General features: G+C 32.1%; 70 protein-coding genes, 3 tRNA genes and 1 pseudogene (1 of these 74 only partly in view). 27 read left to right on the forward strand and 47 right to left on the reverse strand.

Going from position 1 to position 101,863, the window contains the following annotated elements:
- From FP421_RS14510 to FP421_RS14600, 19 genes are all read right to left on the reverse strand, one after another.
- Positions 1-494, reverse strand: the beginning of a protein-coding gene (locus FP421_RS14510; protein WP_159951846.1) for a glycoside hydrolase family 3 N-terminal domain-containing protein. 1,774 nt of this gene lie to the left of the window's left edge; 494 of the gene's 2,268 nt are visible here — the first part of the coding sequence; it begins with the start codon at positions 492-494; its stop codon lies beyond the left edge, outside the window.
- Between the two features lie 9 nt (positions 495-503).
- Positions 504-1,862, reverse strand: a complete 1,359-nt coding sequence (locus FP421_RS14515) for a family 43 glycosylhydrolase (protein WP_236548134.1) — start codon at positions 1,860-1,862, stop codon at positions 504-506.
- Between the two features lie 147 nt (positions 1,863-2,009).
- The gene (locus FP421_RS14520; protein WP_159951848.1) at positions 2,010-4,961 is read right to left on the reverse strand and encodes a glycoside hydrolase family 2 protein; all 2,952 of its coding nucleotides are present in this window, start codon (positions 4,959-4,961) and stop codon (positions 2,010-2,012) included.
- A gap of 5 nt (positions 4,962-4,966) precedes the next feature.
- Positions 4,967-5,626 carry a hypothetical protein gene (locus FP421_RS14525; RefSeq protein ID WP_159951850.1) on the reverse strand — a complete coding sequence of 220 codons (660 nt, stop codon included), beginning with the start codon at positions 5,624-5,626 and terminating at the stop codon, positions 4,967-4,969.
- Between the two features lie 166 nt (positions 5,627-5,792).
- Positions 5,793-8,804: a T9SS type A sorting domain-containing protein gene (locus FP421_RS14530; RefSeq protein ID WP_159951852.1), complete on the reverse strand. Its 3,012-nt coding sequence runs from the start codon at positions 8,802-8,804 to the stop codon at positions 5,793-5,795.
- An 85-nt stretch (positions 8,805-8,889) separates the two neighbouring features.
- Entirely contained in the window at positions 8,890-9,069 is a 180-nt protein-coding gene (locus FP421_RS14535; RefSeq protein WP_159951854.1) for a hypothetical protein, read from the reverse strand.
- A 33-nt stretch (positions 9,070-9,102) separates the two neighbouring features.
- Complete coding sequence (locus FP421_RS14540) at positions 9,103-11,301, reverse strand: T9SS type A sorting domain-containing protein (protein WP_159951856.1); 2,199 nt, start codon at positions 11,299-11,301, stop codon at positions 9,103-9,105.
- A gap of 177 nt (positions 11,302-11,478) precedes the next feature.
- On the reverse strand, positions 11,479-13,335 hold the full coding sequence (locus FP421_RS14545; RefSeq protein ID WP_159951858.1) for a DUF5060 domain-containing protein: 1,857 nt from the start codon (positions 13,333-13,335) through the stop codon (positions 11,479-11,481).
- A 25-nt stretch (positions 13,336-13,360) separates the two neighbouring features.
- The gene (locus tag FP421_RS14550; protein WP_159951860.1) at positions 13,361-15,466 is read right to left on the reverse strand and encodes a BNR-4 repeat-containing protein; all 2,106 of its coding nucleotides are present in this window, start codon (positions 15,464-15,466) and stop codon (positions 13,361-13,363) included.
- Positions 15,467-15,578: 112 nt separating this feature from the next.
- Positions 15,579-19,097 (reverse strand): family 78 glycoside hydrolase catalytic domain, encoded by a 3,519-nt coding sequence (locus tag FP421_RS14555; RefSeq protein ID WP_159951862.1) that lies wholly within the window; start codon positions 19,095-19,097, stop codon positions 15,579-15,581.
- A gap of 115 nt (positions 19,098-19,212) precedes the next feature.
- On the reverse strand, positions 19,213-20,628 hold the full coding sequence (locus tag FP421_RS14560) for a sialate O-acetylesterase (protein ID WP_159951864.1): 1,416 nt from the start codon (positions 20,626-20,628) through the stop codon (positions 19,213-19,215).
- A gap of 8 nt (positions 20,629-20,636) precedes the next feature.
- Entirely contained in the window at positions 20,637-21,830 is a 1,194-nt protein-coding gene (locus FP421_RS14565; protein WP_159951866.1) for a Gfo/Idh/MocA family protein, read from the reverse strand.
- Positions 21,831-21,833: 3 nt separating this feature from the next.
- Complete coding sequence (locus tag FP421_RS14570) at positions 21,834-23,177, reverse strand: Gfo/Idh/MocA family protein (RefSeq protein ID WP_159951868.1); 1,344 nt, start codon at positions 23,175-23,177, stop codon at positions 21,834-21,836.
- Entirely contained in the window at positions 23,177-24,562 is a 1,386-nt protein-coding gene (locus FP421_RS14575; protein ID WP_159951870.1) for a 3-keto-disaccharide hydrolase, read from the reverse strand. The genes FP421_RS14570 and FP421_RS14575 overlap by 1 nt, the downstream gene beginning before the upstream one ends.
- 138 nt (positions 24,563-24,700) lie before the next feature.
- Positions 24,701-25,840 carry a DUF5627 domain-containing protein gene (locus tag FP421_RS14580; RefSeq protein ID WP_159951872.1) on the reverse strand — a complete coding sequence of 380 codons (1,140 nt, stop codon included), beginning with the start codon at positions 25,838-25,840 and terminating at the stop codon, positions 24,701-24,703.
- 39 nt (positions 25,841-25,879) lie between these two features.
- Positions 25,880-27,619, reverse strand: a complete 1,740-nt coding sequence (locus FP421_RS14585) for a RagB/SusD family nutrient uptake outer membrane protein (RefSeq protein WP_159951874.1) — start codon at positions 27,617-27,619, stop codon at positions 25,880-25,882.
- 26 nt (positions 27,620-27,645) lie between these two features.
- Entirely contained in the window at positions 27,646-30,702 is a 3,057-nt protein-coding gene (locus FP421_RS14590) for a SusC/RagA family TonB-linked outer membrane protein (RefSeq protein ID WP_159951876.1), read from the reverse strand.
- A gap of 47 nt (positions 30,703-30,749) precedes the next feature.
- Positions 30,750-32,639, reverse strand: a complete 1,890-nt coding sequence (locus FP421_RS14595; protein ID WP_159951878.1) for a RagB/SusD family nutrient uptake outer membrane protein — start codon at positions 32,637-32,639, stop codon at positions 30,750-30,752.
- An 11-nt stretch (positions 32,640-32,650) separates the two neighbouring features.
- Complete coding sequence (locus FP421_RS14600) at positions 32,651-35,800, reverse strand: SusC/RagA family TonB-linked outer membrane protein (protein WP_159951880.1); 3,150 nt, start codon at positions 35,798-35,800, stop codon at positions 32,651-32,653.
- Between the two features lie 249 nt (positions 35,801-36,049).
- Between FP421_RS14600 and uxaC the strand changes: the two genes are divergently transcribed.
- A complete protein-coding gene (gene uxaC, locus FP421_RS14605) occupies positions 36,050-37,453 on the forward strand; it encodes a glucuronate isomerase (RefSeq protein WP_159951882.1) in 1,404 nt (467 codons plus the stop codon).
- 5 nt (positions 37,454-37,458) lie between these two features.
- Entirely contained in the window at positions 37,459-38,424 is a 966-nt protein-coding gene (locus FP421_RS14610) for a Gfo/Idh/MocA family protein (protein WP_159951884.1), read from the forward strand.
- 18 nt (positions 38,425-38,442) lie between these two features.
- Here FP421_RS14610 and FP421_RS14615 read toward each other — a convergent pair whose 3' ends face one another.
- From FP421_RS14615 to FP421_RS14650, 8 genes are all read right to left on the reverse strand, one after another.
- Positions 38,443-39,741: a TRAP transporter large permease gene (locus tag FP421_RS14615; RefSeq protein WP_159951886.1), complete on the reverse strand. Its 1,299-nt coding sequence runs from the start codon at positions 39,739-39,741 to the stop codon at positions 38,443-38,445.
- A 2-nt stretch (positions 39,742-39,743) separates the two neighbouring features.
- Positions 39,744-40,214, reverse strand: coding sequence for a TRAP transporter small permease (locus FP421_RS14620; protein ID WP_236548135.1), 471 nt, complete (start codon positions 40,212-40,214; stop codon positions 39,744-39,746).
- A complete protein-coding gene (locus FP421_RS14625; protein WP_159951888.1) occupies positions 40,214-41,200 on the reverse strand; it encodes a TRAP transporter substrate-binding protein in 987 nt (328 codons plus the stop codon). The genes FP421_RS14620 and FP421_RS14625 overlap by 1 nt, the downstream gene beginning before the upstream one ends.
- 13 nt (positions 41,201-41,213) lie before the next feature.
- On the reverse strand, positions 41,214-42,377 hold the full coding sequence (locus tag FP421_RS14630; RefSeq protein ID WP_159951890.1) for a DUF4861 family protein: 1,164 nt from the start codon (positions 42,375-42,377) through the stop codon (positions 41,214-41,216).
- A 56-nt stretch (positions 42,378-42,433) separates the two neighbouring features.
- Entirely contained in the window at positions 42,434-43,228 is a 795-nt protein-coding gene (locus FP421_RS14635; protein WP_159951892.1) for a gluconate 5-dehydrogenase, read from the reverse strand.
- Positions 43,229-43,232: 4 nt separating this feature from the next.
- Positions 43,233-44,075, reverse strand: a complete 843-nt coding sequence (kduI, locus tag FP421_RS14640; protein WP_159951894.1) for a 5-dehydro-4-deoxy-D-glucuronate isomerase — start codon at positions 44,073-44,075, stop codon at positions 43,233-43,235.
- A gap of 66 nt (positions 44,076-44,141) precedes the next feature.
- The gene (uxuA, locus tag FP421_RS14645; protein WP_159951896.1) at positions 44,142-45,329 is read right to left on the reverse strand and encodes a mannonate dehydratase; all 1,188 of its coding nucleotides are present in this window, start codon (positions 45,327-45,329) and stop codon (positions 44,142-44,144) included.
- Between the two features lie 29 nt (positions 45,330-45,358).
- Complete coding sequence (locus tag FP421_RS14650) at positions 45,359-46,186, reverse strand: SDR family oxidoreductase (protein WP_159951898.1); 828 nt, start codon at positions 46,184-46,186, stop codon at positions 45,359-45,361.
- 177 nt (positions 46,187-46,363) lie between these two features.
- Here FP421_RS14650 and FP421_RS14655 point away from each other — a divergent pair, with 177 nt between their 5' ends.
- Positions 46,364-47,482 (forward strand): substrate-binding domain-containing protein, encoded by a 1,119-nt coding sequence (locus tag FP421_RS14655; RefSeq protein ID WP_159951900.1) that lies wholly within the window; start codon positions 46,364-46,366, stop codon positions 47,480-47,482.
- A 315-nt stretch (positions 47,483-47,797) separates the two neighbouring features.
- Here the strand turns inward: FP421_RS14655 and galE are convergent, their stop codons facing one another.
- Positions 47,798-48,832 (reverse strand): UDP-glucose 4-epimerase GalE, encoded by a 1,035-nt coding sequence (gene galE / locus FP421_RS14660; RefSeq protein WP_159951902.1) that lies wholly within the window; start codon positions 48,830-48,832, stop codon positions 47,798-47,800.
- A 101-nt stretch (positions 48,833-48,933) separates the two neighbouring features.
- Between galE and FP421_RS14665 the strand changes: the two genes are divergently transcribed.
- From FP421_RS14665 to FP421_RS14680, 4 genes are read left to right on the forward strand one after another with little or no spacing between them, the layout of a single operon-like run.
- Positions 48,934-49,929 carry a GntR family transcriptional regulator gene (locus tag FP421_RS14665; RefSeq protein WP_159951904.1) on the forward strand — a complete coding sequence of 332 codons (996 nt, stop codon included), beginning with the start codon at positions 48,934-48,936 and terminating at the stop codon, positions 49,927-49,929.
- Positions 49,929-50,822: an aldose 1-epimerase gene (locus FP421_RS14670; protein ID WP_159951906.1), complete on the forward strand. Its 894-nt coding sequence runs from the start codon at positions 49,929-49,931 to the stop codon at positions 50,820-50,822. The genes FP421_RS14665 and FP421_RS14670 overlap by 1 nt, the downstream gene beginning before the upstream one ends.
- Positions 50,823-50,834: 12 nt before the next feature.
- The gene (galK, locus tag FP421_RS14675; RefSeq protein ID WP_159951908.1) at positions 50,835-51,983 is read left to right on the forward strand and encodes a galactokinase; all 1,149 of its coding nucleotides are present in this window, start codon (positions 50,835-50,837) and stop codon (positions 51,981-51,983) included.
- A 19-nt stretch (positions 51,984-52,002) separates the two neighbouring features.
- Positions 52,003-53,025: a UDP-glucose--hexose-1-phosphate uridylyltransferase gene (locus FP421_RS14680; protein ID WP_159951910.1), complete on the forward strand. Its 1,023-nt coding sequence runs from the start codon at positions 52,003-52,005 to the stop codon at positions 53,023-53,025.
- A gap of 105 nt (positions 53,026-53,130) precedes the next feature.
- On the opposite strand, the gene FP421_RS14685 is transcribed toward FP421_RS14680, so the two are convergent.
- Positions 53,131-53,212 (reverse strand) — tRNA-Leu (locus FP421_RS14685).
- Between the two features lie 92 nt (positions 53,213-53,304).
- On the opposite strand from FP421_RS14685, the gene FP421_RS14690 reads away from it, so the two are divergent.
- On the forward strand, positions 53,305-54,699 hold the full coding sequence (locus FP421_RS14690; protein WP_159951912.1) for a dipeptidase: 1,395 nt from the start codon (positions 53,305-53,307) through the stop codon (positions 54,697-54,699).
- 1 nt (position 54,700) lies between these two features.
- Positions 54,701-56,347 carry a M1 family metallopeptidase gene (locus FP421_RS14695; RefSeq protein WP_159951914.1) on the forward strand — a complete coding sequence of 549 codons (1,647 nt, stop codon included), beginning with the start codon at positions 54,701-54,703 and terminating at the stop codon, positions 56,345-56,347.
- Between the two features lie 10 nt (positions 56,348-56,357).
- Here FP421_RS14695 and FP421_RS14700 read toward each other — a convergent pair whose 3' ends face one another.
- On the reverse strand, positions 56,358-56,705 hold the full coding sequence (locus FP421_RS14700; RefSeq protein ID WP_159951916.1) for a DUF2490 domain-containing protein: 348 nt from the start codon (positions 56,703-56,705) through the stop codon (positions 56,358-56,360).
- Positions 56,706-56,774: 69 nt separating this feature from the next.
- Positions 56,775-57,407, reverse strand: a complete 633-nt coding sequence (locus tag FP421_RS14705) for a peptidylprolyl isomerase (protein WP_159951918.1) — start codon at positions 57,405-57,407, stop codon at positions 56,775-56,777.
- A gap of 195 nt (positions 57,408-57,602) precedes the next feature.
- On the opposite strand from FP421_RS14705, the gene FP421_RS14710 reads away from it, so the two are divergent.
- Positions 57,603-58,703: a DUF4407 domain-containing protein gene (locus FP421_RS14710; protein WP_159951920.1), complete on the forward strand. Its 1,101-nt coding sequence runs from the start codon at positions 57,603-57,605 to the stop codon at positions 58,701-58,703.
- Between the two features lie 179 nt (positions 58,704-58,882).
- On the opposite strand, the gene FP421_RS14715 is transcribed toward FP421_RS14710, so the two are convergent.
- The gene (locus FP421_RS14715; RefSeq protein ID WP_159951922.1) at positions 58,883-59,479 is read right to left on the reverse strand and encodes a PhnA domain-containing protein; all 597 of its coding nucleotides are present in this window, start codon (positions 59,477-59,479) and stop codon (positions 58,883-58,885) included.
- A 160-nt stretch (positions 59,480-59,639) separates the two neighbouring features.
- Here FP421_RS14715 and rpe point away from each other — a divergent pair, with 160 nt between their 5' ends.
- The 6 genes from rpe to FP421_RS14745 all read left to right on the forward strand — a co-directional run bounded on the left by rpe (position 59,640) and on the right by FP421_RS14745 (position 73,232).
- Positions 59,640-60,296 carry a ribulose-phosphate 3-epimerase gene (gene rpe, locus FP421_RS14720; protein ID WP_159951924.1) on the forward strand — a complete coding sequence of 219 codons (657 nt, stop codon included), beginning with the start codon at positions 59,640-59,642 and terminating at the stop codon, positions 60,294-60,296.
- Complete coding sequence (locus FP421_RS14725) at positions 60,297-61,682, forward strand: exonuclease domain-containing protein (RefSeq protein ID WP_159951926.1); 1,386 nt, start codon at positions 60,297-60,299, stop codon at positions 61,680-61,682. It begins immediately after the preceding gene.
- A complete protein-coding gene (locus FP421_RS14730; protein ID WP_159951928.1) occupies positions 61,663-62,940 on the forward strand; it encodes an FAD-dependent oxidoreductase in 1,278 nt (425 codons plus the stop codon). The genes FP421_RS14725 and FP421_RS14730 overlap by 20 nt, the downstream gene beginning before the upstream one ends.
- Before the next feature lie 160 nt (positions 62,941-63,100).
- Positions 63,101-63,928, forward strand: coding sequence for a hypothetical protein (locus FP421_RS14735; RefSeq protein ID WP_159951930.1), 828 nt, complete (start codon positions 63,101-63,103; stop codon positions 63,926-63,928).
- 11 nt (positions 63,929-63,939) lie between these two features.
- A complete protein-coding gene (locus FP421_RS14740) occupies positions 63,940-73,062 on the forward strand; it encodes a T9SS type A sorting domain-containing protein (protein WP_159951932.1) in 9,123 nt (3,040 codons plus the stop codon).
- Positions 73,063-73,067: 5 nt separating this feature from the next.
- A complete protein-coding gene (locus tag FP421_RS14745; RefSeq protein WP_159951934.1) occupies positions 73,068-73,232 on the forward strand; it encodes a hypothetical protein in 165 nt (54 codons plus the stop codon).
- 202 nt (positions 73,233-73,434) lie between these two features.
- On the opposite strand, the gene FP421_RS14750 is transcribed toward FP421_RS14745, so the two are convergent.
- The 5 genes from FP421_RS14750 to FP421_RS14770 form a co-directional block, all read right to left on the reverse strand.
- Positions 73,435-73,851 carry a CBS domain-containing protein gene (locus tag FP421_RS14750; protein WP_159951936.1) on the reverse strand — a complete coding sequence of 139 codons (417 nt, stop codon included), beginning with the start codon at positions 73,849-73,851 and terminating at the stop codon, positions 73,435-73,437.
- Between the two features lie 269 nt (positions 73,852-74,120).
- Positions 74,121-74,194, reverse strand: a tRNA-Arg gene (locus tag FP421_RS14755).
- Between the two features lie 40 nt (positions 74,195-74,234).
- Positions 74,235-74,684, reverse strand: a complete 450-nt coding sequence (locus FP421_RS14760) for a GatB/YqeY domain-containing protein (RefSeq protein WP_159951938.1) — start codon at positions 74,682-74,684, stop codon at positions 74,235-74,237.
- Between the two features lie 20 nt (positions 74,685-74,704).
- On the reverse strand, positions 74,705-75,154 hold the full coding sequence (locus FP421_RS14765; RefSeq protein ID WP_159951940.1) for a retropepsin-like aspartic protease: 450 nt from the start codon (positions 75,152-75,154) through the stop codon (positions 74,705-74,707).
- A 50-nt stretch (positions 75,155-75,204) separates the two neighbouring features.
- Positions 75,205-76,002 carry an alpha/beta hydrolase gene (locus FP421_RS14770; protein ID WP_159951942.1) on the reverse strand — a complete coding sequence of 266 codons (798 nt, stop codon included), beginning with the start codon at positions 76,000-76,002 and terminating at the stop codon, positions 75,205-75,207.
- Positions 76,003-76,127: 125 nt separating this feature from the next.
- Here FP421_RS14770 and FP421_RS14775 point away from each other — a divergent pair, with 125 nt between their 5' ends.
- Positions 76,128-76,589, forward strand: a complete 462-nt coding sequence (locus FP421_RS14775) for a Na(+)-translocating NADH-quinone reductase subunit F (RefSeq protein ID WP_159951944.1) — start codon at positions 76,128-76,130, stop codon at positions 76,587-76,589.
- A gap of 87 nt (positions 76,590-76,676) precedes the next feature.
- Here the strand turns inward: FP421_RS14775 and nqrF are convergent, their stop codons facing one another.
- From nqrF to FP421_RS14805, 6 genes are all read right to left on the reverse strand, one after another.
- Positions 76,677-77,984, reverse strand: coding sequence for an NADH:ubiquinone reductase (Na(+)-transporting) subunit F (gene nqrF, locus FP421_RS14780; RefSeq protein WP_159951946.1), 1,308 nt, complete (start codon positions 77,982-77,984; stop codon positions 76,677-76,679).
- Between the two features lie 6 nt (positions 77,985-77,990).
- Positions 77,991-78,713 carry an NADH:ubiquinone reductase (Na(+)-transporting) subunit E gene (gene nqrE / locus FP421_RS14785; protein WP_159951948.1) on the reverse strand — a complete coding sequence of 241 codons (723 nt, stop codon included), beginning with the start codon at positions 78,711-78,713 and terminating at the stop codon, positions 77,991-77,993.
- 78 nt (positions 78,714-78,791) lie between these two features.
- On the reverse strand, positions 78,792-79,439 hold the full coding sequence (locus tag FP421_RS14790; protein WP_159951950.1) for an NADH:ubiquinone reductase (Na(+)-transporting) subunit D: 648 nt from the start codon (positions 79,437-79,439) through the stop codon (positions 78,792-78,794).
- Between the two features lie 3 nt (positions 79,440-79,442).
- On the reverse strand, positions 79,443-80,189 hold the full coding sequence (locus FP421_RS14795; protein ID WP_159951952.1) for a Na(+)-translocating NADH-quinone reductase subunit C: 747 nt from the start codon (positions 80,187-80,189) through the stop codon (positions 79,443-79,445).
- Positions 80,190-80,191: 2 nt separating this feature from the next.
- The gene (locus FP421_RS14800) at positions 80,192-81,391 is read right to left on the reverse strand and encodes an NADH:ubiquinone reductase (Na(+)-transporting) subunit B (protein ID WP_159951954.1); all 1,200 of its coding nucleotides are present in this window, start codon (positions 81,389-81,391) and stop codon (positions 80,192-80,194) included.
- A gap of 4 nt (positions 81,392-81,395) precedes the next feature.
- A complete protein-coding gene (locus FP421_RS14805) occupies positions 81,396-82,745 on the reverse strand; it encodes a Na(+)-translocating NADH-quinone reductase subunit A (RefSeq protein WP_159951956.1) in 1,350 nt (449 codons plus the stop codon).
- A gap of 206 nt (positions 82,746-82,951) precedes the next feature.
- On the opposite strand from FP421_RS14805, the gene FP421_RS14810 reads away from it, so the two are divergent.
- The 4 genes and pseudogenes from FP421_RS14810 to FP421_RS15245 all read left to right on the forward strand — a co-directional run bounded on the left by FP421_RS14810 (position 82,952) and on the right by FP421_RS15245 (position 85,734).
- The gene (locus FP421_RS14810; protein ID WP_201288863.1) at positions 82,952-84,169 is read left to right on the forward strand and encodes a type IX secretion system plug protein; all 1,218 of its coding nucleotides are present in this window, start codon (positions 82,952-82,954) and stop codon (positions 84,167-84,169) included.
- 48 nt (positions 84,170-84,217) lie between these two features.
- A complete protein-coding gene (apaG, locus tag FP421_RS14815) occupies positions 84,218-84,604 on the forward strand; it encodes a Co2+/Mg2+ efflux protein ApaG (protein ID WP_159951958.1) in 387 nt (128 codons plus the stop codon).
- A gap of 149 nt (positions 84,605-84,753) precedes the next feature.
- Positions 84,754-84,900, forward strand: a pseudogene (locus FP421_RS15360) (DUF3667 domain-containing protein); the annotation flags it as partial.
- A 186-nt stretch (positions 84,901-85,086) separates the two neighbouring features.
- On the forward strand, positions 85,087-85,734 hold the full coding sequence (locus FP421_RS15245; protein ID WP_236548137.1) for a hypothetical protein: 648 nt from the start codon (positions 85,087-85,089) through the stop codon (positions 85,732-85,734).
- Here the strand turns inward: FP421_RS15245 and FP421_RS14825 are convergent.
- On the reverse strand, positions 85,700-86,416 hold the full coding sequence (locus FP421_RS14825) for an NRDE family protein (protein WP_159951960.1): 717 nt from the start codon (positions 86,414-86,416) through the stop codon (positions 85,700-85,702). The two genes, FP421_RS15245 and FP421_RS14825, sit on opposite strands and share 35 nt — an antisense overlap.
- A gap of 156 nt (positions 86,417-86,572) precedes the next feature.
- Between FP421_RS14825 and pruA the strand changes: the two genes are divergently transcribed.
- Both pruA and FP421_RS14835 read left to right on the forward strand, forming a co-directional pair.
- The gene (gene pruA / locus FP421_RS14830; protein ID WP_159951962.1) at positions 86,573-88,198 is read left to right on the forward strand and encodes an L-glutamate gamma-semialdehyde dehydrogenase; all 1,626 of its coding nucleotides are present in this window, start codon (positions 86,573-86,575) and stop codon (positions 88,196-88,198) included.
- A 139-nt stretch (positions 88,199-88,337) separates the two neighbouring features.
- Positions 88,338-91,559 carry a S41 family peptidase gene (locus tag FP421_RS14835; protein ID WP_159951963.1) on the forward strand — a complete coding sequence of 1,074 codons (3,222 nt, stop codon included), beginning with the start codon at positions 88,338-88,340 and terminating at the stop codon, positions 91,557-91,559.
- A gap of 71 nt (positions 91,560-91,630) precedes the next feature.
- Here the strand turns inward: FP421_RS14835 and FP421_RS14840 are convergent.
- A tRNA-Gln gene (locus FP421_RS14840) sits at positions 91,631-91,702 on the reverse strand.
- A gap of 169 nt (positions 91,703-91,871) precedes the next feature.
- On the opposite strand from FP421_RS14840, the gene FP421_RS14845 reads away from it, so the two are divergent.
- Both FP421_RS14845 and FP421_RS14850 read left to right on the forward strand, forming a co-directional pair.
- Positions 91,872-94,955, forward strand: coding sequence for a glycosyltransferase family 117 protein (locus FP421_RS14845; protein WP_159951964.1), 3,084 nt, complete (start codon positions 91,872-91,874; stop codon positions 94,953-94,955).
- Between the two features lie 10 nt (positions 94,956-94,965).
- Positions 94,966-95,631: a polysaccharide deacetylase family protein gene (locus tag FP421_RS14850; RefSeq protein ID WP_201288864.1), complete on the forward strand. Its 666-nt coding sequence runs from the start codon at positions 94,966-94,968 to the stop codon at positions 95,629-95,631.
- A gap of 32 nt (positions 95,632-95,663) precedes the next feature.
- Here FP421_RS14850 and FP421_RS14855 read toward each other — a convergent pair whose 3' ends face one another.
- Together FP421_RS14855 and FP421_RS14860 are read right to left on the reverse strand one after the other, a co-directional pair.
- Positions 95,664-95,957, reverse strand: coding sequence for a thioredoxin family protein (locus FP421_RS14855; protein ID WP_159951965.1), 294 nt, complete (start codon positions 95,955-95,957; stop codon positions 95,664-95,666).
- 88 nt (positions 95,958-96,045) lie between these two features.
- Complete coding sequence (locus FP421_RS14860; protein WP_159951966.1) at positions 96,046-97,269, reverse strand: metallophosphoesterase; 1,224 nt, start codon at positions 97,267-97,269, stop codon at positions 96,046-96,048.
- Positions 97,270-97,426: 157 nt separating this feature from the next.
- Here FP421_RS14860 and polA point away from each other — a divergent pair, with 157 nt between their 5' ends.
- Entirely contained in the window at positions 97,427-100,276 is a 2,850-nt protein-coding gene (polA, locus tag FP421_RS14865) for a DNA polymerase I (RefSeq protein WP_159951967.1), read from the forward strand.
- A 269-nt stretch (positions 100,277-100,545) separates the two neighbouring features.
- Positions 100,546-101,703 carry a tyrosine-type recombinase/integrase gene (locus tag FP421_RS14870; protein ID WP_159951968.1) on the forward strand — a complete coding sequence of 386 codons (1,158 nt, stop codon included), beginning with the start codon at positions 100,546-100,548 and terminating at the stop codon, positions 101,701-101,703.
- Positions 101,704-101,863: the final 160 nt, after the last annotated feature.

Consider the following 101,863-nt stretch of genomic DNA (forward strand, 5'->3'; position numbering starts at 1 on the left):
CGAGCTTCTCTACCTACAACATCCCATTGTCTTTGTACCAATTCAGGATTAAATGATGCTGCAGACGTCATTGGACGACCAAATAAGGTACAACCTTCTGCATCTACACCATTGTAAGATTCAGTTACAAACAAAGCAGGAATGCCCCATCTGTTGTTTTCGATGATGTATTTCTGCAATTCATTATTCATTTTAGCAGCAGCTACAGGATCTATATGTTCTCCTGGGTTCTTAATACCTGCAATACCTAATTTTAATTTTTTAATAACTCTTTTAGACAATACTAAATTTCCATCTTTGTCTGGTTTTGCTCCAATATTAGCGTGAAAAATTCGCATTTGTGCTACTTTTTCTTCTGTAGACATTAGTGGAAGTAGGGCTTCTACTCTTTCATCTATTGATAAAGATTTGTCTTTGTAATCTTTTTTGGAATCTGATTCTCCACAGGAGTAAAAAAGAATAGTAATTAATGATAATACAAGTAATTTCTTCATTGTTAGTGTTTATTTTGAAAATGAAAATGAATCAATTTGTAATTGATTGTTGGATAATTGTTCTATGGATAAATAAATATTTTCTTTTGAATTAAGTTTTTTTAAACTGATTGTTATATCCGAAAAGTCATCAGTTTTTTCTTTTATTGTGATGGTTTTAAAACCTATTAATTCTCCTTTTAATGCATTTCTTAAAACTTTTACTGTAAACTTAGCCCCTTTATTTCCTAAAACTTTTAATGTTAGTTCAGTTTTCTTGGCTAAACCTTTAACATTGGTAAAATTCAGATAACTTTTGTTTGCATTGGTTTGAATTACAAAGCCACTATCTGTTTCTTTTTTCTCTATTCCTTCAGCTTTAAAATAATCTTCTGCTTCAATTTTTTTGTTTGCATTATAATTTGCTACTCCAACACCATCAACTCTTATCATAGCCATTTCTCCATTTTCTTTATAGTGGACATAACTAATAAAGGTATCTCTAAAATAACGATTTCCTGTCTGACTAATATCGCAATAAGTATAATACCATTGGTTGTTCCATTCAAAAAAAGAACCATGTCTACCTTGTAAGAAACCATTTGGCCAAGTTGGTGCATCATAACCTTCTGCAAAACTTTCTTGTTTTATAACCGAATCTTTGTAATTATAAGGTCCATATAAATTATCAGACATTGCGTAAAAACATCCCCAAGATAGATAATATTTACCATTGTATTTGTGCACAAAAGGCTTATCATCTGTTGGTTTTTCTAAATTTTTACCATCTTGATTGTAAGGGCCTCTTGGGTTATTAATGATGATTTTTCTTGGCTTTTCTGCTAAACTAATCATGTCATAATTTAGTTTGGCAATATAATAATCCCAAACTCCGAAAATAATATAGTGTTCACCATTCTCTTCAAAAATAGCCATATCATACTCATCTGTTGGTGTTAATTCTGAAGTTAATAGTGGTTTTCCTAAAGGATCTTTCCATGGACCAACAGGCGTATCTCCAACCACAACACCTGTTTGCTGATTTCCTTCAGAAAAATACCAGTAATATTTACCATTTCTATACGCAACATCTGTTGCCCAACATCTGGTAAAATCTTTACCTATATACGTATCTTTTGGGTTTAATACGCTTCTTTTTGTCCAATTTACTAAATCTGGAGAAGACCAAACCCACCAATCTTCCATAATAAATTTTTTGTTCTTAATAGATTTATCATGAGAAGCATAAACGTAAGCAGTATCGTTAAAAATATGAATATGAGGATCATTTAATCCTTTATTTGGCACAATTGGGTTTTGAGCAAAAGAATTCAAAGAACAGAATAACAACATAAAAATCAACACTTTAAAATGTATTTCATTACTCATAAACAGGCTATCTAAAGATATTTTATATTGTATAAATTGAAATAATAAAATTAAATTTTAAAATGAAAAAAGGTATCCTGTACTATAATGGTATTTATACTACAAGAAACCTTTACTTTTTCTTTTTCAAAAAACTTTACTATATCTCTATTTTTTTATTGTTTTTCCAATAACAAAATACATTCTACTTTCTTCAGGTACATCACCATCACTATTTCCTGCCATAATAATGCTTTCTCCTTTTTTAGCTACTCTTTTAAAGAGCGACATTTTAACGCCACCTAAATTAACATCATCTCCTGTATCTATATAATCTTTAGTTAAAAATACGGGTCTTTCTACTCTATCATCATGCCCAACATAAATAACCATGTCTTTACCAGCAATAAATTGCAACTGGTCTCTTGCCCAATATTTTCCATCAGAATTTGGGACTCTAATATATTCTGAACCCACTAAATATCTAGGAATTACAGTATAGTTATGCTCCATATCTGTATAGGCTTTTTTACCCCAATGCACATTTTTTCTGAGTGCAGCTTTTCCATTTCCTGTATAACTGAACTTGGTAAACAAGTCACTTTTGTTTACTCTAGCAGGATTGTAAGGTGCTGTTTTTGGTGTGTAAATTGGTAAGGGTTCTTCTATATTTGAAGCTATGTTATACACTTGAGGAAGTAATGTAGACATTCCGTTTTCTATAGCTACAGGTTGTGAGGTTATGGTAATTGTATCCGACTTTAAACCATCATCAGTGGTAGCTGTAATAGTTACATCACCAGCTTGTAACATAGAACGAATTGCCACACGATTAATACCTGCTTCTGCATCTAAAAACAAATTGTTTGTGGTATTTGCTTTTCCACTATTGTAACCACCTCTCCAAATTCCTGGTCCTGATATTGTAAAATCAACTTTATTTCTTCCTAAAGGATGTCTGTTTCCATCTTTATCTACAATTTCAAAATCAACTAAAGCAATATCTGAACCATTGGCCAACCAACCTTTTGGGCCAACTATTGACGTTAATTTTATAGCAACTGGTTCTCCAACTGTTTTTTTAGTTTGAGTTACCAACAATTTGTCATTTAAATATCCTTCTACTTTAATTTCTCCCTCTTCAAACTCAATATTAGGAAATTTATATAAATACCCATTATCTGCTTTTTCATCTGTACCAATTAATTTGTTATTAATATATAGTTTTACTTTTGTACAGTTAGAAACTACATACATGGTTTTTTTAGTTCCTTTTTCGTAATTCCAATGACCAATTACGTGAATTTGAGGTTCTGGTCTCCACATTGCTTTTGTAGCGTAAAAAGCTTCTTTTTTTAATCGTACAGCATCAACCTCGCCACTTGCTCTGGTAACTTCTGTTGGATTTCTTCCTCCATGAGGTCCATCAGAAAAAACCCAATTGGCACCACCACTATGATAGGATTTTTTACCCATTTTGTCCCACCAATCTTCTACTTGACGCACTGCAAACACTTCTGAACCAATTTTATAAACGTTTCTAGAAATATTTGGGTGAGTCCAAAAATTATCATCTGGTGTAAATTTATCCCAAACACGTCTTGAACCTTCGTCTCTTAAATATTCACTTTCTATTAACGGCAAATGAGCATATTCTCTTTGCCATCCTTCAGTACCAATTTCGATAGAAATATAAGGTTCTGAGTCTTCTTTTACATCTGCTCTTCTGTTCCCCATCAATCGTTTTCCATGAGGATCATAAGTTTTTATGATGTCTAAAATTTCTTTATAATGTGCCTCAGTTTCTGCCCAGTTACCACCTTCCCAAATAAATATTGATGGATGATTTCTGTAATACACAATCATATCTCTAAAAGCAGCAATTCTAATATCCCAAGTTTCTCCTTCATCTTGAGATTCTCCACTAACCCCTGGCATTAAGGTTACAAAACCATATTTGTCTCCCATTGCAATTTCTGCTGGAGAACCTGCACAATGTCCCCAACGTATAAAATTACCACCTGCTTCGTCCATTAAACGATAGGTAAATTCTTTTAACCAATCTGGTTGTGCTGCTCCTAAACCAGCCCATCCTGCAGTTGGTTTTTGTCCCCAACCATGTAGTTTTGCATATTCTCCATTGTTATGAAAACCTGTGTCTTTATCAAACTTAAAAGTTCTTATTCCTAAAGGAGTGGTATAGCTATCTAACTCTTTTTTACCTTCTTTTAAAGTGGTTACCACTTGATATAGGTATGGTTTTCTTGTATACCATAAGTTTGGTTTTTTGATTTTATTTTTTGTTGAAAACGTAAAAGTTTCTCCTGCTTTTAAAGTTTGCGTTTTTTTAGTACAACTTACCTCTTTACCTTCTGCATCAATAATTTTAGCTTCGAAAGTAATTTTTTTCTCTTCTGATGATTCATTTACAGTTTCTGCTGAAATATGAACATCTGCTTTCTTTTTTGATATGTTTTCTGCGTGTACATACGTACCCACAGTTTTTAAATTATCGTACAAAGGCAATGTAATATGAACAGGGTTCATTACGTGTAAAAACACATTCCTGTAAATTCCACCATGGTTTGGATGCCAATGTTCATGATGCCAAACTAGTGGAAAGTTATCTCTAAAATGTTCGCCTCTATCGTTATTTACTTTTACTGCAATAATATTTTCTTGACCATCAAACTTTAAATGTTTAGAAATATCGTATCCAAAAGGAATAAAACCTGTTTTATTGGTTCCTAAATATGTTCCATTGATATACACATCTGCAATTTGACGAACCGATTCAAACTCAATATATATTTTTTTACCTGCTTCTGACTTTGGCAGTTTAAAATGCTTTCTATACCAAACTGTTCCTCTAAATTGATTTTTTTCTCCAATATGTTTTCCAATACTTAAATCGTCAAAAGTATCTACATCATTAAACGTATGAGGCGTACTAATTGTAGACCAACTTGAATCGTCATAATTTACCAATTGAGCGTTAGTTGGGTTTGCTTTGATAAATTTCCAATCTGGGTTAAAATTGTATTTTGTTCTACTTTGTTGCGCATTTAGTTGCAACACAAAACATATAAATGCAAGTACAATTGTTGATTTTTTAATCATTTTTATTATTGAATTTTAAAAAGTTCTTTTGCTTTTTTAGCATTGAATTTATCTACGTTATAAAGAATAATATAATCTATACTAAATCGTTTTGATCTACCTGAGATGGTTAATGTATATTGCTCTCCTTTTTTTAGTCTGTAGACAAACTGGTTATACACATGTCTATCTTTTTCTGCTGTTGATGCCCAATGCCATTCTAATTCTGCAGTTTCATCATTACCATCTTGCAAAATTTTGATGTCTCTTTTTAAATCTTTAGTTTTTAATTGACTTGCAGACTCAAAGTCCCCTGAAAGTCTTACAAAAGCATCATTACACCAATCGCTTTTTACTCCTTCTAATCTTTTGCTAGACATTAGCATTAATTGAAAATTCCCGTTTTCAGATGCTGTCAATGTGTATTCTAATGGTGAGTTGGGTTTGCCTGTAATAGGTTTATTTCCCATAAATTCTAGATAACTGCCATTAGAAGCTCCTTTTACATAATTAGCATCCCCTTTTTTTACAAGTTGCCATTTTTGTAAATTTGACTCGGTTTTTTCTGCTTCTAGAAAAACATAATCATTCTTAGTAATCTTACTTTTTGGAAATTGCTGTGTTTTACATCCTAAAATGGTAAATAGTGCTATTAAAATGAGTACACTTGTTTGGTGAATTTTCATTCGTCTTAATTAAAAATTTAAATAATATGATAATTTAGTTAACCAAAACAAATTTAAAAACGAAAACTCAATTTAATATCCTGTAGTGTTAGGATTTAAAATAAAAAACACAAATTAATTGTAAAACTAATTTGTGTTTTTCTAAGTTTGATAGGCTTTTTATAAATTATTCTATAACTATCTTTTTATTTAATTTACCAGTTTTAGTTTCTAATTGAACAATATAAACACCGGTTGATAAATTTGGTAAAGCAAGTTCTTTAACGCCTGTTATATTGAAGTTTGAAGTCATTACTTGTTTCCCCATTATATTGAATAGTTTAACACTCGTATCTCCTTGAGATAAACCAACAATTCTTAATGTTGAAGGATTCGATTTATAAATACTTATACTGCTTAACAATTCTGTATCTGTTGACAACGCTGATGTTTTTGTATGAAGATAAAAACGTCCTTCTGTAGATTTTTCTAATACTGTTGCTACATATTTAGCATTAGCTTCGTCTAATTTTGTAAACGTATTTTTTAATCTATCTTCTAAATATACATTGTGACTAGCAGGTACATTTAAAGTTTCGGCAGTAAAAGTAATTTGTGAATTTGCCTCAGCAGAAACTCCTATAGGAACAATCATATCTTCAAAATTTGAATCCGGTAATGATTGGATTGCTAATTTCTTACTAACATCTTTTTCTACAAGATTTGTATATACTTGAAAAGACGAGGCATAACCACCGAATATAGAGCTATCGTAACCATTATCAAAAGATATTGTAGCATTATCTGTATAGATTATTGAAGTACTTCTCTTTAATTTACCTGCAGCAACACCTAACTTTATCTCGAATCTTTTTAAAGAAGATGTAGATTTTAAATAAGTATTTCCTGATGTAGATTTCATTGCTTTGGTAAATGAAAAAGTTCCTCCTCCTGGTTTAGCCTTTACAAAAAAGCCTTGAATACCTGGCATTTTATAGGAAGCACTATTTAAATTGTGTGTAACCCAAGATGCGTTAACACTATCCCATATCCAAATTGTATCTTCTGCTAAAATATCAGAACCATTAGTACCATTTACTCTTAAAATATTATTAGTCCCATCTGCTGCATCATTTACATTTAAATAACCTATAAGCGGATTTCCTAACAAGTTGAATCCATTTCCTGCATCAGAAATAGTAATATCTACAGGAAAAGCTGATCTTAACACACCTCTTTGATAGTAATCTGGTTTTGAGTTGTCTCCTGCATTATTTTTCTTTAAAAGATGTCCTTCTCCTTCTTCTATCTGGACAGTATTACCAGGCTCTGAAGCAGATGAATAATACACATACTTAGAACCAGAGGCATTACCATCATTATAAGAAGCTATGGAGAACTTACCTCCTTTTGTTACAATATGTGTAGAGTTCTTGCCTGTTATTTCATTAATTCTTGAATCTTTTACAGGAGATGATATTAAAGCCCAAGCATCATTTTTTGGCAATCTATGTCTCACAAACACTCTCTTACCTGTTGATCCTGCATTTAAACTTCCATAAGTAAATGAACCTAATTCACCAAATTGTGCGTAAAATGCCATACCATCTTGAGATCTATCAATACTTACAGTTCCACTTACTGTTACTACAGAACCATCATCAACTCTTAGTTGTGCTGGATTAGCTCCAATTGATAGAGATTTCATTTCTGCAGTTACTCCGTTTTTAATTCTTACAGCATGATTAACAATTACATCGTCTGCTGACGTTGGTACTGCACCTCCATCCCAAACTGTTGTATCTGTCCAGTCTCCTGCTTTTGTGGATGTATGTGTCACTGAGGGTGTTGGAATTGCATTTAATAATTCTATTTTTTGAATGATGATACTGCTTGTTGTTGCAATACTTGCATCATCTCTGTTTGCACCACCAGTATCTCTCATCTGAATTTCAAAATAATCAATATTTGAAGTATGCCCATTCCATTCAGCTTCATCAATTTCAAAATAATATGTAGAAGAAGTGCTGACATTTGCAGGTATTTCAGACCAACTACCACTACTATAAAACTTATTCCCTGCTTCACTAGATTTAGGGTAAACAAGCCTTATATTTATAGGCTCTGAAGTTGTGTTAGTTAATGAAAGTGCCAAAAATTTATTGGTTTTTGAAATACTTACTGAGGCATTTTTTATTTTTGGCGAGTTATCTGCTGCCCAAGCTAATTCAAGACCTTCTGTAACGATAGTTGTGCTTAATGTATTGTTCCCTTTTACCCAACCAAGTGCGTCTTGATCTGTTTTAAAGTCATAAGTTTGTGTTGATGCTGGGGGATCTGTAACTGCATTTTCATTTTTTTGATAGGTAGTGTTTGCCCATCTAATTTGTGCTCTACCTCCTTTAACTCGGTAAGCCCCATATCTAATACCAGATTCTGTTCCTTTTTCTGGTTCTGGGATATTCCAATTGAACGTATTTCCTCCTATAATTGCATCAGAATAGTGTATTTTTTTTGATACATCATTAGGATCTTGTCTAAAACCGACTTCGAGTGTAATATTAGTTTCCGCATTTTTTAGCACATTTGTAAGAAAGACTAACGTTCTTCCACTTGCACCTGAACCTCCTCTAAAGTTTATTTGTTCTCTATAAATATCGAAAGAAACTTGATTGCCACTGCCGTCTAAAACAGGTTTTGCTAGATACAAACAAATGGCTGGGTCTGGAGAACCTCCACCACCTGTATGCTTTCCTTTAGTTTGCATAATATAAGTACCATCGTTACCTGTTCCAGATGCATCACCTACTTCAAGAATTCTTACAGTTCCTGTAAACTTAGCATAACTCCCTACACCTGTGGCTTGAGATCTTGGTAAGGATCTTTCTATTCTAGGTTGTAGCGTATTTGGTGCATCCCAGTGATTTGAGCCATTTGTAATATTATAAACACCCCAAGTACTACCATTAACATTACTTTCTGAATAATCAGCGTAACAACTTCTGTCATCAACAGTACCAACATTAACAGAGTTTTGAATATCTACATTTCTTGTGTTTGTGTTTTCGAATTGACCTGAAGAAGGACAGGAAAGATCTGAATTTGTGTCTTCATCTGGCGCTACAGTTTGTGCGCTTATAACAATTGAAAAGAAAACAAAAACAAAAAAAACTCCTTTTTTTATCCTATGATTTTCCATATTTTTTTTGATAATATTTCTTAAAAAAACACCAATTTAATATGTATTAAATTGGTGTTTTTAGTTAACGTATGAATTCTTTTATTTAAAACCCAGTACCAGGAGCCTCTGGACTTTGAGCCTGTGCTTTTTGCGGGTTTAAAATCATATACGTTCCTAGTGCAGTTAATGCCGCATATTTACCGTAATTCCCAATCTTTTTAATGGCTTCTTTACGTGTAATCTCTTCTGTATTTTTTTGAGTGTTTTTTATATTTTTATCCATGGTGTTTTGTTTTTTAAGTTAATTAATGGTCGATTATTCTAAGACTATCTTTTTATTCAATTTTCCAGTTTCAGTTTCTAATTGAACAATGTAAACACCCTTAGACAATTTTGGTAAAGAGATTTCTTTTACACCATTAGCGCTAAATGAAGTACTTAATACTTGTTTACCTAATACATTATATAAACTAACATTTGTATTTCCTTGAGATAAACCAACAATTCTTAAAGTAGCAGCATTCGATTTATAAATACTCACACTATTTAACAATTCTGTATCTGTTGACAACGCTGATGTTTTTGTATGAAGATAAAAACGCCCTTCTGTAGATTTTTCTGATACTGTTGCTACATATTTAGCATTAGCTTCGTCTAATTTTGTAAACGTATTTTTTAATCTATCTTCTAAATATACATTGTGACCAGTAGGTACATTTAAAGTTTCGGCAGTAAAAGTAATTTGTGAATTTGCCTCAGCAGAAACTCCAATAGGAACAATCATATCTTCATATTTTTCATTTGGTAATGATTGTATTGCTAGCTTTTTATTAACATCTTTTCCTACAAGATTTGTATATACTTGAAAAGACGAGGCATAACCACCGAATATAGAGCTATCGTAACCATTATCAAAAGATATTGTAGCATTATCTGCATAGATTATTGAAGTACTTCTCTTTAATTTACCTGCAGCAACACCTAACTTTATCTCGAATCTTTTTAAAGAAGATGTAGATTTTAAATAAGTATTTCCTGATGTAGATTTCATTGCTTTGGTAAATGAAAAAGTTCCTCCTCCTGGTTTAGCCTTTACAAAAAAGCCTTGAATACCTGGCATTTTATAGGAAGCACTATTTAAATTGTGTGTAACCCAAGATGCGTTAACACTATCCCATATCCAAATTGTATCTTCTGCTAAAATATCAGAACCATTAGTACCATTTACTCTTAAAATATTATTAGTCCCATCTGCTGCATCATTTACATTTAAATAACCTATAAGCGGATTTCCTAACAAGTTGAATCCATTTCCTGCATCAGAAATAGTAATATCTACAGGAAAAGCTGATCTTAACACACCTCTTTGATAGTAATCTGGTTTTGAGTTGTCTCCTACATTATTTTTCTTTAAAAGATGTCCTTCTCCTTCTTCTATCTGGACAGTATTACCAGGCTCTGAAGCAGATGAATAATACACATACTTAGAACCAGAGGCATTACCATCATTATAAGAAGCTATGGAGAACTTACCTCCTTTTGTTACAATATGTGTAGAGTTCTTGCCTGTTATTTCATTAATTCTTGAATCTTTTACAGGAGATGATATTAAAGCCCAAGCATCATTTTTTGGCAATCTATGTCTCACAAACACTCTCTTACCTGTTGATCCTGCATTTAAACTTCCATAAGTAAATGAACCTAATTCTCCAAATTGCGCATAAAATGCTATACCATCTTGTGACCTTGTGATACTTACTTCTCCAGTTACTTCTACGCTCGATTCATTATCAATTCTAAGTTGACCAGGGTGCCCTCCAATTGAAAGTGATTTCATTTCTGCTGTTACATTTTTTTTTACTCTAACAGCGTGATTAACAATAACATCATTAGAACTTCCTGGCACAGCACCTCCATCCCAAGTTGATGTAGCAGTCCAATCACCTGCCGCTATTGATGTAATTGTACCTGGTGCTGCAGGTATTGCATCTAAAAACTCTAATTTTTGAATAATAATTGAAGTTCCAACACCACTTGCTATATCTCTAGCATTAGTAGCATTAGTTCCATTCCCTCTGAACTGAATATCAAAGTTATTTACTGCTGAAGCATGATTAGTCCATTCAGCTTCGCCACTCATATCAAAATAATACGTTGTAGAAGTTGAAGCGTTGGCTGGTATTTCAGGCCAACTGCCAGAAGCTAAAAATTTATTAGTTCCATCACTCGCTTTAGGAAATACAACTCTCATCTTTATCGGTTCTGCAGAGTTGTTAGTTAATGTTATCGCCATAATATCATTACTAATAGTTAGATTCGCAGTGGTACTTGATATTCTAGGTAACTTATCAGCTGCCCAAGTTACTTCAAGACCCTCTGTAACTATTTCTGCAGCTAGGGTATTACTACCTGCTGCCCAAGCACCTTTTGCTTGATCCGTTTTAAAGTCCCATGGTCCTTGTGCCATTCCATTCAAGGAGAATAAAACACAAATTAGTATTGTAATTTTCTTCATAATTGTGATTTGATTTTGGTTAATAATTCTAGGGGTGAATTCATTATTAACCTAGGTTAGTTTTTTAATTATCACAATTTTAACAGTTTATTTAAGAATGACTATCCTGTACTTTACTGTTTTTTGATAAAATAGCATACAAATAAGGTAAAATAGTTGCTTTTCTTGTTTTGAAGTTTACTTTTTGGTAATCAGTACTAACCAATCTTTTTCAACATCTGATGGTGGATTCCCCAAATATACTTCTCCATTTCCTTTAATAGAAGTTACAGAGCCATTTTGTAGTTTCCCTCCAGTTCTTGGATTAGACCATTGTACTGAAAAGGTTTTACTCGTATTTGCAAGATTCAGTTTTATGTTATTAGCATTGGCTTCAACATAGATTGCATATACGTCGTTTTCTTTAGCCAAACAATACGCAACCTCATTTGTAATTATCAAATCATTTCTAGGTTCCATTTTCCAAAATGGAATTTTCTCAAAAAACTGTAGTGCATATTTGTTTTGCTTCCAGAATAAATCTCGACTTCTAAAATCTTGACAGGTTAAATCGGAATTTGGACTTGCATAGCCAAAATACCATTCCACCCCAAAACCACCTGCAAATAAAGTCCCATACATGGCTCTCCCTCTTGCAAAATTGTGTTCTGGATCTTCATCATCTGGTAATAAGGCTATTTTTGCTTTTCCAGGTTCATCAACAGCAATTGCCCATTTTTTTCCAGTTGCATTTGATTTTTTACGCCATTTTAACACTCTAGGGTTTACATCTATAAATTCAGGGTGACTTAACTGTAAAGATGCTCCTGTTAAAGGTGATTGATTTCCGATTAAATCTGCATATCTATCATCTTTATTCGGAAAAGTGTGAATTACTAGATGAGTCTTATAAGCATCTAAATTAGCAACGTAATTGGCTGCTTTGAGTACTTCTGGAATGGGTTGATTGTTTTCCTCACCTAAATTCCAGTTCATTGATAAATGATGCCCAAATCTCGCAATTAATTCTCTGTAATACAGTTTTCCTTCAACACCAAAAACACCTTTATCCATTAAATGATCGGTTTCTGTTTCATGCGTTTTAAAGTGCAAGAACATTCCTTTGGTTTCTGCGTATTCAAAAATACGTTCCCATTGTGCTAGTTTAGAAATATCGAATCTCGTTTTATGAAACATAGTTTCCCAAGCTTCTTTATTTTTCTTTTTACTTGCATATTTTTCATATTCTGGAATAGATACTTTTAATAAGTGAGGAAACACATTTCTATCATCACCATCCACATTAAAGGTTAAAAAAGAAAACACATTTAAACCTTCTTCAGCCAAATAGTTAATGGCGCCTAATAAATTTTTACCTTTTGTATTTTGCCATAAATAAGGTGCTGCACTTTCTTCAAAATCTATGGCATGTGGATGCCATTTTTTTTGAAATCCTAATGCATTGGTTGATACATCTATGTCTGAATACGCCAATAAATTTTCGGGTGCATCTACTCCTAATTTTATAAAATATTTTTGAGTTTCTGCAAATTTTAAATAGGATTCTCCAACATATTCTAGTTTTCCTTTAGCTCTATTGTCTTTCCCTGTTTTATCAGAATTACTTATTGTAAATGCTCCTGTTTGATTATCCATAAAACCAGCACTTTCAGCATCATTTATGTTATCTGCAACAGCAATATATTTTCCTTTTTTAAAGGATGTAGTATACGCCCATTTACCAGTTTTATTAGGTGTAAAACGTACTTGCCAAATATTTCCTTTTGTACTACTTGTTTCAGCTGCATTACCATCTGCTGCAAAAAAACCAGGAATTACAAACTTTTCTGAACCGTTTGTAAAGGTAACCTCTAAACGATAGTTTAAAAATGGATTATTCTCATCCATTTCACTCGTTTCTGGGCCTTCAAAATTTAAAACGATTCTGTGCCATTTTTTAAGTTCTCCATCAATTTTTACTTCTTTTTGTGGATTACAGGCATAAAGAACCACCATGAATAGTATAAAAAATAAGCGCTTTACATTTTTATTCATAGTGTTTTTTTTTATTTATTTGTTTTTATTTTAAAATGATGCGTTTTATAAAAGTACTATTATTACTTGATTTTAGGCGTAGTAAGTAGATACCTTTTGCGTACCTAGAAAAGTCAAGTTGATTTTTATTAATAATGCCTTGTTGTAAAATTCTACCTTGTACATTTATCAATTGATATTCTATATTTTTAATGGACGTATTTAATGTAAAAACACCATTACTTGGATTTGGATAAATGCGAATATTATTTTTACTAAAACTATTTGTACTTAAAGCTGATTTTGAGAAAATTTCAATTTTATCTGGCTCACTAGAAAGAGATCGTTTTTGAGTTAATTTTATGGTATTTTCTCCTTGATTTAGGTTGATATTTTCGATTCTATTTTCACCATAAATATTCCAATCACCCGTTTTTGCCACTAAGAAGTTGTTAAATAGCTGATCATTTATTTCAACGTCCATCACAGAATCGTCTCTATTTCTAACAGCAACATGTAATACAACATCGTAATTACCTGCATCAGTAATATCAAATTTATATTCTAAAAATTGATTGCTTGTAAATGAATCTATGTATTTTCCTCCTGAAGCTGCACTGTTTGTGCCAACAATAATATCATTGGAAGCTGTGGTAAAATCTTCTGCTTCTATAACTTTTATTAAACTCGCACTTGCATCTTCTATTTCAGATAAACTAAATTCTTGAAAATATAATGGGCGCTTATCACCTACACCAACAGTATTATTTCCTGTATCTTCCATCAAATACACGTACAATTTATCATCATTTACAAAGGCATCAAAATGATTAAATCTTATGTTTTCTTGATCTGTATAGATTACTTGCCAGTTATTCTCGCCTTCTAAAGTAGTTTTAATATTTACTTTTCCATTGATCAATTCTACCATAAACACATGGTTTTTGTAGCTATATATTTCTCCTCTTGTATCTGGATTAGGAATTAAACCACCTGCATTTTTAGAAAAGTTAGTTTCAGTAGCTTTTTTATAATAATGTACATTTCTATTATCTACTCTTTGTACAAAATGAATGGCTCCGTTTTCGGTAACTGTCCAAGCTGGATCTGATGATGATCTTGGGAATGTAGCTGTTCCGAAATCGTCTCCAGGTTGCGCAATTTGTACTGGATCTGAGTTTGGGTTTATATTATTTTTTATGGGTAATGCTATTGGGTTATCGTTTACATTAAACCATTGGGTAGCTTGATTTTTAGGGATACCATTTGTATAAGCGTAATATAATCCACTATTTAACATATACCCATTACTTGTACTTGTATTGTTATTTGTAGAATATCTGATGGAGAATCCAGCATAGAATTTACCGTTTAAAAAACGTTCGCCTCCATACATATTATTTCTATTAGGTAGTGCTAAAGTACCTTCATGATATATCCAATTATTAGACCAAGAAGTACCATCATAATGTGCTAGTAAAATATCACCATTACCAGAACCGCCTTTTCTGTATCTAGCAATTAAACTACCATCATCAGCCCTATGAATCATTGGATATGTTAAACGTTCATAGTTCTGCCCATTTTTAAGATATGTTCTTTTTGCATTAAAAATATCTAAAGTAAACTCGTTATCAGGCACAAAAGCCATGTCTTTCTTAGACACAGAGTAGTTGAAAAACACAGTTGGTAAGGCACTTTTAGAGTATGCATGCATGTCGTAAATGATATGTATGGTGTTGTCTATAGTACTTATTCCTATTGCAGCTGTATTGTGAGAATCTCCTCTAATTCCTGTTCCTTTAAAAAGCTCACCACTTTGCCCTACATGTTGATGGGGAAACTGAATGGTTACCCAAGGTGAATTTTCTACAGTTAAATTTTTTCTAGACAACATTAAGTTTCGTTTGTCCATACCACCCTTATACCAGGTAACAAATGCATATCCGTTGACTACATCTACACAATCTCCATGAGGTGTAATTCTTTTTCCGAACCTATAATTTACATTTCTCTCTCCTGCAAAAAACAATCCTCCTTCACCTTCTTCTGAAACTCTAGTAGCACTTTTTAACGTGGCTGATAATTTCTTTTGGGCTGTAATTGTATTCAAAGAACCAATCATCAGCAGATATAATATTATTTTTTTCATATGGGTGGGATTTTGGTTTGTTGAATTCGCTTTAAGATGTATTTATTGACCAATAAAAGGCAGTTTCTAGCTGCCTTTTATTTTGTCGATTATCTTTTTATCAAATTACAGATTAAAAAGAATTAATTTTTAATTGAATGGTATGTTTACCTGGTGTTAATCTTACAATTTTAAATGCAGATGGAACGCTTTTTCCATTATGGATAAACTCTTTTCCTTCTGAACCATTTAAAGAGAATTCTGCAACCATATTTCCTGGAATTTCAATTTCATACGTTTGTAATCTTCTTCCATTATAGGTATATTTTGCTTTGATAGTTCCTCTAACAGTTGGTACTTCTATCTCACTATTTTTTAAGTTGCTCATTTGAGGTTTAATAGTAGCAATACCAAAACCTGGTGTTTTAGGTTTAATACCCCATAAACCTCTAGGAATTACATTTGCAGGAGCTGCACCCCAAGCGTGATTCCAGTCTAAGTTTATCTTATAGTCGTAATCCCAAGCTTCTAAAGTAATTGTAGAACCTACACGAATCATATTATACCAGCTTCTTTTAGCTTTACTTGCTAACAATTTTAATGCATAATCTGCCTCACCTGCATTGTATAAACCGTCCATTAAAAATTGTGCTCCGTAAACACTACAAGCCATTCCTCTAGATTTTACAAAATCTACTACAGATTGGTAATGCTCCTCAGGAACCAAACCAAATGCTAAAGGCATCATGTTTGCGTGTAAAGATGAATGATCTGTACCAATACCATCTACATAAATACCTTTTTCTTTATTAAACATTTGTTCGTTTACTGCTTTTTTAGCTTTTGCTGCTCTGTATTCAAAATCTAAAGCTTCTTCAGTTTTTCCTAATAATTTAGCAAACTCTGCCATAATTTTCATATTCTCGTAAAAGAAAGAGTTAATTACAGTACTGTAAGGTTTAAATACAAATCCATCACGTTCTCCTTTTGTTTTGCTACCTGCAAAGTTCTTAGAAGGCCAGTCTACAATATCAGTTAATGGTTTTCTATATCCATCAGGAAAACCTAACTTTCTCATAAATTCTGCATCAACTTTAGTTGATGTAATTAAACCATCTTCATTAGATAATTCAAATAAAGATTTGTGCTTTAATGGCTCATAATAACGCTCTATCAACTCTGTATTTCCTGTATACATATAATCTGCATAGATTAATAAAGGAACGTGTTGTTGCCATTCTGTAGGCCACGTTGGGTTTTTCATAAAATACTCAATGGTTCTTCTTGCCATTGCATATTCTCTGTCTGTTGTATAATGACTTAATTGATTTAAGTACGCATCTGCTTCATAAGGAATACGTTCTCTATCTCCATCTACATACAATCCATTAAATGTAGTTGCCTTTATAGAGTATTTTGATAAATCCCAAACTTGATTTAAAATATCATTATTACTTTTAAAGCTACTTGCTTCTTCATCCCAATAGCTATGGAAAGCCAATTGTGTAAAATCTTCTGCTTTTAATTCTCCTTCAAAACCTTCTATTTCTGCATATCTAAAAGGAACTAAAGTAGGAAAACCATCTGGCAAAGGAACTGCTTTGTTGGCTCTTGTATTTCTTTCATCTGATTGTACTTTTATCTGATATTCTGTTTGACCTGGCTTTACATCAACCTTTAATTCTTGGTAACGAATGTTACTTCTTTTTGGCACAACTCTGTTTACATTACCTTTATCATTTAACATTTCACCCACTCTAACAGTTATTGTATGTGGTGTTTTTGCTACATAATTAAAATTCATGGTTGCAAAAGCGGCTTTACCAAAGTCTATAAAATAAAAATCACCCCTTTTTTCAAACTTTTTAGGTTTTACTCTTGTAGTAATGTATTTATTTTCTGTGGATATGATATAACTATCACTTTTACCAGTCGTAAATTTTTGAGGCTCTGCATAATCTACCAATCTATTTGCTTCGTCCCAAATTCTAACTTTCCAAAAATAGGTTTTACCAATTTCCAAATCTTTTCCTCCATATTCTACATCTGTAGATTTTGATGATGCTACCCTTTTACTGTCCCAAACATCACCATTATTAGCATCGATAATTTCTTTGCTTGATGCTACTAAAATTTGATAAGCTCCTTGGTATTTTGCACCTAGTGGAACTGTCCAACCAAATTCTGGTTTTAAATCGAAAATTTCTACCTCAGTTTCTGGTGCTCTAATTAACTCAACTGTTAAATCTGTTGGAGCTGCTCTATAGTGATTTCCATTCTTTTTGATTAATTCGTCTGTTTTAGCTCTTAAATTTGCTAAAACTTTTCTATATCTTCTTTTACCAACCAGGTTTTTAATTTCTTGTGGGTCTTTTTCTAAATTGTAAAGTTCTTCAATTGTTTTATCATTTACATATCTAAAATATTTCCATTTTTTTGTACGCACACCTTCACTTGGAGGAATGTTGTCAAAATCCCAAATATGTTCGATTAAAATAGTATCTCTTTCAATAGATTTTTTCTCTTTTCTAACAATTGGCATTAAACTTTTACCTTGCCAAGATTCTGGTGCTTTTACACCCGCTAAATCTGCAATGGTTTTAGTTACATCAATATTTAATACCATATCATCAATATCTTGATGATTGTTTTCTCTAGGGTCAAAAACAATTAAAGGTACTCTTATAGAGTTATCATACATTAACCATTTTCCTGCAAACTGACGCTCTCCTAAAAAGTAACCATTATCACCCATTAAAATGATTACTGTGTTTTTATCTTGACCTGTTTCTTTTAGTTTGGCGCGTATTTTTTTGATTTCTAAATCGATTCCAGAAATCATTCTATAATAACCTTTTAAACTGTGTTGATATTTTTCTGGTGTGTCATATCTCCAAGTCCAACGTAATCTATTAAAACCGTCTCTTACAATTTTTGGTTGTGCCAAGAAATACTTATCGTCTGCTAATTCTGGATCAGGAATTGTAGTACCTTCTAACATAGCATCTAAAGGTTCTTGCCAGAAATATTGTTTTGGAGCACCATCATGTGCGTGAGGTGCACTAAAACTTAATGATAAACAAAATGGTTTGTTATTATCTGCATTTTTATCAATAAAATCGATAGCTTTTTGACCTGTATATCTTGTTAAATGTACAGTGTCTTTACCTAAAGTTTTATAATAATATCCTCTTCTGTCTTTAAAACGATTATTTCTATCATAAGATTCGTACTCATCAAATTGTTTGTCTAAATGATTGTACCTTGTTCCATATTTACCATAGAAACCAGTATAATATCCGTTATCTTTTAACAATCTTGGATAAGACTCATCCATGTACTCGTCTCTAACATTCCCTGTTTGAAAGTTAAAATTATGTGCTCTTTCATACAAACCAGTTAAAAGACTGGTTCTACTTGCAGCACAAATAGGAGTAGTTACAATTGCAGTTTTAAAATATGTACCATTTTTTGCAAGATTATCCATTTCTGGAGTTTGTACAAATTTATTACCTGCATAACCAATAGCATCAAAACGTTGATCATCTGTTAAAATAAAGATGATATTTGGTTTATCTGGAGTTGCTTTATTCTGAGCATTTACAGCACAGTAAGCACATACTAGTAAAAATAAAAGACTGTTTTTAAACATAAGTGGTTCCTTAATTGTTATCTAAATTTCATTTTGATTTACTCAAAATTTTTATAGTGTTAAAAGTATAATTAGAAGATTATATTAGCATCCTGTCCTATCCTGAAAAAAACTATTACCAATGATCTGTTCTAAATACAGAAATTGGTAAACCTGATTGTGTTTTAAGATTACTTTCGAAACAAGCTTTAAAACCATATCTAATTGCCACAGGATTTTTAACGTTTTCTTGATGTAAAGTAATGCTTTTTAGGTTTTTGTTGATGATTGCTTTTGCAGGATAAAAGATTTTATCTTCTCCTGCTATTTCAAAACCTTTTATATTTTCTGAACTCAAAAAATAATCTTTTTTTGAGAATTTAAAGTTTACAATCGCTTTATCTTCATTAAATTTTAAAGATTTAAACTCAGCACTTTTAAAAATTAAATTCTTATTGTATTGGTTTGCTAGTGCCCAATTTGCAAGTCGTTTTGCAACAATTTCTTTTTTTGAAGGATGAATATCGTTACAATCTCCAGCATCTGTTGTAATTACGACTCCAGTATTTTTAATTTCTTGCGCAGTTTGCAATTGCGCTTCTCTTATTAAATTAGATCTAATTGCTGTTCCTTTTTTGTACTTCGTATAATTAAATGGTGCTATTTGCACAAAATAGAATGGAAGATTATCTTCTTTCCATTGTGTTCTCCAAGAACCAATTAAATCTTTCATATAGCTTTTATATGGTTTTGGCTGAGTTCTATTAGATTCGCCTTGATACCAAAGAAATCCTTTTACTGTAAAATTTTGAAAAGGATGTATCATTCCATTGTATAAAAAAGCAGGCTTTTTCTGCTTATTTTCTTCTTTAGGTAGTTTATTAAAAAACCTAATATTTTTGTATTTTGATAAAACTTCTTTTGGAATCCAACTTTCTATTCTTGTACCTCCCCAAGAAGACTCAATAATACCAATTGGTACATTTAATTTCTGATATAATTCTATCGCAAAAATATACCCAATAGCACTAAATTTTCTTGCAGATTTCTCAGTAGATTCTTGCCATTTAGCGTTTACATCATTATTAGGTAAAACACTTGCGGTTCTTGGCACATTAAATAATCTAATATTTTTATTATTCGCAATATTGATATATTTCTGAGCATTTAAAACTTTAGATTTTCGTAAACCATTTAAAGGCATCTCCATATTAGATTGCCCTGAACAAAACCAAACCTCGCCAATTAAAATATTATTTAATGTAATTGACGAAGTTCCTTTTATTGAAATCGTTTCTGAAGTAAAAGAAGCTTTTTTTGTTTTAATTGTAGTTTTCCAAATACCGTTTTTATCTGTTATAGCTTTAGCTTTACTTCCCCAAGTTGTAGCAATCGTAATAGTTGTATTAGGTGCATCATTACCCCAAATAGCGACTTTATCTTTTTGCTGTAACACCATATTATCTGCAAAGAAAGCAGGTAACTTTGTTTGACCTTGTAGCGAAATTGTTACTAAAAAAAAACTAAAAAGAAATTTATTTATCCAATTCATACATACAATTAAAAATTTATATCATTGTTCCATTGTACAATTTTATTTTCATACATCGCATCTAATGCCATTTGAACACAAACTGCCGTTTTAGCTCCTGATATAATATTAGACAAAGGTTCTTTGTTATTTATAATTGCTTTTTTAAAATCTAATAAAGCTTGATTACTTGGATCTAAATGTTCTATGTTAATATTATAACCTTTTGCTTTATCCCATTGAGCAGTGGCTCCACTAACCCCATCAACTTCGCCCATAACTTTATTTTTCTTTCCTTCAGGATAAAACCAAGCATCTTTAGGGTCAATAATTAAAGTGCCTTTATCACCTAAAACTTTTATTTGATAACCATCTTTTGCATTGCTCGTTAAACAAGAAAATTTTGCTTTTACTCCACTAGCATAAGAATAGGTAAGGTGCACATTATCATACGTTTCTCTTCCATCTTTCCAGTAATCAATACCTCCAACACCCATAACTTGTTCTGGTGTTTCACCTAAAACCCAGTTTGTAAAATCTATTTGATGAGAGCATAATTCTGCAGTTAAACCACCAGAAAACTCTCTATACATTCTCCAGTTAATTGCTTTTTCAAGACTTGGATTTGGCACTTTTCTTCGCCAGTTTCCATGTCTGTTCCATTGGCATTCAAAAGCAATAATATTGCCTACTTTTCCCTGGTGAATTAAATCTACAACGTGTGTGTATAATCTAGAACTATGGTATTGATGACCAGTTTGGAAAATTGTATCAGATACCTTTGTTTTATTTATTAATTGCTGAATACCTTCATATCCTTTAGCCAATGTTTTTTCGCAATATACATGTTTACCTGCATCCAAAGCGTCAATTGCAATTTGAGAATGTGTGTTAAAAGGAGTCGCTACAATTACTGCATCAACATCTTTATTATCTAAAAGGGCTTTGTAGTTATTGTAACCTTTTGGATTTGTGTTGGCTTTTGCAATCCCATTTTGTAATCGAAATGGTATTGTATCAGCTGCAGCAACAACTCTTAAACCTTCTATTTTATTAATAATTGATGTTAATCCAGCTCCTCTTTGTCCAGTTCCAATAACACCAATATTAACGATATCATTTGCACTCAAATTAAGCTTAGATACATTACTAAATACAGAATTGGCACCCAAAACTCCGACTGAAGCTATTCCTGCTTTTTTAATAAAATTACGTCTTTTCAAATTTTAAATTTTAGGTTCCCAACCTGGTTCATAAGTTCTAGACCAAAGTTTCATGGCATCTCTATCAAATATTTTACCAGAATTTTCATCAACATTAAAACCTTTGTTAATTCTGTAAGAAATATTAGCATAATGTGTTAACATTTGAGAAACAGCACCAACTTCTATAGACGAAGTTAATTTTTCTTTTCCTCTTATGGCATTGAAAAAATTGGTAACGTGCCTTGTGGTTAAATTTCCACCACCACCTAGGGCAAGTCCACCTTCTTTACCACCAGATTTTTTTTCTCTAATTAGCTTGCCTTTTAAATCATACAATTCATAACCACTTCTATCTACCATTACCAAACCTTTAGAACCATAAATGATGGTTCCTCTTCCTCGACCGTATTTTTTATAGGCGTTTCTACTATCTCCATCCCACTGAATCACTCTATTATTTGCAAAAGTAAAAGTAGCTTCCATTTGGTCGTACATTTCCCAACCATCATCTTTAAACTGTCTTTTTCCTGCAATTACATCTACATATTCTGGGTATTTTACATCTAATGCCCAACGTGCAATATCTAATTCGTGTGTTGCATTATTACCCATTTCTGCAGTACCAAAATCCCATCCATACCAATGCCAATTGTAGTTCCAAGTGTCATGCGTATACTCTTTTCTAGGTGATGGACCTTGGAATAAATCCCAATTTAAGCCTTTTGGTGGTGCAGCTTTTACAGGAACAGGAACTTGTCCTCTTCTATTGGTATAGAAGGCTACAGCTTTGTAAACATCACCAATAACACCTTTATGGATATCTGCAATAATCTCTTGACTTTCTAAGGATGATCTTTGTTGATTCCCCATTTGTACAATTTTATTGTACTTTTTTTGAGCAGCTACAACCAACTCATTTTCATGTGGATTATGGCTACAGGGTTTTTCTAGATATACATGTTTGCCTGCTTGCATTGCCATGATTGCTCCTGGTGTATGCCAATGATCTGGAGTTGCCATAAAAATGGCATCTATTTTTTTATCATCAATGATTTTTCTAATATCTTCTTCAGATTTAATTTTATAATCTATCTTTTTTCCAACTTTTATTTGAGCTTTATCTAATTGACTTGGCATTACATCGCACAAATATTTTAAACGAACATTATTTTCTTTGGCTGCAATGCCATCTATAAAACCACCATAACGACGCCCTAAACCTTGTATGGCTAAATTTATTCTATCATTAGAGCCGATTATATTATTATAACTTTTTGCTGACATCGCATTTGCAGAGCCTACTAAACCAATTCCTGCAGCTGCTGTTGCTGTTTTTTTTATAAAATTTCTTCTACTTGTATCCATTATTTTTTCTTTTTAGGTTTAGGAACTTTTACTTTAATATTTCTGAATGATACTTTATCTCCATGATCTTGTAATAAAATTTGACCTTTTTCTAATAATCCAAAATTTGGCCATTTTGCATATTTACTTTCAGAAACCAGTTTTAAAAATTCATCACTTCCACGTTCATATTCTAAAACTTTTACGTCATTCACCCAATGTTCTACGTGATTGTTTATGGATTTAATATACGCTGTATTCCATTCTCCAATTGGTTTTAACCGTTTTATTGGGTCAGCTTTTATTAAGTCATATAAAGAACAAACTGTTCTGCTTCCTTCATGAGAACCAAGTTTAGCATCTGGATGAAGTGCATCATCTAAAATTTGATATTCTAAACCTATAGAAGATCCTGGACCTTTATTAAGCTCTGTGTCTACATAATATTTAATTCCGCTGTTAGCACCTGGAGTTAATTTAAAATCTACTTTTAATTCAAAATTACTATATTCTTTTGTGGTTACAATATCTCCACCTGCAGTTGATTCAGCTCCTCCAGTATCTGCAACTATTAATTCTCCATTTTCAATAGACCATCCTTTTTCTGGGAACATATCTAATTTTGCTCCTCTCCAACCATTTGTTGTTTTTCCATCCCAAAGCATTTTCCAACCCGATCTTTTTTCTTGATAAGTTAGCTTATTTTTAGTGATGATTGGTTTTAAGGGAGATTTTTTAGAATATTTCTCAAAATCTGTAGTTAAAATTTTTATATTTTTCCACATCGTTTGTTTTCCTAATCTATCTTTGTGTTTACCAATTCCGTGTACTTGTAATCCAATAAAACCTTCCGAAGTTTTGTCATCTATTAAATGAGCTGCTGGAACTCCATTAATCCAAGTTTTAATAGTATCTCCAATAGCCTCTATTCTATAATGATTCCATTCGTTTTGTTTAAACGCTTTTTGAGCTGCTGTATTCTCTTTTAACGGATTTAACCATAATCTTCTTTTTTCGTCATAGATTCCACCACTCCAAGCACGTTTAGATGGGTCTATTTCTACCTGATAACCATGTACCATTCCGTCTCTATAATAAGGAAGCGAATTACTACGGATTTGAATACCTGAATTCATTACAGGATCTACTTTAAAGTCTAATTCTAAAATAAAATCTGTATAATTCTTATTTGTACACAAAAATGTGTTAGGTGTATTTGCTGCAGTTGTACCTATAATGGTGCCATTTTCATTTTTATATGTTGCAGTTCCACCTTTAATGTTCCAGTTGTCAAGATCTTCTTTCATTATTAAATCTGTCCAAGGGGCTTGTTCTTCTTTTTTATTACAAGAAGAAATTAATAACAATATAAAAAGTGTTTTAAGGATAGGCTGTTTAAGTTTCATATTATATTTTTTAAAAATTATTTTTCAGTACTAAAATAAAAACCCTTCATTATGGATATAATGAAGGGTTTTATTTTTTAATTAAATTAATAGGGTTTTAGTTCTATTCTATTACTCTAAAATTTAAAAATAGGTTTATTAGTTAGATTTCTCTAAATCAATGGTAAACTCTTCAAATTTAACGTTTCTGTTTCTAATTACTAACGTATCATTAACAATGTGATTTAAATTTAAAGATGAACGTTTGGTTAGAGAACCAAAGAAAAACTCCTCAACAACTTGAACATCTGAATACTGATACTCTAAGTAAATAACATCTCTTTTCTCTCCACCCCATTCGTCTCCATTTTCTACAAATTTACCAGTACCTGTAATTTGAAAATCACTCGTTTGTTCACTAGTAACAGTAATATCATTATTACCATCAATTACTAAATTTAACTTAACAGGGTTTTCAGGACTAGGAAATTGTGCTCTTCTAACACGAGTGTCAAGAGAAACATTATTTCTACCACTAGTTGTTACAGGAACAACTTCATCTCTTGTTACATATTCTGCTCTGTAAACAGTTGTGGTATCTATTGGAATTGTTTCTGTAACACCTGTTGAAGCTGTAAATACTTCCGAAGCACCTACAATTCTATCAGCACCACGTCGTAAATAATTTCCATGAAATTTATTAATATACTTTATACCAAAAAGTGTATAGTCTTTTGGTAATGGATTCCAATGTTCATTATTAATCTTAATTGGATTTGTTACTATAGGAGAGCCTGATAGTATTGAATCTAATTTTTCTATTCTAGTAATTTTTAAAGGAATAACATAATGTACTTCTCCAAATTCGGCAAACGATTGTGGATCATCAAAAAATGCATCTTGTAATTGAACAGTAACACGACCGTCGGTTGCACCAGAACGTATAGTTATAGGACTTTGTTGCTCTATTGTGTAGTACGATGATGGTAGTATTTTAACATTAACAGTATCTACTCCAAGAGTTGCAGCATCAATTAATTCTGGAGCTAGTTCAAAATGAACTTTTCTATCTTCTTTATTCTCAATAACACCAGACATTCGAACACCTATTTGAAATTTACCAGCATTATCATTATCATTAAAGCCTAAATCGTATTTACCTTGAATTATTGTTCTTACAGGAGTTTGAAATGGAAAGTAAACATTTTCTGTTCCAAAGTCATCTGCTATAAACTCCTCATTTTCACACGCTAATAAACTAAAAGCTAAAGTGAATATTATTAATAGTTTGAATTTCATATTTAATATTTTTAATTCTTTTAAAGACATGTTATTATTCTACCAGCCGTTATTTTGTTCTAATGCTGGGAATCTTAAAACTTCATTATTAGGAATTGGTAAATAGATCGCAAAAGATGGATAATTTCTGTTTTCTACAGGAATTCCTAATATATAACTTGAACCATCAAAGAAAGCTCCTTCAGCAACTTCATTTAAAGATGAGCCCCATCTTCTTAAATCCCAAAAACGCTGTCCTTCAAAACTTAGCTCTATTCTTCTTTCATTTCTAATTAATACACGCATTGCTTCTTTTGAGGTAATAGAGGCTAAATAAGTATCTGGTTGACTAATACCTGCTCTCTCACGAATTGCTGCAATTACATCTCTAGCTGAAATACCATTTACTTGAAAATCTGGACCACTAATTTCATTAGCAGCTTCTGCATGTATAAGTGCTAATTCTGTATATCTAAGATAAACATTATAATGAACTTGATCTACTGTAGAACCATCATTATTTAACCTAACATCTGGACGTAATAACTTTTTAAGATAATAACCAGAAATAGTTGAAAATTGAGGAATAGAATCTAGACGATCTATTCCACCGCCAACACCTGTATTTATATTGCCACCACCAAAAGATGATCCGTTAACTACAACATATTTTTCTAATCTTGGGTCTCTATTTGCATAAGGATTATCTGGATTGTAATTACTAGCGGCTTCAGTTATAGGAAGTCCATTTGCCATAGGAAATGCGTCAACAAAATTTTGTGTTGGATTGACACGCCCTAGACCGTTAACTGAAGGTGGAAACATTTGTCTCTCAATACTAGCGTTTGGATTTTGTTCACTACCACGCCATATTATTTCGTCACTTGTGTAATTTGAACTTGAAGTATAAAATTCTCCACCAGTAGACACTAATCCAGAAACACCTCCACCACCAATAGTGTTTAATACTTCACTAGCAGTTGTTGCTGCTAAGTTGTAATAATTTTGACTATTTAAAAATGATGGACTAGCTGCAAATAAAGCCAAACGTGCTTTAAAAGACTTTGCTATTTTTCCAGACATACGAAGATTCAATTGCTCCCCGTTAACAACTCGATATTTATTAAAATCGTAGTTTACTCTATTAGTATAAAAATCTCTCACAACACTTTCATCATCTGAATATACTGTTGGCAATAATTCAATTGCATCATCAAAATCTTTAATAATAGCTTCTACTGTTGCTTCAAATGATAAACGAGGTATATTAAAGTCTCCATCTGCTTCAATAAATTCTGTTATGTATGGCACACCTAGTAACTCACCAGAAGCAGATTTACCTGCATGCGCTTCTAAGATATAAAAATGGTGTAAAGCTCTCAAAGCAAGGGCTTCTCCTCTTAAACGAATTTTAAACAATTCATTAATTTCTTCGTCATCATTCCATAAAGTTACATCAGAATCAAGAATCTCTAAGAATTTATTTACCCAAAGAATACTTTCGTAATTGTTCCATCGCTGTGTAGGGTTAAACTGTGCGTTTAACTCACCTAAAGCCATTCGTTTAAAACCATTATTTAACTGGTTACTTACAGCATTATCTGTTGCAGCCTCGATTGTAGGCGATTCGCTAATTAAGCGAGAATAACCGTTAAGTAAAACTCCTTCTGCTGCGCCAGGATTTTCTGTAACAAAATCAATATCTAGCCTATTTTCATCAATGGGCTCTAAGAAATCATTACAAGAAATTATACCTGTAACAAAAACTATGATTAATGTATATTTTATTAAATTTTTCATTTTATATATTTAAACTTTTATTATAATTAAAATGATACTCTTGCTCCAAAAGTATAAGTTCTAGTAAGAGGTGCACTACCAATATTTAGTTGACGAATATCTTTATTCTCACCAATTTCAAAAAGGTTTGTACCTTGTAAGTTAAAGCTAAGATCTTTTACACCGATGGCATCGCATAAATTTTTGGTAAACTCGTAAGTAAACTGAGCTCTATCTATCCTAAAGAAACTGTTATCGTATAACCAAAATGTCGATGTTCTAAAATTATTTTGATTATTTCCTGCAGACAGTCTTGGAAAAGTTGCTGTATTTGCAGTTTGCGGAGTCCAACGCCCTAAAACAACTTCAGAATATTTGTCATTTCCATTAGGACTATAATAGTTATTAAAGCCTGTTAATTTATTACCTAATGCTCCTGTTTGACCTGTTGCTAAAGCAAAAAGACTGAAATTTTTGTATTGTAATTTTAAATTAATACCATAGGTCCAAGGACTAGCTGATTGACCGATAGCAACTCTATCATCATTATCAATAATGTTATCGTTGTTTTGGTCTCTATATTTTATATCTCCTGGTTGTACATCACCAAAACCTGGTACAGGTAAATTGTTATTTAGAATTAAATTTCCTTGTGCATCAGCGGTAAAATCAGCATCTGAATAAAAACCTAAGTCTTCAAGACCAAAAGTAGTAGATAACTCTCTACCTTGTCTATTTTGATAATCAAACTCATTTGTTTCAGATCTCTTAGATGCCTCTGTTTGACTGTATAACACGTTTGCTCCTAAAGCTATTGAAAAATCTTTGAAGTTTTTATTATACGTTGCTCCAACTTCAAAACCAGTATATAAGTTGGCATTAAAATTATCTCTTGGTCTAAATGTTCCGTAATAAGACGGATACTGGTCAGTTAAAAAACCTAATTGTTTGTCTCTTTCGGTTCTAAAATAATTGGCTTCTATCCAAAGAGAATTCATTAAATAAGTTTCAAAACCTAAATTTAAATCAATACGTTCTTCGAAACCAAGGTTAGGATTAGCTCCCTGTGAAATATTTTGTCTTCTATTAGACTGTAAGCCGTCTGCCCAAGCAAAGTTTCCTCCCTCAGAATAATTTTCATCATATAAAAAATAACCAGGAACACCTATATCAGATTGAATAATACCTGCAGAAGCTTTTAACTTTAAATAATTAACAAAACTATTGTCTTTTAAGAAATCTTCTTCACTTAAAATGTAACCCAAACCAACTGTTGGAGAAAAGCCTCCTCTATTACCCTCTGGTAATTTTATAGAATGTACATAAGCTCCTGAAAAGTCTGCATAAAATTTCTTTTTGTAATCATAAGTCATTTGAAATCCAAAATGCGCATCTTTATCTGTTTGAATTCTTGCTGATCTATTATCTGAGTTAAAATAACCTAAAACAGTAGTATTGATTGAATGATTGTTTGCAAACGTTTTTTGGTAATTTACTAGACCATAAAACGCTAAACGAGATACAAAACCATTGGATTGAACGTTTTCTGAAAGATCTCTAAGGTCTTCACCAAAAGCGTCTAGTCCAGTTACTTTTCCATTTACAAAAGAGGTAGGAGTATAAACTCTAAACCTATTTTGGATAGAAGTCGTATAAGATTCAAAAAAGTCAAAACTTAAATATGTTTTTGCAGTTAAGCCTTCGGTTATTGCAGATAAATCAAAATTTATTGCATTATTAAATTGAGTTCCACGAACCACATTATTTCTAAAACCACCTCCTATAGATAATGCAATAGGTGCATCTACACCAAGTTGTTGCGCAGTACCTAATAAATTACCATTAAATACTGAAGCTCCTGCTAATAATTCTTGTAATTCTGGATTATTGCTTGCATCAATACTACTTAAAGGTATTAAAGGTGCATAATCAAAAGGTAAAAAACTAGTAGCTTGGTTAAAAATATTTGCTCTAGGCCCTTTATCGTTTCTTAATAGAAAAACACCATCAATGCTACTGGTAATCCAATCGTTTACTTTAAAATCTATATTACCTCTTATGTTAAAACGATTGTTTCCTGGGTTGATTTCATCATTGATATCTACCCAACCTTGATTGTAGAACCATCCAGCATTCACATAATATTGTGATTTTTCATTACCTCCAGAAAATTCCGCAACAACATTGGTATTAGATACAAAAGGTTGTACAAAATCGTACAAATCTACATCTGGAAATTCAATAGGATTTAAACCATTTCTTGTGTTAGCAATAGGGTTTCTAGCATCATTTCTAAAAAGACTGGTATCATCTGGAGAAACTCCATCATTAATTCTTGCTTCATCACGAAGCACCATAAAAGAAGCCGCATCAAGATAATTAGGCGTTGATATTGGTGTACTTATACCAGAACGCATATTCACATTCACCACTTTCTTATTTATTTTACCACGTTTAGTGTTGATAATAATAACACCATCTCTACCTTGGCTACCATATAATGCAACTGAATTGGCATCTTTAAGAACGGTAATTTGCTCTACTTCTTCCATGTTTAGTACATTTGGGTCACGACCAAAAACACCGTCAATTACAAAAAGTGCATTTCCAATCCCTCTAATGTTTGAAGAGCCTCTAACACCAGGAGTTAATCCTGCTATATAACTTCTAACAAATTGTGTATTGTCGTAAGTTAATCTGTCATTAGGGTTAACCGAAGATACAGCTCCAGTAATTTCTCTACTAAACTTAGAACTAACACCCATCTTTATCATATCGTCTTCAGACGCTAAAAACTGAGATTTTACAAGGGTAATTTTATCAGTTATATTTGCAATACTTATCAGTTGTGATTCATACCCCTTTTTTTGTATTACCAAGCTGGTCCCATCTTTCGGTGATATTTTGAACAAACCTAAAGTGTTGGTGGATGCTTGAGTTCCTTTTGAACCATAAATAGTAACGTCACTTATAGGGTTCCCTTGTTCGTCAACAACAGTTGCTGATATTTCTATGCCAGATGATTGGGCAATAACTCCTCCACTGTATAATAACACAGAGAAGAACACGAGTGCAAACAGCCTATTTTTTATATTTATCTTCATTTTATTTTTAATATTTTAATTAGTTAAACCAATTTTATTTAAACTACCTACCAACCTGGGTTTTGTGGAAATCCTTCATAAAATTGTGTTTGGTTGACTTGAAATGGCAGCCAATAATGTTTAGGATATTCGCAGACTCTTTCTGTAAGTAAAACTTCTTCAAAAAATGTCCAATCTTTATCATATCTTAGTTCTGTTTTCCTTTTATACTTAGGTAAGTGAGCTACTCCCCAACGACGAATATCAAGCCATCTATGCGATTCAAAAGACAATTCTACAGCTCTTTCTCGTCTTAGCTCATCCATAAATTTTTTACTATCTGCAACAATTGCAGGATTAATATTTGGTATACCAGCTCTAGTCCTAATTTTATTAATAACTTGTTCTGCAGTTAAATTGAAAGAATTTGGCGCAGAAGTTGCCCCTCTAGAAACATGAAGCGCTTCAGCATACATTAAGTACACATCGGTTAATCTCATAGACAATAACATTCCTCTATATTGACCTAAAATTCTATTACCTACGTTAGTATGATACTCTCCATTATCATTTTTTGGATAAAATTTCTTATAAAGATAACCCGTTTTAGAATTATTTTGTCTACGATGCTGACCAGGATTTCCTGCATTGTCAGTAAAATACATAGCAAGTGATCTATGCACTGCAGGAATACTTGCTCTTGTTCCAATAACATCTCTGTCTGAAAAAATCCATTCGTAATAACGAGGATCACGATTATCAAATGGTCTAAGCGGGTTATAAGTTGGTGGTCCGTAAACGCCACTTAAATCATCTTCTATTGACAACCCATTTGCCATACCAAAGTTATTGTTTATAAAACTATGTGTTACACTGGCACATTGTGTACCCCCTCCTGCAATATCTCTAGGAATACCATGAGACATAAAACTGTTAGATTGAAATGGGTTTGAAGCTCCATTAGCAGTAAATATAAATTCTCTAGCTTCTGGAACTAATCCTGGCATAGTATTTTGTGGTGTATTCCACAACACTTTAGTGTAATCTTCCATATTTTGTGCAAAACTATACGTAGAACCATCTAATTTTAAAACTTCAGCAAAATCATCAACAGCCATGGCCGCAAGTTCTTTATCGTAGGTGTATGGGTCAATTCCTGGTGCGTTATTAAAAAACATTAAAGGGCTTGCTGCTAATAATAAATTTTTTCCTTTATAAGCATAGGCAATACTTTTTGTTAATCTGTTCGCATTATTTCCAATAGTTAGCTGTCCATAAGGTTCATTATCCCAATTGTCAGGCAATAATTGTATAGCTTTTTTGTAGTCTTCATCTGCTAGAAGTGCTACCTCTTTATAGGTTGCTGGACGAGGTATCTCAATAACACCTTCTAAAACTTCGTTGATATAAGGAAAACGCCCCCAATACTTCATTATTTGGTTATGGAAATAAGCTCTAAAAAAGTAGGCCTGACCAAGAGCAACATTTTTTTCCTCTTGACTAAGACCAACCATTAAGTCTTCATTTTTTATAACTATGTTAGCCTTACGGATGCCAGATAAACTACCGAGCCATACTTTTGGTTGTGCTCTACCGTTATTATTACTGGTATCTCCAAAAGGTCGATTACTACCAAACCTTGTGCCTCTACCTAAAAAACTTAGTGTATTATTTATCCAATTATCAAGTTCTCCTCGATCTACTCTAGCAGAGAATTTAAAGCTTGCATTTTCAAAAATCTCATCTCCCAAAAGATGCTCACTAAAAGTATGATTCTGAGTACCAGGATTAACCATTAAAGCATACATTTCTTCTACAAAGCCCTGTGTTCCATCAAAACTTGAAAAAACTTCTTCTTCAGTTAATACAGCTTGCGGTGCAATGTCTAAATATTCCTCACAGGAAGACAAAAACAACAATCCAAAAACGAAAAATATTTTTATTTTAAAAAATTTCATAATTATTCTGTTTAAAAATTTAAATTGAAACCAAAATTATACGTGACAAGAGTAGGGTAATCTCCTCTAAAACGAGAATCTGCAGTTAAACTACTATTAAACTCTCTATCATCAGGTAAATCTGTCCATAAAAAAAGATTATTACCATTAGCAAATAACTTTAATGAACTAACCCCTAATTTTTTACACGCACTTTTAGGAACCTGATAACTAAGTGCAACACTTCTTAATCTAACTACAGATGCATCAAATAAACTTCTTCTAGGATCTGTGGTTCCTTGGCCTACTCCATATCCAGGTAAAGTTCTTGTTGCAGTAGGATTATCTTTAGTCCAATAATCTAACTCGTGAACGAAGAAAGTATCCGATTGATTAGAAAACGTTCTACTAGTGTAGGTTCTTGATGCATTTTGACTTCCATAAAGCTGAGCAGAAATACTCCAAGCTTTATATCTTGCACCTAAATTAGCAGTCCAAAATCTTTGTGGTTGATTACCATAGCCATATGGTACGTTATCAAAATTACCATTATATACTCCATCTCCATCATAATCATTTACATTATAATAGCCAGCACGTGTAAATTCCTGACCATTTACTCTTGGCGTAGAACTATAAATATCATCCCAATTAGTTAGTATAGCGTCTGGTATACCAGATCTAGGTTGCTGTATTGGAAACCCTGCTGCTTTTAAATAATCAGGTGCTAATGCCGGATCTTCCCTATCAATAACTTTATTTATTGCTTGGTTAAAATTAAACCTAGCATTTAAATTTAAACCATTGTCAAACGTATGGTTAACTCCTATAACAATTTCATAACCTCTTACTTCAGTTTTACCCCTATTAAATGGTGGAGGTGTAGCTCCAATCAAATCTGGAACAGCTCTTTGACTACCAGGAATTAATATATTACTTCGATTTTCTCTGAAATACGAAAACTCTCCAGTAATCTTATTATTCAATACACCCATTTCAACTGCAAAATCATACTTTTCTGAAGTTTCCCATTGTAAATTTGGATTCCCAATACTTAATTGTTGAAAAAACTGATATGGCGACCTTTGTCTTGATTGACCTTGACCGGATTGTATGTATGCTCCTGGAGATGTACCCCATAGTTGCTGGTATGCAAATCTAGCTCCTCCATTATCACTACCTATTTGACCATAAGAACCTCTAAATTTTAGCTTGTTTAACCATTTCACATCACTCATAAAATCCTCATTGGAAACAATCCAACCAGCTCCTACTGCAGGGAAAAGATCGAAACGGAAATCTGGCCCATACTTTTCTGAACCATTATAAGCACCACTTACATCAAGCAAATACCTATCGTCGAAAGAATACTGTACTCTACCAACCCAATCCTCTCTAAGTACAGGGAACTGACTACCAGTAGCTCTTTGCTGACGTCTAAAAAGAGCTAATACACTTACATCATGCTTCTCATCAAAAGTTCTGCTATAATTTAAAGAAAGATCGTAGGTTATGTTTCGACGTATCCTACTGTTAGGAATGTCAGCAGAACCATAAGTCCAAGGGGTAGGAACATACGCAAAATCGTTTGTTCCGTTTGGAGATTCTATAATTTCATTAAAAAATTCATCAAAAATACGATACCTTACATTTTCCTGACCATCTCCTCCTGGATCCCTTAGACTTTGATTACTTACTGACTGATTATCAAACGAAAAGGCACCTTTAAAAGACAAGCCTTTTGTTATAAAGTCTAAATTCTGCCTTAATATAAAATCTGTTGTTATATTAAATGTTCTAGTAGTTGTAAACCCCGTGTTTGTTAATTGTACAATAGGATTCGAATTTGCAAAAATATCTGTTTGATCTCTACCAAAATAACCATCAGGAAAAACTGGTGAGTAAATATTTGGAGCAAGTTCATAAATACTATTTGTAATTAGATTTAAGTTTCCAGGAGATTTTTGTATTCCTAGAAAACCACCAAGATTTACTGAAAATTGTGTTGTTTCTGTAATATTAAAATCGAGATTACTTCTAAAGTTAAATCTATCGTAAGCAAACTCACTTTCATATCCTTTACCATTATCATACCTAGCTCCGTCAAAAATATCAGATACTTTTTGATATGCCAAACTACCAAAATATTTAGAATTATCTCCACCACCTCTTACAGATAAATTTATACGATAATCTACTGCATAATCTTTTGTTATTGCATCTTCCCAATTTACATTAGGATATACTAGTGCGTCTTGCTCATTTCTAGGAAAACGATGCAAGTTTACAATTTCTTGTGGGCGATAATTATTCCACAAAGCCTCATCATAAGCTAACTCTCTTAAAACAGCCCTATTTGATTGCGTAATCGCATCGAAAGCATCTAATTTTCCTGGCAACCTAGAAACTGTTCTCATTGTTGTATTAGCGGTAAGTGATAATTGAGCTTTTCCTGTTTTACCCCTTTTGGTGGTAAGTAATACAACTCCATCTGCACCCTGTACACCATAAACAGCTGTCGCAGAAGCATCTTTTAAAACTGAAATATTTTCGATGTCGTTAAAATCGATATTATCAATATCCCTAGGAACACCATCTACTAGTATTAAGGGCTGTCCATTACCATTCCAAGAAGACTGACCACGAACAAATAACTGCATGTCATTTCTTCCTGGAACACCACTACCTTGTATAGCAACAACACCAGGTAAAGCACCTTGTAATGCTTCTTGAACATTGGTTACACCCAGGTTTGCTTCTTGTAGTTCCGCTCCTTTTATTTGAGAAATTGCACCAACAACACTCGCTTTCTTCTGTGTTCCATAACCTATGACAACAATTTCATCTAAGGTTTCTGATGATTCACTTAAAGACACATTAATTACCTTCCTGCCTTTTACTGGAATCTCTAACGTTTTAAAACCCAGATACGAAAACACTAATGTTTTTTCTCCTGTTTTTAACGTAATTTTGTAATTACCGTCGAAATCTGAACTTGTTCCGTTTCTAGTTCCTTTTTGTAAAATACTAACCCCTGGCAAAAGATTACCATCTTTGTCGGTAACAGTACCAGATAGTTTCTCTTGAGCTAATACATTAAAATTTGTAAAGCCCGAGAGCACAAGAACAATAATAAACGCTAATCTCAATGAAGGATTTCGTTTTTTAATAGTTTTTTTCATTTTTAAATTCGATTTAAAATAAATTAATTGGTCGATTAAGTGCATTTGTTAAAACACTGTTAAAAATCAATATACAATTTTACAAAACTTTAATACTTTGTGTATCCTGTACTATACTGAAATCTATATTATTTTACCTTATTTATATTAAATATTAATTTAACTCTTTCTCTGTATTGTAGTTAAAGAGATCTTATATTTGTATCCTATAATTTAATTTGTTTAATCAACGTGTAAAATAAACACAAAATGAATTCATTTCTCAAAGAAGATTTTTTACTTCAAAGCAATTTTGCAAAATCATTATATCATAATTTTGCAAAGTCATTACCAATTATTGATTATCATAATCACCTATCTCCACAACAGATAGCTGAAGATACTCAATTTGAAAACATCACCCAAGTTTGGTTGTATGGAGACCACTACAAATGGCGTGCAATGCGTGCATTTGGAATTGATGAAAAATACATTACTGGTAATGCTACTGATAAAGAAAAATTCTTAAAATGGGCAGAAGTAGTGCCTTATACCATTAAGAACCCTCTATTTCACTGGACTGCTTTAGAGCTAAAGGCTTATTTTGATATTGATGAAATTTTGACTCCTCAGAATGCTGAGGAAATTTACGAAAAGACGTCAAAAATCTTACAACAAAAATCGCACTCTGCAAACGGATTATTAAAATTGCAAAATGTAGAAAGTTTGTGTACTACAGATGATCCTGCAGATTCTTTAGAATATCATATTGCTATTCAAAAAGATGCTTCAAAAGTTCAGGCATTCCCTACTTTTAGACCTGATAATTCTTTTGCTGTTGAAAACACCAAAACTTATAATGAATATTTAACTAAACTTGAAAAAGTATCGAAGGTTAACATACATAATTATGATGATTTATTAAAGGCTTTAGAAAGTAGGATTAACTTCTTTAATAATAATGGAGGTAGATTATCTGATCATGGTTTTGAGCAGTTGTCGTTTTTTGAAAGTGACATTTATGATATACAAACCCTCTTTAACAAAGTAAAAGACAATCAAGCTTTAACTTTAGAAGAAGTTAATTTCTTTAAATTTAAAACAGTAATTGAACTTTGTAAAATGTACCACAAAATTGGCTGGACACAGCAGTTTCACTTAGGTGCAATTAGAAATAATAACAAAAGATTACTAGATGAACTGGGTCCAGATACTGGTTTTGATTCTATAGGTGATTTTTCTCAAGCTCGTGCATTAAGTGGTGTTTTAAATAAATTAGATAGCACAAATCAATTGGCAAAAACAATCGTATATAATTTAAATCCAGCAGATAGTGAAGTTTTTGCAACTATGGTTGGAAATTTTAATGATGGTACTATTAAAGGGAAAATGCAATATGGTGCTGCTTGGTGGTTTTTAGACCAAAAAGATGGCATGGAAAAACAAATAAATGCCTTATCTAATTTAGGTTTGTTGTCTTGTTTTGTAGGAATGTTAACAGATTCTAGAAGTTTTTTATCTTTTCCAAGACACGAATATTTTAGAAGAATTTTATGTAATGTAATTGGTACTGATGTTGAAAATGGAGAATTACCTGCTGATGAAACTTTTTTAGGTAAAATTGTTAGCAATATTTGTTATCATAATGCAAAAAACTATTTCAACTTTAAATAATACATATGAATACGATTAAATGGGGAATTATAGGTTGTGGTGATGTTGCAGAAGTAAAAAGTGGACCTGCTTTTCAAAAAGTAGCGAATTCTGAATTGGTAGCTGTGATGAGAAGAAATGGCGAAAAAGCTCAAGATTTTGCTAAAAGACACAATGTGCCTTTTTTTTATGATACTGTTGATGCTATTATCAATCATCCAGAAATAAATGCGCTGTATATTGCAACTCCACCCTCTACACATTTAGAAATAGCAAAACAATGTTTAGCAGCTGACAAATTTGTGTATTTAGAAAAACCTATGACAATAGATGCTGATGAAGCATTAGAACTGGAAGCCTTGGTAAATAAAAATGATAAAATTGTTGTTGCGCATTACAGAAGAAACTTACCTGCTTTTCAAAAAGTAAAAGAATTGTTAGATGCTGATACTATTGGTAAAGTACATTTTGCTGATATTACAATTTTACAATCAACCACTAACAATGTAATTGCTAAAACAGATGACAATTGGAGATTACAACCAGAAACATCTGGTGGTGGTTATTTTCATGATATTGCACCTCATCAAATAGATTTGATGTATCATTATTTTGGTAAAATCGAAAAAGCTGAAGGTTATGCAACCTCAACCCAAAACAAGAAAGTTGCAGATATTGTAAATGGAATTATTGAATTCGAAAACGGAGTACAATTTAGAGGAATTTGGAATTTTATTGCCTCAGAAAAAGAGGTAAAAGATGAATGTAAAATCTACGGTGAAAAAGGCACAATTACTTTTTCTTTTTACGGTGAAAAAGTGTTTTTAAATACTACCGATAAAAAAGAAGTGTTTTCTTTTGAAAACCCTGCACATGTACAACAACCTTTAATTGAACAAACTGTAAACTACTTTTTAGAAAAAGCAACAAACCCATGTTCAATTAAAGATGGTGTTGAAGTTATGAAGATATTAGACGTATTTACAACTTAATTATTTGAGCTAAACTTCTTAAATCAAATCAAAAACTCTTGGTAACCAAAGTGTTAAATCTGGAAAATACGTAATTAACAAAAGCACACCTATCATCACTAAAAAGAGTGGTAATAGTGGCCTAATTACTTGCTGTATTTTTAGATTTGCTACACTACAACCTACAAAGAGCACAGAACCAACTGGTGGTGTACATAAGCCAATACATAAGTTCATAATCATGATAATTCCAAAGTGAATTGGATCCATACCCAATTCTGTAACAATTGGTAAAAAGATAGGTGTAAAGATTAAAACTGCAGGAGTCATATCCATAAAAACACCCACAAACAATAGAATTAAGTTGATGATGATTAAAATTACAATGGGATTATCGCTAATAGCTAATAAAGTATTGCTAATTTCTTGTGGAATATTTTCGTAACTCATTACCCAAGACATTGCAATAGATGTTGAAACTAACAACAAAACAATTGCTGAGGTTTTAATGGTTTCTAACAATATTGGAGAAATATCTTTAAAGGTAATTTCTTTATATACAAAACCTAAAACTAACGTGTAAATTACTGCAATTGCTGAAGCTTCTGTGGCTGTAAAAATTCCAGCTACAATCCCTCCAATTACTACAACTAATAACATTAAACTTGGAAAAGCATCAACAAATCTTTTAAAAAACTCTTTAAAACCTACTAACTTGTCTGTTGGATATTTTTTAATGATTGAGTAGATTAAAGCTACAATCATTAAAGCTAAACCAATTAATAAACCTGGAACATAACCTGCAATAAATAAGGCTGCAATAGAAACTCCACCACTTGCTAAAGAATATACAATTAACACGTTACTAGGTGGAATAATTAAACCTGTTGTTGCACTGGTAATATTTACAGCTGCGCTAAACGATTTGTCATACCCATCTTTTTCCATCATCGGATTCATAAACCCACCAATGGCTGATGCTGCTGCTACTGCAGAACCAGAAATAGCTCCAAATAACATACAAGAAATAATGTTTACAAAAGCCAAACCACCAGGAAGTGGTCCAACTATGGCTTTGGCAAAATTGATGAGCCGAACTGCAATTCCTCCTCTGTTCATAATTTGACCTGCTAAGATAAAAAACGGGATTGCAGAGAGTGTAAAACTATCTAAAGAAGTTGCCATTCTTTGCGCCAATGTAGTTACCGATGGTAAAAATGGCATAGCACTTAATAATGTAAATAACGCAGCTAAACCAATTGCAAACGCTATAGGTACTCTTAATGATAAGAAAACCAAAAAGCTAATAACTAAAATAAGGACTTCTACTAAATTCATAATTATGCTTTATTTAATTTTCTTAAATTGATTAATGTATCGATACTATAGTAGCAAATTAAAACTCCAGAAATTGGAACTACCATATAAATAAATCCTAAAGGGATTTCTAAGGTTGCTGATGTTTGGCCAAACTGAAAACTTAATTGCACCAGTCTAAATCCACCAATAATCATTACTGTTAATGCAAAAACGGCTATCGATATAAATACAATTCCGTTAAACAAACCTTGTCTTTTTTTAACAACATCCTCAGGAATTAAATCAATTGCCAAATGCAAATTTTTACCTGCTGCATAGGCTGCTCCTAACAAACCCACCCAAATTAATGAGAAACTAGAAATTTCATCAGTAATGGTACTTGGTGCTCTTAATACAAATCTCGAAAAGACTTGCCAAACGACACTAACTAACATCAGCACTAATATAAAAAGCACTAATTTTTCTAAAACGCTATCTATTTTTGCTCTCATTATTGTTTATTTTTTATAGAAGTAATAAGTGTTTTCATTTCTTCATTTCCATCAAACATTTCTAAAATTCCTTTAGTTTGTTCTTCAAAAGGTTTTTTATCAGGATAAACAACTTGTACACCTGCTTTTTTTACTGCTTCTAAAGATGCTTTTTCTGAATCTGCCCATAATTTTCTTTGTGCAATAGTACTTACTTTAACCGCTTTTCTTACCCAATCTTTCTGTTGATTATTTAAACGGCTCCAAGTATCTGTACCTATTAATAAAACATCTGGTACAGCTGTATGCTCATCTAAAGAATAAAACTTACAAACCTCATAGTGTTTTGAGGTATAAAAGCTTGGTGGATTATTTTCTGCGCCATCCACAACTCCTTGTTGTAAAGCTGTATATAATTCTCCCCAAGAAATGGGTGTTGGAGAACCTCCCAAATCATTCACCATAGCCACAGCCATATTACTTTTTTGTACTCTAATTTTTTTTCCTTTTAAATCTGCTGGCGATTTTATAGGTGCTTCTTTCATATAAAAACTTCTACTTCCTGCATCATAAAATGTCAACCCACGAAGTCTAAATTTTTCTCCCTTTAACAATAAACTTTCACCAATTTCACTATCAAAAACGCTAAATGTATGTGCTTTATCTCTAAACATATAAGGCACACTAAATACTTTATATTCTGGTATAAAGTTTTCTAAAACTGCTGCAGAAACTTTAGTAATATCTAAACTACCAATTTGCAATAATTCTAAACATTCTCTTTCTCCACCTAATTGACCACTTGGATAAATGTTTACTTTGAGTTTTCCTTGTGACTGTTTTTCTAACTCTTCACCAAAAATAACCATTGCCTTATGCACTGGGTGTTGCGTGTCTAAAGAATGTCCTAAGCGTAAAGTTGATACTGAAATGTTTGATTGACAACCAGAAAAGAATAACAAAATAGTTAAAACAAATATGGATTGAAAAAAGTGTTGCTTCTTCATTGTTTAAGGTTGATTAGTTTTTGGTTACTATTAATGGAGAATTTATTTTTTTTGAGAATTCTGACAAATAATTTTCCCATTCTTGTTGAGTTGCAAACTGTTTGCTTTTTTTCCATCCAAAGCCACTATAAAAAATTACTTTTCCATCAACTACATTTAAATGTAAAAAGTGATTGCTTTCGTCTTTTCTAGATGTAACATATTTTTCTGAACCTGAAAAATAGGGTTTTGTAGTTACAATTCCTGTTCCTACTTCAGAATCGTCTAAGGTTTCCCAATGACTTACCCAAAAGTTAGCATCATTTTGATTGGTAACCCCTTTTTTCTTGTGTAATGTAATTCCTGATGAAATGGTTTCTGTTCCTTTAACATCAATTTCAAAACGAGATAAGTTTTGACCATAATCTAAAGAGATGTGTTTGGTTTCATCGATTTGTTTACCATTAGCATCCCAAGTTGCATAAGTTAACACAAAACTGGTTCTTAACGGACCTGTGGTAATGGTTTTGTAAGAAGTGAAATTTTTAGAAAAATAGTACGATGTATCTACTTTAACAGCAGTACCTCCAATACCTCTACTAACACCTACGTGAAAATTATCTAAACCCTCTCCATAATCTTTATGATATGCTCCTTTTTTAACATCGTTTCTTTTGTACCAAGTGTTGATAATTGGATATTCAACACGTTTTAACCAAGCATCTATTCCGCTAGACAAGGTTCCTCCTTTCACACCATCTTCTACCATTTTTTGGGCTACTGGACCAAAAGTTCTAAAAGCAACTCTATTGTTTTCCCAAGTATAATCATCTGTTCTTTCTGGTACAAAACGTGAATAGCAGTAATTAATTACTGAGTCTTGCTTTTTATCAGAAATTGATAATGTATATGTTTTTGTAGCGTTTGCTTTAATTGATGGTTGAAATAAAATCACATCATTTTTACCATCTAAATCTGCATCTACAATTTGAGAAGTAACAACTTTATTATCAGTATCTAAAACTACTACATCAGCTTGTTTTTCTGCTGCTATTTCAGAAATATCTACTTCAACAGTTTCAAACTCTCTATCAATATTTAAAGTATTTTTTACTGTTACTGTTAAAACGATTTCAGCTTTTTTATCACAATTGATTAAAAGAGAAACAGATAGTAAAAAGAAGATTATTTTTTTCATTTTTTAATTATTTAAACAAATCTTTCAGGTTTTTAAAAACCTGAAAGATTTTGTATTTATTCTTCATTAGAAGGTTTCCCAATAGTCGCTAAGATTCCTCCATCAACATATAAAATATGTCCATTTACAAAATCACTTGCTTTAGAGGATAAAAATACTGCTGCTCCTGCTAAATCATTTGGGTCTCCCCATTTTTTTGCAGGTGTTCTGTTCACGATAAAATCATTAAAAGGATGTCCATCAACTCTAATTGGAGCCGTTTGCGAAGTTGCAAAATACCCAGGTCCAATTCCGTTGACTTGTACTCCAAAACGAGCCCATTCTGTAGCCATATTTTTAGTTAGCATTACCAAACCACCTTTAGCGGCTGCGTAAGCTCCAACTGTATTTCTACCTAATTCGCTCATCATAGAACAAATGTTGATGATTTTCCCTGCTTTACGCTCCATCATTCCTTTGATAACGTGTTTAGAGACGATAAAAGGACTTACCAAATCGATATCAATAACTTGTTTAAAATCTTCAACTTCCATTTCTGCCAATGGCGTTCTTTTGATGATTCCTGCGTTGTTGACTAAAATATCGATACTACCTACTTCAGTTTCAATTTTGTTGATGCTTTCCATCACTTGAGCTTCATCAGCAACATTAAATTTATAACCCACAGCATTAATTCCTGCTGCTTTGTACAATTCAACTGCTTTGTCAATTTTTTCTTGTGATGAATTTCCATTCACTACAATAGTAGCACCTGCTTTTCCTAATCCCATAGCCATAGACATTCCTAAACCATGTGTAGAACCAGTTACCAAGGCTACTTTACCTGTAATATCAAATAATGTTTGTGACATAATTTTATCTTAATTCGGTGATTTTTGCAACATCCATATCATTGTAGTCTAGGTTTTCACCAGCCATACCCCAAATAAATGTGTAGTTTGACGTACCAGAACCTGAGTGAATAGACCAAGGTGGAGAAATAACAGCTTCATGATTTTGCATCCAAATATGACGTGTTTCTTGAGGTTCTCCCATAAAATGACAAACTGCTTGCTCATCCATAATATCCATATAATAATAGATCTCCATTCTTCTATCGTGGACGTGAGCTGGCATGGTATTCCAAACAGAACCTGTTTTTAATTCTGTCATTCCCATTTGTAATTGGCAAGTTGTTACAATTCCACCAATAATCATTTGGTTTACAGTTCTATGATTTGCAGTTTCTAAACTACCTAATTCTATTTTGTTTGCTTCTGCTTTAGTAACTTGTTTTGTTGGATAAGCAGTATGTGCAGGTGCAGAATTCATATAGAATTTTGCAGGATTGTTAGCATCCTCACTTTTAAAAACAACCTCTTTTACACCTTTACCAAGATACAATGCATCTTTATGTAACATTTTAAATTCTTCACCATCAGCAATAATAGTTCCTGTTCCTCCTGCATTGATAACACCAACTTCTCTTCTTTCTAAAAAGTATTCAGCTTTTAAAGGATCTATGGTTTCTAAAGTTAATGCTTCTGAAGTTGGTACTACTCCACCAGCCATATATCTATCATAATGCGTATAAACCCATTTGATGCTTCCTGGTTGCATTAAATCTGGAATTAAAAATTCATCTCTTAATTCTTGTGTGTCGTATTTTTTTACTGCTTGCGGACTTGAAGCATATCTTGTTTCGAAAGTTGTTGCCATAGTTTTTGTTTTTTATTTTTGATTTAGACCTCACAGGTTTTAAAAACCTGTGAGGTCTTTATTTTATTATAATGAACGTCTAATTCCTAGTTCTAAGCCTCTTAATTCAGCCAAACCACGTAAACGTCCAATCCCTGAATATCCAGGATTTGTTTTCTTTTTTAAATCGTCTAACATTTTATGACCATGATCGGGTCTAAAAGGCATTCTTACATCTTGTCTTCCTGCTGCAATTCTTTTTTGTTGCTCTAAAATCAACGCTTTCATTACTGCATACATATCTACATCACCTTCTAAATGATCTGCTTCATGAAAATTTCCTTCAGCATCACGTTTTGTAGCACGCAAATGTATAAAGTGAATTCTACCTCCTAAACGTTCTACCATTCCTGCTAAATCATTATCATCTCTTACACCAAAAGAACCTGTACAAAACGTTAATCCGTTATTTTGAGAAGGAACTGCATTGTAAATATCTTCGATATCTTGTTCTGTAGAAACCACTCTTGGTAAACCTAAAATTGGAAATGGTGGATCATCTGGATGAATGCACATTAACACACCAGCTTGTTCTGCAGCTGGAATAATTTCTGATAAGAATGAAAATAAATTTGCTTTCAATTCTTTAGGACCAATATTATTATAAGTTGCTAAAATTTGATTGAACTCTTCTAAAGTATATCCTTCTTCAGCACCAGGTAAACCAGCAATAATATTTCTAATTAGTTTGGTTTGTTCTTCTTCTGATGAATTTTTGATAAACTCAGCCGCTTTTTGTTTTTGCGCCTCAGAGTATTCGTTTTCTGCCCCTGGTCTTTTTAGCAAATACAATTCGAAAGCAGCAAAAGCAGCTGCTTCAAAACGTAATGCTGTAGATTTATCTGATACTTCGTAATCTAAATTGGTACGTGTCCAATCTAATACTGGCATAAAGTTATAACAAACAATATCAATACCACAAACCCCTAAATTTAAAAGTGTTTGTTTGTAATTTTCTATATATTTTTGATAATCACCAGATTTGGTTTTAATATTTTCGTGAATGGGTACAGATTCTACCACAGACCAAGTTAAACCAACATTTTCTATGGTTTCTTTTCTTTTGGTAATTTCTTCAACTGTCCAAACTTCTCCATTTGGAATATGATGTAAAGCAGAAACAATACCTGTTGCTCCTGATTGTTTTATATCTGACAAAGAAACTGGATCGTTAGGTCCATACCAACGCCAAGTTTGTTCTAAATTTTGAGTCATTTTTATTTTTCTTTAAAAATTAGCAATTCTTAAACTCCACTATATGCTGCAAATCCACCATCTATAGGAATTACAATTCCTGTTACAAATGCTGATGCATCATCACATAAAAATAAAGTAGAACTAATTAAATCATCAGGCGTTCCATAACGACCCATTGGAGTTTGATCTATAATTTGCTGACCTCTTTGGGTTAAGCTACCATCTTCATTTGTTAATAAAGCACGGTTTTGATCTGTTAAGAAAAAACCTGGAGCTAACGCATTTACACGAATACCTACTTTAGAAAAATGCACTGCCAACCATTGTGTAAAATTAGAAATAGCTGCTTTTGCGCCACTATATGCTGGTATTTTTGTTAACGGAGTAAATGCATTCATAGAAGAGATGTTTAAGATTGAGCATCCTTCTCTACCTACCATATCAGTTGCAAAAACTTGCGTAGGAATTAATGATCCTAAGAAGTTTAAATTAAAGGTAAACTCAATTCCTTTTGGATCTAAATCAAAGAAAGTTTTAAAACCTTCTGTTGCATTTTGCAAATCTTCCATTGCAAAAAACGGATTAGAAGTGGTTCCTAAAGGATGGTTACCTCCAGCTCCATTTACTAAAATATCCACTTTACCAAAAGCATCATTTATTATTTGTTTTGCTTTTTCTAGAGAGTCTTTTTCTAAGACATTGGCTGCAACACCAATTGCTTCTCCACCAGCAACTTTAATTTCTTCAGCAACTGTATTTGCTGCTTCTTCTCTTAAGTCTAATACAGCTATTTTATTACCTTGTTTTGCAAGTGCTTTAGCCATTGTGCTACAAAGCACGCCTCCAGCTCCTGTTAGTACGATTGTTTTACTCATCTATATTTTTTAAAAAACGATTATTTGTTCGTGTGCGCACACAAATATAATAAAAAAACTGTGTGTGCGCACACGAAAATTAAAAAATTCACTACATTGCAGAACGTATTTAAAAAAAAATAACACTTTTTGAGTGGTTTTTATTTTAAAATATAATGTACGTTTTTTTACTTTAAGATGATTACAATAAAGGATATTGCAAAAGAGGCTAACGTTTCAGAAGGAACTGTAGATCGAGTGATTCATAACAGAGGGGGTGTTTCTAAAAAGACAGAAACTAAAGTTAAAATTGTTTTAGAACGACATAATTTTAGTGTAAACCCTGTGGCTAGTGCACTTGCAATGAAAAATAAATTTCATATTTCTGTGCTAATTCCAGAGTTTAATGATTCTGATTTGTTTTGGAAATCTCCATATTTAGGAATTCAAAAAGCAGAAGAGGAAGTAAAAAGATTTGGCATTCAGGTAAGTAGATTTACCTTTAATCAATACAACCCATCATCTTATTTTAACTCTTTTAAAAAATTACTAGAAAATAAGCCATCTGCAGTTATTATGGTGCCAAATTTCTCTAAAGAGACAGATAAAATTGTTCAAGAATTAGAGTTATTAAATATTCCTTACTTATTCTTAAATATTGATATTAAAGGATTTAACAACTTAACCTATGTTGGCCAAGATTCTTATACTGCTGGTTATATTGCCGCAAAATTAATGACTGCAGAAACGTTAAATATGTCTGATTGCTTAATTATACAAGCAAGACACAACATCACAAAAAACAATGCTGTATTTGACAGAATTAAAGGCTTTAATGATTATTTTATTAACAACAACAAAAAAATTAAAACGAGTAGCTTAAAGATTGACAACTTAAATGACTCTATTGAAACAGAAGGAAAAATAAATAGTTACTTAGAATTACACCCTGAAGTAAAAGGTATTTTTGTACCATCTAGTAGAATACATATTGTTGTTGATTGTCTAAAAAAATCCTATTTAAAAAAACTAACACTAATTGGTTTTGACAACACTCCACAAAACATTAATTGCTTGTTAAACAACACTGTTGCTTATCTAATTTCACAAAAACCATTTGAACAAGGTTATGAATCTATTAAAATATTTACCGATTTTTTAATTCAAAAGAAAACACCAAATAAAAAAGTATACTTACCTATAGATATTCTTATGAAAGAAAATGTAAACTATAACAATAGTAATCAATTTATATATGAAGATGAAAAAAAACTTAATTTAATTGCGCTTTCAGTTCCTCATAACAAAAATCATTGAAGAAAACCTTCTTTTTTGATTAATTTGACTCCATTGTGAGTTAATCTATTTGAAAATCATAAAGTCCGACAAAATAACTTTTTGAACTTATTCACCCCTAAGACATCAGGAACACGTCTAACATTTAAAACTACTTACATACTAACTCACTTTAGCTTTAAGATAATATTACAGAAAACAAAAAAGAATCATAAAAGATATTTTCTTCAATAAAAAAGTAATATATTTTTTTTACTAACTCCCTATAACAAAGAAAACTACCTATATTTTAATTTTCAAATTAGGTCGTTTAGTGAGAATACGTTACAAAAAATCTTAATTCGTATTCTGTTTTCTAAATTTTTGTTCCCAATCCCAAGAAGACTTTATCATTTCATCTAAAGATTTATCTGCTGACCATCCTAATTTTTCTTTTGCCAAATTTGTAGCCGCATACAACTTAGGTACATCTCCAGGTCTTCTTTCAACTATTTCATAGTTTAATTTAGAATTGGTTACTTTTTCAAAAGAGTTAATAACATCTAAAACTGAAAATCCGTTACCTGTACCTAAATTAAAAACTTCAAAAGCTTCATCTTGCTCTTTTTTTAATATTCTTTCAACTGCTAAAACATGAGCTTTTGCCAAATCTACCACATGAATATAATCTCTAATAGGAGTTCCATCTTTTGTTGGATAATCATTACCATATACCATCAATTTTTCACGAATCCCTGCAGCAGTTTGGGTTATATATGGCATTAAATTATTAGGGATTCCACTAGGCAACTCACCTATTAGACCAGATTCATGAGCACCAATAGGATTAAAATATCGTAAGGAAATAGATTGTAAATTGCTATTAGATTTTATAACATCATCTATAATTTCCTCTGCAATTTTTTTTGTGTTTCCATAAGGAGAAAACGGACGTTGCGTTTCATCTTTTTCAGTAATTGGCAAAGTTTCTGGAGTACCATACACAGTTGCTGATGAGGAAAAAATAAAACCTTCAATGTTGTTTTCTATTTGAGACGATAAAACATTTATTAATGAATATAAATTGTTTCTGTAATACATTAACGGCTCTTTTACTGACTCTCCTACAGCTTTATGTGCAGCAAAATTAATTACTGCTTTTGCATCTTTATGTTTTTGAAAAATGGCTTTTGTAGCTGTTTCATCTTTTAAATCAACATTCACAAAAGTTGGTTTTGTTCCTGTAATTTTTAAGATTCTATCCAATGTATCTTCTGTTGAATTTGATAAGTCATCTAAAATTACAACATCATAATTATTTTCTAATAATTCTATTACTGTATGCGAACCTATATAGCCACAACCCCCAGTTACTATAATCTTATTTTTCATTGTATTTAGTTTTTTGGTATCACAAAATTACTAAAAACAATTAAAAAAACCAACTAGAACCTACCAGTTGTTTTTTTAATGAATATTTGTATATTTGTAACATGGGAATTGTATCACTTAAAAATAACATTGGTGTACCAAAATACAAACAGATAGTAACTTCTATAGAAGACGCTATAGCTAACGGAAACTTAAAAAAAGGTGATCAATTACCTTCTTTAAATGCAATAAAAAACAAACACAAACTCTCTAGAGACACTGTTTTAACTGCTTTTAACGAATTAAAAAACAGAGGCATTATTCATTCTGTAGTTGGTAAAGGATATTACGTATCAAGTGAAAATATATTTGTAAAACAAAAAATTTTTGTTTTGTTTGATGAATTAAACTCATTTAAAGAAGATTTATACAATTCTTTTTTAGAACATTTGGGTGATGATATTCAAATAGATATTTTCTTTCATCATTTTAATAAAGACATCTTCAATAAGTTAATTAACGATAGTGTGGGCAACTATTCTTACTATGTAATTATGCCTGCCAATCTTGAGAACACTAAAACAATTATTCAAAACTTACCAAGTGAGAAAGTATATCTTTTAGATCAGGTTCCTAAAGAACTAGAAAGCTACCCTTCTGTATATCAAGATTTTGAAAACGACATACAAAAAGGACTATTTACCGGTTTACATGCTATTAGAAAATATAAAAAATTAGTTTTGGTATTTTCACACAAACAACCAAAACAGTTATTAAATGGGTTTAAAAATTTCTGTGAAAAATATAAAAAAACCTATGAAGTTATAGAAACAATATATAAGAGAAATCCAAAAAAAGGCGAGTTGTATATTGTTTTTGAAGATAAAGATTTGATTAAAATCATCAAAAAAATAAAAGAACAAAAATTACAAATTGTAAAAGACATTGGTATAATTTCTTACAATGACACACTTTTAAAAGAAGTTGTTGCTGATGGCATTACAACCATTTCTACAGATTTTAAATTGATGGGAGAAACCCTAGCAAAAAAGATTTTAAACAATGACCTAACTTCAGTAATAAATCCTAGTAAACTACTATTTAGAAAATCTATATAATGTTTCGAGAACATCACTTCACAGAAAATAATTCACCTATTATTAGCATACAAAACGCAGACAATTCTACTTCTGCAAAAATTTCTTTACATCAAGGAGGTAGATTACAAGAACTAAAATGTAAAAATGTCTATTTAATTAAAGACATACCGAATTTTGATTATAAAACTTCTTATGCCTCTTCTGTTTTATTCCCTTTTGCTAGTAGAATAAAAGATGGAAAATACACATTTTTAGGAGAAAAATACCAATTACAAAAAAACGACAAAAATACAAATGCATTGCATGGTTTAGTACATGATAAAAAATTTGAATTATTTGAATATAAGGTCCAAGAAAACTGTTGCTCAGTTACCATAAACTATACTGAGAATAATATAAGCGTTGGTTTTCCTTTTAAATATTTTATATCACTAACTTATACTTTATTTGAAAATAGTTTGCAATTGAATGTGACCATAAAAAATCTAGATCAATCTCCATTTCCTTATATTTTAGGATGGCATCCTTATTTTTTAAGCGATGATTTATCAAATAGTTTTTTAAAGTTTAAGAGTGATAAAAAAGTAATTTTTGATAAAAACTTAATCACAAAAGAAATTGTAGAGAATACTCAAGATGATTTTTTTATAATAGAAGATAAAGAGTTAGATGATTGCTTTTTCTTAGAAGACAATAAAGTTTCATTTTTAACATCAAAATACAACTTACAAATAACAAGCAATACAGAAAATAATTTTTTACAATTATTTACACCAAAAAACCTACCTATTATAGCAATAGAGCCAATGAGCGGTATTTCTAACAGCTTTAACAACCTTGTAGGCTTAAAGGCTTTAAATCCTCAAAAAACAGATGGTATTACTTGGAATTTAGATATAGACATTAAATAAAAGAGAACTATTATGAGTGAAATTTTAGTAAAAGAGGTACAACAAAAGTTTATAAAAACTTTTAATCTAGAACCTTTGTTAATTTTTTCTCCTGGAAGAATTAATATTATTGGTGAACATACAGATTATAATGGAGGTTTTGTGTTTCCTGCAGCAGTAGATAAAGGAATTGCAGCTGGAATTCAAAAAAGTGATACAGGAAGCTGTACTGCAATTGCTATGGATTTAGATAGCACAATCCATTTTGAATTAGACAAAATAAAACCGTCAAAAGAAGGAAGTTGGGAAAACTACGTTTTTGGTGTAGTTGCAGAAATTCAGAACAGAAATAAAGTTATTGGAGATTTTAACATCATATTTAAAGGTAATATTCCTGGTGGTGCAGGTATGTCTTCTTCTGCTGCTTTAGAAAATAGTGTGGTTTTTGGTCTAAATAAATTATTTGATTTAGGATTGACTAAACATGAAATGATTTTGATATCTCAAAAAGCAGAACATAATTATGTAGGTGTAAACTGTGGAATTATGGATCAATATGCAAGCATGTTTGGTATTAAAGATCATGCCTTGCATTTAGACTGTAGAACTGTAGAATCTAAACCTTATAAAATCGATTTTAAAGAGCACCAACTAATGTTAATCAATACAAATGTAAAACATAGTTTATCTGATAGTGCTTATAATGATAGACGTTCTGCCTGTGAAAGTATTTCGGAATTATTGGGTATTAAAGCCCTAAGAGATGCCACAGAAGAAGATTTAGAAACTATAATAGATAAAGTTACTCCATCTAATTATCAAAAAGCGTTATATGTTATTCAAGAAAATGCAAGAACTATTAAAGCAGCTAAAGCCATTGAAAACAATGATTTAGAATTATTAGGATCATTAATTTATCAATCTCATGCTGGCTTATCTGATCAATACAAAGTAAGTTGTGATGAATTGGATTTTCTAGTAACTCAGGCAAAAAAGAATAAATACGTTTTAGGAGCTAGAATGATGGGGGGTGGCTTTGGTGGTTGCACCATTAATTTAATCGCAAAAACAGAAGCAAAAGCTTTTGCTGAAACAGTTGCAACAGCATACAAAAGTAAATTTGATAAAGAATGTTCTGTGTATTTTATAGAGCTATCTCAAGGAACACATTTAGTAAAATAATCAACTAAAAAACAGAAAAATGAGCAATACCAATCTACAAGATTATTCGCATAAACGATTTAATATCTTAACAGGAGAATGGGTTTTAGTGTCACCTCATAGAGCAAAAAGACCTTGGCAAGGTCAAAATGAAGAAGTAAACAATGAGAAGAGACCTACACATGATCCTTCATGCTATTTATGTGCAAGAAACACTAGAATTAGTGGTGATGTAAATCCTGATTATAAAGATGTTTTTGTTTTTACCAACGATTTTGCAGCCTTACAAAACGATTCGCCAACATTTAATGTAAATGACGGTTTGTTAAAAGCAGAAAGTGAAACTGGTATTTGTAAAGTAATTTGTTTTAGTCCAGACCATTCTAAAAGTTTGGCAGATATGACATCCGAAGAAATACAAAAAGTAGTTTTTGCATGGCAGAAAGAATATGATGAATTGGCAAAAGAATCAACTATAAACTATGTGCAAATCTTCGAAAACAAGGGTGCTGTAATGGGTTGTAGCAATCCTCATCCTCATGGTCAAATATGGAGTCAATCTACTTTACCAAACGAAGTTGATAAGAAAAATACACAGCAATTAAACTATTACAAAGAAAAAAACAGTAGTCTTTTGGGCGATTATTTACAGCAAGAATTAGCCGTAAAAGAAAGAATCATTTTTCAAAATGAAGATTTTGTAGTGCTAGTTCCTTTCTGGGCAGTTTGGCCATTTGAAACCATGATTGTACCCAAAAAGCAAAAAGAAAGTGTTTTAGATTTAAATAATGAAGAATCATTCAATTATGCAGAAGCAATTTCTGTAATAACAAAAACATACGACAAATTATTTAATACATCATTTCCTTATTCAAGCGGAATTCATCAAGCTCCAACAAATGGATTAGATAATAGTCATTGGCATTTTCACATGAGTTTTTATCCTCCTTTATTGAGAAGCGCAACTGTTAAAAAATTTATGGTGGGCTATGAGATGTTTGGTACCCCTCAAAGAGATATCACAGCAGAACAAGCAGCAACTAGATTAAGAGATTTGACTTAAAACAAAAGTTTAATCAGTTTTAAAATTAAAAAAAGTTAATTTTCTTTTATCTAGGTTATACCCAATAAAAAAACCTCAACTTAAATTAGTTGAGGTTTTTATTAGTACAGGCGGAGAGACTCGAACTCTCACACCTCGCGGCACTAGATCCTAAGTCTAGCGTGTCTACCAATTCCACCACGCCTGCAATTTGGATTGCAAATATAAACAATAGTTAGAAACTGCAAAGTAGTTCATTATTATTTTTCTATTTTTGAGAGAGAAATAAAAATACTTTAAATGACACCAATTCAATCTTACATAAAAGAACACAAACAACAATTTTTAAATGAGTTAACAGAATTGTTAAAAATACCTTCTGTTAGTGCAGATTCAGCTTTTAAGAAAGATGTTTTAAATACCGCAGATTTTGTATTAGATAGTCTTAAAAAGGCAGGTTGCGATAAGGTTGAATTATGTGAAACTCCTGGTTACCCAATTATTTACGGCGAAAAAATTATCGACAAAAATTTACCAACTGTTTTAGTATATGGTCATTATGATGTACAACCTGCAGATCCAATTGATTTATGGACCTCTCCTCCTTTTGAACCTGTAATTAAGAAAACAGAAATTCATCCTGAAGGAGCCATTTTTGCAAGAGGTGCTTGCGATGATAAAGGGCAAATGTATATGCACGTTAAAGCATTAGAATATATGACATCAACAGGAAATTTACCTTGTAACGTAAAATTTATGATTGAAGGTGAAGAAGAAGTGGGTTCTGAAAGTTTAGCATGGTTTGTACCCAGAAACAAAGAAAAATTAGCCAATGATGTCATTTTAATTTCAGATACAGGAATGATTGCCAATGATATTCCTTCAATAACAACAGGCTTACGTGGTTTAAGTTATGTAGAAGTAGAAGTTACAGGACCAAATAGAGATTTACATTCTGGTTTATATGGAGGTGCAGTGGCAAACCCTATCAATATTTTAACCAAAATGATTGCTTCTCTACACGATGAAAACAATCATATTACCATTCCTGGTTTTTATGATAATGTAGAAGAATTATCAACAGAAGAAAGAGCAGAAATGGCTAAAGCACCTTTTTCTTTAGAAAAATATAAAGATGCTTTAAAGATTGATGATGTTTATGGTGAAAAAGGATATTCTACTAACGAAAGAAACTCAATTCGTCCTACATTAGATGTCAACGGAATTTGGGGAGGTTACACAGGTGAAGGTGCAAAAACCGTAATTGCAAGTAAAGCTTTCGCTAAAATTTCTATGCGTTTGGTGCCTCATCAAGATTGGAAAGAGATTACTGAACTCTTTAAGAATCATTTTGAAAGTATTGCTCCAAAATCAGTAAAAGTAGTTGTAACACCTCATCATGGAGGGCAAGGTTATGTAACACCAACTAACAATATCGCTTATAAAGCAGCAAGTAAAGCCTATGAAAATACGTTTGGTAAAACTCCTATTCCGCAAAGAAGTGGGGGTAGTATTCCTATTGTGGCTTTATTTGAACAAGAACTAAAAAGCAAAACTATTTTAATGGGATTTGGATTAAATTCTGATGCAATTCATTCTCCTAACGAGCATTTTGGAATTTGGAATTACCTAAAGGGGATTGAAACCATTCCTTATTTTTACAAGTATTTTACAGAGTTACATAAAGCATCTTAACATGGTAAAAAATATTATAATCTTTGTTTTATTAGGGCTTGTTTTTACTAAACTTACTAGTGCACAAGAACAAAATAAACAAGACAATAATTTTACAGCACAAGACACTTTAAGAGGTAGCATTACACCAGAGAGAATTTGGTGGGATTTAACCTATTATCATCTAGAAGTTGAAGTAATACCTGATCAAAAATTTATACGAGGCAAAAATACTGTGAAGTACAAAGTATTAAAAGAACATCAATCTCTTCAAATTGATTTACAAGCACCTCTACAAATAACAAAAGTTACTCAATACGGACAAGAGCTAGAGGTTATTCATAACGGAAGTGCACATTTTATTCAATTGGATAAAAAGCAAAATATTGGTAAAACAGAAACACTTGTTATTTATTACGAAGGAAATCCTAAAGAAGCCATTAGAGCTCCATGGGATGGTGGTTTTTCTTGGAAAAAAGATAAAAATGGAAATCATTTTATAGCCACTTCATGCCAAGGATTAGGCGCTAGCGTTTGGTGGCCTTGTAAAGATCACATGTACGATGAAGTAGAAAATATGAGGATAAGTGTAACTGTACCCAATAACTTAACAGACATTTCTAACGGAAGATTAGAAAGTATCGAAGAAAACGGAAACACAAAAACATTTACTTGGTATATAGAAAACCCAATAAACAACTATGGTGTAAATGTTAATATTGGAGACTATGCGCATTTTTCTGAAGTCTTTTACGGAGAAAAAGGCGCTTTAGATTTAGATTATTATGTACTTAAACATAATCTAGAAAAAGCAAAAAAACATTTTAAAGATACCCCTAAAATGATGAAGGCTTTTGAGCATTGGTTTGGGCCATATCCTTTTTATGAAGATGGATTTAAATTGGTAGAAGTTCCTTATTTAGGTATGGAACATCAAAGTTCGGTTACTTACGGAAATCAATTTAAAAAAGGGTATTTAGGCAAAGATTTATCAGGAACTGGTTGGGGTTTAAAATTCGACTTTATCATTATTCACGAATCTGGACATGAATGGTTTGCCAATAATATTACCTATAAAGATGCTGCAGATATGTGGATTCATGAGAGCTTTACCAACTATTCAGAAAGTTTGTTTTTAGATTATTATTATGGAAAAAAAGCAGCATCAGAATATGTAATTGGCACTAGAAAAGCCATCACAAACAAAGCTACAATTATTGGCACCTACAATGTAAACAAAGAAGGTTCTGGAGACATGTATTATAAGGGTGGTAATTTGCTACACACCATAAGACAATTGGTAAATAATGACAATAAATGGCGTGCAATTCTAAGAAAAATAAATTCAGAATTTTATCATTCTACAGTAACTACAAAACAAATTGAAGATTTTTTAAGCATAGAAACTAATATTGATTTACAGCCAATATTTAATCAATATTTAAGAGATATTAGAATACCTACTTTAGAGTATTCTATTAAAAGAAACACTTTATCTTATCGATGGATAAATGTGGTAGACCATTTTAAAATGCCTCTTAAGGTTTTTATTGATGGCAAATCGCAATGGATATATCCTAGCGCTGTAAAACAGAAAATGAAGCTAGACACAAAGAACCCAAGCTTTACAATTGATAAAAATTTTTACGTGTTTTCTAAAAAGAAATAATCCTATACACTTAAAGATAAATATACCAAGTTGTTCTAAACCAAAGTGTATTTTCAGTTTCGTTTTTTATAAAACTGTTGACGCTAAAATCCAAGCCAAATTCAATTTTATCTTTTTTAGAAGCTTGATACCCTAAATATGGAATAAGTCTAATTTCTAAATCAGAAAAATCATATAGATATTCATTTACTACTTTTAAGTAAAACTCTTTTACATCTACACGTTCACCATTTAACGGTTTTTCTGAACTAATTCTATATCGCGTTCTAAATGTAGTTTGTTTTTGAGTTTGATAAAATTGTTCAAATGCAAAACGATGTGCTAATTTGAGTTGCTTTAATTCGGTATTCTTTTTCAAACTTTCCTTGAGAAAAAGTTGATAGTACTGAAATCGTAACTACGCTAAAAAATAACAATAACTTTTGCATCACTTAGACTTTAATAGGTATGCCTTTTGTATAAAATCTACTTTAGGGTATTTTCTTTTGATAAAATCGTTTCCATATTTAGAAATGGAATCTTGTCTATACCCTAGTTTATCACCATATTTATCATAAAATTTCAATACATTATCAAATCCTTTAGTCACTTTTGCAATTACAGGAAAACCTGTAACTCCAGAATAGGTTAATGTATCTAAACGATGATTCTCTTTTAAATTGATAAAAATCTGTGTACCTCTAGTTTTCTTACCTCCTCTTGCAAAAGCAATGGTCATTGAATCATTTTTAGCAATTACAGGTTCGTCATCTATAGGAAATTTATTCCAAGCTTTATTTAAGACAGAATCTTTATGAATACCAAACTGAGCCACAAATTTAGGTACTACTCTAAAAATAGGCATATCTGTATAGTAATTGTACTTTATTAAACTGTACAATCTATCTACTCCTTGAGGAGACCAACTTCTTTTTGCATAAATATCAAAATTACCTTCTGTTGTTTCAAATCTTGCTCTAAACTCTTCTGGAGCAGTTTTTTGGGTCCATTTTTCACTAAAGATTTTCTTAGTGCATGATAATAATAAACAAAAGGATAGCAAATAAATAAGTTTTTTCATCTCTAGATTATTTATTACGAAGATAGTAAAGCCAATTCATGTAACAAATTCTCAATTAATGCGTTGTAAGTATTCACAATGTCGCTTCGAGCGATTCCGATTTTAGTCGGAATTGTATCGAGAAGTTTTATAAGTTCTCGATACAAATGAATTCATTTTTCACTCATTCACTTGAACAGACAGAAAATTACAACCATGCTTAAAAAATTTTTTATTACCTGCTCTGGAGTCGATATAAACATCATAGCAAATTGCTCTAATGGTGAACAAAATAAATATGTGGGTATTGGTGCCACTGTGTTTTTTACTGCTGTAATGGCAAACATTGCTGGTAGTTATGCACTTTTTACTGTGTTTGATAATTTATATGCTGCCATTTTCTTTGGATTGATTTGGGGAATGTTAATCTTTAATTTAGATCGTTTTATTGTTTCCACCATAAAAAAACAAGATTCTAAATGGAAAGAGTTTTTACAAGCTTCTCCAAGAATTGTATTGGCTGTAATTATTGCCATTGTAATTTCTAAACCTTTGGAATTAAAGTTGTTTGAGAAAGAAATTAATCAAGTTTTGTTAACGGAGAAAAACCAAATGACACTGGATAATAAGACGCAAATTGCACAACAATTTTCGCCAGAAATCGCTAAAATTAATACGGAAATCAATGCTTTAAAAAACGAGATAACCCAAAAAGAAACTACTACAAATGCTTTGTACGAAACTTATATTGCAGAAGCAGAAGGTAGAAAAGGCACAAAATTATTAGGCAAAGGACCCGTTTATAAAGAAAAAAGAGCAAAACACGATGCTGCTTTAGCAGAATTGAATCAGCTTAAAAAAGACAACGCTAAAAAAATTAAAAACAAAGAATTAGCCATTGCTAGTTTGTTAAAAAATCAGAAATTAATTGAAACCAAAACGCAACCCATTATTACCAATTTTGATGGTTTAATGGCAAGAATAAATGCTCTTGGTAAATTGCCTTGGTTGCCTTCTTTCTTTATTTTCTTGTTGTTTTTGGCTATAGAAACTTCGCCAATTTTTGCAAAACTAATTGCCCCAAAAGGCGAGTATGATTTTAAATTAGAAGATAAAGAAACTGCTGTAAAAACTTGGACAAAACAGCAAATAGACCAAAGAAATCAGTTATTAAAAGCAGATATTGCAATTAACAAAAAAGTGTACGATAATATGGCTACAGAAGAAGAAATATACGCGTACAAACAAAAAATAGCGCGCGATTTAATGAAACTGCAAGCAGATTCGTTTTATAAAAAGCAACAAAAAATGCTCTAAAGCAAAAAGCTGGCAAATACGTGCGTTAGCGATTGAAATGGCATCCTTTTTTGTTGTCTGTTCGAGTAAATTTATGAGGAACGAATAAATTTGTATCGAGAACAAAACTAAAAAGATATAATGGAGAGCGCGACCTGAAAGGGAACGCCCAACTTCTCGACTGCGTTCAAAATGAAATTCTACTCTTTTTCTGCCATTTTTTTTACATAATCTGTAATAATAACTATTTGAGTTGGCCCAACTTTGCCCTCAATGTATTTGGCATTTTCATGATCTAAAGAAATTCTACGAACTGCAGTACCTTGTTTAGCAACCATACTAGAGCCTTTTACCTTTAAATCTTTTATTAAAACCACAGAATCTCCAGCCTGTAAAATGGCTCCATTAGCATCTCTATGAATTATTTTTTCGCTTTCATCTAAATGGTCTCCAGATTCTTTTGCAAAACGAATATCCCCGTCTTCTAAATACATCATGTCTAATAAATCTTGTGGCCAACCTTCTTTTTTCAATCTGTGCAACATTCTCCAAGCCACTACTTTTACAGCTCTAAACTCGCTCCACATAGAATCGTTTAAACAACGCCAATGATTAGCATCTGTATTTTCTGGGTTTTCTATTTGGTCTACACAAGTTTCGCAAGCTAACAAACTGCCATCTACACCACCTCCACCAGTTAATTTTGGTTTAACTTCATATACCGATAAATTATTGGTTGATACACATAACTCACATTGATTTCCACTTCTATTTTCTAAGTCTTGTTGTAAACTCATTTTATATTTTGGGTTGATTGATGGCAAATATAATATTATTTATCGAGGCTAGTTTTGGTTTCTCTAATCACTTTTAGTACAATCAAAAAGAACAATACAATAAATAGATATTTGCATAAACGATTTAATTATCTTTGCAAAAACAGATTAATTAAGACTAATGAGTAATTTAATTGCACCTTCAATTTTAGCGGCAGATTTTGCCAATTTACAAAGAGATATCGAAATGGTAAACAATAGTGAAGCAGATTGGTTTCATATTGATATTATGGATGGTGTTTTTGTACCTAACATTTCTTTTGGAATGCCTGTTTTAAAAGCAATTGCAACTCATGCAAAAAAAACAATTGATGTGCATTTAATGATTGTTGATCCAGATAGATACATTCAAACTTTTGCAGATTTAGGTGCAGATGTATTAACGGTTCATTATGAAGCATGTACTCATTTACATAGAACTATACAAGCCATAAAAGCAGCAGGAATGAAAGCTGGTGTTGCTCTAAATCCGCATACACCAATTGCAGTTTTAGAAGACATTATTGCTGATTTAGATGTAGTGTGTATTATGAGTGTGAATCCTGGTTTTGGTGGACAGTCATTTATTGAAAACACCTACAAAAAAGTAAGTCAATTAAAACATTTAATAGAATTTGCAAAGTCTGATTGTCAGATAGAAATTGATGGTGGTGTGACCAGTAAAAATGCAAATGCATTAATAGAAGCTGGTGCTAATGTTCTGGTTGCTGGTAGTTTTGTTTTTAAGAGTGATGATCCTACAACTACTATTGCAGACCTAAAAGCGATTGTTGGATAATTGTACAGTGTTGTTGACATAGAAACTACAGGAAATGGATTCAGAGGTCAGAAGATTACTGAAATATCTATTTTTATTTTCGATGGAAAAGTTGTGGTTGATGAGTTTACATCACTTGTAAACCCCGAACAAAATATTCCACCATTTATTACCAACCTTACAGGCATAACAAATGCAATGGTTAGGAATGCTCCAAAGTTTTATGAAATCGCAAAAAAAGTTGAAGAACTTACCAACGATACCGTTTTTGTAGCACATAATGTTAATTTTGATTACAATATCATTAAAGATGAATTTAAAAGTTTAGGGTTTGATTTTAAGCGAAAGAAATTGTGTACTGTTCGTTTGTCGAGAAAAATAATTCCTGGTTTACGTTCGTATAGTTTAGGAAATATTTGTAGTGATGAAAATATTCCCATAAACGGGAGACACAGAGCAAAAGGTGATGCAGAAGCAACTACTGAATTGTTTAGAAGGTTAATAGAAAGAGATGATCAATTTATCATTAATTCTTTCTTAAATCCACGTTCAAGACAAGCTACTTTACCTCCGCTTTTAGATAAAAAAGTTGTAGATAATCTACCAGAAACTTTTGGAGTGTATTATTTTAAAAATGCTGCAAAAGAAGTAATTTATGTGGGTAAGGCAAACAACATAAAACAAAGAGTAATCAGTCATTTCTATGATAAGAAAAAGAAAGAACAAAATATGTGCTTGGAAACTGCAGATATATCTTTTACAAAAACAGGTAGTGAGTTATTAGCGTTGTTATTAGAATCATCAGAAATAAAAAAAATATACCCTAAATACAACAGAGCACAGAGAAGAGCTGGGGAAGCTGTTGGCTTATTTTCTTATGAAGATCAAAAAGGAATTATTCATTTAGCATATAATCGACTAAAATTGGTTCCGAATGCATTAACCAAATATTACTCTATTGCTGAAGTTAGAAATCATTTAGAAAACTTATGTAAAGAGTTTGAATTGTGTCCAAAATACTGCCATTTACAGACTAATGTTTCTAGTTGTTTTCATTATCAAATTAAAGAATGTAAGGGTATTTGTTGCGATAAGGAATCTGTTTCTGATTATAATAAACGTGTAAAAAAAGCTATAAAATCTATAGGAATTGGTGCAGAAAACTTAGTCATCAAAGAAAAAGGGAGAACCAAAAATGAAATTGGTTTTGCTTTGATTTTAGACGGTATTTACAAAGGCTTTGGTTATTTAGACACAACACAAGATAAACAAATGTCCTCCCCAGAAGATTATCAATTCTTTGTAGATCCTAAAAAAGACAATAGAGATATACAAAGAATTTTAACTTCGTATTTAAGAAAAAAAGAAGAACTAAAAAATGTAGGTAATGAAAAAATCAGATTATAAAATTCATATAATAGGTGCAGGTATAAGCGGATTAATTGCTGCACAAGTTTTAGAAAACTATGGATATCATCCTAAAATTATTGAAGCCACAAATACAGTTGGTGGACGTGTAAAATCTGATATTGTTAATGATTATATTTTAGACCATGGTTTTCAAGTTTTATTATCTGAGTATCCTGCTGCAAAAAAATATTTAAATTATCAAGCATTAGATTTACAGAAATTAGTTTCTGGAGCAGTGATTTTTAAGGATGGTAAAACACAAAAAATTGGAGATCCTTTTAGAGACATATCTCTTCTATTTCCTACTATTTTTGCAAATATTGGCTCTACAAAAGATAAGTTAAAAATCTTAAAATTAAACACGAATCTAAAAAAGAAAAAACTACAAGAAATCTTTAATACTGATGAAATTACTACTCATCAATATTTAAAAAACTATGGTTTTTCAGAAAATATAATGAATAGTTTTTTTAAACCTTTTTTTAGTGGAATTTTTCTAGAGCCTAACTTAGAAACTTCTTCTAGAATGTTTGAGTTTGTCTACAAAATGTTTGGAGAAGGACATGCTGTAATCCCAAAAGAAGGTATTCAGGCAATTTCTAATCAGTTAAAAAACAACTTACAACACACAACTTTTTTATTTAACACTCCTGTACAACAGGTAAAAAACAATAGTATTATTTTAAATTCTGGACAAGAAATTAAAAGTCATTTTACAATTATTGCAACCGAAGCAAGCAATTTGGTTTCTAATTTAAAAAATCAAGAAACAGAATGGAAAAGTTGTGATACATTGTATTTTGAAGTTCCAGAAAGAACCCTAAAAACACCTATCATAGGTCTAGTTGCTGAGGCGTCTACTTTAATAAATAACATTTTTTACACTACTAGTGTCAAATCATCAACAAAAGGAAAACAAGAATTGTTATCAGTTACTATCGTAAAAGAGCATCAACTTAAAGAGTCTGATTTAGTGAACAAAGTAACAAGCGAATTGATAAAATATTGTAATATTATTGATGCAAAATTCATAAAACGTTATTGTATTAAAAAAGCTTTACCCAAATTATCTAACCTCCAATATGAAATTTCAAGTACAGAAACGCAACTAACTTCATCGATTTTTCTTGCTGGTGACCAACTACTAAATGGCTCTTTAAATGCGGCTATGATTAGCGGAGAAAGAGCTGCAATGGGAATAATCAAAACATTAGAAGATGGTTTAATTGTTGATGAATTAACTTCTGAATATTAAAAAAAAGCATTACATTTGCAGCCGATATTCCCCCATATCAGAAAGTTAACTTTTTTAAAATTTAAGATGTGACTTTTATGGTATTTTAGTGTCAAAAACAATATAGTTGCAAAATTATTAGTAAACTTTTTTACTTTTTGGTACTTAAAATGTTTTTTTTATGATGACAAATCAAAAAGAAACGAAATTATTTGGGGAAATAATTCGTTCATTTTCAAAACATACTTCACTCTTCTGTGTATTATTCTACACGGTGTTATCAACATTGCCAATTAATTCTCAATCTCATAAAACAATTTATGATGTACAGACTTTAAAATTAGATGAAAATTCATCTGATAAAGTGGTGTCTTTCAAAGAAATGCAACCCTTCTTAAATGGCATTTTAGAATTAAGACAACATGTTTTAGAGAATCAAGAAGACTATCCAATGGAACAAAAAGCCATTGAAACCAGCAGAAACAAAAAACATGAAGCGCATAAAAGATGGGAAAGATACATGCGTAAACTCCCTGTTTTTGTATACATTGTTAATGACATGAACGATTTCATCGAGGTGAAAACACAATTGAGTAAAAAAATTACGATTTGTAAAATATTTAACGATGAAATCATCCTTAAAATAAAAAACAAAAACAACTATCGAATTAATGGAGAATTAGAATTATTACCCAATCCATTAATCAACTATCCTTATAATAACAGAAATGTTATTCAACTATCCAAAACCCATTCAAAGTCTTTCTTTAGTTATATAAATGCTGGGAGAGCTACTTTTTCTTTACCAGCCAATGCAGAGATTAGCGTTAAAATGCCAATTGTATACAATTGTGATGGTAAAAATGGCAAAACCTACAATCTAAAAGACAAAGTTGATATTCAACATAAAATTAATTTAAGTGGATATCTTTTTAATAAAAACAAAGAAGAATTATACAGAGTAACTTCAACAAAAATGGTTTCATCTATCATAAATATTATCAAATAAAAGCTACTAAAATGAAAACAATTACTTTCAATAAAATATTATCGCTATTTACATTTGCTTTTGTTTTAGCTTTAAATAGTAATGCACAATCTATTTCGGGTGTCGTAAACACTTACAAAACAGTTTCTGCTATTAGTGGTAGTAATATTACATTAGGAAACACAACAGGTTTAGCCGTTGATGATCCAGTAATGATTATTCAAATGACAGGAATCAGTGGAGGTGGTAATACAGGAGGAACAGATAATGGTGCTGGTAATTTTCATATAGCTAAAATTACAGGTGTTTTTGGTGCCACTGGTATTACAATAGACAGACCTGTAGTAAAAACATTTAGCCCTGCAACTGAAAAAGTACAATTGGTAAAAATTGCAAGATATACTAGTGATGTCACTGTAGCTGGTACCATAACTGCACAACCATGGAACGGAAGTACAGGTGGTATTATTTTTATTGATGCATGCCAAAATGATATTACTCTAAATGCAGACATTAGTGCAAGTGGTACTGGTTTTTTTGGAAGAAACACCAATGGAAATGAAGCTTCTAATGGATGTGGTGAAGCATTACCTTTTTTAGCTACCCCAGAAGAACATTGGGGTACAAACCCATTGTATTATGGAAATAATTACCCAAACTTTAGAGCCAATTCTGGAGGAACTGGTAGAGGTGGTCATGGTGGATGTGATAGTACTCAAGGATCTCCAGACGGTGGTGCAGGTGTTGGTGGAGATGGTGCAAACTCTACATCATCAACATTGAGTTCTGGTGGTGGTGGTGGTGGCTACGGTGGTGGTGGTACTGGTGGTGGTAATGGTAATGCTGTTGGTGGTTTCGACGCAACACCGATAGCAAATGTTTTTGATACTGCCAATAATTTACGCCTTTTTATGGGCGCAACTGGTGGTTCTGAAGCAGAATGGGCACCTGCTACTGGTAATGGAGGTGGAATTGTTATTGTTTTAGCGGATCAAATTTTAGGAACAGGTGATATCTTTAGCGATGGTGATGCAGGACCAAATACAGGTACCTTTACTTGGGTTGGAGGATCTCCAAGTAATGTTACTGGTGGTGCAGGAGGTGCTGGTTATATAGCTATAAAAGCAAACTCTATTAATTCTAACGTAAGTGCTTTTGCTAGAGGGGGTACTGCAACTATACAATCTGGTGTCACATCTCCCCCGTTTATAGAGCTTGGTGGTCCAGGTGGTGGTGGTTTTATTATTAGTTCTGTGGCAATTACAACAACTGCTGTAACCAAAGGTACAATTGATGTAGGTAATGGAGCAAAAAACGGTGCTGATGGTAAAGTTGTGGTAGATACTGGTGTGGGTACAGTTTTAAGCCTATTATGTGCAGGTGATGCCTGTGATGCAGTTGCTTCTGGAAACCCAGATATCGATAATGATGGTATTTCTGATTCTTGTGATTTAGACAGTGATAATGATGGTATTTTAGATTCTGTAGAAGATGGTTTTTGTTCTCAAAGCTCTCAAATCGAATGGTTGCATAATGATAACGCTGGACAATCAGATTTCGCAACTTTTTCAGGAGCCTTAACTTCAACAGATTACTCCTCTTCCAGTTTAATCACATTTGGTTCAGGTGCTGGTGCAATAGGATTAGATGAAACAACTGATAATAATAGTTTTACATATGTTTTAAGAGATGCCAATCAAAGTACTTTTGCTGCAGCTAAAGCAGATAATGATTATGCACAACTCTCTTTTACACCAAGTAATGATTTAATCCTTAACAGTCTAACCTTTGGTTTCTTTACTAGTTCTACAAGTTCGGTTGGTTTTAATAAAGGTAACTATAAAATTGCTGTAGAGTATGCAACTAACTCCTCATTTACGTCTCCGACTTTATTGTATCAAGATTTACAGATTGGTGATATGCAGGCTCCTAATGGATACGTTACCTTTAGTGAAAACTTTAACAGCTTTACATTATCGAGCGGTACAGAATACTTCTTTAGAATCTATATGTATGATGAACAAAACACAGATTCTCTTGATAGAATTAGATTAGATGATATTACTTTTAATAGTAGCATATCATCCTCTTGTAACAATGACATAGATGGAGATGGTATTCCAAACTCATTAGATTTAGATTCAGATAATGATGGTATCTCAGATGTTATAGAGTCTGGTGGACAAGATACCAATAGAGATGGTTTAGCAGATGGAGCTTCTGGTCCAACAGGTGTACCAAGTTCATCTGGTGTTGGTTTAAGTCCTACTTCATCAGACGGAGATGCTTTACCTGACTATTTAGATATCGATGCAGATAACGATGGTATTCCAGATAATATAGAAGGACAACCTACAAGTGGCTATATTGCACCAAGTGGGCAAGGAAGTACCATAATAGATGCCAATAACAATGGAGTGGATGATAACTTTGAATTTGCGGGTATTATCGGTTTTGACCCTACCAATACAGATGGTATTGACAACCCAGATTATTTAGATGATGATTCAGATAACGATGGTATTTTAGACATTGTAGAAAATGGTGATACAGATAATGCAATAGTAGATGTAAATGCGGATGCTGACGGTGATGGTTTAAATGATATTTTTGATGATAATGATGACTCTGCTATTCAAGGAGCCACTGTAAATGACGGAATTAATCCGCCAAATAACACTAATTTAGGCGATAATGACAATGATTTTGCTTTAGGTGGTGATGTAGATTACAGAGACAATCCATCAGTTACAGATACAGATAATGATGGTATACCTGATAGCGTTGACATTGATGATGATAACGATGGTATTTTAGACACAGAAGAAGGGTGTACACCAGCAACTGGTACTTTTACAGAAAATTTATCTTTTACAACCGTAAGTGGTTCTGGTTTTAGTTACAATAGTAACAACATAACATTTGGTAGCGGTTCTGATAACTATGTAAATAGTACACACTCTCCTAATTTATCAACTTATGGTGTAACTGGAGATTTCGAATTAGATTTTACATTAAGTGGTACTTATGCAAGTGAATTTCAAAGAGGTGCTTATATTGGTATTAATGAGAGTGGAACTAATTCTGACTTTGATGATGATGATATTGATTACGCCTTTAGAATTAGAGGTAGTGGTGAAACACTTGAAATTCGTGAAAACGGAATTATTAGAGGAACTTTTAGCACAGGAGCAGATGGTAACGTATTAACCATAAGAAAAGTAGGAACACAAATCACCTATTTAGTAAATGGTGGGTTAGTGTATACAAGTGGGGTTGCAGCAAATGCATCAGATTATTTTGTAGACACTTCATTTAGAGGACAGTCCACTTCTTTTGATTTAAATAACTTTAATGTAGAGTTTAGCACAGTTATAGATGATTTAGATGGAGACGGAATTGCAAACTGTAAAGATTTAGATGCAGATAATGATGGTATTCCAGACAATATAGAAGCACAATCTACAACAGGTTATGTTGCTCCTTCTGGAGTAGATTCAGACAACGATGGTCTAGACGATGCTTATGATAGTACACCAAATGGCACTTCTGATGGTGCAGGATCTATAGGATTAACTCCAGTAGATACAGATAACACAGGTAATGCAGATTACAAAGATTTAGATTCAGATGGTGATGGACTTTTTGATGTAGCAGAATCTGGAAGTGGTCTTCCTAATAACGGTACTGGTGAGGTTACAGGATCTGTGGGAACAAACGGTTTAATAGACGCCATAGATAATGGAGACAATTACGCAGATGTAAATGGTTCTTTTGATGATACACAAACCGATAACTTTACAGATACTGATGGAGATATTGGCTCAGGTGGTGATGTAGATTATAGAGATATATTTGGTGTTGTAGACACAGATAACGATGGTATTGCAGATGTAGATGATTTAGATGATGATAATGATGGTATTACAGATTCTCAAGAATTATGTAATACAGACCCTTTTGCGAAAGCAACAATAGGTGTAAATATTACTTTTGATAATTACCCAGAAGAAATTTCTTGGGAAATTACTAAAGATGGTACACCAGTATTTAGCAATAGTTATTCTGCTGCAAATCCTGACGGTTCTACAGTAAATGAAACTTATGACATTACTACAACAGGAACCTATGTTTTTACTATTTCTGATAGTTTTGGAGATGGTCTTTTTAGTCCAGGATTCTATCAAGTTACTATAGATAATGGTAACACTATAGATGGAAATGCGAGTCCTTTTACAAGTGCAAGCCCTATAGACATTGATACTGGCAGCCCTATATCTCATACAATTCAAATTAATACATTGGCAGGAGGGTTTTGCCTTACTTCAGATCCAAGTGCAGATGATGATAGTGATGGTACACCAAATTATAAAGAATTAAGTTATGCAACTGCTAATGGTTCTACTTTAAACGCTGCTGGTGTAATGGAAAGTTTAGATTCAGACGGAGATGGTGTTCCTAACTTTTTAGATTTAGATTCCGATAACGATGGTATACCTGATGTTACAGAATCTGGGGGTACAGATACAAATAGAGATGGTAGAGCAGATGGTGTTGTGGGTACAACAGTTACAACCAATGGTATACCTAATACGGCAGGTACAGGTAATACACCAACCAATACAGATTCAGCAGATGGAGATACCCTACCAGATTATTTAGACATAGATGCAGATAACGATGGTATTCCAGACAATATCGAAGGGCAAACAACAAGTGGATGGGTTGCACCAAGTGGCGCTGGTACTGGAATTACAGATACCAATAATAATGGTGTAGATGATAATTACGAAAATGGTGCTCTTATTGGTTTAGAACCTACAAATACAGATGCTGCCGACACTCCAGATTATCAAGATTCAGATTCAGATAATGATGGAATTACAGACATCAATGAAAATGGAGATACAGATAATGCATTAGCTGGCACAGATGCAGATGGAGATGGTTTAGATGATAATTTTGATGATAATAATGATGCAGGAGGCGCTACAGGATATACCGTAAATGATAACCATAACCCACCAGCTCCAGGAAACTTAGGAGATGAAGATGGTGATGTGCCTAATGGTGGTAATGTAGATTATAGAGATATATTTGGTGCTATAGATACAGATAACGATGGTATACCAGATACAACAGATTTAGATGATGACAATGATGGTATTCTAGATACCGAAGAAGGTACTTGTGCTGGTTTTGTTAGTATACTTCCTTCAGATTTTGGTTTTACAGATGGTCAAGGAAGATCGGGGACTATAGACATTAGTAGTAAATTTAATTATCCAACAGGTAGTGTTATTGTATCTGTATCTAACGTACAGGTTAATAACGCAAACTCTAGGTTTGAGGTTAGAAATGACGATGTTGCAGGTAAGGCCACATTTACATTTTCTGGGAAAATCCCAGTAAGAATTAGAGCAGACCATGGAGCTATTTTACCAGGAGCTACTGGCGTTAGAGATGGATACATTTCAGAAGATGGTATAACCTATACTTTTGATAATACAGGCTTTGATACTGCTGGGTTTAGTCAAGCAGGAGATTTGTCAGGAAACTTTTTTATTGAGAAATTAGCGGGCGCAGATAATAGTTATGGTAATGATATTAACTTTACTTCATCTGTTTTTGCAACCAGTATATCATTTTATTCTACATCTACTACTACTACCAATGGATTTACCATTGAAGTGTGTGCATCTGTAGATACAGATGGAGATGGTATTCCTAATCAATTTGATTTAGACTCAGATAACGATGGTATTCCAGATGTCATAGAATCAGGAGGTACAGATGCAGATAGAGATGGTAGAGCAGATGGTACAGTAGGTACAACAGTTACTACTAATGGTATACCAAGTTCTGCAGGTACTGGTAATACACCAACCAACTCAGATTTTGATACCATACCAGACTATTTAGATATTGATGCAGATAATGATGGAATTCCTGACAATATAGAAGGACAACCCTCTAAAAGCTATGTTGCACCAAGTGGAGTTGGAACAGGCATAACAGATGCTAATAACAATGGTCTAGATGATAATTATGAAACTGGTGGCTTTGTAGGTATCAACCCAGAAAATACTGACGGAACAGACAACCCAGATTATACAGATTTAGATTCTGATAACGATTTTATAGATGATATTGCCGAAAACGGTAATGCTAATAACGTAGTTTCTGGTACAGATACAGATGGAGATGGTTTAGATGATAACTTTGATGACAATGATGACACTTTAATTACTGGGGTAACTGTAAATGATAATCATAACCCACCAGCACCTGGTAATTTAGGTGATGCTGATAATGATTTTAGTTCTATTGGAGATTTAGATTACAGAGATACAGGTGCCAATGGTTTACCAATCATTACGCAAGTATATCAATTTGGTTCAGAAAAATGGATTGAAATTACAAATATTAGTACCACAGAAACTGTGAATCCTAATTTAATTAAAGTACAACTGTATAAAGATAAAACTGGAGACCAATCTGGTATTCTTCCAGATGTGTTCTATACAGTAACATCAAGTCTCGCTCCTGGTAGGTCTGTCTTGTTTAGAAATTCAGCAAATGCAATTACAAATATAAATTCAAATGCAATTGTTGTTGATAATAATGATTTAACAGATATCGCTGGCGCTGATGATATTATTACACTTTCATCGCAATCTAATTCAACATCTTATGACTTTAGATATGATGAGATAACCAGTGTTACAGACAACACATCATTTGTAAGAATAGATGAAACCTTAACAGCTAACAAAAACTACACCCCAAGTGAGTGGGTAGTATTTATAGATGACGACTTAGATCCATACAGATTATTAGGAGCTGGAGGAGCAGAAAGACATCCTCACGATCCTTTAATTTCTGAAATCACAGGGTCTAACACAAATGCAAATACCTTATTAGGCTTACATAGAATAGATATTACCACCAGAACAGGTTCAGCTTGGTCTAATGGATATCCAGATCGTTCTCGTTTTGTGGTGATTGATGAAGACTACAATCACACCTCAGCAAGACTGAGTGCTCGTAAATTAACTGTTAATGCTACAAGAAAATTAGGTGTTACTGATAATTTACTAGTAGTTACTAATAATGTTGTATTAAATGGAGACATTAGGTTAATCAATTCATCAGGAGCAACAGGTAATAGCGAAGCTCAATTTATTCAAACACATACTTCAGCTAGTCTAGTTTCTGGTGGTGGTAGATTACTCGTAGATCAAAATTCTACTGTACCAAGTAAATACAGATATAACTATATAGGCTCTCCTGTTAAAAATAGTTCAGGAGCTGCAAATTATACTGTTGCAAGTGTTTTAAAAGATGGTACTAACCCTACTAGTTTTAATGGAACAATAAACAATACTGCCTCTGGTATTGCAAGAGACATCACTTTTGATAGTGGTACTTATGATGGTGACTTTTCAACTACACCTATTACTTTAGCAGACTACTGGATGTATACTTATGCTGCAAACGGTGGTACAAGAGCTAGTTGGGTACAAAAAAGAAGCTCTGGTCCAATACCAAATACAGATGGTTTTATTTTTAAAGGTCCTGATAGACCTCAAAACTACACCTTTATGGGAACTCCTAAGGATGGAAATATAACCACCACTGTTGGAGATGATGAATCTTATTTAGTTGCCAATCCATATGCATCTGCCATTAGTGTTAAAGAGTTTATTGAAGATAATGATGATTCTATAACAGGTACTCTCTATTTTTGGGAACATGCTAGTGAAGAAGCAAGTATAGAAGGAACTAGTACAGGACACAATTTTGCAGGCTATATTGGTGGGTATGCCACAAGAACCATAAATATGGGGGTTAATGCTAAACAAGCAGCTGGTGGAGCTATTGACTTAAATTTAGAAGCAGAAAATGCAACTATTGTAGGAGGTGTTGTAGAAAATATTCTTGATATTCTTGGAAATTTTGATGTTGTAAACTTACAAACAGCAACAGATACTATCACTTTTAAAAATATTCCTCAAGGAGTAGATAAACTAAGATTAAGATACAGATCTTTAAATGGTAAAACAATCAAGGTTTTAGAGAATAAAGTAGAGAAAGGAACTTTTCAACTAGATCCATCACCTCTATTTGATACTGCTGAGATTGATTTTTGTGTAGTAACCGGTAGTAACATCTCTTTTGTTTCTACAGACACTAATCTTATTCAGTTAGATTATTTTAATCTAAAAAATGATGATCCAAATGGAGCTACATCATGCGCACCTAATGTTGGTGGAGATGGAATTTCTTATACAGAACCTCAACCCTATATTGCCATTGGGCAAGGATTCTTTGTATCAGGTGATGCTAATGGTGGTACAATTACTTTTAACAACAGTCAAAGAGAATACAAATTAGAAGGTGCTGAGTCTGTATTTTTACGTTCAGCTTCAAAATCTAGCGATGATAGTTTTAGCAACCTACCTGTAATTAAACTTGGAATGAACTTTACTAATACAGATGATGATAAAAATTACCATAGACAAATAGGGGTTTCTTTTAGTCAATATACTTCATTTGCATATGACAAAGGGTATGATGCAGAAATTTATGACATTGGAGCAACAGATTTTTATTGGAAGTTTCCTAATAATGAAGATAAGTATGTTATTGCAGGGGTATCTGCTATTTCTAACGACTTAGAAGTTCCTTTAGAAATCACCATGGGATATTCTGGCGAGGTTACTATCAAAGTTGATGAAATGAAAAACATTACTCAAAGCATCTATATTACGGATAAAGTTGAGGGTAAATCTTACGAAATCATTAATGGTAAAGCTACTTTAGTTTTAGAGCAAGGTGTATACTCTAATAGATTTGTTTTAGCCTTTAAACCTACTAATGTTTTAGCAATAGATGATGAAATATCAAACACATATACCAATATCTATATTGATAATAAGAATGATATTGTTAACATCTTTAAAAAACAAGATATTGAAATCAACAAAGTTCAATTGTTTACTCTTTTAGGAAAACAAGTTGCTAACTGGTCTATTAAAGAACAAAGAGAAAACTATCAATTAAAAATTAAAAGAAAATTACCAACTGGAGTTTATATTGTCAAAGTAAATTCAGATAAAGGAGAGAGTAATAAAAAAGTAATTATAGAATAAAAAAGATGATGGCATTATATATTCAAGTAGTTCCACCACCTACACCTCCTCCACCTCCACCTGGGCTTTCTTTAAGTGAAAACCTTATTGTTTTAATGTTTGGAGCTATTATGTATGCTATTTACATCTTAAGATTAAAAGGGCGTGTTATAAATGCAAACAAAACTTAAACTAAAGACAAAAAAGAGAACTCATAATGAGTTCTCTTTTTTGTTATTTATAAATTATTAAATACTTTCTAAATACTTGATTGTATTTTTTGAGAAATTATAAAATCATAAAAATGATTAATTGTTGATAAACTACTTCTAAATATTAAAAAAAGAGGCTTTATAAAAAGCCTCCTTCAAACTAACTAACCAATATTCCCCCCTATAATTGATCAACTAAATAATTGATTAAATCTGTTGTAGTAACAATCCCCACCAATTCGTTATCTTCTACTATTGGTAATGCATGAAATTCTTTTTTAGATAAAAGCTCTGATACATCTTTTATAGTTGCATAAGATGATACTACAAATACATCTTTTGCCATTACTTGTTCTACTGTAAACATATCGTAGACAAAAGTATCTACGTTTTGCTCATCATCTGTAATGTCGGCAAAACTAATTCTAAGAAGATCTGTATAACTTAACATCCCTAGAATTTTTTTATTTTCTACAACAGGTATATGCCTTATATTGTTTTCTTTAAAAAGTTTTTCTACAGTTTCTAATGATTCGTTAACACTAATTGTTATTAAATCTGTAGTCATGATTGTTGATATAGGAGTTCTTTTTTTCATAATATACATATTAAAATCCTATGTCTAAGTTCAGAAAAAAAATGCTTATAAAACATGATTTAAATCAGAAAAAAACTCTTTATATAGTTGTAAATTTGCACAATCTAAAAAGAAAAAAACCAAAGTAAAGACTTTGGTTTTTTTGCTATTTGTGACTCCAGCAGGATTATCTCTGATTATCCTGACAAAACTCCGTTTTGAAAAAAGAAAGACTAATATTTAAAATAAAGTTTATTTATATTTTAAATATTAGTCTTTCTTTTTATTTGTGACTCCAGCAGGATTCAAACCTGCAACCCTCAGAGCCGAAATCTGATATTCTATTCAGTTGAACTATGGAGCCTTTATTTATATAATAATAATAATAAAATTATTATTTAGAATTACATTAAATTCTTTTTCACTAAAGTAGAAATTGTTTTTCCATCTGCTTGTCCTGCTAATTCTTTAGAGACAACACCCATTACTTTACCCATATCTTTCATTCCTGATGCGCCTAAATCATCTATCGTAGCAATAACTACTCCTTCAATTTCTTCTTCTGTTAATGCTTCTGGTAAAAATTGTTCTAAAACAGCAATTTCTTCTAATTCTGGATTTGCCAAATCTTCTCGTCCTTGTTTTAAGAAAACATCTGCACTATCTTTTCTTTGTTTTACTTGTTTTTGGATAATTTTTAATTCTTGATCTGCAGTTAAATCCTCTCCTGCTCCAGTTTCTGTTTTCGCTAACAAAAAAGCAGATTTTACTGCACGTAAAGCTTGTAAAGCAACTGTGTCTTTTGCTTTCATTGCTTCTTTCATTTTATCCATTACTTGTTTTTGCAAACTCATACTATTCTTTTTTAAATTAATTATTTCTTTGTCTTCTTTAAGTACAAAACATTTTTATTATAATCTATAAACGCTTTTCCTTTTTGTAAAACATCTGCACCAATAATTCCGTGAACTTCTTTGGCTTTATGTTGTACTAGAGCTGTATTTACGTGAGATAAATTGAACAGCACCAAATGACATTTATGCGTTTTCCAATCGCCAATTTTAAGTAAATTGTTTTCAGATTGTTGTGTTTCCATGTCTATTGCTCCTGCTCCAGCTGCTTTAGTCTCACTTTCTTGAGCATCTAACTTAAAATATTCAATTAAATCAAGACTAACACAAGAATTTGAAGCCCCTGTATCTAAAATAAAGTTGCCTTTTACACCATTTATTTTTGCTTTTAACTCTAAATGGTTGGTTGTAATTTTTTTAAGCTTTATTTTGATGTATTTCTTCTTCTTTAAAATCTTTTCTAATCGCTTCATCTACTACTTTTCTAGGTATCAAAAATACAATTTATAATAGCAAGATTGTATTAACGCTCTAATATTTCTTTGAGTTTTTGTTGATATTTTTCGAACTCTTTAATATTATGATGCGTTCCTTTATCAAGCTCAACAAACTGATTTTCCAAATTTTTATTTAACATTATTAACCTCTGAGAATCTTTAAAAGAAGTCGTTTTATCTTCATTTCCGTGAAAAATGGTGATTGGTGATTTCACTTTTGGAATTTCTAAGTCTGATCTAAATTTGTATCGCAATAAAAAAGTAGGTGCTAGTTTAGCGTAATATTTCACCGCTTTTTTAAAATTGTAAAAAGGAGCTTCTAAAATTAATGCTTTAGGTCTGTTTTCTGCAGCAATTTTTGTAGCAAAAGTTCCTCCCAAAGAAAATCCGTAGACAACAATATCTTTTTCTTTAAAAAAATTCTTTGCGTAATCATAAACTAACAACGCATCATTATACATCTCAACTTCATTAAAATCACCTGTACTTTTGCCATAACCTCTGTAATCAAAAACAATAACTTCATAATTGTATTTTAACAGATAAGACACTCTGTTTCCCCAGCGTTTAAGATTCCCTTTATTGCCATGACAAAACACAATAACTCCTTTTGGATTTTCTAATTTAAAATGAAGTACATTGAGTTCATTACCGCCATTTGTTTTGATAAAAACTTCTTTACATTGATTTGAAAATTTGTATTGATAATTTCTGTTTAATTTTTTCCCGTTGATAAAGATGAATTTCTCTTGAAAAAAATATAGGAATAAACTAACTACTACAAGAACGCAAATACAAATGATAAGATAATTGGTCAAGTTCATTTTGAAAAATAAGTTGCACGAAACTAGTCAAATTTAAGCAATAAAAAAATCAACTTTAACATTTCAAAAATTGACTTTTTTTAATAATTCACTATTTTTAAGTGTTGAAGAAAAAAAGTATGGACATGAAAACAACAAAACGACTAGAACAAGCTTTAGCAAAACTATACAATGCATATCATAACAATCGTTTAAATCCAGAGGATTGTGCTGCTTGTGCAGTGGGTAATATTTTAGACAATCATGATAGTTGGAAACATTTATCTAATGAACATGGTTCTTTACAATTGAATTATGTAGGAAGAGTTCATCAAAATATGGGGAGAAAATTTAATGGATATACACCTAAAGAGTTGTTAAAAATAGAAAAAGTCTTTTTAGAAGCTTGTGGTTTTCAAACGCCTTTATGTCATTACAATCCTAAACCAATCAATCCAACTTCAAAAGACAACTTATTTAACGGTCTTTCTGCTGTTGTAGATTTATTATGTCAATTAGATCATATTGATAATGTAATGGATTACTCTAAACTCTTTGAACAAGAAAATGGAGAACCTGTCTATCATTTAAAAACATTTTTAGCATAAAGAATTTAAATTTCTAACCACATACTAATTATGATCATAAAAAAACCGATTCAAATTGAATCGGTTTTTTGTATTATGGTTTGAAGTTTATCCTCCAAAGTCATCAAAACGGATGTTCTCATCTGGGATACCAAAATCTTCACCCATTTTCTGAACAGCTTTGTTCATTAATGGTGGTCCACAGAAATACAATTCAATGTCTTCTGGTGAATCGTGATGATTTAGGTAGTTTTCAATTACACAATTGTGAATAAACCCTACAAACCCATCTCCTTCTGAGTCAATATCTTTTTTAACTTTCCAATTATCTTCTTCCATTGGTTCAGATAATGCTAAGTAAAACTTAAAGTTAGGAAAGTCTTTTTCTAATTTATAAAAGTGATCTAAATAGAATAATTCTCGTTTAGAACGTCCTCCATACCAATACGTAACTTTTCTACCTGTCTTTAAAGTTCTGAATAAGTGATATAAGTGAGAACGCATTGGAGCCATTCCTGCACCACCACCAACATATAACATTTCTGCATCAGATTCGTTGATAAAGAACTCACCATAAGGTCCTGAAATGACACATTTATCTCCTTTTTTCAAGTTGAAAATATAAGATGAAGCTACACCAGGATTTACGTCCATCCAGCCGTTTTTAGCTCTATCCCATGGTGGAGTAGCAATACGTACATTTAACATAATCTCTCTACCTTCTGCTGGGTAAGAAGCCATAGAATACGCACGTTCTACCAATTCATCATTTTTCATTACTAATGGCCACAAACCAAACTTATCCCATTCTGCTTGAAACTTATCTGGTGTTTCATGCTCTTCTGGATGTGCAGTAATGTCAATATCCTTATAATTTATAGTACAAGGAGGAATCTCAATTTGAATATAACCACCTGCTTTATACCCCATATCTTCAGGGATTTCTACTACAAATTCCTTAATAAATGAGGCTACATTATAATTTCTAACAACAGTTGCATCCCATTTCTTAATTCCGAATACTTCTTCTGGAATGGTAATGTTCATGTCTTGTTTTACTTTAACCTGACATGCCAAACGTGCACCTGCTTTTAATTCTTTCTTTGTAAAATGAGGAACTTCTGTTGGTAACGCTTCTCCACCACCTTCTAAAACGTGACATTCACACTGGATACAAGATCCACCTCCACCACATGCAGATGGTAAGAATATTTTTTCGTTTCCTAAAGTGGTTAACAATGTGCTACCAGAGCCTACTTCGATTTCTTTTTCTCCGTTAATGGTAATTTTAACTGGACCAGATGGAGATAGTTTTTGTTTTACAAATAATAATAAGGCTACCAATAACAGCGTTAATAATAAAAAAGCTGCTACTGTTGCGATAATAGTACCTGTTGTACCTGCTGCTAATATCATTCTTCTTTAGTTTATAGTTGTGTTTTCAGCTACAATTTCTTTAGCTTCTTTTTTAACTTCTTCCTTCTTTATTTGAGCTTCTACTTTTGGCTTCTCTTCTTTCTTTTCATCACCTCCTGTTAACATTCCTCCAAAACTCATAAATCCAATTGCCATTAATCCTGTAATGATAAATGTAATTCCTAATCCTCTTAATGCTGGAGGTACAGATGAGTATCTAATTTTCTCACGAATAGCTGCAATAGCTAAAATTGCTAAAAACCATCCAATTCCTGAACCAACTCCGTAAGTAAGTGCTAATCCTAATGAAGGAATTTCACGAGATTGCATAAATAAGCTTCCTCCTAAAATTGCACAGTTTACTGCAATTAATGGTAAGAAAATACCTAATGAATTGTATAAAGATGGTGAGAATTTCTCGACAATAATCTCTACCAATTGTACCATGGTTGCAATAGTTGCAATAAACATGATAAATGATAAAAAACTTAAATCGTATTCTGCATATTCTGGACCTAGCCAAACTAATGCGCCTTCTTTTAAGATGTATTGATCTAACAACCAGTTTAAAGGTACTGTAACTGCTAATACAAAAATTACAGCAGCTCCTAAACCAACAGCAGTTGATACTTTTTTAGATACAGCAAGGTAAGAACACATCCCTAAAAAGGTTGCAAAAACCATGTTATCTATAAATATCGATCTGAAAAATAATTCTATATGTTCCATATATTTTTAGTTGTTGGTTGTTGGCTTTTGGTTGCTGGTTCTACTAAAAACCAATAACTAAAAACTAACAACTAATTTTTAATGTTCTTCAATTAATGATTTGTTCTTAGTTCTTTGAATCCAAATAATGATTCCTACTACTATCAATGCCATTGGTGACAATAACATAAATCCGTTATTTTCATAACCAATTGCGTATAATCCTGTTTTTTCTATTGGGTCTCCCAAAACTTTAAATCCTAATAAAGTACCAGAACCTAATAACTCTCTAAAGAAACCTACAATAATTAAAATAACTCCATACCCAACAGAGTTACCTATACCGTCTAAGAAAGATCTCCATGGGCCATTACCTAAAGCAAAAGCTTCAAAACGTCCCATAATAATACAGTTTGTAATAATCAATCCAACAAAAACCGATAATGTTTTACTTAGTTCATATGCAAATGCTTTTAGTACTAAATCAACTATAATTACCAATGTTGCCACTACAATTAACTGAACGATAATTCTAATTTTTGATGGTATAATGTTTCTCATTAAAGAGATTACTACGTTTCCTAATCCTAATACAAACATTACTGAAATAGCCATTACAATTGAGGCTTTTAATTCTGCAGTAATTGCTAATGCAGAACAAATACCTAATACTTGTATTGTAATTGGGTTATTGTCTAATAATGGATCTTTAATTAACGCTGCGTCTTTTTTTGATAAAAGTCCCATAAATTATTTTTTTAATGATTTAAAATAAGGTACGTACAATGCTAAATCTTTTTTTATCATTGCTGAAACACCATCACCTGTAATTGTAGCACCAGCAATTGCATCTACCTCGTAATCTGTTTTATCTTGATTCTTAGGATCGTTATTTCCTTTGGCTACAGTGATTCCTTTAAAATTACCAGATTCATCTATTAAATGTTCTCCAATAAAATCATCCATAAAATAACGTTGCTTAATGTTTGCACCTAAACCAGGAGTTTCTCCTTTGTGATCAAAATATGCTCCTTGTACAATCATGTTTTCATCCATAGAAACATAACCCCAAATAGCATCCCAAAGACCTTTTCCTCTGATAGGAGCTACATAAAATGTTTCCCCATCTTTTTCTCCAATAAATAAAGGTAGTTTTCTTTCTTTACCTTCTTTTGCTAAAGATTGCTGTTTTTTAACATCAATTAAGTAAGCTTTGTCATCTTCTGTGATATCATCACCTTGAATTACAATTTGCTTTTTAATATACTTTGCAAACTCTTCTCCTGCCACTGCAGTTGATACAAAGTTAGCACTTGATTCGTCATTTTCATTAACACCCATTGCATAAAGGATGTTTTGTTGTTTTTCTATTCTTTTGTTTTCATCAATATTTGGTTTTAATGATGAAGCAAAGAATGCCAACATTGAACCTACAATTAATACCATTATTATGGCAAAAATTATGGTATATACATTACTATCTGTTCTCTTACTCATAATTAGGCAGTTTTAACTTTAGCACGTTTTAATCTTCTTTTTACATTTCCTTGAACCACATAATGGTCTATTGTTGGAGCAAATACATTCATTAATAAGATTGCTAAGAATACTCCTTCTGGATATGCTGGATTAAACACACGAATCATAATTGAGATAAACCCTATCAAGAAACCATAAATCCATTTTCCTTTGTTTGTTTGTGATGCTGTTACAGGATCTGTTGCCATGTAGACAGCACCAAATGCCAAACCACCAATCATTAAGTGTTCCCACCAAACTGTATTCATTAATCCGTAGAATTTACTAGATTCTGTAATGATGCTTGCATCTACAACTGCATTAAAAATTAATCCCATTACAGCTGCTCCAATAAAAGTAGAAAGTATAATTCTCCAACTTCCAATCTTTGTAAAGATTAAAAATGCAGCGCCTAATAAAATTAATAGAGTTGATGTTTCTCCAACAGAACCTGGTATGAATCCCATGAATTTATCCCAATTAGAGTAAATTACTTCTTGATTTTGAGCATAACTCCCTAAAATAGTTTCACCTGATATAGCATCTGCAGTTCCTGCTCTATTTACAGCATCATGAACCCAAACTTTATCTCCAGACATCCATGTTGGATAGGCAAAGAATAAAAATGCTCTAATGGTTAATGCAGGATTTAAGATGTTCATCCCTGTACCTCCAAATACCTCTTTACCAATAACAACTCCAAAAATAACGGCTACTGCTAACATCCAAAGAGGAGTATCTACAGGAACAATTAAAGGGACTAACATACCTGTAACTAAGTATCCTTCTTCAACTTCATGGCCTTTGATAACAGCGAAAACAAATTCAACTGCTAAACCAACTCCATAAGAAACAATTACTAATGGTAACACTTTAATGATACCAATCCATAGATTATCCCAAGTAAAAAAGTTTGCTAAAACGTCTGTTCTTAAGCTAGGATCTATTGCTGCATAATGCTGATAACCTGCATTAAACATTCCGAAAATCAACACAGGAATTAAAGACATAATTACTGTATTCATTGTACGTTTTAAATCGTCTGCTGCTTTAATATGAGTTCCTCCGTGAGTAACCTCATTAGGTAAATATAAAAAGGTGTGGATTGCGTTAAACGCAGGAGCCATTTTTGTCCCTTTATATTTCTCTTTTAAATTGTGTAAGTTTTGTTTTAAGCTCATAATCTTATCCTAATTCTTCTCTCATTAAATCTAAACCTTCACGAATGATCTTCTGATGTGGTTGTTTAGATACACAAATAAATTCTGTTAGTGCAAAATCTTCTGGAGCTACTTCGTAACCTCCTAAAGCTTCCATCTCATCCAAATCTTTATACATAAATGCTTTTAACAATTGCATTGGGTATATGTCTAAAGGAAAAACATCTTCGTAAGAGCCTGTAACTACAAATGCTCTATGTTCACCATTGGTATTTGTATTTAAGTCATATTTTTTCTTTGGAGTTAACCAAGAAAAAGTTAATGCTCTAGATGTAGATACTTTATCAAACACTGGCTTGTTCCATCCAAAGAATTCGTAATCATCACCTTCTGGAATTGCGGTAACTTGGTTATCATAGTATCCTAAGAAACCATCTTCTTTAACCTGAGTTCCAGATAACACATTACCGCTAATAATTCTTGTATTATCATTTTCTAGGTTTCCTTTTACAACATCTGCAATAGTTGCTCCTGCAATAGCCGTAACATATTGAGGCTTGTTGATTTTAGACCCTGTTAAGGCAACTGTTCTTGTAATGTTTAATTTTCCTGTTAAAAATAATTCTCCAATTACAACTAAATCTTGAGCACTTACTGTCCAAACAACTTCACCTTTATTAATCGGATCTATCTTAGCGATTTGTGTACCAACATTTCCAGACGGATGTGGGCCAGAAACTTTATGTAGTTCAACACCTTCTACACCATCAAAAACAGTAGTTTGAGTTTTACCAATAGAAACATGAACTTTACCTTCTGTTAATTTAGAAAGCGCAGCTAGAGCTGTTTTGACTTCTAAATCTTTACCAGCTAAAGTGTAAGAAAGATCTGCTGCTAGAGGTGCACTTGCATAAGCAGATACAAAAATAGCTTTTGGTGCTTGATTTGGATTTGCAACAACATCATAAGGACGTTGTTTTACAAAAGGCCAACAACCAGAAGCAAACAAGTGATTTTTCACCTCTTCTCCCGATAATTTAGCGGCATCTTTTGTGCCAAAATCTGCGTAAGATTGTTTTGAATCTGCTGCAATTTTCACTGCTAACACTTTTCTTCTTGCTCCACGAACTACCTCAACTACTTTACCAGAAACCGGACTAGGAAATAAAATACGTTCATCACTTTTAGAATAAAAAAGTGCTTGACCTGCTTTTACTTCAGCCCCTTCTTTGGCAATAAGTTTGGGTGTAATTCCGTGAAAATCTTCTGGCTTAATAGCATAAACACTACTCAAAGAAACATCTGTAGTGGTTTTTTCTGCTTCGCCAACAAGCTTAATATCTAAGCCTTTTTTAATACGAATGTCTTTTGACATAGTAAATTGGAATTGTTAGTTATCTAAAAAAATCATGCAAAAATAAGGCTTTTAAAGGTTATTGTAAAGCTAAAACATCTTATATATTCGTTAAAGAATATTATTTATAATTATTCTAAATAAAAGGATTCCATAAAATCGATATAGCTGTAAACTTTTGGCTTACATTTTGATAAAGTAAACCAAATGAATACTATTTTTGTAAAATGATAAAAAATGTATTGCTTCTTTTTTTTATGTGCTTAGGATTTTGCGGATTCTCTCAAAACATAAAATCTATCCAATTAAGACCTTTGCAAAAAAATAATTTTTCTGCAATTGTTCCTTTAGGAACCGTTTTAGAGCTGTCTTTTGATGATTTAGATGCAGATAGTAAAGATTATCAATACAAAGTAGAACACATGACACATGATTGGAAATCAAGCAGATTATTATCCAGTCAGTATATTAATGGTTTTGACCAAAACACTATTATTAATGTCACTAATTCTTTTAACACATTTCAAAGCTACACCCATTATTCTGTAAAAATACCTAATGTAAACACCGTTATTACCAAAAGCGGTAATTATCTATTATCTGTATTAAATGATTATGATGAAGTTGTTTTTACAAGACGTTTTGTACTATATGAAAATGCTGCAATTGCAGGAGTTTCTGTATCAAGAAGTAGAGATACCAAAACATTAAACACACAACAAACTGTACAATTCTCAATTAATCACCCCAAATTTGCCATCAACAATCCTCAGCAAGAAATAAATGTTGTTATTTTAAAAAACAACAATTGGAATGAAACAATAACTGACTTACAACCTACCTTCTTTAAACCTAACCAACTTTTATACACCTACACCAATAAAACCAATTTTTGGGGCGGAAATGAATATTTAAACTTCGATACTAAAATCATCAGAAATAATAGTTTGAATATTATTAAAGTAGAGAAAAAAGAGGTTTTTCATCATTATATATATCCTTACAAATACAATCCTTTTTTAACTTATCGTTTTAACCCAGACATTAACGGACAATTCATTATTAGAACTATTGAAGCTAATGATTCTAAAACTGAGGCAGATTATGCAATGATGCATTTTTCAGTTATAGTTGACGAACCCTTTCAAGGAAAAGCAGTCTATGTTTATGGAGCTTTTAATGATTTTAATATTGAAGCAGAAAATAGATTAACCTACAATGTTGATGCATCTGCATACCAAGGAAATATAATGCTAAAACAAGGATTCTACAACTATACTTATGCTACTGTTGATGAAAATAAAAATGCAAATACAAACGAAATTACAGGAAGTTTTTTCCAAACAGAAAATGAGTATACAGTAATTGCATACTACAAACCCTTTGGCAGTTTATACGATCGAGTAATTGCTGTTGGCACAGGAATTTTTAATCAAAACAGATAATTGAATTTGATTTGTGTTTTTTGAGTAAAAAAACTACATTTACTCAATATGTTTCAACAAATAACAAAAGGCATCAAAATTTCTGTACACACCAAGTACAATGGAACCAATTATAGAAATAATAGGATGTACTATATGTTCAACTATTTTATTTCTATTGAAAATAAATCGTCAGAAACTGTAAAGCTAACAGATCGTTTTTGGAAAATTTACGACTCTTTAAACCAAACAGAAATTGTTTCTGGAGAAGGAGTTGTAGGACAAACACCGGTTCTAAAACCCAATGACAATTATACGTATAGTTCTGGATGTTTTTTAGAATCTAACATAGGTGCAATGAAAGGATTCTACACCATGATAAATATGGATACTTATGAGCAATTTAAAGTAATTATCCCTACATTTCAACTCTCAACGCCAACATTATCAAACTAACCAAACTCAAAAAAAAGAAAGTTACTGTTTACAAAGATTTAGAATGTCTAAATTGTGGTCATCCTTTCTCTGGAAATGAAAATTTTTGCCCTGATTGCGGTCAAGCTAATAAAGGAAATAAAATTACCTTTAAAAGTTTTATCTACGAGATTTTTAACGGACTCTTTAATTTTGAAGCAAAATTCTGGAATACTATTGTTCCTCTTTTAATAAAACCTGGCAAAGTTTCTAAAGATTATATTAAAGGTAAAAGGCAACGTTATTCGAATCCATTTCGTTTTTACCTAACGGTTTCTATTGTCTTTTTTTTAATCTTAGGATTAAGTAAAAGTATTGACCGTTTTAAAGAGTTAAAAAACGGTAGCTTAAAAAAAGCTGTTACCAAAAATGACTCTATCAAAAAGAACAAAACAACTAAAGAAATAGATACTGATTCTATTAGAAAAAAACTTACTAAAGAATTCAATAAACCTTGGATTCCTTTGGATTCTGTTCAAAAAGAAAAAATTATAACAGAAGCCATCAAAAAAGCGAAAGATACTACACCAAAAATAGGTACTAGTGCAAATAACATTTCTTTTGGTGGGGATTCTAGATTAGATAAGTTTGTAGCCTATCAAAAAAAATACCCAGACATGAGTATTGATGACGGCTTAGATAGCTTAAAATATGAAAAAACATTCTTTAACCGATTTTTATACAATAGAGGGAAAGTTGCGAATTCTTTTGTTGATGAGAAAGATGCTAGAGAGCAATTTTTCAACCAATTACTCTCTTATGGATCTATTGCTCTTTTTGTTTTTCTACCCATTTTCACCTTATTTTTAAAGCTTTTTTATATCAGAAGAAAATATACTTATGTAGATCACTTGGTGTTTGTTTTTCATACACAAACTGTATTTTTTATGCTTTTATCAATTTATTATTTAATTGATTTGCTTGGTATAGATCCTCAACTTTGGATTTTCACAATCCTATTTTTAGTTTATTTATTCTTAGCGATGCGTAAATTTTACCATCAAGGTATTTTTAAAACTTTTATCAAATTTTCAATGCTAAACATCACTTACATGATTATCTCATCTATTGGTGTTGCTATTGTATTTTTAGTTTCTTTTGCGTTGTATTAACACCTTGTATAAAATCTAAGTACTCTATAGAAATTATTGAGTTTTCTTTTTTTACAGATGAAACACTGACTGTTTCTACATAAGAACGTTTCATTTTTGGAGAAATCTCAGAATTACCTAATTTGGTGTTTTGATGAAAAGCTAATATTTCTTGTTGATTAATCTCATTATTATCATTCAAGAAATTAGCAAACCATTCCTTTCTCAATTCTTTCATTTCATTAGTATACAAGGTTGATGAAGACCAAATTTTAGGTTCTTGAGCAAGTTCTTTAAAATGTTTTTTTACTCCATCCCAAACCAATTCATAAGTTTTTAATTGCATCTTCCAATCTACCAAAACAAGGGTAAAAGGTTCAATATTGGTAAAATCAAAATTATTAATGAATGTAACTCCATCCTCTACAGAAAGAATATTTTTCACAATAATCCCCCTACTCATTTTATAAGGTGTTTTTCTGATATGATTTTCAAAACCACCATTTAGTAAACAGACCAATCTTTTTTTATCACTGATACCAATCCAAGTTCCTCCAGCAACCTCATCTTTTGGATAAGTTAATGCAACTCCATTTTCGGAATACTTTTTGGGCGGAATGGTTTTTCTTAACGGAGTTTCATCTCTGTTTGAAGTCAAAATAAAATCATCATCCCCTAAAGGAAAGTAGGTCACTGTACACATATCAACTATTCAATAATTATGATAAATTTTAAGTTTTGTTTATTTCATTGAATTTACCGCAATAAAAGAGATCAAAAGTCCATTAAATTTATTGAAACAAAAAACGTAACTTTGTATTTATCAAAATTAGTCGATTAAAACTAAAAAACATACAAAATGACAAGAGGATTTTTTAATGTACCTAAAGCAGTAAATGAACCTGTTAAAGGATATGCTCCTGGATCTCCAGAAAGAGCAGAATTATTAGCTACTTACAAAAAAATGTTTAACAGTACTATTGATGTGCCAATGCATATTAACGGTAAAGAAGTTAGAACTGGAAATACTAAGAACATTACACCTCCTCACGACCACCAACATGTTATTGGTCAATACCACACTGCTGACAAAAAACATGTTGATGAAGCAATTGCAACCGCTTTAGCAGCTAGAGAAGCTTGGTCTTCTGTTTCTTGGATGGAACGTGCTTCTATCTTTTTAAAAGCTGCTGACTTATTAGCAGGTCCTTACAGAGCAAAAATGAATGCTGCTACCATGATTGCGCAATCTAAAAATGTACATCAAGCAGAAATTGATGCAGCTTGTGAAATGATTGACTTCTTTAAGTTTAATGTGGAATATATGACTGATATTTTTAAAGATCAGCCATCATCAGCTCCTGGAATTTGGAACAGAGTTGAGTACAGACCTTTAGAAGGATTTGTATACGCAATTTCTCCTTTTAACTTTACTTCTATTGCTGCAAATTTACCAGCTGCAGCAGCGTTAATGGGGAATGTTGTGGTTTGGAAACCTTCTGATCATCAAGCCTATTCTGCGCAAGTAATTGTAGATTTATTTAAAGAAGCTGGCTTGCCAGATGGTGTAATTAACGTAGTTTACGGTGACCCTGTTATGATTTCAGATACTTGTTTAGCTTCTCCCGATTTCTCAGGATTACATTTTACAGGGTCTACATTTGTTTTTAAAGAATTATGGAAACAAATAGGAACCAACATTCACAACTATAAAACGTATCCAAGAATTGTTGGAGAAACTGGTGGTAAAGATTTTATTTGGGCACACAATTCAGCCAATCCTTTACAAGTTGCTACAGCAATTACAAGAGGTGCTTTTGAATATCAAGGTCAAAAATGTTCTGCAGCTTCTCGTGCTTATATCCCAGCTTCAATGTGGGCAGATGTAAGAAAACATTTAGAAGCACAAACATCAGAATTAAAAATGGGCTCACCAGAAGACCCAAGTAATTTTGTAAATGCTGTGATTCATGAAGGTTCTTTTGATAAAATTGCAAAATATATTGATGCTGCCAAAGCAGATGCAGATGCAGATGTTATCATTGGAGGAAATCACGATAAATCTAAAGGATATTTTATTGAGCCCACTGTAATTTTAGCAAAATCGCCTACTTATGCAACTATGACCACTGAGTTATTTGGCCCAGTAATTACAATTTACATTTATGAAGATGATAACATTGATGCCTCTTTAAAATTAGTTGATGAATCTACAGAATACGCATTAACAGGCGCTATTTTTTCAAAAGATAGATACATTGTAGAAAAAGCTTCTAAAGCTTTAGAAAATGCTGCTGGTAACTTCTACATCAATGACAAACCTACAGGAGCTGTTGTGGGTCAACAACCATTTGGAGGCGCAAGAGCTTCAGGAACAAATGATAAAGCGGGTTCTGCTCAGAACTTATTAAGATGGACATCAGTTAGATTGATTAAAGAAACATTTGTAACTCCAGAGGATTACAAATACCCTTTTTTAGGATAGAATAGACAAAAATTATCCACTTTATTATAAAACCGCATCAAAAATTTGATGCGGTTTTTTATTCCCAAAAAACACCTTTCTAATTTTAACTATCCAATAAATTAGAAATTGTATATTTAGAAAATCAATCTTATATACCATGAAATTATTTTTAAAAAACGTAGTCATTTTAATTGTTTTACTTACTTCTAGCGTAACACTAGCTCAAGAAACAAGATTACTTCGTCAACCTTCAATTCAAGGAAGTCAAGTAGCTTTTGCTTATGGAGGTGATCTTTGGACAACTAATTTATTAAATAACATTACAACCAGATTAACAAGTACGCCTGCTTTAGAAAGTAATCCTCATATTTCTCCTGATGGAAAATGGGTTGCGTTCACATCAAATCGTTCTGGATCCTCAGATATTTATATGGTATCTATTAAAGGAGGTCAAGCCAAAAGACTTACTTGGCATACAAGCTCAGACTTAGCAAGAGGTTGGACTACTAATGGAAAACATATATTATTTGCTTCAAACAGAGATACTGCTCCGAGTTCTTTTAATAGATTATATACGGTTTCTACAGATGGTGGACCAGCAACAAAATTATTTGAACAATGGGCAACTTCGGGTTCTTATGCACCTAATGGAAAGCAAATTGTTATCGATAAAATGAGACGTTGGGATGAAGAATGGAGAGATTATAGAGGTGGACAAAACACGCCTTTAATTATTGTTGATTTGGCTACATTAAATGAAACCTTATTACCAAATAACAAAACCACTGACAAATACCCAGTTTGGAATGGTGACATGGTGTATTTCTTATCAGACAGAACGCATACGTCTAATGTTTGGTCTTACAACACAAAAACAAAAACTGTAAAACAAATCACAAACTTTAAAGGAACTGCTGTCAAGTATTTAAACGGATCTAAAAGTCATTTAATTTTTGAACAAGATGGATATTTACACACTTTAGATGTAAAAAACAACAAAACAGAACGCTTAAAAATAACTGTTAAAGGTGATTTTCCTTGGACAGCTCCAAAATGGGTGAACGTAAACTCAAGAGTAGATTATGCAAATATTTCACCTAATGGAAAAAGAGTGGTAATGGCTTCACGTGGGGATATTTTTACTGCTCCTGTTGAGTTTGGAGATTCAAGAAACATCACTAAAAGTTCAGGAACAGCAGACAGAGCTCCTGTTTGGTCTCCAAAAGGTGATAAAATTGCATGGTTTTCTGATGCTAATGGAAAAGGATATGCTTTACATATCAACAATCAAGATGGTACAGCTAAAACAGAAATCATTTCTATTGGAGTTTCAAAAATGGCTTGGGAACCAACTTGGTCTCCAGACGGAAAACACATTGCTTTTGTGGATGATGACACTCGAATTAGAGTCGTTAATTTAGAAAAAAAATCCATTAAAACTATTGATAATGCTGGCACTAATTTAGAACGTGGACGAATGGGAATTACCTGGTCTCCAGATTCTAATTGGATTGCTTACGCAAAAGCGGGTTCTAATAATCTAAAACAACTTATGGTTTGGTCTTTAGCAACAAATAAAATCAATGCAATTACAGATGTTTTTGCGGATTCATTTTCTCCTGCTTGGGATCTAGACCACAAACATTTGTATTTTTTAGCAAGTACAGATGTGGCATTACGTTCTGGATGGGCAAATACAAGTTCTATGACTGCACAACCAAAATACGCTGCATATGTGATTAACCTTGCCAAGAAAGACGCTTCTCCTTTTAAACCTAAAAGCGACGAAGAAGTTGTTAAAAAAGAAAAAACTGAAGATAAAAAGACAGAAAAGGGCAAAAAATCAAAAGCTAAAAAAGAGAAAAAAGTAATCATTGATTTTGATGGAATATCGCGTAGAATAATGCCTTTACCTTTAAGAGGAAACTACAGAAGTATTACAGCTGGTCCTAGTGGTTTTATGTTTATCTCAGAAGGATCAACGATTCACAAATTTGATTTAAAAAAGTTAAAAGCTAAAGAATTCGGAAAAGGCTTGAGTATCTATGGAGTTTCTCCAAATGGGAAACACATGGTTCTTAGAGCAGGTAGAAATTGGAAAGTAGCTAAAACTAGTGCTCCAAATGCTAAAAGTGCTAAAACATTGAAATTAGATTTCAACATGAAACTAAACAGGATTAGTGAATGGAATCAGATTTTTGAAGAAGCTTGGAGGTATGAACGAGATTATTTCTATGACCCAGGAATGCATGGTAGAGATTGGAATAAAGTTTACAAACGTTATGCACCTTTAATTCCTTTTGTAAAACATAGAGCAGATTTAAATTATATTTTAGATCAAGTAAACGGAGAATTATCTGTAGGACACAGCTTTGTAAGAGGAGGAGACTTCCCTACTATTGATAGGGCTAAAGGAGGTTTGTTGGGAGCAGATTTTACTGCAAATAAAGGCAAATGGCAAATTCAAAGAATCTATACTTCAGAAGCCTGGAATCCTGGGTTAAATGGACCATTAGATCAACCTGGTATGAATATTAAAGAAGGATATTATTTAGTTGGAATCAACAATACAGAAATTTCAGATAAAGACAATATTTATAAATATTTAGAGGGTACTTCTGGAAAACAAACCACGTTACACATCAATACAAAACCATCTTTTAAAGGAGCTTGGAAAGAAATTGTAAAACCTATTCGAAGTGAAAATTCTTTGCGCCAAAGAACCTGGGTAGAAGATAATAGAAGAATGGTTGACAAACTTTCTAATGGAAAACTTGGGTATGTATGGGTCCCAAATACAGGAGGCCCAGGGTTTGTCTCTTTTAACAGGTATTATTTTGCACAACAAGATAAAGAAGGTGCTGTGATTGATGAGCGTTTTAATGGTGGTGGATTACTAGATGATTATATGGTAGATTTAATGACACGTAAACCAAGAGCAGCATTAACCAATGAAGTTCCTAATGGAAAACCAATGCGTTTGCCTGCAGGAATAATGGGTCCAAAAGTATTATTGATCAATGAACTTGCAGGATCTGGAGGTGATTTTTTTCCATGGGTATTTAGACAACAAAAAGCAGGTTTATTAATTGGAGCGACAACTTGGGGCGGATTGGTAAAATCATCTACGCACTATAGAATGATAGATGGAGGTTCTTTGACAGCACCAGATAATGCCGTTTTTGATCCTGCTACAAATACCTGGATTGCAGAAAATAAAGGAGTTGCTCCAGACATTGCTGTAAGACAAGATGCAAAATCTTTAGAAAGTGGTAGAGATCCACAACTAGAAAGAGCCGTTAAAGAATTAATGTCTCAGTTAAAAAGCAAAAAACAAATCACTCCCCCTCCATTTTCTAATCCAACCAAAGGAAATTAAACTATTTAACAACATAAGCAGTAAGTCATTAAACAAAAAAAAACTCTCGTTATATAACGAGAGTTTTTCAGTTGGCCTACAAGGACTCGAACCTTGAATGTCGGTACCAAAAACCGGTGTGTTGCCAATTACACCATAGGCCAATGCTTCTTAGCGGATGCAAATTTAATGCATTCTTTTTATTTTGCAAACATTTTTTAGCAAATTTTAACTTTAACAAACTTTTGTGAGGAATTTTTGGCTTTAAAAAAGACAGAACCTCTGTTTTTATTCATATTTATTAGTAAATTCGCCCACATATTATTTTGAATTATGACATCAGCAAATTTTAAAAAATGGAACATCATCTTAGGTTGGGTTACTTTTGCAATTGCTTTAATAACCTATAGCTTAACCTTAGAACCTACTGTAAGTGCTTGGGATGTTGGCGAGTACATTTCTACCGCTGTAAAATTAGAAGTTGGGCATCCTCCAGGAGCACCACTTTTTCAAATGCTGGGTGCATTTTTTGCCATGTTTACTTCAGATGTTTCTGAAATAGCAAAAATGGTAAACTTTATGTCTGCTTTAGCAAGTGCATTTACCATTTTATTTATGTTTTGGACAATCACCAATTTAGCAAAAAAGTTAGCTTTAAAAACAGGTGAAATTTCAGAAGGAAAATACATTGCTATATTAGGCAGCAGTATTGTAGGGTCTTTAGCGTATACCTTTTCTGATAGTTTTTGGTTTAGTGCCGTTGAAGGAGAAGTGTATGCTATGTCATCATTTTTAATGGCCATTTTATTTTGGTTAGGATTAAAGTGGGAAAGCGAAATCCATACTCCAAGAGGCAACAAATGGTTGATTTTAATCAGCTTTGTAGTTGGTTTATCATTTGGTGTACACATTCTTTCTTTATTGGTAATTCCATCTATAGTGATGGTATATTTCTTTAAAACCTATAAAGAAATCAATATTAAAACTACAGCTATAGCCACAATAATTTCAGTATTAGTTTTAGTATTGGTTTTTAAATTTATATTTCCTTTTACTTTAAAATTCTTTAGTGCTTCAGAACTATTTTTTATCAATTCTATTGGGCTACCATACAACTCAGGAAGTATTATAGCAGCCATTATTCTAATTACTGGTTTCTATTTTGGATTAAAGTATACCAGAAAGAAAAACAAAGTGCATACAAATACTTTAATTCTTTCTGTATTATTTATCATGATTGGTTTCTCTTCTTGGATGATGTTACCCATAAGAGCAAATGCAAACACAACAATTAACGAAAATAATCCTTCAAGTGCTCGAGAACTGTTAGCTTACTATGAACGTGAACAGTATGGTGATGCTAACGTTTTTTACGACACTTACTACTCTAACTCATATGCTAGAGAACAAGACAGAAACAAACCATACAAAGATGACAAGCCTAAGTATGAAAAAAGAAATGGTAGGTATGAAATTGTAAACAACTACGAAAATGTTGTTCCGAATTGGACGGATAAACACAAAGGATTTATCCCAAGAATGGTCAATCCTGCATCAGAAAAATACTACAAACAAATTGCAGGTATTCCTGCCAACAGTAAACGTAGGCCTACTTTTGGAGAAAACTTAAAATTTATGATGAGTTTTCAGTTTGGATATATGTATGGACGCTATTTTATGTGGAATTTTGTTGGACGACAAAATGATATTCAAGGAAACTTAGATATTTTTAATGGAAACTGGCTTAGTGGAATACCAATTGTTGACGAAGCAAGATTAGGTTCTCAAAAACAATTACCGAGTCAAGTTTTAGAAAATAAAGGACGAAACAAATACTACTTTTTACCATTAATTTTGGGGATAATCGGTTTATTATTTCAAATAAAATGGGATAAAGAAAACTTCTTTACACTTTTACTATTCTTTTTATTTACTGGTGCTGCTATTATATTTTACACCAACCCTAAACCTTTTGAACCTAGAGAACGTGATTATGCTGTAGTTGGAAGTTTTTACATTTTTGCCATTTGGATTGGTTTTGGAGTATTGGCATTGTACGAATACTTAAAGAATTTTGCATCTAAAAAAACAATAGCTTTGGCAGTGACATTGGTTTCTTTAGTTGCTGTTCCTGCTTTAATGGCATCAGAAAACTGGGACGATCATGATCGTTCTGACAGGTATACTACACGTTTAAATGCACAAGCGTATTTAGAGTCTTGTGACCCAAATGCTATTATGTTTACTATTGGAGATAATGATACTTTTCCTCTTTGGTACATGCAAGAGGTAGAAGGCATTAGAACTGATATTAAATTAATAAACACAAGTTTATTTGCTACAGATTGGTATATAGATCAAATGAAGCGAAAAACTTACAAAGCAGACCCTATTCCATCGCAATTAAAACATGATCAATACAAATACGGAACTTTAGATGTAGCCTACAATGTTGCACATCCTCGTTATAAAGATTCTGTAATGACTATTCAAAATTTTATGCGCTGGATTGCTTCTGATAGTGATGCTACTTATGTAGAAACTGAAAACGGACAAAAAGAAAAGTACTACCCTACTAATAAAATTAGAATTCCTGTTAACAGACAAAAAGTATTAGAAAACGGTATTGTTGCTCAAAAAGATGCAGATAAAATTCTACCCTATATCGATATTACTATTGATGATAGAGCGCTCTTTAAAAACCGTATTTTAATGTTAGACATTTTAGCCAATAACAATTGGGAAAAACCAATTTATTTTACTGGTGGTGCAAATGCTGACGAAGAATATATTTGGTTAAAAGATTTCTTACAGTTAGATGGATTAGCCTACAAATTGGTTCCTATTAGAACACCAATGGGCAAGAAAAGTTTGTTTGACATGGGTAGAATTGATCCTGAAAAAATGTACAACAACATTCAAAAATGGGAATGGAGAAACATTAACAGTGGTGAAATTTATTTAGACGAACAAACCAAAAGAAATGCCATTTCTAAACGCAACAGCTTAATGCGTTTATCTGAAGCCTTTGCTAAAAAGGGTGATACTATAAAAGCAATAGAAGTTCTTAATTTATCTCTAGATAAAATGCCTATAGAAGATTTTGATCACTACAGTTTATCTATAGGGTATCCTGAAATGTATTACAATCTAAAAAGCAACGATAAGGCAAGACAAACAGCAGAAACCTTAATTCGCTTGTTCAAAGAAAAACTTATTTGGCTGAGTACTTTTTCTATGGAAGATGCAAACCTAATCTTTGATGAAATTGATACTACTTTGTACATGTATAGAAACGTACTGAATCAAATTCAAGAAGGTGATAATGACAAAGCATATTTAGATAAGTTGCAAACCGATTTTGTAAATACAGTAAAACTATTTAATCATCTAATTCCTGATGAAGATGAAGAATAATACGTTTTAAATGAAAGCATATTTCCCCAGAACGCCACGTGTTGTAATGAAACTTTTCTCAAAATACACGTGGCGTTTTCATACGAAGAAAAAAGAAATTTTCTTGACCTTTGATGATGGTCCTACTCCAGAAATCACTCAATTTGTATTGGATGAATTACAAAAATACGATGCAAAAGCTACTTTTTTTTGTATTGGAAAAAACATTGAAAAATACCCTAATATTTTTGCTCAAATCATTGCTGATGGTCATGCTATTGGTAATCATACTCAAAACCATTTAAAAGGCTGGAAAACCAATACAATAACATATTTAGAAAATATTTTAGAATGTGAAGAAGTAATTTCTAAAGAAATCGAGAAATTGAACCACTCAAAAAACTATGCTCAAAAATCAAAACTTTTTCGTCCTCCTTATGGTAAAATAAAAAAGAAACAGGCAAAAAAGCTCATCAAAAGAGGATATGAAATTATCATGTGGAATGTATTATCAGCAGATTTTAACATCAATATTTCTAAAGAAGAATGTCTTGAAAATGTATTAGAAAACACCAAAGAAGGAAGTATTATCGTATTTCATGATAGTATAAAAGCTGCAGAAAGAATGCAATATGCCTTACCAAGATTGCTCAAAGAATTTTCAAACAAAGGGTTTACATTCTCAAGCATTAAATAATTGTAAAAAACTGAAAAAACGCTTCAGAAAAACTAAATGTATTTTTGCACCAAATTAATTAAAGCATCTGCTTCTTGATATCCTGTTTGGCGCCATTTCATTTCACCATTCTTGTAAATCATAAAAGTAGGATTTCCTTTTACACGAAGTGCCTCTGCTAAGGTTTCATTTTTTTTGATGTCAATTTTAATTACTTTGGCGCTGTCACCCAGAGCAGCAGCTACATCTCTTAATGTTTGTATTGTAGTTGCACCATCATTTAAATCTGAATAAAAATCGATTAAAACTGGTTTTTGAACACTAATTAATTCACCAAATTTTGCCATAATGTAAAGTTTTTAAGGGGGAAAAACGATAATATTATTACTTCTTATATACACAAATATAAATAAAAGCATTTAAATGCATTGATTATCAGGCTTTTTTCAATTCTATCACAGTTATCTCTGGCCAAATTCCAACTCGTCCAGGAAAAGCATGATACCCAAAACCACGATTTACATTAATATACCTGTCAAATTCTTGGTACAAGCCTGCCCATTGTTTGTAGACATATTTAGATGGACTCCATCTAAAAAAGCCAGGAATTTCAATTCCCATTTGCAATCCGTGGGTATGACCACTTAAGGTGAGCTGATAATTAAAATCGTCTTGTTTTACTTTATACTCCCAATGACTTGGGTCGTGTGTCATTAAAATTTTAAAATCTTCTTTACGAACACCAGCAGCAGCTTTTTGTAAGTCTCCTGCTTGGTTGAATCCTTTTCCCCAATTCTCTACTCCTAACAACGCAATTTTCTGTCCGTCTTTTTCCAAATATCGATGTTCATCCAACAACAAATCAAAACCAATTTTTTGATGAATCTCTTTTACTGCCTGAAAATTATCTATTTTTTCTTGCGGATTTTTCCAATCCATATAATCGCCATAATCATGGTTTCCTAAAATAGAATATTTTCCTTGTTTTGCTTCTAACTTATCAAAAACATCAATCCAATCATCCATTTCATCAGCCTTATTATTTACAATATCACCTGTAAACAACAATACATCCGATTTTTGTTGATTGATTAAATCTACACCATATTGTATCTTTTCTTTATTGGTAAAACTCCCAGAATGAATGTCTGAGATTTGGGTAATAGTATAACCATCAAAAGCATCAGGTAAATCTTTAAAGCTCAACTGATATTTTAGAACTTTGTAATTGTATTTTCCTTGAATGATACCATAAATAAATGATGCAAACGGAATTGCAGCCAACCCTAAAGCCAATTGAGAAATAAACTTTCTTCTTCCTGCTAAAGGCTGTCTTTCTGTTGATGAAATCGCAGAAATTAGTTTTAAAATCCATCGATATACATCTTCACCAAATAATACAAAAACGAGTACTAATTTAGGTATAGAAACCGTTAACAAGAGTCCCATTGCCATTTGAAATTGTGGTGTTTGTCCATCGCTCCTAGAATAAGTAAATATTGTGATGAAAAAGTTAATATATACAGCAATACTAATCAATAAAAAAGAATACCGAATTAGTTTGTTTTTAGAAACTGTTTTAAAAGCCTGAAACGAATAAATTTCTACAAGAGCAACAATAACAGTTAAAATGATGAGAGGTAAAACCCAACGTGGCATAGAATATTTTTAAATGTTAACAAAGATAGCGCTTTAAGTAGCTATTGAATTTTAAGGTCTTGTTAAAGTTTTGTAGCTTTACTGCTGAGTCTGTGGTGTTATTTAATACATCACTCATTTCTAAATCAGTATCATTTTTAATCGTAAAAATAAATCAATGTCAGATCAAAAAAGGCTTTTTTTAGTTGATGCCTATGCATTAATTTTTCGTGGATATTATGCTTTTATCAAAAACCCAAGAATCAACTCTAAAGGTTTAGATACTTCTGCAATAATGGGCTTTATGAATTCTTTGTTGGATGTTATTAAACGAGAAAGACCCGATCATTTAGCAGTTTGTTTTGACAAAGGTGGTAGTGCGGATAGAGTAGAACTTTTTGAAGCTTATAAGGCCAATAGAGATGAAACTCCAGAAGCTATTAAAGTGGCTGTACCATACATTTATGAGATTTTAAAAGCGATGCATATCCCTATTATGGTAAAAGAAGGGTTTGAAGCTGATGATGTAATTGGAACACTTTCTAAACAAGCAGAAAAAGAAGGTTACAAAACTTTTATGGTAACTCCTGACAAGGATTTTGCACAATTGGTTTCTGATAATATTTTTATGTACAAACCTCGTTTTGGAGGTGGTTACGACATTTGGGGAGTTCCTGAAGTACAAGAAAAATTTGGGGTAGAAACTCCTGAACAGGTGATTGATTTTTTAGGAATGATGGGAGATTCTGCAGACAACATTCCTGGTTTACCTGGAGTTGGAGAAAAAACGGCCAAAAAATTCTTAGCGCAATTTGGCTCTATGGAAGGTTTGTTGGCTAATACAGATCAGCTGAAAGGAAAAATGAAAGAAAAAGTTGAAGCCAATGGAGAATTGGGTTTATTGTCTAAAAAACTAGCTACAATTATGCTAGATGTTCCTGTACATTTTGATGCTACAGATTTTACTTTAGATGAACCAGATACAGAAAAAGTAACCGAAATTTTTAACGATTTAGAGTTTAGAAATCTATTAACCAATTTCTTACGAACTTTTACTAATGAAAATGCAGTAAAAACAAATACAAAAGAAAACTCGTCTACTCAAGAATCAAAAACATCAACCAAAAACCAACAACCAAAAACTATAGAAGGTCAGTTTGATTTGTTTGCTGCACCAGGAACTGGAAGCGTTTCTGAAGAAGAATCTGCATCCGGATTTAAAACTATTTCAACCACCAATCATTTTTATCAACATATAGACGCTCCTCTATCTCGCAAATTATTATTGCATAAATTAATGCAGCAAACTTCGGTTTGTTTTGATACGGAAACTACAGGTCTAAAAGCCTTAGAAGTAGAGTTAATCGGAATTGCATTTTCATACGAATCAGGAAAAGGATATTACGTTTCTTTTCCAGAAGACCAAGAAGAAACGAAAGTCATTTTAGAAGAATTTAGACCGTTTTTTGAATCGGAAATTGAAAAAATTGGTCATAATTTAAAATACGATATCAAAGTATTATCCAATTATGATATGCCTGTAAAAGGAAAGTTGTTTGATACCATGATTGCTCATTATTTGATCAACCCAGATATGCGCCATAACATGGATGTTTTGGCAGAAACGTATTTAAATTATCAACCTGTTTCAATTACTGATTTGATTGGTAAAAAAGGCAAAAATCAGTTGTCTATGCGAGTGGTTCCTATTGCAGATCAAACTGAATATGCTGTAGAAGATGCAGACATCACCTATCAACTAAAACAACATTTTACCAGTGAGTTAGAAAGTGGCAATGTTACCCAATTATTTAACGATGTTGAGTTGCCTTTGGTATCGGTTTTAACAGCTATGGAAATTGAAGGAATTAATGTAAATACCCATTTCTTAAAAGAATTGTCTGTTGCCTTAACCAATGACATCAACCGTTTGGAAAAAGGAATTTACGAACAAGCTGGGGAGGAATTTAATATTGGTTCGCCCAAACAATTGGGAATTGTGTTGTTCGAAAATTTAAAATTGGTTGACAAGCCTAAAAAGACAAAAACTGGTCAATATAAAACCGGTGAAGATATTTTATCTTACCTCGCTAAAGACCATCAAATTATAAGAGACATTCAAGAATATCGTCAGTATAAAAAATTACAAAGCACTTATGTAGATGCGCTACCTAATGAAATCAACCCAAAAACAGGAAGAATTCATACGGTTTATGCGCAAGCAGTTGCCGCAACAGGACGTTTGAGTTCTAACAATCCTAATTTACAGAATATCCCTATTAGAACAGAACGCGGACGAGAAGTTCGAAAAGCATTTGTTCCTAAAGATGAAAACCATGTGTTATTGGCAGCAGATTACAGCCAGATTGAGTTACGAATTATTGCGGCATTAAGCGAAGAAGAAACGATGATGAATGCGTTTAAAAACGGCGAAGACATTCATGCTTCTACCGCTGCAAAAGTGTTTAACGTTTCTTTGGATGAAGTAACTCGTGAACAACGTAGCAATGCAAAAACAGTAAATTTTGGAATTATCTATGGGGTTTCTGCCTTTGGATTAAGTAATCAAACTAATTTGACTAGAAGCGAGTCTAAAGAATTGATAGACACTTATTATGAAACCTATCCAAAACTGAAAGCTTATATGGCTGCCCAAGTAGATTTTGCCAGAGAAAAAGGGTATGTAGAAACCGTTTTAAAACGTCGTAGGTATTTAAAAGACATTAATTCTAGAAATGCTGTTGTACGTGGAGCAGCAGAACGTAATGCTGTTAACGCTCCTATTCAAGGTTCTGCAGCAGATATTATTAAGTTGGCAATGATTAACATTCACAATCGATTTGAAAAAGAAAACTTCAAATCTAAAATGTTATTGCAAGTGCATGATGAATTGGTTTTTGATGCGCATAAAGATGAACTAGAAACGATAAAACCTATTATAAAATACGAAATGGAAAATGCCTTTACTATGGCAGTTCCTTTAGATGTAGAAATTGGTTTGGGTGAAAATTGGTTGGAGGCACATTAAGCATCCTTTTATAAAAACACCTTACTAAAGTTTCTTTTTTTTTGATGCAAATCAATTAGAAGTATTTGCTTTAAATAAGTCTTTTCTATTTGTACTTAGCACGCAACTATGATTGCATACTGATGGAAAAATTATTGCATGCTGACCCAACTCAAATTCCATCAGCATGTAAAAGCACTCTTTATAAATAGCTGATAAACAAAACGTTAAAAAACATTGATTTTATGTATTTTTTAGTATATTTATTGTGCTAAAAAAAAGAAAAAAGATTGAAAAAATTACCCACTATTTTTTTAGAACAAAAGGTTCATAGAAAAAAAAGCCAACTTTTGGTTCGTTTTTCTTACCACGATAGATTAATTGCGTTGATAAGATCTATGGAGGGTTCTTATTGGAGTAAAAGTTTACAAACGTGGTACGTAAACTACTCTGAAGAAAATGTACAAACTATTCTTACGCTTTTTAAGGGGATTACAAAAGTTGACACTTCTAAACTTACTAAAAAAAAGCTTTTTAAAAGGAATCTAACCGAAAGTCAGAAAAAACTTTTAAATAGTTTTTATCTCTTTTTAAAAGGAAAACGATACAGTAAAAGCACCATACAAACGTATACTTTTTTTATAGCTGATTTTATAAATTTCCATTCTAAAACACCTTTAGAGGATCTAACAAATAGAGCTGTAGAACTTTTTATTGAAAAAGTTTTTTTAGAGCGAAACTATTCGATTAGTACACAAAGGCAATTTATAAGTGCTTTAAAGGTTTTCATTGTATTTTATCCGCATACAGAAATAAATGATTTGATTTTAGAAAGGCCTAAAAAGTCGAGAAAATTACCTAGTGTTTTGTCTCAAGAAGAAGTGTTAAGAATTATCGCAAGCACCCAAAACCTAAAACATAGAGCTATTTTAGTTTTAATTTATTCTTGTGGATTACGAATTAGTGAATTGATCAATTTAGAATTGACTGATTTTTATATTGAACGAAAACAGTTAATTATAAAAAATGGCAAAGGTAGAAAAGACAGGTATATTAGTTTAGCAGATAGTTTTATTCCATTACTTTCTAATTACTATTATTCTTATCAACCAAAATTCTATTTTGTTGAAGGGCAAAAAGGCGGGAAATATAGTGCAGAAAGTGTGCGACAGTTTTTAAAGAAAAGTTGCATAAAAGCTAATATTAAAAAAACAGTAACGCCACATACGTTAAGACATAGTTATGCAACACATTTGTTAGAAAATGGAGTTGATATTAGGTATATACAATCATTGTTAGGGCATGCCAAACCAGAAACTACAATGATTTACACGCATGTTAAAAGGAAAGATTTAATGGAAATACAAAACCCATTAGACATTGCATTACAGAAATTAAACAAAGAAGATAAAGCCAACAAAAAACTTGTTTTATCCGGAAAAATATAACCAAAAATCAATATATTTGATTGGATATAACCAGTTGTACACAATTTACCAAAAAATGACATTTGAAGATATAAAAGAAAAGTATTCTGAACGAGAACCTACATTTCCAACGAATTGTCCTGAACCGAATGAAAAGGACTTGAACGAATTAATTGAAAAA

It is taken from the genome of Polaribacter septentrionalilitoris, assembly GCF_009832745.1.
GTDB classification, from domain to species: domain Bacteria; phylum Bacteroidota; class Bacteroidia; order Flavobacteriales; family Flavobacteriaceae; genus Polaribacter; species Polaribacter septentrionalilitoris.

Coding starts and splice junctions, on each gene's coding strand:
- FP421_RS14790 (WP_159951950.1), bottom strand. CDS start 79,439: ATGGGACTTTTATCAAAAAAAGACGCAGCGTTAATTAAAGATCCATTA.
- FP421_RS14845 (WP_159951964.1), top strand. CDS start 91,872: ATGACATCAGCAAATTTTAAAAAATGGAACATCATCTTAGGTTGGGTT.
- FP421_RS14805 (WP_159951956.1), bottom strand. CDS start 82,745: ATGTCAAAAGACATTCGTATTAAAAAAGGCTTAGATATTAAGCTTGTT.
- FP421_RS14860 (WP_159951966.1), bottom strand. CDS start 97,269: ATGCCACGTTGGGTTTTACCTCTCATCATTTTAACTGTTATTGTTGCT.
- FP421_RS14735 (WP_159951930.1), top strand. CDS start 63,101: ATGATGACAAATCAAAAAGAAACGAAATTATTTGGGGAAATAATTCGT.
- FP421_RS14800 (WP_159951954.1), bottom strand. CDS start 81,391: ATGAGCTTAAAACAAAACTTACACAATTTAAAAGAGAAATATAAAGGG.
- FP421_RS14705 (WP_159951918.1), bottom strand. CDS start 57,407: ATGAAAAAACTTATTTATTTGCTATCCTTTTGTTTATTATTATCATGC.
- FP421_RS14580 (WP_159951872.1), bottom strand. CDS start 25,840: ATGAAATTCAAACTATTAATAATATTCACTTTAGCTTTTAGTTTATTA.
- uxaC (WP_159951882.1), top strand. CDS start 36,050: ATGAATTCATTTCTCAAAGAAGATTTTTTACTTCAAAGCAATTTTGCA.
- FP421_RS14690 (WP_159951912.1), top strand. CDS start 53,305: ATGACACCAATTCAATCTTACATAAAAGAACACAAACAACAATTTTTA.
- FP421_RS14695 (WP_159951914.1), top strand. CDS start 54,701: ATGGTAAAAAATATTATAATCTTTGTTTTATTAGGGCTTGTTTTTACT.
- FP421_RS14585 (WP_159951874.1), bottom strand. CDS start 27,619: ATGAAAAATTTAATAAAATATACATTAATCATAGTTTTTGTTACAGGT.
- nqrE (WP_159951948.1), bottom strand. CDS start 78,713: ATGGAACATATAGAATTATTTTTCAGATCGATATTTATAGATAACATG.
- FP421_RS14825 (WP_159951960.1), bottom strand. CDS start 86,416: ATGTGTACAGTGACCTACTTTCCTTTAGGGGATGATGATTTTATTTTG.
- FP421_RS14625 (WP_159951888.1), bottom strand. CDS start 41,200: ATGAAGAAGCAACACTTTTTTCAATCCATATTTGTTTTAACTATTTTG.
- FP421_RS14560 (WP_159951864.1), bottom strand. CDS start 20,628: ATGAATTGGATAAATAAATTTCTTTTTAGTTTTTTTTTAGTAACAATT.
- FP421_RS14795 (WP_159951952.1), bottom strand. CDS start 80,189: ATGAGTAAGAGAACAGATAGTAATGTATATACCATAATTTTTGCCATA.
- FP421_RS14855 (WP_159951965.1), bottom strand. CDS start 95,957: ATGGCAAAATTTGGTGAATTAATTAGTGTTCAAAAACCAGTTTTAATC.
- FP421_RS14810 (WP_201288863.1), top strand. CDS start 82,952: ATGATAAAAAATGTATTGCTTCTTTTTTTTATGTGCTTAGGATTTTGC.
- FP421_RS14570 (WP_159951868.1), bottom strand. CDS start 23,177: ATGGATACAAGTAGAAGAAATTTTATAAAAAAAACAGCAACAGCAGCT.
- FP421_RS14535 (WP_159951854.1), bottom strand. CDS start 9,069: ATGGATAAAAATATAAAAAACACTCAAAAAAATACAGAAGAGATTACA.
- FP421_RS14545 (WP_159951858.1), bottom strand. CDS start 13,335: ATGAATAAAAATGTAAAGCGCTTATTTTTTATACTATTCATGGTGGTT.
- galK (WP_159951908.1), top strand. CDS start 50,835: ATGAGTGAAATTTTAGTAAAAGAGGTACAACAAAAGTTTATAAAAACT.
- rpe (WP_159951924.1), top strand. CDS start 59,640: ATGAGTAATTTAATTGCACCTTCAATTTTAGCGGCAGATTTTGCCAAT.
- FP421_RS14775 (WP_159951944.1), top strand. CDS start 76,128: ATGAAAACAACAAAACGACTAGAACAAGCTTTAGCAAAACTATACAAT.
- FP421_RS14670 (WP_159951906.1), top strand. CDS start 49,929: ATGTTTCGAGAACATCACTTCACAGAAAATAATTCACCTATTATTAGC.
- FP421_RS14715 (WP_159951922.1), bottom strand. CDS start 59,479: ATGAGTTTACAACAAGACTTAGAAAATAGAAGTGGAAATCAATGTGAG.
- FP421_RS14770 (WP_159951942.1), bottom strand. CDS start 76,002: ATGAACTTGACCAATTATCTTATCATTTGTATTTGCGTTCTTGTAGTA.
- FP421_RS14600 (WP_159951880.1), bottom strand. CDS start 35,800: ATGAAAAAAACTATTAAAAAACGAAATCCTTCATTGAGATTAGCGTTT.
- FP421_RS14760 (WP_159951938.1), bottom strand. CDS start 74,684: ATGAGTTTGCAAAAACAAGTAATGGATAAAATGAAAGAAGCAATGAAA.
- FP421_RS14550 (WP_159951860.1), bottom strand. CDS start 15,466: ATGAAAAAAATAATATTATATCTGCTGATGATTGGTTCTTTGAATACA.
- FP421_RS14765 (WP_159951940.1), bottom strand. CDS start 75,154: ATGAAGCGATTAGAAAAGATTTTAAAGAAGAAGAAATACATCAAAATA.
- FP421_RS14835 (WP_159951963.1), top strand. CDS start 88,338: ATGAAATTATTTTTAAAAAACGTAGTCATTTTAATTGTTTTACTTACT.
- FP421_RS14540 (WP_159951856.1), bottom strand. CDS start 11,301: ATGAAGAAAATTACAATACTAATTTGTGTTTTATTCTCCTTGAATGGA.
- FP421_RS14665 (WP_159951904.1), top strand. CDS start 48,934: ATGGGAATTGTATCACTTAAAAATAACATTGGTGTACCAAAATACAAA.
- FP421_RS14615 (WP_159951886.1), bottom strand. CDS start 39,741: ATGAATTTAGTAGAAGTCCTTATTTTAGTTATTAGCTTTTTGGTTTTC.
- pruA (WP_159951962.1), top strand. CDS start 86,573: ATGACAAGAGGATTTTTTAATGTACCTAAAGCAGTAAATGAACCTGTT.
- FP421_RS14730 (WP_159951928.1), top strand. CDS start 61,663: ATGAAAAAATCAGATTATAAAATTCATATAATAGGTGCAGGTATAAGC.
- FP421_RS14530 (WP_159951852.1), bottom strand. CDS start 8,804: ATGGAAAATCATAGGATAAAAAAAGGAGTTTTTTTTGTTTTTGTTTTC.
- FP421_RS14680 (WP_159951910.1), top strand. CDS start 52,003: ATGAGCAATACCAATCTACAAGATTATTCGCATAAACGATTTAATATC.
- FP421_RS14620 (WP_236548135.1), bottom strand. CDS start 40,214: ATGAGAGCAAAAATAGATAGCGTTTTAGAAAAATTAGTGCTTTTTATA.
- FP421_RS14655 (WP_159951900.1), top strand. CDS start 46,364: ATGATTACAATAAAGGATATTGCAAAAGAGGCTAACGTTTCAGAAGGA.
- FP421_RS14650 (WP_159951898.1), bottom strand. CDS start 46,186: ATGAGTAAAACAATCGTACTAACAGGAGCTGGAGGCGTGCTTTGTAGC.
- nqrF (WP_159951946.1), bottom strand. CDS start 77,984: ATGATATTAGCAGCAGGTACAACAGGTACTATTATCGCAACAGTAGCA.
- galE (WP_159951902.1), bottom strand. CDS start 48,832: ATGAAAAATAAGATTATAGTAACTGGGGGTTGTGGCTATATAGGTTCG.
- uxuA (WP_159951896.1), bottom strand. CDS start 45,329: ATGACTCAAAATTTAGAACAAACTTGGCGTTGGTATGGACCTAACGAT.
- kduI (WP_159951894.1), bottom strand. CDS start 44,075: ATGGCAACAACTTTCGAAACAAGATATGCTTCAAGTCCGCAAGCAGTA.
- FP421_RS14555 (WP_159951862.1), bottom strand. CDS start 19,097: ATGTTTAAAAACAGTCTTTTATTTTTACTAGTATGTGCTTACTGTGCT.
- FP421_RS14745 (WP_159951934.1), top strand. CDS start 73,068: ATGATGGCATTATATATTCAAGTAGTTCCACCACCTACACCTCCTCCA.
- polA (WP_159951967.1), top strand. CDS start 97,427: ATGTCAGATCAAAAAAGGCTTTTTTTAGTTGATGCCTATGCATTAATT.
- FP421_RS14740 (WP_159951932.1), top strand. CDS start 63,940: ATGAAAACAATTACTTTCAATAAAATATTATCGCTATTTACATTTGCT.
- FP421_RS14595 (WP_159951878.1), bottom strand. CDS start 32,639: ATGAAATTTTTTAAAATAAAAATATTTTTCGTTTTTGGATTGTTGTTT.
- FP421_RS14750 (WP_159951936.1), bottom strand. CDS start 73,851: ATGAAAAAAAGAACTCCTATATCAACAATCATGACTACAGATTTAATA.
- apaG (WP_159951958.1), top strand. CDS start 84,218: ATGTTTCAACAAATAACAAAAGGCATCAAAATTTCTGTACACACCAAG.
- FP421_RS14520 (WP_159951848.1), bottom strand. CDS start 4,961: ATGATTAAAAAATCAACAATTGTACTTGCATTTATATGTTTTGTGTTG.
- FP421_RS14850 (WP_201288864.1), top strand. CDS start 94,966: ATGAAAGCATATTTCCCCAGAACGCCACGTGTTGTAATGAAACTTTTC.
- FP421_RS14610 (WP_159951884.1), top strand. CDS start 37,459: ATGAATACGATTAAATGGGGAATTATAGGTTGTGGTGATGTTGCAGAA.
- FP421_RS14525 (WP_159951850.1), bottom strand. CDS start 5,626: ATGAAAATTCACCAAACAAGTGTACTCATTTTAATAGCACTATTTACC.
- FP421_RS14575 (WP_159951870.1), bottom strand. CDS start 24,562: ATGAAACTTAAACAGCCTATCCTTAAAACACTTTTTATATTGTTATTA.
- FP421_RS14515 (WP_236548134.1), bottom strand. CDS start 1,862: ATGAGTAATGAAATACATTTTAAAGTGTTGATTTTTATGTTGTTATTC.
- FP421_RS14630 (WP_159951890.1), bottom strand. CDS start 42,377: ATGAAAAAAATAATCTTCTTTTTACTATCTGTTTCTCTTTTAATCAAT.
- FP421_RS14635 (WP_159951892.1), bottom strand. CDS start 43,228: ATGTCACAAACATTATTTGATATTACAGGTAAAGTAGCCTTGGTAACT.
- FP421_RS14710 (WP_159951920.1), top strand. CDS start 57,603: ATGCTTAAAAAATTTTTTATTACCTGCTCTGGAGTCGATATAAACATC.
- FP421_RS14590 (WP_159951876.1), bottom strand. CDS start 30,702: ATGAAGATAAATATAAAAAATAGGCTGTTTGCACTCGTGTTCTTCTCT.